Raw genomic sequence first — 115,343 nt, 5'->3', positions numbered from 1 at the left:
GACCTGTCCGCGATCCCGCCGCACCTGGTGCCGGACTACCGCGTGGTGGACGGCCGCGGTGCCGTCATGGGCACCGGCCAGGACCTCGCCGCGCTCCAGGACCGGCTGGCGGGGGCGAACCGCACGGCCATCGCGGAGTCGCTCTCCCGCGCCGGTGCCGGTGGCGGTTTTGCGGACCGTGGCACCGGCGACGGCTCCGCCCCGTCCCCGCAGACCGTCCGGCGCGATGCCCACGCCCGTCCGACTGGCCGCTCCGCCGACGGCACGGACGAGGCTGCCGTTCCCTCCACTGCCTCCGCGGCGGCCTTCGCCGAGCGGCACGGCCTGACCGACTGGGTGGTCGGGGACATCCCCCGGAAGGTGGACACGGAGACCTCGGCGGGCTCGGCCGGCTCGGGCACGCAGCGGATCACCGGCTACCCGGCTCTGATGGCGGAGACCGCCCGGGACGGGTCCCCCGCCGCCGGCCTGTCGGTGTTCCGCACCGAGGCGGACCAGCAGGCCGCGCACCGGGCCGGCGTCGTGAACCTGTTGCTGGCCTTGGCTCCCAGCCCGCAGCGCTACGTCCTGGACCACCTGGACAACCGGGAGAAGCTGACGTTCACCCAGAACCCCCACGGTTCGGTGGAGCAGCTGATCAACGACTGCACCCGCGCCGCCGTGGACCGTCTGGTCCCGGAGTCCCTGCCGTTCACCGAGGCCGAGTTCCGCCGGCTGTTCACCACCGTGCGGGCCGAGCTGATCGACACCGTCTTCGCGGTGACGGCCATCGTGGAACAGGTGCTGTCCCGGGCCACCCAGGTGCGCAAGGAGCTCAAGGGGACGGTGTCCCTGGCCATGGCCCCCGCCCTGAACGACATCAAGGCGCACCTGGAACAGCTCGTGTTCCCGGGGTTCGTCGCGGCGACCGGGTGGGCCCATCTCCAGCATCTGCCCCGGTACCTGCAGGGCATGCTCCGGCGGATCGAGAAGCTCAAGGCCGGGGGCCAGGTGCAGCGCGATGCCCGGGACATGGCCGTGGTGCAGGGCCTCGAGGACGCCTTCGACGCCGAGGTGCAGAAGCTGCCCGCCGGCCGGTCCACCCCGCCCGCGCTGGATGCGGTGCGGTGGCTCATCGAGGAACTGCGCATCAGCTACTTCGCCCAGGACCTGGGGACCGCCGTCTCCGTCTCGGAGAAGCGGGTGCGCCAGGCACTCAAGCAGGCCGCCGGCTGATCCGGATCCCCCACCGGCGCCGGCGCCCGTTCCGGCACTCCTGGATCGGGTCAGTCCTCGGGCACGTATTCCGTGTGACCGGCCACGCGCAGTCCGGCCCGGATCCGGTCCGCGGCGTCGTCGAGGTCCTCGGGCTCGGGGTGGTTGTCCACCTGGTCCAGGTCGAAGTCGTCGAGCGAGTTCGAGGGCCAGACGTGCACGTGCAGGTGCGGGATCTCGTAACCGGCGATCATGAGGCCGGCCCGGTGCGCGTTGAAGGCCTGCACCTGAACCTGGCCGATGACCTGGGCAACGGTCATCAGGTGGGAGACCAGCTCGGGGTCGGCGTCGGTCCAGAGGTCGACCTCAGCACGCGGCACCACGAGGGTGTGCCCCTGGGTCAGGGGTCCGATCGAGAGGAACGCCACGCACGTCTCGTCCTTCCAGACGAACCGGCCGGGCAGTTCCCCGTTGATGATGCGGGTGAAGACGGTGCTCATGGTGTGGCCTCCTGGGACGGGACTGGTGCTCATTGCTGCTTCGATCTTCCCCCGCGGGACCGGCATGGGTCCACGCGGGGCCGGCGTCACGGCCGTTCCCCGGTGGCCACGGGCCGCCCCGGGGTGTTGGACCAGGCCGACCAGGACCCCGGGTACAGGGCGGCCGGGACCCCGGCGACATGCAGTGCCGCGATCTGGTGGGCGGCGCTGACGCCGGAGCCGCAGTAGGCGCCGACGATGCCGGCGTCGTCCACGCCCAGCGCCCGGAACCGTTCGGCGAGCTCACAGGCCGGCCGGAAGTGCCCGGTCTCGTCCACGTTGTCCGCGGTCGGGGCGCTGACGGCCCCCGGTATGTGGCCGGCGCGGGGGTCCAGCGGCTCGGCCTCGCCGCGGTAGCGTTCGGCCGCGCGGGCATCGAGCAGCACCCCGTCCTCGGGGAGCACGGCGGCATCGTCCATGGTCAGCACCGGCATCTGTCCCCATGTGGTCCGCACCCGCCCGGGCCGGGGGATGACGTCCCCGGCCTGCAGTGGCAGGTTCGCCGCCCGCCAGGCCGCCAGTGCTCCATCGAGGAGGTAGGCCTTCTCCACCCCGGCGTGCCGCAACAGCCACCAGGCGCGGGCCGCGGAGGTGCCGTGGGCGTCGTCGTAGACCACCACGGTGTCGCCGTCGTTGAGGCCCAGCATCCGGACGGTGTCCCCGAACCGGGCCGGGTCGGGCAGCGGATGACGGCCCTCCCGCGGCCCGTAGTGGCCGGCCAGCTGGCTTCCCATGCTCACGTAGACCGCGCCGGGGATGTGGCCGCGGAGGTAGTCCTCATGGCCGTTGCCCGAGCCCAGCGGCGTCCACCGCACATCCAGGATCTTGAGGGTCTCCTCCGTCGGCGCAGGCTCACCTCCCACGAACCCGGCGGGCGGCTCGGCCGACGGATCGACCGGAGCCGTGGTGTCACGGCCCTGCCAGGAGGCCAGGACCCCCACGCTGACGAGGACGGGGGGCTGGGACGCTAGATCCACGTGCTCTCCCCCTCCTCCAGGACCGTCAGTTCGGTGCCGTAGCGGCCGGCGAAGGTGGTGGCCTGCTTGCGGTACATCGGCAGCCCTCGGTGGTTGAGCAGGCCGTCATGCACCGGGATCGCCTGGCGGGGACGGACGGCGGTGATGAAGTCCACCATCTCGGACAGCTTGCTCCACGGGGCGCTCAGGGGCACCAACAGGGTGTCCGGTGCCGTGCCGGGCGGGACGATGAAGCTGTCTCCCGGGTGGTAGACGAGGCCGTCGATCAGATAGCCCATGTTGGCCACCACGGGGATCTGCGGGTGGATCACGGCATGCTGGCCGCCCACGGTCTGCACCGCGAACCCGGCCGTCTCGAATTCCTCCCCGGGGCCCGTGGGGATGATCCGGTCCGGGTCCACACCGGCGGACGGTGCCGTGGCCGCCAGGCGGGTCACCGCGGCGGCGGGTGCCCGCACCGTCACGTCCGGGTGTGCCGCCAGGTGCTCCAGCACCGGGCCGTCGTCGAGGTGGTCGGCGTGCTCGTGCGTGACCAGGATGTGTTCGGCGCCCTCGAGGGCCTCGGGGACATCGGTGAAATTTCCCGGATCGAGGACGAGGCGACGCCCGTCCTTCTCGAGCCGGACGCAGGCATGGCCGTACTTGGTGAGGACTATCTGGGTAGGCACTGCTCCACCCTATCGGAGGAAGGTGCGCCACGTCAGGCACGAGTTCCCGCCCGGTCTCCTGTTGCCCGGCTCTCCACCTTGCTCGCTGCCCCGCGGGGGACTGAGCGGCCCTGCACGGCCCTGCGGGACAAGGACGCTGGTAGCCTTGCCTGGATGACTGCCGGACCTGTGAAAAGCCGCTCCACCCGGCAGAAGACCGCCGTGAACCGGGCCCTGGACGAGCTCACCGACTTCGTCAGCGCCCAGGAGCTCTTCGCCGTCCTCAAGGAGCGCGGCGAACAGGTCTCCCTGGCCACGGTGTACCGCGTCCTGACGCAACAACAGCAGGACGGGCTGGTGGACGTGCTGAACCCGGATGACGGCGAATCGCTGTTCCGCCGCTGCGAGGCCCAGAACCACCACCATCACCTGGTGTGCCGCCGCTGTGGTCGCGCGGTGGAGATCGAGGCGCCCGCCGTGGAGCAGTGGGCGGCCCGGATCGCGGCCGAGCACGAGTTCACCGAGGTGGAGCACACGGTGGAGATCTACGGGATCTGCCCCGACTGCTCCCGTTCCTGAACCTCTGCGGCGGTGCAATCCGGGTCCACCAGGACCGGTGCGTCCTCGTCCGTGGAGCCGTGCAGGGAGCCCAGGCCGTAAACGGCCTCCAGGTTCGAGCGCGTCATGACCTCCTCGGGGCGGCCGGAGGCCACCACCCGCCCGTGCACGAGGATCACGTGGTCTGCGGCGCGCGCCTCGTCCAGGTCATGCGTGGTGAGGACCACGGAGTGTCCGTGGGTGGTCTCGGCGTGGATGATGCGGTCGATGGTGCGGGCCGAGGTGATGTCGAGTCCGGTCATCGGCTCGTCCAGCATGAGCACCTCATGCCCCTGGGCCAGCCCCTGGGCCACGTAGACCCGCTGCCGTTGGCCGCCGGAGAGTTCATCCAGGTGGCGTCCCGCCAGGTCCTCGACCTTCATCTGCTCCATGGCCTCCCGCACGGCCGCGCGGTCGACCTTCGTGAACGGCCGTAGCCAGCCCGCGGCTGGATAGCGGCCCATCCGGACCACGTCCCGCACGGTCATCGGCGTGCCCACCGGGAAGACCACGGACTGCATGACGTAGGAGACGCGCTGCCGGCTGTCCCGGACCGAGCCGCCCAGCACCGTCAACGTGCCCGACGCCGGCTCCAGCACCCCCGCGATCGCCTGCAGGAGCGTCGATTTGCCGGACCCGTTGGGTCCGATGACAGCGGTGACCCCGCCCAGCGGGACCCGGAACGAGGACGAGTGCAGGGCGACCTGGTGGCCGTGGGAGAGGACGAGGTCCCGCGCCTCGACGAGGACGCCGCTCATGCGCTCACCGCCTGGTCCAGCCCGCCGTTACTGGCCTCGTTCATGGAAGACACCGGATCGGCCGGGCTCCCCCGCCGCCGCAGCCGCCGGACCGCCTCCCGGACGGCCAGCACGAGGAAGAACAGCACGATCGGCACGAGCGCCATGGTGGCAGACCCGGCCGTGCCCCAGTAGTAGCTCAGGGTCAGCCCGCACCAGACCGAGAACACCGCGATGGCCACGGACCAGGTGATCATGACCGGCACCGTGCGGGAGACGAGTGCCGCGGTGGCCGGTGGCCCGACCAGCAGGCCGAACACCAGCAGCGTGCCCACGGCCTGGAAGCTGCCGATGACGGCCGTGGCGATGAGGACGAGCAGCAGCCCGTGCGTGAGCTTCGGGTGCATTCCCAGCGACTGGGCCTTGGCCGGGGAGAACGAGAGGGACATCAGGGGCCGGTACAGCAGGACGGCGAACACGATGACCACCACGGCCATCACCGTCTGCGTGCGGATGTCCTCCCAGCTGACGCCGAGGGCGTCACCGAAGAGGATGGCCGTCAACGAGCCCGAATAGGAATCGGACTTGGAGATCAGGACCACGCCGAGGGCCATCATGCCCACGAAGAGCAGGCCGATGGAGGTGTCCTCCTTGAGTGTGGTGGTGCGGTAGATCAGCTGCATCCCGCCCACCATGGCGGCGGCGGCGATGGCAGCGCCCAGATACGGGGAGAATCCGAAGAGCACGGCCGCGGCGATGCCCGGCATCACGCCGTGGACGAAGGCGTCACCGAAGAAACTCATGCCGCGCAGTACCAGCCACACGCCGACCACGGAGCACATCACGGCGGCCACGAGGCCGCCGACGAGGGCGCGCTGCTGGAAGCCCAGGGCGAAAGGCTCGACCAGCCAGTCCACGGAAAACACGGAAAACATTGAGAACTCGGAGAACTCGGAGAACACGGGGAGCAGCACGCCACTCACTGTAGGGCCTCGGCGAGGGTGCGGGCGTTGAGCACCATCGCCTCGGCATAGGTCTTGGCACCGGACCCCTCCGGTCCGATCCCTCCCTCGTAGAGTTCCACGACCGGGACCTCTCCCCCGGTCTCGGCGGACAGGGCGCCCATGAGCCTGTTGCCGGCTCCGGCACCCGTGACGAGGGCGTCCGCCCCCTCCTGGTTCATCTGGGTCACCAGTCCGGCCAGCTCGCCGGAGGACGGCTCGGCGTCCGTGGAGCCGCCGGGGACGACCACGCCGGCGATCTCGAACCCGAAGGCCTCGGCGAAGTAGTTGTAGGCGGCGTGGTCGGTCACCAGGGTGCGACGGTCCTCGGGGACCGTCTCGAGGATCTCCCGCACCTCGGCGTCCACCGCGACCAGTTCCTCGGCCGTCTGGGTACCGCAGTCCGCATACTGCCCGTCTCCGGTGACCTCCGCGAGTTCGGCCCCGATCAGCTCGGCCGCCTGACCCATGCGGGCGACGTCCAACCAGAAGTGCGGGTCGTCGCCGTCATGAGAGTGGCCCTCGGCAGAGTCGTCATCAGCGGAACCGCCCTCATGCCCGTCGTGCTCCGCGAACGGCAACGGGTCCACCTCGGGGGCCACCGCGACCAGGTGGGCCCCGTCCGCCTCGGCATTGTCCAGCGCCGTCTGCATCCCCGCCTCGAGACCGAGCCCGTTGGTGACGACCAGACCGGCACCCGCCATCTCGGCGATCTGACGGGAGGAGGGCGAGAAGTCGTGGGGGTCGTCACCGGGGCCCATCACCGTGGAGGAGGTGGTTCCGGCACAGGTGGTGATGCTGTCCAGGATGTTGCCGAGCTGGGTGGTGGTGGCCACGGCCACGGGCTCCGTCCCGCCCGAGGCGCCCTCCGTCCCGGTCCCCTCGCCCGCACATCCGGCGAGGACGGTGCCGGCCAGGGCGAGAGCCACCAGGGGCAGGGCGCGCCGGCGCGTGGTGCCGGACCGTCTCCGACCGGACCGCCCCAGGACTGATCGGGGGGCGGTCGACGGGGTCTCGTGCATGGGGTGCCTTCCGGGCGGTGAGATCTATTGAGAACGAATGTCAACTTAGCATGCTGCGAACCGTTGCCAATAATCAGTTGCGCGCTCACGCCGGAGACCCCTCCCGGTCCGTGCGCGCCATCACCCCGCCACCACCTCGCTACCGCCCCGGGGCCTGCAGCTTCAGGGGGTTGTTGGACTGGGTCGCATCGTGGATCTCACCCACCAGGACCTCCAGCACGTCCTCGAGGAACAGCACCCCGACGGTCTTACCCTCGGCCGAGATGACCCGGGCCACGTGGGAACCGGTGCGCTGCATCAGGCTCAGGGCGTCCTCGATCTCGTCCGTGACGGACACATTGGCCATGGAACGGACCTTGGTCACCGGCACGGGCTCCCGGTACCGCTCGCCGGGAACGGTCATGACGTCCTTGAGGTGCAGGTATCCGGTGTAGGAGCCATCGCCGTCTTCCAGCACGAAGCGGGAGAATCCGGTGCGGCCCACCGCCTTCTCGAAGGCCTTGGGTGCCACGTCGGCCGGCAGGGAGACCACGTCGGAGACCGGCACCATGACGGCCTCGGCCGTGTAGTCGGAGAACTCCAGGGCGCCGGAGATCAGGCCGGAGCCGTCGTCCACCAGGCCGGTCCTGGTGGACTCGGCCACGATGGACTGGACCTCCTCGAGGGTGTAGGTCGAGTTCACCTCGTCCTGCGGCTCCACCTTCAGGGCCCGCAGCACGATGTTGGCGGCCCAGTTCAGGGCCACGATCACCGGGTGCAGGACCTTGTTGAGCCACACCAGCGGCGTGGCCAGGAGCATGACCGCCTTGTCGGCCATGGAGACGGCGGCGTTCTTCGGGACCATCTCGCCGAAGGTGACGTGCAGGAAGGTGACCACCAGCAGGGCGATGACGAAGGCCGTGACGTCCGCGGCCGCCGTCGGGACCCCCATGCCTTCCAGCGGGATGACGAGCAGGTGGTGGATGGCCGGTTCGGACACGTTGAGGATCAGCAGCGAGCAGACCGTGATACCGAGCTGGCACACGGCGAGCATCTGGCTGACATGCTCCATGGCGAACAGGGCGGTCCGGGCCCGGCTCGAGCCGGCGTCGGCCTTGGGCTCGATCTGGCTGCGGCGGGCGCCCATGACCGCGAACTCCCCGGCCACGAAGAAGGCGTTGGCGATCAGCAGCACGACCAGCCACACGATGCCCATCACGTCATTGTTGAGCGCGTTCATCGGTGGGCCGCCTTCCGCTGACCGGCTGATCCGGCTGATCCGACGGCGGTGGCCACCTCGGCCGCGGCAAGGTTCGGGGCGCTCGGCACGAACTTGACCCGGTCCACCCGGCGCCCGTCCATCCGCTCCACCACCAGGGTGCCGCCGTCGGCCGCCACCGTGTCCCCGGCCTCGGCCACCCGGCCGAGCACGGCCATGATGAAACCGCCGACCGTGTCATAGGAACCGTCCTCGGGGACCTTCAGGGCCGGGATCTGGGCACCGACCTCGTCGGGACGCATCAGGGCCGGGAAGTACCACTTGCCGGAGGCCGTCTGGAGCACACCGGGGGTGACCCGGTCGTGCTCGTCGGAGACCTCGCCGACAATCTCCTCCACGAGGTCCTCGAGGGTGACCATGCCGGCGGTGCCGCCGTACTCGTCCACGACCATGGCGACCTGAAGGCTGGAGGAGCGCAGCTCCGTCAACAGCTGGTCCAGGTGCACGGTCTCCGGCACGCGGCCGACGTCGGTCATGATGGTGGCGGCCACGAGTTCCTGACGCTTGGCGCGCGGCACCGCCACGGCCTTCTTGACGTGGAGCACCCCGCGGACGTCGTCCGGGGAGTCACCGATGACCGGGAACCGAGAGTAGCCCGTGCGGCGGGCGGTCTCGATGACGGCATCCAGGGGCTCGTCGACGTCGATCGACTCCATCCTGATGCGCGGGGTCATCACGTCCGCCGCGGTGCGACCGGAGAACCGCAGGGTGCGGTCCACGAATACGGCGGTCTTCTCGTCCAGGGTCCCCATCTCGGCGGACCGGCGGATCAGGGAGGAGAGTTCCTCCGGGGTGCGCGAACCGGAGATCTCCTCCTTGGCCTCCATGCCGAACAAGTGCAGCACCCGGTTGGAGAAGCCGTTCAGGATGAAGATCACCGGCCGGAATACCAGCGAGAACACCAGCATGGGCCGTGCCAGGGCGCGGCCGACCTGCATGGACCGGGCGATCGAGAGGTTCTTGGGGATCAGCTCGCCGATGAGCATCGAGGCGAGGGTGGCGGCCACCATGGCCACCACGATCGAGACGGTCGAGGCGGTGGCCTCGTTCAGCCCCAGGGCCGCCAGCGGCCCCGCCAGGAGGGCGCCGAGGGACGGTTCCATCAGGTAGCCCGTCAGAAGGGTCGTCAGCGTGATGCCCAGCTGGCACGCGGAGAGCTGGGTCGAGAGGGACTTCAGGCACTTCAGCAGCGGCTCGGCGCCGCGGTCGCCATCGTCCACCAGCCGCTGGACCGTGGGAACGTCCAGGGCGATCATCGAGAACTCCACGGCCACGAAGAAGCCGGTCCCGAAGACCAACAGCAGGCCCAGGGCAAGCAGGAGCCATTCCACGTCAGCACCCACCCCCCGCGGGACCGTCAGCGGCCGGGTCGTTCAGTGGGCACGTACTAGAGGGCTCCGTTCCGGCCACGGCGGAATCCAGAAGGGATCCCCGGCGGCGGGCGGTGGCACCAGATCGGTGTCTGTCCATAGTGCTCTCAGTATACGGAACACTTCACTCCGGGTCTCCCCGGCGCCTCAACGGCTACTCACCACCGTCTCACCAGGACTGCCGGACCGGCCGCCCCTCCTCGTAGCCGGCCGCGGACTGCACGCCGACGACGGCCCGCTCGCGGAACTGGGCCAGGTCGTTCGCCCCGGCGTAGCTCATGGAGGAGCGCACCCCGGCCGTGATCATGTCCAGCAGGTCCTCCACGGAGGGCCGCTCCGGGTCCAGGTACATCCGCGAGGTGGAGATGCCCTCCTCGAACATGGCCTTGCGCGCCCGTGAATAGGCGTCCTCCGCCTTGGTACGGTTCTGCACGGCCCGGGCCGAGGCCATGCCGAAGCTCTCCTTGTACTGGCGCCCGTCGGCGTCGGCCACCAGGTCCCCCGGGGACTCGACCGTGCCCGCGAACCAGGAGCCGATCATCACCTGGCTGGCCCCCGCGGCCAAGGCCAGGGCGACGTCACGCGGGTAGCGGACGCCGCCGTCGGCCCAGACGTGCTTGCCCAGGTCCCGGGCGGCCGCGGCGCAGTCCAGCACCGCGGAGAACTGCGGACGGCCGACGGCGGTCATCATCCGGGTGGTGCACATGGCACCGGGCCCCACACCGACCTTGACGATGTCCGCACCCGCGGCCACGAGTTCACGCACGCCGCCGGCCGAGACCACGTTGCCGGCCACCAGGGGCACCGGCAGGTCCAGGGATTTCACGGCCGCCAGGGCGTCCAGCATCTTCTGCTGGTGGCCGTGGGCGGTGTCCAGCACGAGCACGTCCACGCCGTACTCCACCAGGGCGGCGGCCCGTCCGGCCACATCCCCGTTGATCCCGACGGCGGCGCCAAGGCCCAGTGCCCCGTTCCGGTCCACGGCGGGGGCGAACATCCCCGAGCGTAGGGCGCCCGAGGGCGTCATCACGCCCACCAGTGCCGTGCCGTCCAGGACCGGGGCGTACGCCACACCGGCGGTGTCCAGCTGGCCGAAGGCCTCCTGCAGGGAGGGGAAGGCCCCGGCCTCGAAGGTCAGCGCCGGCGAACGGAGCACCGAGGCCACCGAGGAGAAGCGGTCCACACCCTCACAGTCCTCGCGGCGGACGATGCCCGCGAACACCCCGTCCTCGCCCGTCCCGCCCTCGACCACGCAGACCGCGGGGTGGTTGCGTTTGCCGAGCAGGTGCAGCACATCCAGCACGGTGTCGGTGGGACGGACCCGCAGCGGCGTCTCGAAGACGGGGTGACGGCGCTTCACCCAGCCCGCCACCTGCTCGATGACGTCCAGGGGCACATCCTGCGGCAGGACGCCCAGTCCGCCGCGCCGGGCCATCGTCTCGACCATGCGGCGGCCGGTCACGGCGGTCATATTGGCGGACACCAGCGGGATGGTCGCCCCGGTGGCGTCGTCCGCGGAAATGTCCACGTCCATCCGGCTCGTGACCTCGGATTTCGAGGGAACCAGGAACACATCCGCATAGGTGAGATCGGTGGTCGGCGTCGTGAGGAATTCCATGGCCCCATGCTCCCACGAACCGGTTCACGGGTGCTTCCAGGTGGGTGAGCAGGGTGGTGAGCGGCTGGTGAGCGGCTCGCGAGGAGGTGCGAGCGAGTGGTTCGCCGATGGCTCGCAGGAAATCCCGGCGCGCGTTGGAACCTGACGCCGAACTATCACTATGCTTGGGGAGGCGCGCCAACAGAGCGGACCGGAGCGGGGCGCGCAGCAGGGATGCACCCGCCGGTGAACCAGATAGAAACTTACGGAAGAGGCGTTACCACCGTGCCAGAACTCACGTCCGACCGGCTTTCCGCGGAATTTCCCGGAAACGAATGGCTCGTCGCGGAAATCTACGACAAGTACAAGGCGGACAAGTCCTCCGTAGATGCCAAGTGGGTCCAGATCTTCGAACGGCTGGAAGCGGACACTCCTGCGTCCGCGGCCGCACCCGCCCCGTCGGCCGGCAAGGCCTCCCAGTCCGTGAAGGACACCGCCGTCGACGTCGGCAAACGCGCCGATGCGAACGGTTCGGGCCGGTCCGCCGGCTCCGGCGAGAAGGCAGAGAAGGCAGAGAAGGCAGAGAAGGCAGCCAAGACGACCACGACGGCGACGGCTCAGCCCGAGAAGGCCGAAGACCCGAAGAAGGCCGCCGCCCCCTCCGCCGCCTCCGCATCCCCCGCCGTGAAGAAGTCCGGCGCCCCGGCCACCGCCCCGGTCCCGTCCGAACCGGAGAAGACCAAGAAGAAGGCCTCCGAGGAGGTCACCGAGGACAAGGTCTCCCCCTTGCGCGGGATGTCCCGGGCCGTGGCGAAGAACATGGACGCCTCCTTGTCCATGCCGACCGCGACCACGGTGCGCGACGTCCCCGCCAAGCTGCTCATCGACAACCGGGTGGTCATCAACAACCACCTCAAGCGCAGCCGCGGCGGCAAGGTCTCCTTCACGCACCTGATCGGCTACGCCCTGATCCGCGCGCTGGCCCAGTACCCCGCCATGAATGTCCTGTACCGCGAGGTGGACGGCAAGCCCTCCATCGTGGAGCCGGCCCACATCAACTTCGGCCTGGCCATCGACCTGCCGCAGAAGGACGGCTCGCGCACCCTCGTGGTCCCGAACGTCAAGGGCGCCGAGTCCATGAATTTCATCGACTTCTGGCGCGCCTATGAGGACCTGGTCAAGCGCGCCCGGGACAACAAGCTGGGCCTGGACGACTACGCCGGCACCACCGTTTCCCTGACCAACCCCGGCGGCATCGGCACCGTGCACTCCGTGCCGCGGCTCTCCGAGGGCCAGGCCGCCATCATCGGCGTCGGCGCCCTGAACTACCCGGCCGAGTTCCAGGGGGCCTCCGAGAAGACCCTGAACCGCCTGGCCGTCTCCAAGACGATCACGCTGACCTCGACCTACGACCACCGCGTGATCCAGGGTGCCGCCTCCGGTGAGTTCCTGAAGATCATCCACGGGCTGTTGCTCGGTGAGCAGGGCTTCTACGAGGAGATCTTCGAGTCGCTGCGGATCCCCTACGAGCCGGTGCAGTGGAAGCCGGACGTGCAGGTCAACCCGGAAGACCAGATCAACAAGGTCGCCCGGATCCAGCAGATGATCCACTCCTACCGCGTGCGCGGCCACCTGATCGCGGACGTGGACCCGCTCGAATACACGATGCGCAAGCACCCGGACCTGGACATCCTGGAGCACGGGCTGACCCTCTGGGACCTGGACCGCGAGTGGCCCACCGGCGGCTTCGGCGGCCAGCCCATGCTGCCGCTGCGCAGCATCCTCGGTGTCCTGCGGGATGCCTACTGCCGCAACACGGGCGTGGAGTACATGCACATCCAGGACCCGGCCGAGCGCAAGTGGTTCCAGGACGAGCTGGAGCACCCCTACGCCAAGCCCACGCGTGAGGAGCAGCTGCGCATCCTCGGCCGCCTCAACGCCGCCGAGGCCTTCGAGACGTTCCTGCAGACCAAGTTCGTCGGCCAGAAGCGCTTCTCCCTGGAAGGCGGTGAATCGCTGATCGCCCTGCTGGACGGGGTGATGTCCGGCGCCGCCGATGAAGGCCTCGAGGAGGTCGCGATCGGCATGGCCCACCGCGGCCGCCTGAACGTGCTGACCAACATCGCGGGCAAGACCTACGCCCAGGTCTTCCGCGAGTTCGAGGGCACCGCCATCCCGGGTTCCGTGGAGGGCTCCGGTGACGTGAAGTACCACCTCGGCACCGAGGGCACCTTCATCTCGGACCGCGGCAACCGCACCAAGGTCTACCTGGCCGCCAACCCCTCCCACCTTGAGGCCGTGAACCCGGTCCTCGAGGGTGTGGTGCGCGCCAAGCAGGACCGCCTGGACCGCGGAGGCGACTCCGTGAACTCCTACTCCGTGCTGCCGATCCTGGTGCACGGGGATGCCGCCTTCGCGGGCCAGGGCGTGGTGGCGGAGACGCTGAACCTCTCCCAGCTGCGCGGCTACCGCACCGGCGGCACCATCCATGTGGTGGTCAACAACCAGGTCGGCTTCACCACCCCGCCGTCCTCCGCCCGGTCCTCGGTCTACGCCACGGACGTGGCCAAGACCATCCAGGCGCCGGTCTTCCACGTCAACGGTGACGACCCGGAGTCCGTGGTCCGCGTGGCCCAGCTGGCCTACCAGTACCGGCAGCGGTTCAACAAGGATGTCGTCATCGACATGATCTGCTACCGCCGCCGCGGCCACAACGAGGGCGACGATCCCTCGATGACCCAGCCGCGCATGTACAACCTCATCGAGCAAAAGCGCTCGGTGCGCAAGCTGTACGTGGAGAACCTGGTCGGCCGCGGTGACATCACCCAGGACGAGGCGGACTCGGCCCTGAAGGACTACCAGCAGCGCCTGGAACGCGTGTTCGCGGAGACCCATGAGGCCCAGACCTCGCCCATCCCGGTCATCGGCACCGGCCTGGAGAAGACCACGGACGATGAGGATCGCACTCCCGAGGCGCCGGACGGCACCAAGATCACCGAGGAGACCCTGCAGCGGATCGGTCAGGCCCACCTGGAGATCCCCGAGGACTTCACCATCCACCCGAAGCTCAAGTCGCTGCTCGAGAAGCGTGCCAAGATGGCCGTCAATGGGGACATCGACTGGGGCTTCGCCGAGCTCGCGGCCTTCGGCTCGCTGCTCATGGAGGGCGTGCCGGTGCGGCTGGCGGGCCAGGACTCTCGCCGCGGCACCTTCGTGCAGCGTCACGCGGTCTTCCACGACCGCGTGACGGATGACGAGTGGACGCCGATCAGGAACCTGTCCAGCGACCAGGCCAAGTTCTGGGCGTACGACTCCCTCCTGAGCGAGTACGCCGCGATGGGGTTCGACTACGGGTACTCCGTGGAGCGCTCCGACGCCCTCGTGCTGTGGGAGGCCCAGTTCGGCGACTTCGTCAACGGCGCCCAGACCGTGATCGACGAATTTCTCTCCTCGTCGGAGCAGAAGTGGGGCCAGAACTCCTCGCTCGTGCTGCTGCTGCCGCACGGCTATGAGGGCCAGGGGCCGGATCACTCGTCCGCACGGATCGAGCGCTTCCTGCAGATGTGCGCCCAGGAGAACATGCGGGTGGCCAACCCGTCCAATGGTGCGAACCACTTCCATCTGCTGCGCGAGCAGGCCTACGCCCGTCCGCGCCGTCCGTTGATCGTGTTCACGCCCAAGCAGCTGCTGCGCCTGAAGGCCGCCTCCTCGGCGGTGGAGGAATTCACCCAGGGCCGGTTCCAGGCGGTCATCCCGGACCACGAGGTCGGCAACTCGGTGGAGAAGGTGCTGCTGGTCTCCGGCCGCCTGTACTACGACCTGCTGGCCCGCCGCCAGAAGGACGGGGACACCAAGACGGCGATCATCCGCGTGGAGCAGCTCTACCCGCTGCCCTCCGAGGAGATCCAGGCCGAGCTGGCCAAGTACCCGGACGCCACCGTGAACTGGGTCCAGGACGAGCCCGCCAACCAGGGTCCGTGGCCGTTCATGGCCCTGAACCTGTTGCCGGAACTGGGCCGGAAGGTCACCCTGGTGTCCCGCCCGGCCTCGGCCTCGACGTCGGCCGGCTCCAAGGTCCGTCACGATCACGAGGCCTCCATCCTGCTGGACCAGGCCTTCGGCCGCTGAGCGTAGCCGCCAGTCCCTGACGGGGGCATTCGGCCCGGCCACCACCCCAGGTGGCCGGGCCGAGTGCTCCCCAGCGCTTCCCTCCAGGCCACGATTCCGTGCACGGCTCCCAGTGGGCCTTGGTACAGTGACGGGCACCCCATCGAAAGGTAAACAGTGGAGATTCGTCGGATCCGCATCGCCTCCGTCGGCAATGAATTGCTGGCCGGCGTGGGCGACCCCCGCGCCCTGGGCTGGCTCGGCCGTGTGCTGGCCAAGACCTCAGCCCCCGGGGTGCAGCTGGAGAGCTATGTCCTCGCCCGCCCGGATGAGGGAACCGAGGCCCTGTCCCACCGGTGGCAGTCGGAGACGGCCCTGCGCTACGGCGAGACGACCGAGAACCGCCTGGTCATCGGGTTGTCCGACCTCGACCTGGACCGGGAGTCCTCCACGGCTCGTGCGCGTCTGAACCTGGCCAACATCCTGGACCGGGCCGCGCAGCTGGACATCGCCACGCTCGTGGTGGGCCCCGTCCCGTCCCTGGACGGTGAGCGCAATGCGCGGCTGCAGGAGCTGAACACCGCCTACCTGGACGTGGCGGACCGGCGCCATCACTACTACGTGGATGCGTTCACGCCGCTGGTGAACCACGAGCAGTGGCGCAACGACCTGGCGGCGGGTCAGGGCCTGCCGGGCCAGGCCGGCTACGGTCTCATCGCCTGGCTCGTGCTGCACCGCGGCTGGTACCAGTGGCTGAACCTGCCGGAGCCCACCGCCTGACCGGGCGGGCACGGCGGCCTCCTCGGCCGGGTGGTCCCCAGGTTGGGCCGGGCAACCGGCATGTGCGAAACTGGATGGTGCTGTCATGTATCGATGACGGCATCCATCACCGGAAGGAACCGCGATGAGCAAGCGTGGACGCAAGCGCAAGGACCGCCGCAAGGGTAGCGCCAACCACGGCAAGCGGCCCAACTCCTGAGGCCCTGCAACGCACGAGACCCCGCCGATCGGGACGGTTGATCCGTCCGCCCCGGCGGGGTCTGTTGCTTTAAGGCTCAGGTGCTTGAGGGCTCAGGCGGAGCCGCGCCGCGGCTGCGGGCCGCTCCCACCACCGGCACGACGGCCGGGTCAGTGCCCGGCTTCCACCTTGATCTCGCTGATGCGGGCCATGATGCTGACCTTCAGGGTCGAGGGGGCCTTCTCGGAACAGCTGCGCTTGACCACCGAGCGGATGATGCACTCCAGGTCGTACTCGTGGGAGCAGTCCGTGCATTCACCCAGGTGGCTCTTGACCTCCTCGAGGTCCTGGTGGGTCAGCGCACCGTCGAGGTACTCGTAGAGCCGCTGGATGCGGGCATCCTCACAGTCGCCGATCTTCTGGCAGTCCTCGCTCATCTGCCCGCCTCCTTGTCCGTCTCGTGGTCCGTCTGATGGTTGGTACTCTTCTGGTTCTTCGCGCCCTGGGCGCTTTTCCTGCCGGCCTGGTCGACCTTGATGCCGCGGTCCCGGGCGTAGTCCGTCAACAGGCCGCGCAACAGCTTGCGTCCGCGGTGCAACCGGCTCATCACGGTGCCGATGGGGATGTCGAGGATCCCGGCGATCTCCTTGTAGGCGAAACCCTCGACGTCCGCGAAGTACACGGCCAGCCGGAACTCCTCCGGAATGGCCTGCAGGGCGTCCTTGACGTCCGAATCGGGCAGGTGGTCCAACGCCTCGGTCTCCGCGGACCGCAGCCCGGTGGACGTGTGCTCGGCGGCTTGGGCCATCTGCCAGTCCTCGACCGTGTCCGTGGCCGCCTGCTGGGGCTGGCGCTGGCGCTTGCGATAGAGGTTGATGTAGGTGTTCGTCAGGATCCGGTACAGCCATGCCTTGAGGTTGGTCCCCGGCTTGTACTGGTGGAAGGACGAGTAGGCCTTGGTGAAGGCCTCCTGGACCAGGTCCTCGGCGTCCTGCGGGTTGCGCGTCATGCGCATGGCCGCGGAATACAACTGGTCCACGTACTCCAGGGCATCCCGCTCGAAGCGCATGCGCCGGGAGCTGTCCGACTCCGAGGCGAGGTCCACGTCCGGGTTGTCGTGCGCCGCGGGGACCGAGGCGGTGTCTTTGGTATCCATTGCCTGCCAGTCTACGGCCCGGTCCGTCAGGAGGGGCCGTTCGGCAAGCGACACTGCGGCTGGGGCCATGGAGACCATCCTTTCCGGACGACTGGACTGTGCTCGACTGGTGGAGAGCAGCTGGCAGGCAGCTGGATCTTGGCGAGTACAGCAACCCAACCAGCAGGGATATTCCGCGGCCGGTAATCTTGGCTGGGTGAGCACCTTTCCCGCGCCCCTCGATCCCTGGCCCGCACCCCGAGCCTCCGGCCCCGTCTCCGGCACCGTGCGCGTGCCCGGTTCCAAATCGCTCACCAACCGCTATCTGGTGCTGGCGGCCCTGGCCGACGGCCCCAGCCGCCTGCGCGGCGTGCTGGACGGCCGCGACTCCCGGCTCATGGTCCGGGCCCTCGTCTCCCTCGGCGCCACCATCACGGAGGTCGCGCCCGGCACGGTGGAGGTCACGCCTCTCCCCACCCCCGCTCCCGACGCCGGCCCGGCCGGCGCGCTCGGCGACCTCACCATCGACTGTGGCCTGGCCGGCACCGTCATGCGGTTCGTCCCACCGGTGGCCGCGCTCATGTCCGGCTCCGTCCGGTTCACCGGTGACGAGGCCGCCCTGTCCCGGCCCATGGGCCCGGTCCTGGACGGTCTGGCCGGACTCGGCGTCCGGATGGACGGCCCCGGGCTCGACGCCGGCACCCTGCCCTTCACCGTGCACGGCACCGGCGGAGTGGACGGAGGCCGGGTGGAGGTGGATGCCTCCGGTTCGAGCCAGTTCGTCTCCGCCCTGTTGCTGGCCGCCCCCCGCTTCCGCCAGGGTCTGCACCTGGTGCACACGGGGTCCACGGTGCCGAGTCCCGAGCACGTCGGCATGACCGTGGCGGTGCTGCGGCGCTGCGGTGTCCAGGTGGACGACTCCGTGCCCGGGGAGTGGAGGGTCTCCCCCGGCCCGATCGGCGCCCTGGACACGGCGGTGGAACCGGACCTGTCCAATGCCGGGCCCTTCCTGGCCGCGGCCGTCGCCACGGCCGGCACGGTGTCCGTCCCGGACTGGCCCGCCCAGACCACCCAGATCGGTGACCGCTGGCGCAGCATCCTGCCCGCGTTCGGTGCCCGCGTGGACTTCTCCCCCACCGTGCCGGACGGTGCCACCGGCACCCTCACCGTGACCGGCGGGCCTCGCATCACCGCCCCGGGCGAGATCGCCGACACCGGTGAGCTGGCCCCCACCGTGGCGGCCCTGTGCCTCCTGGCGGAGGGCCCGGGGCGATTGACCCGGATCGGCCAGCTGCGCGGCCATGAGACGGACCGCCTGACGGCCCTGGCGACCGAGGCCGGGCGCATCGGTGGTGCGGTGGAGGAGGGCCGGGACCACCTGGTGTTCACCGGCCTGCCCTCGGGGTCAGCACCCTTGCACGGGGCCACCCTGGAGACCTATGAGGATCACCGGATGGCGACCTTCGCCGCCGTTGTGGGCCTGGCGGTACCGGACGTGAGCGTCCGCGACATCGCCACCACGGCGAAGACGATGCCGGACTTCCCGGAGATGTGGACCGGGCTGGTGGGGGGATGAGCCGCCCCGGCCGCGACTTCGACCCGCGCCGGTGGGACGAGTCCGATGTCCGCGCCCGCCCGTCCAAGAAGGGTTCCCGGCCGCGCACCAAGGACCGTCCCACGCACGGGGAGGCCTTGGTGGGGCGGGTCATCACGGTGGACCGCGGGCGGTACACCGTGCAGATCAGCGACGAGGACGGCACCCGCGACATCACGGCCATGCGTGCCAAGGAACTGCGCCGCAATCCCGTGGTCACGGGTGACCTCGTGGGGGTTGTCGGGGACCTCTCCGGCCGCGAGGGGAGCCTCGCCCGGATCGTGAGGATCGAGGACCGGTCCACGGTCCTTCGCCGCTCTGCCGACGATTCGGACGCGTATGAGCGCGTGGTGGTGGCCAACGTGGACATCCTCGTGATCATGGTGGCCGCGGCCAATCCGGAACCGCGGACCGGGTTCATCGACCGGGCCCTGGTGGCCGCCTTTGATGCCGGCATCGAGCCGATCCTGTGCATCACGAAGACCGATCTGCGGGATCCGGCCGAGTTGCTCTCCCACTACCACCATCTCGATCTCGAGGTTCTCACCTCGGGCGCCGCGGAGACAGCGCAGACGCCCCCGCCGGGCGAGGCGGGGCTGGACGGGCAGGACGAGCATGACGGGCAGGACGGGCCAGACGGAACGCACAGCACGGAGAGCGCGGACACCTCGGCAGAACCCAGCGGCGACGCAGACCTGGACCCCGGCCTGCTCGCCGCACTCCGGGCCCGGCTGGAAGGCCACATCTCCGTGCTCGTGGGGCCCTCCGGCGTCGGGAAGTCCACCCTGCTCAACGCCCTGGCCGGCACCCGTCGTGCCACCGGCCACGTCAACGCCGTCACCGGCCGCGGGCGGCACACCTCCTCCTCGGCGCTGGCGATCCCGCTGCCGGACTCAGGCGGCGCGGGCGGCGCGGACGGCGCGGACGCCGCGGACGGCGCGGACGCCGCGGACGGCGCAGACGGATCCTGGTTGGTGGACACCCCCGGCATCCGGTCCTTCGGGCTGGGGCTGGTGGACCGTGACCGGGTGGTGGCGGCCTTCGAGGACCTGGCGCCGGCGCTGGCCGACTGCCCGCGCGGCTGCCTGCACGCCGCCGGTGAGCCCGGGTGCGCCCTGGACGCCTGGGTGGCCGCGGGGCACGCGGGGGTGTCCGGCCCCGAACGGCTGGCGTCCTTGCGGCGCCTCCTGGACGGGCGTTCCGATGCAGCCGCCGGGGAACGGTAGCGTGGCCTCCATGACCGATGCGCCCAAGAACTACACCGATGATCTTCGACTGGCCCACATCATGGCCGACTCGGTGGACTCGCAGACCATGTCCCGCTTCAAGGCGCAGGACCTCACGGTCCACACGAAGCCGGACCTGACCCCGGTGACGGATGCGGACCGCGGCGCCGAGGAACTCATCCGGGGCAACCTGGCCCGCGCCCGTCCCCGTGATGCCGTCCTGGGCGAGGAGTTCGGCGAGCACGGCCATGGGCCGCGACGCTGGGTCGTGGACCCCATCGACGGCACCAAGAACTTTGTGCGCGGCGTCCCCGTCTGGGCCACGCTCATTGCCCTGATCGACGACGGCGTGCCCGTGGTGGGCGTGGTCTCCGCCCCGGCCCTGAACCGCCGCTGGTGGGCCGCGAAGGGCACCGGCGCCTACACCGGCAAGTCCCTGGCCGCGGCCACCCGCATCCACGTCTCCAACGTCTCCAAGATCGAGGACGCCTCCCTCTCCTACTCCTCCCTGGAGGGCTGGCGGGAGCGGGGCAACATCCGCGAGTTCCTCGAGCTGACCTCCACGGTGTGGCGGACCCGCGCCTACGGTGACTTCTGGTCCTACATGATGGTGGCCGAGGGGGCCGTGGACATCGCCTGCGAACCGGAGCTCGAGCTCTACGACATGGCGGCGCTGGTGCCGATCATCACCGAGGCCGGCGGGCGCTTCACCTCCCTCGAGGGCGAGGACGGGCCCTTCGGCGGCAATGCCCTGGCCACCAACGGGCTGCTGCATCCGGACGCCCTCGAGTCCCTCAACCCCGAGCTGATCGGCCAACAGCAGGCCTGATGGAACGTGCACGGCATCCCGGATGGGCCGTCGTCGGCGCCGTGGCGGCCGGCGGGGCCCTCGGGACGCTGCTGCGCTGGTTGCTGGTGTTGCCAGCCCCGGAGAGCGGCTCTCCCGTGGCCGGATGGATCAGCCTGGGGCTGGTGAACCTGTCCGGGGCCTTCCTGCTGGGGCTGTTGGCCGGCATCAGTGCGCGGCGGACCCTCCCGCGGTGGGTGGTGGCCGGCCTCGGCGTCGGCGTGCTGGGGTCCTACACCTCGCTGTCCGCCGTGGTCCTGGCCGCCTCCGTGGCCCCCGCCTTCGGCGTCATGGGGTTCATCCAGACCGGCACCCCCGGCGGGATCACGCTCGTGGCGGGCCTGGTCGGCACCCTCCTGGCCCTCGCGGCCGGAGCGACGCTGGGGACCGTCTGCGCCGCCGCGGGACTGCGGCTGGGAGGCTGGCCCTCCCCCGGGGCGGGCCACGCCGCCGGAGGGCGCCGGCGATGACAGCGGGGATGACAGCGGGGATGACACTGACGATGATGCTCGCCCTGGCCCTGGCGGGCGCCGTCGGCGCGGTGCTGAGGCTGCTCGCGGACCACTACCTCCAGCCGCGCGGCATCCTCGTGGCCAACGCCATCGGCTCCTTCGTGGCCGGGCTGGCCACCACGGGGATCACCGGACCCGCCCAGACGATCTGGGTGGTCGGCCTGGCCGGGGCCCTCACCACCTTCTCCACCGTCTCCGTGTCCACGGCGCGCGATGCCCTGTCCGGGAGATTCGCCGCCGCCGTCGGGTCCTGGTCCTCGCATCTGGCCCTGGCCCTGCTGGCCGTGGGACTGGGGCTCGCCGCTGGTATGGCGTTCCGGTAGCAGGAGGCGCGACGGCCACCGGCGTCCCGGTCACCGGAGATGACGGGACGCTGATGTCCGCCCTACCGGCCGGCCGAGCGGCGGCCCGAGGGGGCGGCGGACTCGCGGATCCGCTCCGGTACCCGGCCCACCCGGTCCCGGTAGACGACGGTCAGCGCCACGGACGCGAGGATCAGGGCGAGGTAGACGGCGGCGATCAGGGGCTGGCCGACGCCGAAGAGCACCACGGCACCCAGAACGAACAGCACGTGCGCGGCGACGGCGTGCCAGGGCCACGGTGGCCGGGCGGGAGCCTTCGGGGAGAGCAGCAGGCCCCATCCGGCCGCCACCACGATCACGGCGACGACGGCCGCCCAGGGGCTGGAGAACACCGTCAGCGCCCAGAACCCCGCCGCACCCAGGAGCCCGAGTTCGAGCAGGAAGAGCAGGACGGCGTGGAGGGCGGGACCGGCGGTGTCTGGCATGATTGCCCAGTCTAGGGGAAAGCCGGAGATGACAAAGGCCCCGGGACACCGATGAACGGTGTCCCAAGGCCTTTGCGGTGGGATGGTGGAGATGGCGGGAATTGAACCCGCGTCCGATGCAGTGTTGCCAGGTCTTCTCCGGGCGCAGTTTGCTGTGGGTGTTACTCGGCCCTGGCTGTCCCGCAAACAGGCAGCCAACCCGGGCCCAGCCGGATTAAGGTCTCCACCACGACCCCCGGCAAGGGTGGTGGACATTGGCTATCTAATCGACGCCAGGTCCTGGGGCGATAGCATCCTCAGGTTGACGGACTCGTTCACTGATCAGGCAGCGAGAGCGAAGTCAGTGCGCTTAGATTCGGCACTTGTTGGTTTGCAGAGAGCGTTGACGAGATGACTCTGCATCCTCGGCCCGCTTCCCCTGTCGCGACTCACATCGTCGAAACCGATCATCCCCATGTTTTGTTATCAATCAACCGGTTCCCTGCGGGGCTGCTCTGATTCCTCGCCTGGTCCGGACTGTCCAGTGTAACGCATCCCGGGCCCTGGGTATTCCGGCCGGCCTCCTGAGATCAGGCCGCCCGGCGGTTGCGGATCCGCATGGCGCGCTGTGCCTCCCGGTTGTCCTGCTTCTCGCGCAGGGCATGGCGCTTGTCATAGTCCTTCTTGCCCTGGGCGATGGCGATCTCGACCTTCACCCGGCCGTCCCGGAAATACAGCTGGAGCGGGACGATCGTGTGCCCGGACTCCTGGATCTGGCGGGAGATCTTCGTCAGCTCCTGCCGGTGCAGGAGCAGTTTCCGCCGCCGGCGAGAGGCATGGTTGGTCCAGGATCCGTTGAGGTACTCCGGGATGTAGACCTGCTCGAGGTACAATTCGTCCCCATAGAAGACGGCGAACCCGTCCACGAGGGAGGCGTTTCCCTCCCGCAGCGACTTCACCTCGGTCCCCATCAGGGAGATCCCGGCCTCGTAGGTGTCCAGGATGAGGTAGTTGTGCCGGGCCTTGCGGTTGGTCGCGATGATCTGCCGGCCGTCCGGGGTGGACGACTTGCCGGACTTGCCGGCGGACTTCTTGGCCATAGCCGGTCCCCTCCTTTCCGACGGGTCGGATGCTCACTACACAGACTTACCAGTGTACCGCCGCCGTCAAGGGTGGTGCCCACCGGCGGTACCGAGCCAGCCTTAGAGCAGACCGGCGGGGTTGACGGCCTGGCCGTCCAGGATGGTCTCGAAGTGCAGGTGACAACCGGTGGAGTTGCCGGTGGTGCCGGTGTAGCCGATGATCTGGCCGCGCTTCACCTTCTGTCCCGGGGACACGATGTACCGGGTCATGTGGTGATACTTGGTGGCCAGCGCGCGCCCGTTCACCACGCCGTGCGAGATGACCACGCGCTTGCCCGAGTTCCACACCGCCCAGTCCGCGTTCCAGACCTCGCCGTCGGCGGCGGCCCGGATCGGCAGGCCGCAGCCACCGCCGAAGTCCATGCCGGTGTGCACGTAACCCCCGGCGCCCCCGTAGTCGAAGGTGCCGGACGGCGTCGGGCGCCAGCCGAACCCCGAAGTGATGTACGTGTTCAGCGGCCACTGCAGACCCCAGCTGTTCGAGGTGCTAGCCGCCTTCTCGGCCTCGCTCGCCCGGTCCTCCGCGGCGCTGGCCTCGCGCTCGGCCTTCTCCGCCGAGGCCTGCGCGGCCGCCCGGTCCGCCGCCGAGGCCTGCCGGGCCTTACGGGCCGCCTCCTCGGCCTCGCGGCGCTTGCGCTCGGCTTCCGCCACGGCCGCACGGTGCTGTTCCTGCAGGTCGCTGGCCTTGCCGGCCTGGGCCGTCAAGGCCCGTTGGCGCTCGGCGATCTGGTCGTTGACCTGGTCCTGAGCCGCGCGGTTGGCGTCGATCTGCGCCTGGATCTGAGGACGCTGGGCCTTGAGCTCGTCCGTCAGCTCCGACGTGGTCGAGACCATCTGGTCGAGTTCACGCTTGGCGGCGGCGGCCTCGTCACGGGCCTGCTCCTCGCGCTGAAGCGCCTCCTCGGCCTGGGCCCGCAGGTCCCGGATCTCCGTCTCGACGGCGGCCAGGCGGACCTCGGCATTGACGTCCGTGGACTTGCTCTGGGAGACGGTGGAGATGCGGCTGTTCTGGATCCGCATGGCCTGGTTCGCCAGTCCCATGGCGTCCGGCAGAGAGGAGTCGCTCATGCCCAGGATGAAGGCGAGGTCGGAGGAGACGCCACCCTGCTTGTAGGCCTGGTTGGCGATCTGGCCGATCTCGGCGGAAGCCGTGTCCAGTTCCTGCTCACTCGCGGCGATCTCGTCGAGGATCTCGGAGCGACTCGACTCGGCCTGCCGCACGCGTTCGTGCAGTGACTGGACCTCCGCCGCGGCGGCCGAGACCTGGCCCTCGGCCGCGGTCAGCGTCTCCTGAGCGCCGGGCAACTGGTCCTGCAGCGAGTTCAGCTGCCGGATCTTGTCCGCGATGTCGGAGTCCAGTCCCTCCAGGGACGCGTCGAGGTCACCCTGACGATCCTCCAGGTCCGACTGCTTCCCGCCCAGGTCGCCGATCTCCTCATCGATCTCGGACTGCTGACGCTCGGCCTGCTCGATCTGGCGCTGCAGGTCGTCGATCGAGTCCTGTGCCGTGGCGGTGCCACCCATGGACAGGGTCAGAAAGGTGACCAGGCCGGCACCGACGATGGCGCGGGAGAGTCGGCGTCGCTTCACGGGTTCCTCCGTCGGGGAATGCGGACTGGGATGGTCGGGGTGCGGGTCAGTCGACCTGCGGGTAGGTCAGGTGGATCAGGTGAATCAAGGCGCGAAGCATCTCAACTCGGACAACATTAGGTCACAAGTGTCACACGTGTCCCATCGTCATCACACCTTGAGGTATCGCCGCAGGGTGAGGATGGACGAGAGCGCGGCGAGCAGGACCGCCACGAGCAGCAGCAGCGGAACGAGGATGAGTGCGTCCCCGCCCCCGATGAATCCGGTTCCCGGGTACTGTCCGGTGAGCCAGTCCCCGATGAAGAACTCCGCCACGGCCCACGTGGTGGCGCTGGCCAGCAGGGCGCCCGCGAGGGCGGCAATCACCCCCTCCAGCAGGAACGGCAGCTGGATCATGGTCTTCGAGGCGCCGACCAGGCGCATGATCCCGGTCTCCCGTCGGCGGGAGAACGCGGAGAGGCGGATGGTGGTCGCGATCAGCAGCACCGCACAGACCAACATCACCACCGCCACGGAGACCGCGATGACGGACGCCATGTTCATCAGGGAGAAGATCTGCTCCAACAGCTCACGCTGGTCGGACACGATCTCCACGCCGGGCATGGAGGAGAACAGCTCGTTCACGACCTCATACTGCTCTGGATCCACCAGCGCCACCCGGAAGGACTCCGGCAGCTGGTCTGCCGTGACGGTGCCCGCCATGGCGGAATTCTTGAACTGCTCCTGGAAGATCTCCAGTGCCTGGTCCTGTGACTCGTAGTCGAAGCTCTTGACGTACGGGGCGGCCGTAGGTGATTCCAGCAGGTCCTGGACGGCCTGGCGCTGGCTGTCCGTGACGGGGCCGGCGGCGCAGGAGGTGGTGGTGGAGGTATCCGTGCAGAGGAAGATGGCCACCTCGACCCGGTCGTACCAATACCCCTTCATCTGGGTGATCTGCTGCTGCAGCAGGCCCGCCGCCCCCACGAAGGTCAGCGAGATGAAGGTCACGAGCACCACCGAGATGACCATGGACAGGTTGCGGCGGATGCCGGAGAACGTCTCCCCGAGGACAAAGGCGAACCTCACGCCTGTACCTCCGTCCGGTAGCCGCCGCCGGTCTCGTCCCGGACGATCCCGCCGGCGTGCAGTTCCACCACGCGGCGGCGCATCTGGTTCACGATGTCGTCATCGTGGGTGGCCATGACCACGGTGGTTCCGTTCTGGTTGATCTTGTCCAGCACGGCCATGATGCCCAGCGAGGTCTCCGGGTCCAGGTTGCCCGTCGGCTCGTCGGCCAGCAGGATCTCCGGCCGGTTGACGATGGCGCGGGCGATGGCCACCCGCTGCTGCTCGCCGCCGGACAGCTCGTGCGGCATGCGCTTCTCCTTGCCCTCCAGGCCCACGGTCTCGAGGACCTCGGGAACGGTCTGGCGGATCTGGGCCCGGCCCTTGCCGAGCACCTGCATGGCAAACGCCACATTCGCGTAGACCGTCTTGTTGGGCAGCAGGCGGAAGTCCTGGAAGACCACGCCGATCCCCCGGCGCAGCTTCGGCACGCGCCACGAGGGCAGCCGCGCCACGTTCCGCCCGACCACGTAGACCGTCCCGCTGCTGGCGCGTTCCTCACGCAGCATCAGGCGGATGAAGGTGGATTTGCCGGAACCGGAGGCACCCACGAGGAAGACGAACTCGCCCCGCTCGAACTCCACCGTCACGTCATGCAAAGCCGGACGGGAACGGCGGTCGTAGACCTTGGAGACCTGCTCGAACCGGATCATGTTCCACACTTGCCCCTGGACGCGATCATCCCGCGGCACCAGGGGCTGGGTTGGGGAAGTCTCGGTGCCGACCTTCCCCACGGTAGTCACGAAGCGATAACAGCGGTGGGACGCTGGGCGGTGAGTCGGCGCGGATCAGGGGCCCGACCACCGCGATAGGTGGTCGGGCCCCGTGGTGCCCATCGGCCGGCGTCGGGCCGTGATGGGGTGCGTCAGTGGGGGTGCGTCAGTGGGGGTGCGTCAGTGGGGGTGCGTCAGTACAGCGTGGCTCCGGTGGCCTGGCGGACCTCGTCCTCCGTGAGCCCGGGAGCGGTCTCGACCAGCACCAGGCGCGGGGCGCTCGGATCCGTCGTCTTGTCCACGTCGATCACGGCCTTGTCCGTGATGATCCGGTCCACCACCCCCTGGCCTGTCAGCGGCAGGTCACACTCCGTGAGGACCTTCGGGGCCCCGTCCCGGGCATTGTGGTCCATCAGCACGATCACCCGGCCGGCACCGTGGACCAGGTCCATGGCCCCGCCCATGCCCTTGACCATCTTGCCCGGCACCATCCAGTTGGCCAGGTCCCCGTTCTGGTCCACCTGCATGCCACCGAGCACGGCGACGTCGATCTTGCCGCCGCGGATCATCCCGAAAGAGGACGCCGAGTCGAAGAACGAGGCCCCGGGGCGGACCGTCACCGTCTCCTTGCCAGCATTGATCAGATCCGGATCCACGTCCTCCTCGGCCGGGTACGGACCGACCCCGAGGATCCCGTTCTCGGACTGCAGCACCACGGTGCGCTCCTCCGGGATGTGGTTCGGGATCAGCGTCGGCATCCCGATCCCTAGATTCACGTAGGCACCGTCCGGCAACTCCTGCGCCGCCCGGGCCGCCATCTCGTCTCGGCTCCAGCTCATCGGTTCTGCTCCTCTTGTTCCGGTCCGGCGGCGCGGACGGTCCGCTTCTCGATCGGCTTCTCGATGTCCGGCCCGACCTCGACGATCCGGTGCACATAGACCCCCGGCAGGTGGACCTGGTCCGGATCGATCTCCCCGGGCTCAACCAGCCTCTCCACCTGGGCGATGCACACGGTCGCGGACATCGCCGCCGGCGGCGCGAACTGGCGAGTGGCCTTGCTGAAGACCAGGTTGCCGTGGCGATCGCCGACCGCCGCGTGGACCAGCGCGAAATCCGTCACGATGGACTCCTCCAGCACATAGTCCTTCTCCCCCGTCTGGCCCAGGGCGAAGGATCGCACGTCTTTCGGTGCCGAGGCCTTCGCCACGGTCCCATCCGTGTTGTACCGCATCGGCAGGCCCCCATCGGCCACCTGGGTCCCGACGCCGGAACGGGTGTAGAACGCGGGAATGCCGGCTCCCCCGGCCCGCAGCTTCTCCGCCAGCGTGCCCTGCGGCACCAGCTCGACCTCCAGCTCGCCCTCGAGATACTGGCGGGCGAATTCCTTGTTCTCGCCGACATAGGACGAGGTCATCTTGGCGATCTGCCCGGACGCCAGCAGCAGCCCGAGCCCCCAGCCGTCCACGCCGCAGTTGTTGGACACGATGGACAGCTCCTGCGCCCCCTGATCCCGCAACGCCTCGATCAACTGAACCGGATTGCCGGACAACCCGAAACCCCCCACCGCCAACGAGGACCCGTCACCGATATCGGCCACCGCCTCCGCCGCGCTACCCACCGTCTTGTCCATACTCATCGTCTGTCCTTCCGCTTCTCCTGGTTTGGTGTTCTGGTGTTCTGGTGTTCGGACGCCTCAACTGGCGGTCCAGCCGCCGTCCATCGCATACGAGGCGCCCGTGGCCATGCCGGAGGCGTCCGAGGCCAGCCAGAGCACCAGCGAGGCCACCTCTTCCGGCTCGACAAGGCGCTTGACGGCGGACTCGGTCAGCATGACCTTCTCCACGACCTCGTCCTCCGAGATGCCGTGGCTCTTCGCCTGGTCGGCGATCTGCTTCTCCACCAGCGGGGTGCGCACATAGGACGGGTTGATGCAGTTCGACGTCACCCCGTGCCCCGCACCCTCCAGGGCGGTCACCTTGGACAGCCCCTCGAGACCGTGCTTGGCGGAGACATAGGCACTCTTGAACGCCGAGGCACGCATCCCGTGGGCGGAGGAGAGGTTGATGATCCGGCCGAAGCCCCGTTCGTACATGCCCGGCAGGACGGCCCGGGTGAGCAGGAATGGCGACTCCAGCATGAGCCGGTGGATGAACCTCCACGCCTGGGGGTCGAACTCATGGATCGGGGCGATCCGCTGGATCCCCGCGTTGTTGACGAGGATGTCCGTGTCCAGCCGGAGCTCATCCAGGGCCTCGGTGTCGGCGAGGTCGGCCACCCAAGCCGTGCCGTCCACCTCGGCTGCGAGCGCCTCTGCGGCCTCCGCGTTCAGATCGGCCACGGTCACCGTGGCCCCGGCCGCAGCCAGCGCACGCACACAGGCCGCCCCGATCCCCGAGGCCCCTCCCGTCACCACCGCGGTACGTCCGGCGAGGATGCCGTCCCGGAAGATCCCGGTGGTCTGCTGATGCTCGGTCACTGATGCGGTCACGGGTTCGGTCACGGACGTGCCTGCCTTCTGGGTCGGGGATGAGGTACGGGTCAGGGAGGAGATACGGGTGGGTGAAGGACGGGGTGAGCTAACGGGGTGGTGGTCAGAGACTCAGCAGCAGCGCTTCGCCCTGGCCGCCGCCACCGCACAGGCTGACGGCGGACCGGCCGCCGCCGCGCCGGGACAGCTCCAGGGCCGCGGTCAGGGCCAACCGGGCCCCCGAGGCGCCGATCGGGTGGCCCAGGGCGATGGCACCGCCGTGGAGGTTGGTCCGCTCCAAGGGATACTCCAGATCCTTCAGGGACTGGACCGCCACGGCGCCGAAGGCCTCGTTGATCTCGATGAAGTCCAGCTCTCCCACGGACCAGCCGGCCCGGTCCAGCGCTGCCTGGATGGCGTTGGACGGCTGGGAGTGCAGGGAGGAGTCCTTCGGTCCGGCCACCTGGCCGGGAGCCCCGATGGTGGCCAGCACCGTCAGGCCGCGGGCCTGGGCGTAGGCCCTCGAGGTGACCACCAGTGCGGCTGCGCCGTCGGAGAGCGGTGAGGAGTTGCCGGCCGTGATGCCGCCGTCCTGCGCGAATGCCGGGCGCAGCGCGGCCAGGGAGTCCACGGTGGTGTCCGGACGCACGCCCTCGTCCTGGGAGAGGACCACCGGCTCGCCCTTGCGCTGCGGGATCTCGATGGGCGCGATCTCCGCGTCGAAGGTGCCGTCGGTCTGAGCGACGGCGGCACGCCGGTGCGAGGCCGCGGCGACCTCGTCCTGGGCGGTGCGGTCGATCTGCCGCTCCGTGTTGCCGGACTCGGTGAGCTCGCCCATCGCCTCCTTGCTGAGCGCATCGGTCAGGCCGTCGTAGGCGACCGAGTCGAGCACCGTCGTCGGACCGTACTTGTAGCCCTTCCGGGCTCCCACCAGCAGGTGGGGGGCGTTGGTCATGGATTCCTGGCCGCCGGCCACCACCACCTCGGCCTCCCCCAGGCGGATGAGCCGCGCGGCATCGATGACGGCGGTGAGGCCGGACAGGCACACCTTGTTGATGGTCGTGGCCGGCACACTCCAGTCGAGTCCGGCGGCGAGGGCCGATTGGCGGGCCGGGTTCTGCCCCTGACCCGCCTGGACGACCTGGCCCATGATGACGGAGTCCACGTCAGCGCCGTCCACGCCGGCACGCTGCAGGGCGTGCTTGATGGCGTGGGCGCCGAGGTCCACGGCGGTCAGGGAGGCCTGCTGGGACAGCAGCCGGGTGAACGGGGTCCTGGCCCCGCCGACGATCACGGCGTCCTGGGCAGTAGGGGCAGCAGAGCGAGCAGAAGGGGTGGCGGTCATGGCTGTTCTCCTGTGGGTGAGGCGGGAGGCGACGTCGTGTCGCGTGGTGTGGGGTGGTGTGGTCTGGCGTGGCTGACTTCCAGCCTAGATCGGCCGGGCCGGGCGCGTCAGAAGGCCCCGACCACCGACACCACGGCGGTGAGCACCGCGACAGTGATGACCGGCATGACGAGGGTGACCATGAAGATGTCCTTGTAGGACTGGCGGTGGGTCATGCCACAGACGATCAACAGCGTGACCACGGCCCCGGAGTGGGGCAGCGTGTCCAGGCCGCCGGCGGCCATGGCGGTCAGGCGGTGCATGGCCTCCAGGCTCACCCCCTGATCCAGGGCCAGCGTCTTGAGGTCGTCGCCGAAGGCGTTCAGGGCGATGGTCATGCCACCCGAGGAGGAGCCCGTGATGGCGGCGGTGACCGAGGTGGAGAACACCGAGGTGACCAGGGCGTTGCCACCCATGGTGAACACGGAGTCCCGGACCACGGCGAACGCCGCCACGGAGGCGACGACGGCACCGTAGCCGACTTCCGAGGCCGTGGAGAAGATCGGCAGCATGGAGCCCTTGGCCCCGTCCACGAAGGCCTTGCGCAGATCCCCGAAGCGGCGGATGTTGAAGGCGACGATGACCAGGATGGCCACGGTCAGGGCGATGATGACGGCCCAGATGCCGGCGCGGGCGCTCAATTCGATGGCGCCGAACTTCTCCTCCTGCAGGTAGTCCCAGTTCAGGGCGGGGAAGATCAGCAGGGTGCAGCCGAAGTTGACGATGATGACGGCCAGCAGCGGGATGAACGCCTCCACCCCGTTGCGCGGAGTCATGACGGCGCCGGAGGTGCCGGCCTCGGCCTCCTTGACCTTAGCTTGGACGCCGGAGCCGGTTCCCGAAGCGGTGGGGGAAGCGTTAGGGGACGCGTTCGAGGAACCAGCCTCAGCTGCGGCCAGCGCCGCACCGGGTCCGTCCCCGCGGCGGGGACTGGCGCCACCGCGGACACCAGGACCGCGGCCTACCCCGGCATCGCTGAAGTGCTCACCATTGGCCATGAGCCGGCGGCGCCGGAACTCGAGCCACGCCAGCCCGAGCCCGAGGATCATCGCGGTTCCCACGAGGCCGATCCCCGGGGCCGCGAAACCGTCGGTGCCGAAGAACTGTCCCGGGATCAGGTTCTGGACCTGAGGGGAGCCCGGCAGTGCCGTCATGGTGAACGTGAAGATGCCCAGGGCGATGGTTCCCGGGATCAGCCGCTTCGGGATGTCCGCCACGCGGAACAGTTCGCGGGCCAGGGGAAACATCACGAACGCCACCACGAAGAGGCTGATGCCGCCGTAGGTCATCAGGGCGGAGGTGACGACGGTGGCCGCCAGCGCGTTGCGGGCGCCGATCCAGCGGGCCACCGTGCGGGCAATGGACTCCGCATAGCCGGTGACCGTCATCAGCACGCCGAATATGGCGCCGAGCAGGAACAGCGGGAAGTACTGGCCCACGAACCCGGCGAGGGCCGGCATGAAGATCTCCGTGTAGGAGGCGAGAATCGGCGCGCCAGAGAACACCAGGGCCACGACGGCCGCGATGGGCGCCGCGATGATGACGGGCATGCCCCGGTACGCCAGCGTGATCAGCAGGGCGAGGGACAGGATGATGCCAATGATCCCGAAGATCATGCCGTTCTCCTTGGTGGGTGAGGTGTCACGGCGCTGAAGGGCCGCACCTACCACCATGCCCCCGCGAAGTGATTCAGGCCACGTCGAGACCCACAAGAGGTGGGCGCTGGATTCGTCGGTGCCTACAACACGCGCATTTCGGCGAGATGGCGAGATACTGCGGTGAGATCAGGCTCAGCCCTGGTCGGCGGCGAGGGCCCACGCGACCTCGATGAGCGTGTTGAGGTCTCCCAGGTCGGCTCCCGTGATCTCGCGGTAGCGCCTGAGGCGGTACCGCAGGGTGTTGACGTGGATCGGGATGGACTCGGCCGCCGCCGGAATGTTCATCCGGTGCTCCAGGTAGGCGCGCAAGGCCTCGACGATCAGCTCGCCGAATGTTCCCTCCTGCCGCAACGGTTCCAGGTAGATCCCGTCGAGCAGGACGGTGGTCTCCGGACTGGCGAAGACGCCCATGCGCCAGGAGAGTCGGTCCACGTCGACGACCCCGCTCGCTCCCACCCGCTGGGCGGACGCCAGCACCCGGGTGGCCACGTCGAAGGATCGGGGCAGCTCCCCCAGGACCACCGGGGCACCGAGGGCGATGGTCGCCCCCGCGGGCGACGGGCCGGCGTCGGGCTCACCGATGAGAATCCCGATGGCACCCGTGCCCTGCGGCACGACGACGGCCGTGGCCCCGGAGTCCTCGGCCCAGCCCTCGAGGGCGGGGGTCGAGGCGCCGTCCGCGCACAGGGCCCGGACCGTCCGGTCACGGGGTACACCGAAGACGGAGGCACCGGCGAACAGCGCGGTCCGGTCCAGGCTCCCCGCCAGGGCGGCGCCGAGCCAGTGGGCACGGCGGGCCGAATCCGCCACGGCCTGGGCGATCGTGCGGTCGCGATAGGAGACCACGGCGCGGGTGGTGAAGGCATCCCCCAGGGACCAGAGCAGGGTGGAGAAGGACAGGGCCGTCTCCACCGGCACCCCGTAGCGCGGGGCCGCAGCCAGCAGATGGCGCAGGATGATGGACATGCAGGCACGGAATCCGGCCAGCACACTGGCGATCTCGACGCCCTGGGCCATCCGTTCCTCGGTCAGCGTCTCCGCCTCGTCGATCCCCTCGGGCTCGGGGGCCAAACCGTCGAGGATGGTGCGGATGCTCAGCGCGCGATTGCGGCGGGCAGAGGCTTCCAGGGACTCGGCGGGGACATCCTCATAACCGGGGATCGTGGCCCGGAGGGTCTCAACCGTCTCGACCAGGATGGCATCGTCGGCCGCGAGCGATTCGACGAGGGCCCGCACGGGATCCACTCGAACTCGTACCTCCGTCATCAGATCCCCTCAAGACGTCCTTCCCTGCCTCCGTGTGACAGGGCTGGGTGGCTTCACTCTACGGCGGCGGCCAATCGGTCCAGGGACGCCATCAGGGCGGCTTCCGTGGTTGCCAGAGCCCGGCGGAAACGAGTCTCATCGGTCAGCCGGGTCCAGTCATAGGTGTGCCGGACCAGGGTGCCGCCGTCCGGTGCCGGTTTCAGCTCCCAGCGCCACCGGTGGCCCCGGGGCTCCTCCCCCACCTCGGCGGGCAGCCACGCGATGAGCCGGCCCTCCTCGAACTCCACCACATGGTTCTCCCGGACAGCGCCGTCCTTCGTCAGGACCATGGTGAACACGTCCCCGACGGCGGTGATGCGCTGACCTTCCTCGGCCTTCGCCAGGTTGTCATTGCCGTCCCAGTCCGGCTGGCGGGCCGGGTCCGCGATCAGCTCGAAGATGGCCCCCGCGTCAGCGGCGATGCGCCGTTCGGCGGTGACGACGCGTTCAGCGACGGGCGGCATCCCGGGTAACTCGGCCATAGGCTCAGAGTCCCTTCCCCGTAGGCGAGACGAGGATCTTCACTGCGGTCTCGTTGTGGTTGATGAGCGTGTCGAATCCCTCATCGATGAGGTTGTCCAGGCCGATCTTGCCGGTGATGAACGGTTTGACGTCCACGGTGCCGTCCTCGATCAGCTTGATGGTGGCCGGATGGTCCCAGGCGTACCCGATGGTGCCGCGGAGGTCGATCTCCTTGAGCACGAGCTGGTGGAGGGGGACCTTCGGCTCGTGGCCCCAGATCGACTCGTTGACGATCACGCCCCCGGGGCGCACGGCCTCCAGGAGCATCGCCAGCACCACGTCCACGCTGGTGGCCTCGAAGCCGACGTCCGCCCCGCGTCCGCCCGTCAACTCCTTGACCTTCGCGGCCACGTCCACCTCTCGGGGGTCGAAGGCGTCATCCACGACGCCGGCGTCCAGCACCCGCTGCCGGCGCAGCTCGGAGAGCTCGGAGACGTAGACGGTGAGGCCCTCGCCCTTGAGGACGGCGGCGGTCAGCGCCCCGATGGGGCCGGCACCGCCGATGATGGCCACGTCACCGGCCTGGGCCCCGGACCGGACGAAGGCGTGGTGAGCCACGGCCAGGGGCTCGATCAGGGCGGCTTCGTCCAGGTTGACGTGGTCGGCCACCGGATGCACCCAGCGCCGCCGCACCGCGATCTGTTCGGCCAGGCCCCCGCCGTGACCGCCCAGGCCGATGAAGTTCATGTCTGGGGAGAGCTGGTAGTCCTGGTCGTTCTCGTGCTCCTCGCGGATCACATAGGGCTCGACCACCACCTTCTGGCCGATCTCCAGATCGTCCACACCCTCGCCCAGCGCGGCCACGGTGCCGGACATCTCGTGGCCAATGGTCAGCGGGGCCGATTCCCCGGAGATGGGATGCGGATGCCCGGCCGGCGGGATGAAGATCGGACCGTCCAGGTATTCGTGCAGGTCGGTGCCGCAGATCCCGCACCAGGCCACGTCGATGAGCACCTGCCCGGGACCGGCGGTCGGGTTGTCGATGTCCTCGATGCGGATGTCTTTGGCGTCGTAGTACCGTGCTGCGCGCATGGTGCTGGCCTCCTGCTGCGAGTCGTGACGGGAGAGCCCGGGACGGGCCCCCGGCCCGGATCGGGCCTCGTGGTCACTGTAGGCAGGGTGTTCCGGCGCGGACAAGGGCCCGTTCGGAGGATGGACCGGGTGGTCAGTCCTCGCTGTGGCGGGCGCCGGCGCGCCAGCGGATTCCGGCGTCGATGAAGCCGTCGATCGCACCGTCGAACACCGAGGAGGGGTTGCCCTCCTCGTGGTTGGTGCGCAGGTCCTTGACCATCTGGTACGGATTCAGCACGTAGGAGCGCATCTGGTCGCCCCAGGACGCTTTGACGTCCCCGGCCATCTCCTTCTTCTTCGCGTCCTGTTCCGCCTTGCGCACCAGCAGCAGCCGGGACTGCATGACGCGCAGGGCGGCGGCACGGTTCTGGATCTGGGACTTCTCGTTCTGCATGGAGACGACGATCCCGGTGGGGATGTGCGTCATGCGCACGGCGGAGTCGGTGGTGTTCACCGACTGGCCGCCGGGGCCGGAGGAACGGTAGACGTCGATCTTCAGCTCACCCTCAGGGATCTCGACCGAGTCGTCCGATTCGATGAGTGGGATGACCTCCACGGCGGCGAAGGACGTCTGCCGGCGGCCCTGGTTGTCGAAGGGGCTGATGCGCACGAGGCGGTGGGTACCGGCCTCCACGGACAGCGTGCCGAAGGCGTAGGGGGCCTTGACCTCGAAGGTCGCGGACTTCAACCCGGCCTCTTCGGCGTAGGCGGTGTCCATGACCTTGGTGGTCCAGCCGCGCTGCTCGGCCCAGCGCAGGTACATGCGCATCAGGATCTCAGCGAAATCGGCGGCGTCCACGCCACCGGCGCCGGCGCGGATGGTGATGACCGCGTCACGCTCGTCGTACTCACCGGACAGCAGGGTGACGATCTCCAGGTCGGACATCGTCTTGCGCAGGGCCTCAAGCTCCTGGGCGACGTCCTCGCGCGCAGAATCGTCGTCCTCTTCGGCCGCGAGCTCCACCATGACCTCCATGTCATCGATGCGCTGTTCCAGCTTGGCGACGCGCTCAAGCTCGGTCTGACGGTGGGACAGCTTGGAGGTGACCTTCTGCGCCGCCTCCGGATCGTCCCAGAGGTCCGGAGCGGAGGCCTCCGCCTCCAGCCGGGTGATGTCCGCCTTGATCTGTTCCATGTCCGACACCTGTTCGATGTTGGACAGCGTGGAGCGCAGTTGCGCGATTTCAGCGGTGTAGTCAGTCTCAGCCATGGTGGGGTCCAGCCTACAGCGCAGCGGGACCGGCGTTGTTCCCCGGCACGAAGCCGGCCCTGCCGCCCGTCATCTGGCGTCCCCCGAGACGTACTCCACCAGCCCCGGATCGGAGGAGGAGAAGACGTCCATCTCCTCTCCCCCATCGCAGGTCATCAGCGAGAGGGTCACGGCCTCACCGGAGGGTGTGGCCCGGCGGGCGGCCACCACCCAGGTGCCGCCGGACTCCTCCCAGCGGCGCAGGCGCTTCAGGTCCGGGTGCTCGGTGTTGCCGGTGTTTTCGGTGTTCTCGGGGATATCGGGGTTGTCGGGGTTGTCGGCGGACAATGGAGTCTCCTCAGCGCGTCAAGGCAGTACGGGACGAACTGGTGGCCACGATCCTGATGCCGTCCGGCACGATCCAGTTCACGATAGGTGGGTGAGCGGTGGCCGTCAGCACCACGTCGACGGTCTGGCCGCCGTCGCCCACGGAGACGGACTCCACCACCAGCCCGTCGAACCGCTCGTGGGAACCGGCGGCGGCCAGATATCCGGCCACCGCCTCAGCGGCCTCGGCGTCAGCGAGCACCGGGGCGTGCCCGGCGTCCCCGCCCTCTTCGATGGCAATGGTGAAGCTGTCCGCCGCGGCCATGGTGGCCCCGTCCGCGGCGGACAGCAGCTTGCGAGCCTCGAGGTTCACGGTGGTCACGGCGAGGATCACGGTGGCCAGCAGCAGGCAGACGACTGTCAGCCCCACGACCAACACCGTGGTCTGGCCTTCGTCTCCGACTCTCCCGACGCCCTGGTCCCGTCCTGCGTGCTCCTGACGCGGCGTCCGAGCCCTCATCCGAACCTCGGCACGGGCTGCTGGGAGTTACTCGTGACCGTGGCGACGGCGGCGTCCCAGCCGAGTCCTTGCGGCAACAACGGCACCGGCACCCGGATCGCCACCTCCACCGACACGGAGGAACCAGGCTCCAGGCAGGGGCTGGTGGAGCAGGACAGGGCGGACTGCGCCACGGAGGGATCCAAGCCGTAGTCCCCCAACGTCAACGCCACGACCTCGTCGGCGCGGCCGGCGGCACTCGAGGCGTCCGGGGCTCCGGCCATCGCCTTGGCCGCCTGGTCTGCTGCGGCCACGGACGCATAGGCAGCGGATTGGATCTGACTGGTCAGCATCAGGAAGTAGATCACCGGTATCAGCAGGAGCGCGGCCAGGAGCACGAACTCCACCGTGGCCGAACCTTCCTCTCCTCGCGCTTCCATTCGCCGAGGGTCAGTCGTGGTGTGAGGAATGGTGTCGGTAGCGGTATCAGGACCAGTGTCAGTATCGGTAGGCATGACCATCGGCCTCCAATCCCACGGGACCGACCAGGAAACCGACCATGGGCATCTGTGTGCGAACGGTGATCCTGACGATGGTGGTTCCGTCCCCGCCTGTCGTCTCCGCAGACACATCGGCATGGCCGCCGCCCGGAATCGACCCGGCGAGCAGTTCTCGGGTCCTGGCCACGCCGTCGTCTGGCGTCCGGTCCCCCAGCGCTCCGTACCGCGCCCCTGCGCTGGCCGCATCGATCAACGTGTTCCGGACGTGGATGATGATGCCGAACTGGAGGATCGCGGCGAAGATGATCGAGAGCAGCGCCATCACCATGACGGATTCAGCCACTGCCGATCCGCGTTCGCCCTCACGCGCGTTCAGCACGGTCAGTTCTGGGTGACCTGGCTGATCGCCTGGTTGAACAGGTCCGTCAGGGCGGGCCCCGCGATGGCCAGCAGCCCGGCGACGAGCACGGCCGACATCAACGTGATCATCACCCAGCCGGGCACGTCTCCCCGCTCGTCATCACGGGCCTTTCCCAGGAAGGCGGTCAGGGCAGTCAGGGCTGCCAAGGCCCGGTACTTCGGTTCTGTCTTGTCTGTCATGGTCCCCTCCAGGATGGGTTGTCGATCGGGTGATGCTGTTGGGCGGGTAGTGGTTCAGAAACCGAGATTCATGATCGAGATCCCGGGGTACACGGCGAAGATGACGGTCAGTGGCAAGATGCCGAAAACCAGGGGCGCCATCATCCCGATCTCCTTACGGCCGGCGGATTCCAGCAGCTCCCGCTTGGACAGCTCACGGACGTCCTTGGCCTGGGCCCGGAGCACATCGGCCAGCGGCGTGCCCCGTTCCAGGGCCACGAGGACCCCCTCGATGAACCGTTCCACCGGCGCCAGCTGGATCCTCCGTGCACATGCTTTCAGGGCGGCATGGATGGATGATCCGGAGCGCATGTCAGACAGGACCGTGGAGAACTCCCCGGCCAGTTCTCCCTTGGCCGAGGTGGCAACCCGTTCCAGGGCCCCAGCCGCACTGTCCCCGGCGCTGACGGACAGGGCGAACAGCTCCGCCACGGAGGGAAACTCGCTGAGGATCCTCGCGCGGCGGCGATTGATCTGGCCGGTCAACAGGTTGTCCCTGAGGAAGAAGGCCACCACGGACAGAGTCCCCACGAGCATGACGCCGATGACCGGATTCAGAGCACCGTTGACCGCGAGCGCCACGCATCCGGTTACCCCCAACGCGGCTCCTCCGGCCGCGGCGATGAGCTGCTGGGCCCGGTAGTCCTGAACGGAGAGGCCAGATCCCGCGGCCTCCAGTTTGCGTTCCAGGGCTTGGTGGCCGAGGTTGAGCCGTCCCAACTGCCGTACGCCGGCCGATAACACCGGTTGCATGATCCGGCCCAGGGCACCCCACGGGGACACGACCTGTTGCTCGTTCAGCAGTGATGACACAGGTGCATGGTGTCTCAGCTGGGGCTCGACGCGACGGGCTAGCGAGGGCCGCCACCCCCAGGGCAACGCCACCAGCACCAGGGCCAGCCCAGACCCGAAGGCAAGCCCCAAGACCAGGGCCATGGAGAACGTCGTCATCTACAGCACCCTCTGCTCTTCCGGCAGTGCACCGATCTTCAACATGAGTTGATAGCAGATGACGGAGACCACGAGGCCGCCGGCCAACACCAGCAGGCCCGTGAAGGTCTGATAGACGCGCACTGCGTCCGGCTGGGTTCCCAACAGCAGCAGCACGATCCACGGGGCCGCCACGGCCAGGCGAGCCGCATTGACGGTCCAGGACTGACGAGACTCCAGTTCGCTGCGGGTCCGGGCATCCTCGCGCAAGAACTCGGCGAGGGTGGACAACAGGTTCCCGATGTCCGCGCCGCCGACCTCCCTGGTCAGCCGCAAGGCGGCGATCAGCCGGTCGGCCACCGGATCGGCCATCCTGAACTTGAGGTTGTCCAAGGCATCCATGAACCGCAGTCCCGAACGGTAGTCCCGGGCGAACTCGCGGAAGGCCGGTTGGAGTTCCTCCGGCCCCTTGTCCCCCAGCTGGATGAGCGCCTCGGGAAGGGTCAGGCCGGCACGGATGGCCGAGCGGAGGTGGTCCACGGCGTCTGGCCACACATCACGCAGCAGGGTGCGACGCTTCTTCGCCTGCCAGTTCAGCGCGACCCACGGCACCAGCGCCCCGAACAGGCCGAAGCACAACGCGATCGGCAGGGCACGAGTCAGGATGAAGACCAGCAGCAGCGCCACCATTCCGCAGCCGATCATCGCTGCCACCACACCGGCGGGGCCGACCTGTTCGACGCCGGCCCGGGCGAGCAGTTGCCGCAGGTTGCTGTCCCGGCGGATCACCACCGGTTGGTCCCCGCGCGGCCAGAACGACCACCACACCAGGAACAACCCGGCCCCCAGCGTCAACCCCAGGAACAGCGCCATCAGCCGACTCCCACCACGGATCGCACGTCATAACCCCGGGATTCGAGTTTGCGGTTCTCCAACATGGCCGAGGGGCTGAGAACCAGTTGGCCGTCAACGCGGTGGAAGACGGTCGAGGACTCGATGATCCCTTCCTCCACCCGGGTGCCGACGGACAGGATCTCCTCCACGTACCGGCGGCCGTGGCGGTCCCGCGCGCAATGCACCACGAGGTCGAAACAGGACGCCACCGTCGGGACCACGAAGTTCCGGGAGATGTTCTCGCCGGCCATCAGGGGCAGCGTGCAAATCTTCGTCAGGGCGTCGGACGCACTGTTGGCATGCAACGTGCACATGCCGGGCAGTCCTGAATTCAAAGCGACCAACATGTCCAGGCTCTCGGCCTCTCGGACCTCCCCCACGATCAGCCGGTCCGGGCGCATGCGTAGCGCCTCCTTCACGAGCCGGCGCAGGGGGATCTCGCCGTGGCCCTCCAGGTTCGGCTGGCGACACTGCATCTGGACCACATCGCGCAGCGGCAGCTTGAGTTCGAAGATCTCCTCGACCGTCACCACGCGCTCCCGGCTGCCGATGGAGGCCGACAGGCAATTGAGCATGGTGGTCTTGCCGGACTGGGTGGCGCCGGAGACCAGGATGTTCAACCCGGCGTCCACACTGGCATCCAGGAATCGCGCGGCATCCGCGCTCAGGGATCCGGACCGCACCAGGTCCTCGACACGATGGGCTCGGACCACGAATTTCCGGATATTGACGGACCAGTGCCTGCGGGTGATATCCGGGATGACCACGTGCAGGCGTGAACCGTCCGGCAGTGCCGCGTCCACGAAGGGGGACGACAGGTCCAGGCGGCGGCCCGAGGACTTCAGCATGCGCTCGACCAGATCCCGGACATTCTCCTCGGTCAACGAGATGTTGGTCAGCTCGGACACGCCACCCCGGGCGCAGAACACGGCCGTGGGCGAGTTGATCCAGATTTCTTCGACCGTATCGTCGTCCAGTAGGGGCTGGAGCACGCCGAAACCGGCCACGGAGTCGAAGACGGTCTTCTCAGCATCGTCGCGGTCCGGGAGTAGCGGCAGCGAACCGATCAATGAGCGCGCGTCATAGTCCGCCGTCGCGGCCTGCACCAGACGGCGCATCTCCTCCGGCTCGCGCTGCGGATCCATGCCCCGTCGGCGGATCAGCTCGCGGACCTCGTCCTCGAGAATGCGGATGGCTTCCATGGTTTCCCCTCCATGACGACCCGGACGGGCCTCGACCTGGGTCTGAGCGTACAGAGTTCTGGACCAGCGGCCCACCGCCTCCTCTGTGACCTGTGGATATCCATGCCTCGCGCGTGTTGTCCACACTCTCGCCGACCCGGCTCCCCAGGCCATCTGCCATCGCGGCATCCTGGCGTGAGGAACATCGGCACTACGGGAGGTCAACCTGGCGTGTGGTTGAGAATACTGGGACTGCCGGCGGCGGAAGGCCAATGGTGGAAGGTGGTCAATGGTCCACCAACCGCCGGTCCTGACTCCGTCGGCATGGTTGACGGTTTATTACGCGAACGATTCCCCGGATACCGCTTCTCGGGCGTCAACGGAGACGCCGGCAGGCCTGGTCGGTCTACTGACGGGCGACAACCCACTCAGAATTATCTGACCGTGGTCGCCCGCCCCGGAGGCAGCGCGAATAACCGCGGTCCCGGGCCGGACGTCACGGTGGTGGCCGAAGACGGTCCCGACGCCGGCCGCTTGGCCCCGCTGCCCCGTTCCGGCCTCACCGTGGGCCGGAATCACGCCGAATGGCTCGTCACCGACCCCTTTCTGTCCGCCCCGCATTTCCGGCTGGAGGTCGACGCGGAAGGTGTTCTCGTCACCAGAGCGGATGCCGATCAGCGTCCTGCACAGCTGCTCTGGACCGGGAACCAGCCCTACACCGCCGGCAGCTCGACCTTCCGCCTGGTCCGCGGCCGGCCGGACCCCCTGTCACCCATCCGGTCGATCCCGGACCCGGTCGTGGACCCAGGGCCCGAACCAGCTCGGCCGAATGCGGTGCTCCAAGCCTTCATGGCTGCCGGGCCACTGGTCATCGGAGTGGTCATGGCCGTGGTCACCGGCCTGTGGTATTTCCTGTTGTTCAGTCTCGTCTCGGTGGCCGTGGTGGCAGTCATGTGGTTCCAGCACCGAGCTGCGTCTCGGCGCCACGGCCGGCGGATCCGGGATGGTGCTGAGCGGGTCAGCGGTCGGCTCGATGAACTGGCGCCCACCCCGGGGCGTCTCGCCCTGGCCGCGCGGGCCGACTCCGTGGATCGCTTCGGCGTGGACGGTGTTCCAACGGACGGTCCGGTCATCCGCTGGGGCACCGGGACCGCCCGCCTCCGGGTGGAGAACTCGAAAGAGGGCGACCAGTGGGCCCGCTGGTCCACAGTGGATCTGCCCGCCAGCTCAGTGTTGTTCCCCGGACGGACCACGGTCGTCACGGGCCAGCCCTCCACTTTGCAGGCCATGGGACACTGGCTGCACGTGCAGTTGTGCCGTGATGCCATCACCTCAGGCCGAGGCGTGGTGATGCGGACGGCTCAGGGTGACACCCCGTGGAGTGGTGCGACCAGGGCCTCAGCCGGCACCATCGTTTGCTGGCCCGGGACCTCTGCCCGGGACCTTCCTGCCGGATGGCACCGTGTGCTGCTCTGTGATGCAGGGCGAGAACAGCATCCTGAGGCCATGGCCGGCACGCCCGGCCATGAGGACCGAGTGGACGCGGACCAAGGGGTCGCATCGCTCGCAGGCCTGGACTACACGGCTCTGCGGTGGCATGGCATGACCACCCGGACTGCAGCCTGGTTGCTGGACGAGATGGGCGCAGTACAACGACCGGCGGTGGACCAGGAACCGGTCCGGTTGGTCCTGCCCCAGCCCCTGATGGAACAACCGGGGGTCGAGTCCCTCCGGGCGGAACTATCGCCCGGCGAAGACCCCATGACCATTGACCTCGTCGCCCACGGGCCGCACCTGCTCGTCGCCGGCACCACCGGCTCGGGCAAATCCGAGCTGCTGCTGACCTTGTTGACGGGCCTCGCCGCCGCCCATCCACCCACCGAGGTGTCCTTCGTCCTGATGGACTTCAAGGGCGGATCATCCTTTGCGGTCCTGGCCGGGCTACCCCACACCATGTCGGTGGAGACCAATCTCACGGAAGCGGAGTCGCTGCGCACCTTCGATGCCCTCTCTGCCGAGCTACGCCGCCGGGAAGAACTGTTCCTGGCCGCCGGCGCAGCGGATTTCCGCGCCTACCGGCATGCCCATCCGAACGCGGACCTGCCACGCCTGGTGGTGGCCATCGATGAGCTCCGTGTTCTCGTCGACGACCATCCTCAGGCCGCCGCGCTGCTGGCCAGGCTGGCCGCCACGGGCCGCTCACTGGGATTCCACCTCGTCCTGGCCACGCAGCGGGCACAGGGCGCCGTCGGTCCCGATGTCCGCTCCAATCTGGGCACCGTGATCTGTCTGCGCACGGCCACCGAGCAAGAATCGTGGGACCTGTTGGGCACTGCCGACGCGGTGACGATCCCCCCCGATTCCCCGGGACGCGCCTATCTGCGGCACGGCGGCGGACCGCCACGGCCCTTCCAGGCAGGTCAGTTCTCGGTGGCGACCGGCCCGCCGGCCCTGGTCCGGTGGACCGACGGTGCGCCCGATGCCGATCCGGCCCCCTGGCGGGACCTGACGGTCCGGATCGGCGCCGAGGCCGCCTCCCGCGCCCTGCCGGTTCCCACACAGGCCGTTATGCCCGCACTCCCTGAAAAGTGGACCCCGACGCCGGAAGACCGGTCCGTGCTGCCGGACGCCGTCATCGTGGGGCTGGCCGATCTTCACCACGAGAGGGAGCAGCGCCCCGTGCGCTGGTTGCCGGGACGGGACGGCCCGGTGGCCTGGATCGGCACGACGGCCGCCGGCGTTGACGCGGCAGCCCGGTCCGTCCTCGACCACCTCGCGCGCCTGGACCCCGCCGTCCCGACCTTCGTGCTGGACGGCAATGGCGTGGCGGATTCGCTCGGGGTGCCGGATTCCTGGAGTGTGCTCGCCGCAGATCGGGCCACGCCGCAGGACCTGGCGCAGCTCCTGGAGCGGGTGAAGGGACGGCTGGCAGAGCGTCACCGCGTCCATCTCATGGTGACCTCATGGGGACGGTGGTCGGCTCAACGCGTCGGGACGGGCTACGAGACCGTGGAGGAGCAACTGGCCACCCTCCTGCGAGACCATGGCCCGGACGTGCTGGCCGCCGCGTTGTTCGGAGCCCGGGAACTGGCCGGCGGCCGCATCCTGGGGCTGGTTCCCACGCGTTTCTACCTTCCGGCAGGCTCCACGCCAGAGCACCGGATGGTATGGCCGACGTTGCAGCGGGTGAAGGAGGTGCCGGGGCGGGCGGTCATGATCTCACCGGACCGTCCGGCTCCCGGCGTCGCCGTTCAGCTGGCGGCGACGGACTGACGCGGAACCCGTCACCGGGCCGTCTTCCGCGGGAACACCACGGCGATGAGCCAGCTGGCGATCACCATGAACCCGAGGCACCACGCCAAGGGGATCCAGGGGTCGACGCCCTGGTCGACCGCCGAGGCTCCGCTGCGGCCACCAGCGGTACCGCGCGCGCCTCGGTCGGCGAATAATCCTCACCATGACCGAGATCCTGCTGTTCCACCATGCCTTGGGGCTGATCGACGGCGTCCGCTGGCTGGACGGGCGCCTCACCGACGCCGGCCACACAGTGCACACCCCGGACCTCTTCGCCGGGAGGACCTTCGGCACCATCGGGGACGGGGTGGCTCACGCCGAGCAGGACGTGGGCGTGGACGGCATCCTGCAGCGGGCGGACGAGGCGGCCGCCGCCCACCCGGGGGCGACGGGCTTCCTCGGCATCTCCCTGGGTGCCATGCCGGCCTACCGGCTCGCCCAGACCCGGCCGTCAGCCCGCGCCTGCATCGCGGTCTCCGCGGCGCTGCCGGTGGACCAATTCGCCCCGCAGTGGCCGGACGGCGTCGGGCTGGACCTGCACCTCAAGAGCAGCGACCCGTGGGGAGAGGACGACCGCCCGGTGGCCTGGAGGTTGGCCGGGGACGTCGCCGAGCTCTACGAGTACCCGGGCGATCAGCATCTGTTCACCGAGCACGGACACCCGGACTTCGACCCCACCGCCACGGACCTGGTCCTGGCACGCACGCTCGCCACGCTGGAGCGCGTCTCGGGCTGAGCCTCAGGGTCGAACCAGAAGCCGGCTCATACCGGGAAGCGGGTCAGCGCCGCGCGGCGCCGCCGCCGCACCAGAGCTCGGGCCAGGACGGCGAGGCCGACCATGGCCAGGGCGATCAGCCCGGCGAACAGGTAGCCCGCCTCCGGCGAGATGCCGTCGATGAAAGCACCGGAGACCGGGGCGCCCAGCGCGGCACCGGCGGTCATGGCCGAACCGTAGTAGCCCAGGGCCTCACCGCGCCGCTCCTCGGTCACCACGGCGGACATCAGGGCGGAGGCGGCCGCCAGGGTCGGGGCCGTAAACAGCCCCGAGATGAGGGACACCAGCGCGAGGGCCCACATGCCGTCCACGAGCGCCAGCGGCAGCGTGCCCAGGGCGAAGAGTGCGAGCAGCAGCAACGGGGAGATCCGCCGGCCCAGGGCCCCGTAGAGAATGCCGCCGACCGCCGAGGCGCCACACCAGAAGGCGATCACGACGCCGGCCTGGGCGGCCTGGCCGGAGCGTTCCAGTTCCGCGACGATCGCCACCTCGGTGCCGGACATCAGCATCCCGGAACCCAGGGACACCGCCAGCACCGCGAGCGCGGTGCCGCTGAGCCAGCCGAAAGTGGTGCGCAGACGGGCCAGCGGACCGGGCCGGGCCGCGGCTGGCGAGTCTGGACGGGAATCCGCACCGGAACCGAAGTGAGCGTGGGCATCCGGGTGCGGGCCGGCGTCGTGCTGGGGTGTGGAGCGGATCACCGGCAGGGCGCCGGTGGCCAGCTCGGTGGCGGTGAGATCCAGGTGCGCTGGCGCCCCCTGCACGGAGCCGTCCACGGCCCGCCGCAGGTCCTCCTCGGCGGAGTACTCACGCTCGGTGCCGGGCCGGGCCAGGAAGGTCCCGAGCTGGGAGGAGCGCGTGGGCGGGTTGAACCACATCAGGTAGAGCCCGGCGGCCACGGCGGACCAGCCGATGATCGCCAGCCCCCAGGCACTGGACCAGCTGGTGGCCACCACGGCACCCAGCGCGGGGCCGACCATGAAGATGGTCTCCGTGATGATCGAGTCCAGGGCGAACGCGGTCTCACGCCGCGGACCGTGGGTGAGCACGCCGATGGACTGGCGCACCACGGAGAAGACAGGCAGGGCGAACAGTCCACCCAGGAAGGCGCCGAACAGCAGCCAGGGGAACGGCAGGAAGGGCACGGCCGTCCACACCGCTCCCAGCGTGACCACGGAGGGCACCAGCGCCCGGCGCAGTCCTAGCCGGTCCACCAGCCGGCCGCGCCACGGCGAGCCCACGGCCATGCCCAGTGTCATGGCGGCCACGGCCAGGCCGGCCGCCCCGTAGCCCAGGTCCATCGTCACCGCCACGTGCAGGGTCAGGATGATGCCCGTGGCGGCATTGGGGAATCGGGCGATGAAGCCCACGCCCAGGACACGGCGGATGCGCACGTCCCGCAGCAGGTGCCCGTAGGCGGCGAAGTTCACGGCATCAGGCTACCCGGGCGTAGCCGGACGGGCACGGCTCAGGAGTTGTTGCTGGCCTTGTCCCGGATCAGGTCCAGGGCGATCACGCTGCCGATGACGGCGTAGCCCACCACCTCCGGCATGCCGGGATCCAGCTCCACCGCATAGCGACTGCGGCCCAGCATGGCCTGGCCGAACCCGGCCCACTTCCGGTCCACGCTGGCCACCGGCGCCTGCCCCGCCATCAGGCGGAAGGAGAACCCGGACAGCGAACCGTCCAACTGCAGGTCCGTGCCGTCCACCACGGAGATCGCCACGGAGGTGCGGAAGAAGGAGATCCGCTGGACGATCTCGGCAATCGGCTCCCCCTGGGGGCCGGTGACCCGGTACCGGTCCCGGCCGAGGGTCATGGGGTCCTCCACGCGGAACAGCGGGGTGCCGTTCAGGTCCTGGATCTCGAACCGGCGGTTGCCGCGGAACATCCGCGAGGCCGCCGAGCCGCGTGTGTGACCGTGGGCGACCACGTGCCCCTCGCCGTTCTCGATCGCGAAGTCGTTGGACAAAAAGCCGGTGACCTGCTGCATCACCAGCAAGTTCTGGCCGCTCAAGCTGCTCGTGGGGCTCATGGGCTTAGTCTCCTCTGCCCCGCTGTACGGTCCAACCGGACGCGCGCTGAGGGCCGGCGAAGACCAGGGCACAGAGCAGGGAATAGTCGGCGGCCCTCCACCGTTGGACCAGATGATTCAAATTTGCAATACTCAGCACGAGGCCCACCGGCGACTACCCCCGGAAGCCAGCAAGGAGAAACCATGCAGTTCGGCATCTTCACCATCGGCGACATCACCACGGACCCCACCAACGGCACCACCCCCACCGAGCACCAGCGGATCAAGGACACCGTGAGGATCGCGAAGCACGCCGAACAGGCCGGCTTTGACGTCTTCGCCACCGGTCAGCACCACAACCCGCCCTTCGTGGCCCCGGGCAACCCGCCCACGCTGCTGGCGTTCCTGGCCGCGCAGACCGAGAAGCTCGTCCTCTCCACGGCCACCACGCTGATCACCACCATGGACCCGGTGCGCCTGGCCGAGGACTACTCCTACCTGCAGCACCTGGCCGAGGGACGGGTGGACCTGACCATGGGGCGCGGCAACACCGGTCCGGTGTACCCCTGGTTCGGCAAGGACATCCGCCAGGGCATCCCGCTGGCCGTGGAGAACTACCACCTGCTCTACCGCCTGTGGCACGAGGAGAACATCGACTGGCAGGGCCGCTTCCGCACGCCGCTGCAGGATTTCACCCTGACCCCGCAGCCGCTGGACGGCGTCGCACCGTTCGTCTGGCACGGCTCGATCCGTTCCGCGGAGATCGCGGAGCAGGCCGCCTACTACGGTGACGGGTTCTTCCACAACAACATCTTCTGGAACAAGGAGCACATCATCCAGATGGTGCAGCTCTACCGCCAGCGCTACGAGTACTACGGCCACGGCCAGGCACACCAGGCCTACGTGGGCCTGGGCGGGCAGGCCTTCATGGCCAAGAACTCGCAGGACGCCGTGAAGCAGTTCCGCCCGTACTTCGACAACGCCCCGGTGTACGGCCACGGCCCGTCCCTGGAGCAGTTCACCAAGATGACCCCGCTGACCGTGGGTTCTCCGCAGCAGGTCATCGAGCGCACGCTCGAGTTCCGTGACTGGGTGGGCGACTACCAGCGCCAGATGTTCCTGATGGACCACGCCGGACTGCCGACCGACGTGGTGCTGGAGCAGCTCGACCTCCTGGGCGAGGAGGTCCTGCCGGTGCTCCGCCAGGAGTTCGCCAAGCTCAAGCCCGCGGACGTTCCCGAGGCACCGACCCACGAGTTCCTCGTGGAGCGCGCCCGCCGCGGCGAGGCCCCCGTTCCCGGCGGCAAGGAGGGCTCACCGGCCCGGAAGGACGCGCAGGAGCGCGCCGCCCAGGCCGCTGCGTCCACCGCTGACGCCACCTCGAGCGCCAGCACCAGCGCGAGCACCAGCACGAAGGAGAACTAAGTCATGGAGGACACCCCGGACCTCGGCTCCCCCGCCGGCGCGGATCCCTTCACGCCGCAGGCCCGTCACCTCGTGGTGGTCTCCGGCGGACTGGGCGATCCGTCCTCCTCGCTGATGCTGGCGAACCGGATGGCCACGGCCGCGGCGGACCATCTCTCGGCCGAGGGCATCGTGCCGGAGGTGCACGTGGTGGAGATCCGGCTGCTGGCCACGGAGATCGCCGAGGCCACCGTCAACCCGTCCCGGTCGGCAGCCCTGCAGGCAGCGTTGGACCAGGTGGAGCAGGCCGACGGCATCGTCACCGTGTCCCCCACCTTCAAGGCCAGCTACTCGGGCCTGTTCAAGGCCTTCTGGGACTTGGTGGACAACGATGCCCTGCGTGGCGTCCCCGTGCTGCTCGGCGCCACCGGCGGCACGCCCCGCCATTCGCTGATGATCGACACCGCGCTGCGGCCGCTGTTCAGCTACCTGCGCTCCAAGGTCCTGTCCTCCTCGGTGTTCGCCGCCTCGGACGACTGGGGCGAGGTCACCGGCGGCCAGGGGTCGGCGCGCACCACGCCGCTGCAGCACCGGATCGACGCCGCCGGCGAGGACCTGGCTTCGGTGGTCGGGCGGCTGCCGGCCCGCCCGCGCCGGGCCACCGGCGAGGCCAAACCACTGGAGGTGATCCCTTTTGAGCAACTCCTCCGCGGCAACTGATGCCTGGTCCCGGACGGCCGTTCCGGGACAGATCGAGACGGGGGTACCGCGTCAGGCCTGGCGGGCCTACTTCGAGGCCACGGCCCTGCTGCAGGACCGCCTCGACCGGACCCTGAAGGAGTCGGCCGAGCTCCACCTGGCCGACTACAACCTGCTGTTGTTGCTCTCCGAGGCCCCGGGGGGACGGCTGCGGATGGGTGAGCTGGCCCGGCTCATGGTCTTCTCCCCCTCCCGGGTGACCTACCAGGTCAAGACCCTGGAACAGCGCGGCCTGGTGGAGCGGTGTGCCGCGGCCACGGACCGGCGCGGGGCGGAGGCCGTGATCAGCGACGCCGGCAGGCACCTCTTCCGCAAGGCCGCGGCCGTGCACTCGCGCCAGGTCCAGGACCTGTTCCTGGACCGCCTCGAGGACGGCGAGGCCGAGACACTGCTCCGGGTGTTCTCCCGCCTGGGCCGGACCTTGGAAGGCGGGGAGCCCGGCACGCTCACCGACCTACGGTGATCTCCATCGAATCGGGCTGCCGCACCAACACCTCGGAAAAAGCACCGTACCGCGAGAAGCCAAGGCTCCGGACTCTGCCGGCGTCTTGGCTTCTCGGATCAACTCGTCTCGACCGCTCAGGATCAAGCCGTAGCTCAGCTTGATCTGTTCGCAGTCTGGCGCGGGGAGCGTTCACACCACCGCAGTCCGATCCACGCAAGGATGCCACCGGCGACGGACAAGAGCGGCGCAATGAGAGCGGCCGATTCCGCCCCTCTGACCAGATTGCGCCAACGGAAGGTAGAACGAGAAACATCCCTAGATACATCGGCCGAGAATCGCCACCTTCCCAGTCGATGGCTCGCTGGTAGTAGAAAGCTGTAGCAACAGCGACTATTGCGAGAGGGATAACCAAACCCCACATCAATGGAGTCTCGAAGACTCCAACAACAGCGATGACTGCCGCGAAGGCAAGAGCAAGTACTGTTCTGAGCCCCTCGGCGGATGATCTGGATCTCTTGACCCCTGCAACAGCAAACGACTCCATAAACGTGAAGGTTCGGACTCGTCGATTCTCCATCTTCACAATATTCCCCTCCTCATCGCGATAAGATGATCGTCGAATATGGGAATTAGCGTTTCGCGTACAAACCGGATCCTGGTGAGTAGAGCCAAGCTCCCTAGCCGTTCCCTCGGGCACACTTCTGATAAGCGCAATCTAAAGTGGGGGCTTGGATCTTGGGAGTCGCCCGACCGTGATTTCCACCGAGTCGGCCTTCTCCGCCAAGGAGGGCACCTCGCCGAGCACCTGCTGCAGGGTCGCGGCCATCAGCCGCAACCCGGCCTCGTCCTGGGCCGCACTCAGCGCAGAGTCCGGGTAGGCCACCAGCCGCAGTTCCGGACCGGATCCGCCACCGGGCAGCACGGCTCCGGAGGCGGTCCGGGAGGCCACCCCGGAGCCCGGCGCCAGGGCGATCCGTTCCAGCCCGGGCACCAGGTCCACGACGGACGCCAGCTCACCGGCCAGTGCTTCATCCGCGTACGACGGCGTCCAGTCACGTTGCTGGGCCAGCGCCCACACGGCGGGACGGCGCACCACGAAGGTGCGCTCGGCCGCCGGATCCACCACGACCAGTTCGGCCCCCTCGTCCACGGCGGATAGGCACGCGCGCGGCATCCACGTGGCCACGGGACGGGCTAGCGGGTGCCACGCCGTCAGGGCGGGGACGTTTGTGAAGACGGGCAGCGCCGTCCGGCCGTCGGGGGCCTTCAGTGTCACCAGGGCGATGTCCGACTCTTTGTCCCCGTGCTGGTGGACGTCGGCGTGATCATGCCCGTGGTGGTCCTCGGCCATCTCCTCAGCCATCTCAACAACGGTAGGCAGCACGGCAGCGAACACGCGCATCCGGGACAGCGTGACCACCACGGTGTCCTCCCCGGCCTCCCCGGCCGCCAACCGGTCCAGTGCCGGCGCCCAGGCAGGGTCCGCGGTGCCGTCATCCGTGTCGAAGGCATGCAGCGGGTTGGCCGAGCCGTCGATCCCGTCTCCGGAGAGGTCCCGGCCCTCCCAGGCGAGGCCGGCCGAGTCGGCGGGGCGGCCGGCGTCGTCCCGGTGCTGGCGCTCCAGATTCCGCTGGACGGCGGCCTGGATGTGCCCGGGGAGGTGAGGGCCGGAGTCGGGACCGGTCACAGGGTGGGGTGCTCCGCCACCGCCGCCTCGAGGGTGGCACCGGAGGCGACGGCGAGCGCCTGCTCGAGCGTGAAGCGGCCGGCGTAGAGGGCCTTGCCCATGATGGCGCCCTCGACGCCTGCTCCCGGGCCGGCGGTCCCCACACCCACCATCGCGTAGAGCGCGGCGATGTCCTCGAGCGAGGAGATGCCACCGGAGGCCACCACGGGCTGGGCGGTCCTCGTGGCGACCTCGGCCAGCAGTTCGGTGTTCGGGCCCTTCAGGGTGCCGTCCTTGGTGACGTCGGTGACCACATAGCGGGCGCAGCCGGCCTCCTCGAGGCGCGCCAGCACCTCCCAAAGGTCCCCGCCCTCCTTCGTCCAGCCGCGGGCGGCCAGGGTGGTCCCGCGCACGTCCAGCCCGACGGCGATCTGGTCACCGAAGCGCTCGATGACCCGCGCCGTCCACGCGGGATCCTCCAGCGCGGCGGTGCCGAGGTTGACGCGGGTGGCGCCCATCTCCAGGGCATTCTCCAGCGAGGCATCGTCCCGGATGCCGCCGGAGAGCTCGATCTTCACGCCCAGTTCCGTGACCACGCGGGACATGACCTCGCGGTTGTCCCCGCGACCGAAAGCGGCGTCCAGGTCCACCAGGTGGATCCACTCGGCACCGGCCTGCTGGAAGGCCAGAGCGGCCTCCAGAGGTTCGCCGTACCCGGTGGCGGTACCGGCCTCGCCCTGGACGAGCCTGACGGCCTGACCGTCCTGGACGTCCACGGCGGGCAGCAGTTCAAGCTTCTTCTCGGTCAACGTGGATCCTCTCGGGAATGCGGAAATAGAGACAACGGGAGTAGAGACATCAGGCAGTGCAACAGCAGAATCAGGGAGCGCATCGGTCGCATCCGTGAGGCCGCGGGGCCGGCCACCTACGGGAGCAGCAGGAATCCGGCCACGATCGCCATCACGGCGCAGACCACAAAGCCGATCTGCAGCCACACCGGGAACTCCTGCTTGCGCAGCGAGTAGGCCCCGCCCAGCAGCAGGCCGCCCAGGGCGATGAGCAGGGTGGTCCAGTACGGCATCAGAGGGTTCCCAGCCAGTTGGTGAGCAACTGCATGCCGGCGTCCCCGGACTTCTCCGGGTGGAACTGGGTGGCGGCCAGCGGCCCGTTCTCCACCGCGGCGATGAAGTCGGCCCCGTGGTTCGACCAGGTCACCCGCGGCGGGTTCATCGCCTGATGGGTCTGGTCGAAGGTCCAGTCCAGCACCCCGTAGGAGTGCACGAAGTAGAAGCGCTCGTCCTCGATGCCCCGGAACAGGTCCGAGCCGGCGGGCGGCCGCACGGTGTTCCAGCCCATGTGCGGCACGATCGGGGCGGGCAACGCCTCCACCACGCCGGGCCACTCGGCCATGCCTTCGGTGCGCACGCCGTGCTCCACGCCGGCGTCGAACAGGATCTGGTGGCCCACGCAGATGCCGAGCACGGGCCGGCCGCCGGCCACGCGGCGGCCGATCCACCGGGTGGCTCCGGTGGCCCGGAGGGCCTCCATGACGGACTGGAAGGCGCCCACGCCGGGGACCACGAGCCCGTCCGCGTTCATCACGGTGTCCGCGTCCGCCGTCAATTCGGCGTCCGCCCCGGCCCGCTGGAGGGCGCGCACGGCGGAGTGGGTGTTGCCGGAGCCGTAGTCGAGGACGGCTACCGTCGGTCGAGTTCCGGAGCGGGTTCCGGTCATAGCGCACCCTTCGTGGACGGCACCCCGGTCACCCGCGGGTCGTCCTCCACCGCGGCGCGCAGGGCCCGGGCGAACGCCTTGAACTGCGCTTCCACGATGTGGTGGGGGTCCCGTCCGCGGACGACGTCCATGTGCAGGCAGATCGACGCGTGGTACGTGATGGCCTCGAAGACGTGGCGGGTCATGGACCCGGTGAAGTGTCCGCCGATCAGGTGGTACTGCTGGCCTTCCGGCTCGCCCTCGTGCACCAGGTAGGGGCGCCCGGAGACGTCGACGACGGCGCGTGCCAGCGCCTCGTCCAGCGGCACCGAGGCCTCACCGAAGCGGCGGATGCCTGATTTGTCCCCCAGTGCGGTCTTCAGGACCTCGCCGAGGGAGATCGCCACGTCCTCCACGGTGTGGTGCACGTCGATGTGGGTGTCCCCCGTGGCCCGCACCGTCAGATCGACCTGGGAATGCTTGGCCAGTGCCGTCAGCATGTGGTCGTAGAACGGCACGGACGTGGAGATCTCCGAGGTCCCGGTTCCGTCCAGGTCCATCTCGACGTAGACGTCGGACTCGGAAGTGGTCCGCTGGATCCGGGACTTGCGTCCGGATATCAGCTCTGCGCCCATGGCGGCTCAGCTCCTTGCTGGTCAGGGTATGGCGGTAATGCGATGTCCTCGGCTCACCAGTCTAGGACGCCGTGGAGCGCTGATCCGTTCATGGCGTTTCGGGAACAACTGCGCCTACGGGGTCCGCCTTCCTACCAGGGACCACGGATGTGGTTGGACTCGAGTCCGGCGATTTCGATCCACGTCTCGCGGTACAGGTCGTGGGGCCAGCAGCCCACATTGCCGTCGATCAACTTCCCCTGGCCGTCCACGGTGAAATCGACGTTCCCCTGTTCCCACGTGCCGACCTGTCCATTGTCCGACCGGATCCCGTAGCAGGTACCGCCCGAGACGTACTGGTTCGGCTCGAAACCGCTGGCATTCACCTTGGTGTAGTGGCAGTTCTTGTAGGCCGAACCCGCTCCGCAGGCCTCCGGGTCCCCGAAGGGTGCGCCGAGGGAGAACTGAATGCTCGGCGGAGGGACTGTGATGGAGGAGACGGTGCTCTCCGAGGAGGCGCAGTCCCCGTCCGCGCAGACGGTCACCTTGAGGGTGTATCGGGTGGATTCGCGGACCCACTCGGAGGCGTACCGGCCGCTGTTCTGCACCCGGCTGCCGTTGACCGTGGCGCTCATGGTGGCGTTACGGCCGTTGCCGGCCGTGTTCGTGTCGGTTCCCCAGTGGAACTGGACGAGACCTTCAGCAACCACAGGCATGATCTCCGGCGGCTTGAGCGGCCCGTAAGCCGTGGCGGTGGAGACCTTCTGGGAGGTACCCACCCCGGCGGCGTTCTTCGCCCGGACCGTCAGGGAATAGCTGGACCCGTTGGCCGGGACGGTGACGGTGCTCGAGGTCGCGGTACCAAGGCTGGACCAGCCGCTGCCGAGGGAGTACTCATAGCTCACCGGCGAACCGTTGCTCGCCGCCCCAGAGAAGGAGATATCCAGTTTCCGGTCGGCCCCGGTGGCCGAGGTCGTCAGTCCGGAGATCGGTCCAGGCCGCCCGAACGGCGTCACGGATGCCGATTGGCCCGACGCCGGCGAGTCGCCTTCCCCGTTTGTAGCCACCACGGAGAAGGAGTACGCCGTGGACTTGTCTAGCCCGGACCAGTCCAGGGACGTGGTTCCGGGTCCGACCGGCTTGGTCCCGACCACCGAACCGCCGGCATGGGCCCGCACGGTGTATCCCTCAAGGGCCGCACCGTTGTCATCAGCCGCCGACCAGGCCACCCGCACCACGCCGCCGTGCACCACGGACTCGTCCTTGACTGCCGAGGGGGTGCCCGGGGCGAACGGCTTGCCAGCCGGGACGGCATCGGTGGACCACGCGGACCACTCGGAGGGCTCCTCGGCCTGATTGACCGCCTGGAGCCGGAACCGGTAGGGCACCCCGTTGCCCAGGCCGTCCCAGCGCAGGGACGTCCCGGCTCCGGTGCTGCGGGTCGCGGACCCACTGAGCGCCGGTGAGACCTGCACCCGGTAGGAGGTGATCGCCGAGCCGCGGTTCTCCGGCACCGTCCAGGTCAGGTCCACCGCGCCGTCGCCGGCTACGGGGGCGGGCGCAGCGGGCATCTCCGGGCGCACATCGGGGACGGCGGGGGCCGAAGGTCCGGAGGCTTCCGACTCCCCCACCTCGTTGGTGGCGGTCACCGAGAACCGATGCTCCACTGCGTTGGTCAGTCCCGTGATGGTGCACGCCGTGGCCGCGCACGCTTGGGTGACACCCGTCGTCGTATCGGTCACGGTGTAGCCGGTGATGGGTGCCCCGTTGTCCGGGGGCGCGGCCCAGGACAACGAGACCTCGCTGTCCTCCACACCCTCTATGCGCGGGACACCGGGAGCGCCCGGGGCTCCCTTGACCACCACGGTGACCGTGCCCTGTGCCTGGCGGGCGGAGTCCCCGGTGATGTCCTCGATGCCATAGGTGACCTGCATCCGCCCGGAGTAGTCCGCGTCCGGGGTGATGGTGACGGTGGTGCCGTCCGTCGCGGCGGTGCCCGAGCCCGTGGTCACCGTCGCGGAGATCACGGTCAGCGGCCCCTCGTCGGCGAAGGGGTTCACGTCATTGGCCAGCACGTCGACGGTGACGGGCTCGCCCGCCCGCCCGTCCGGCACCTCGTCGTCCAGCGCCAGCGGCGCCGGCCGGGAGGTCCCCACGACCTGCACGGAGATCTCCGCCGGGACCGGATCCGTTTCACCATCGGACACCGTGAACCCGACGGAACCGGACGTTCCTCGCTCGGCGTTCGAGGAGGGAGTCACGGTCAAGACCGTGCCGGTCAACTCGGCGGCGATCTCGCCGGAGACTGTGCCGAGCGCGAGGGTGAGGTCGTCGCCGTCGGGATCACGGGCCAGCGGGGCCAGGTCCAGGGTGGCCGGGTCTCCGCCCTGTTCCACCTCCAGGGAGCTGGACTGGACCGTGGGCGGGTTGTTCTGGTCCGGGCGGGGCACCACGGAGATCGGGAGGGAGAGCGTGGAGACCAGACCGTTGGGGTCGCCGCCGCCTTCGCCGTCCGTGACGGACACGTTGATTGAGGCGCTGCCCGCATATCCGGGATCCGACGTGAAGGTGACCTCGGTGGCCGAGTCGATGTCAAGGCGGGCGGACGCCGGTGCGGCGGCCGCGGCGTCATCACCGGTCAACTGCGGAGTGCGACCGTCCCGAACCCCGATGTGGTCCGTCAGGTCCACCCGGAGCGGGTCCCCGGCCATCACCTTCAGGGGCTTCTCGAAGGTCAGCCAGGGAGCCCGGGCATCCTGGCCGGGAATCAGGATGAAGGCGTGGCCGGTGCCGCCGTCCACGTCGGTGACCGTGTACATCAGGGTCTGGGCGTCCTGGGCGACGGGCACCACCACCTCGTTCGCCTGGACCCTGGCCCCCGCGGCCTCTGCGGCGGGATCGAGGGAGATCTCCAGGTCCCCGACGTCGCCGTCCGGGTCCTCGTCGTTGGTCAGCACGGGGACGGCCACCTGCTGCTGATCGGCGATCTGCTCCACACCGACCGCATCATCGCGGGCGATCGGCGGCATGAGCGGCGCATCGGGGTCGATCCCGATGGACAGGTTGCCGGTGTCCGTGGCGCCGGCCGGATCCGCGATCGTGTACTGCAGGTTCAGGTGTCCGGCCTGGTCCGGGGCGGTGACCCGCACCAGGCCGTCGACGATCTCCACGGCCGTGTCCGGCACCGAGGACTGGAACCCGCCCTCGACCAGGGCGACCGGGTCCCCATCCGGGTCGGCGTCGTTGACCAGCACATTGGTGGTGAAGGTGCGGCCCGGCCGGACCTGCACGGAATCGCCCAGGGCCACGGGAGGGTGGTTCACGGTCGGGGGCTGGGCGATGCCCACCGACACGGTGCCGGTGGCGATGGCCCCCAGCCGGTCGACGACCTGATAGGTGAACGTGTCCGTGCCCGCAGCGGACTCGGTCGCCGTGTAGATGAGTCTCCCCTCCTCCATCCGCACCGACCCCTGGGTCGGCGGGGACTGCACGCCCACCAGGGTCACCGAATCTCCGTCCGGGTCGGTGCCGTTGAGGTTGACCGGCACGGTCACGGCGTTGCCGGTCAGGACCCGGGCTTGGACCGACGGTGGCACGGGCGGATTGTTCGCGGCGCGGTCCATGGGCGTCACGGTGAACTCCACCGGGGCAGAGGCTTTCTGGCCATCGGGACCGCCGACCTCATAGGAGACGTTGACTCGGCCGGCCTCGTTGCCGGCCCGGTACCGCAGCATGCCACCGGAGACGAAGGCCTGTCCCCTCCCCTCGCCCGGTTCCTCCACCAGGTCCGGTTCCAGCGTGAGGTCGCCATGGTTGGGATGCGAATCGTTCGCCAGCACGTCTACGGTGACGATGTCCCCCGCCCGCACCGTCGCCGAGTCCGCCGTGGCCACGGGAGGCTGGAGGACCTCCGGGGACGGCAGGGGAACCACGGTCACCTCCCCCGTGGACGTGCCCCGGGCGTTGGCCACCCGGTACGTGAACGTGATGGGCCCGCTCAGTCCGCCACTGTCCACCACCCGGACGTGGTTGAAGTCCTCGACCACCACCGTGATGGGTGAGGCATCGCCTTCGGCACCGCTGAGGCCCTCGACCCCCTGGACGACCAGCAGGCCTCCGGCCGGATCGGTGTCATTGCCGAGCACGTTGACCAGCACGTCCCCGCCGGCGGGCAGCAGCGCAGTGTCCCGGACGGCCACCGGCAAGCCGCCGTCCTCCCCCTCGGGTAACACGTCTACGCGGATCAGCCCCGGTGCGGAATCGAACTCGTTGGCGGCCACGTATTCGAGGTAGTAGGTGCCCGGGGCGGCCCCGGCGATCTGCACGGTCCCCGCCGTGGTGCTGTAGGAGACCTCCAGTTCCGGCAGCGTGCTCACGTAAGCCAGGCGCAGCTGGCCGCCGAGCGGGTCCTCGTCATTCTCCAGCGGTTGCAGGGTGCCGTCCTGTCCGGCCTGGACCGTGACATGGTCGGCCTGGGTGACCGGGGGTTGGATGCCGCCCCGTTCCAGCACCTCGATCTGGGCGGTCCCGGTGGTGGTCTCACGCCCATCGGAGACGGTCACCTGGATCTCGCGGGTGCCGGGGTCCCCCGTGTTGTCCTGGAAGGTCAGCTGACCGTCCGGACGGGTCCGGACCGAGTCCGGGTCATCGGCTGCGGCACCGGTGAGCTGCAGGTCATCGCCATCCGGATCCAGCCAGTCGGTCAACACCTGGGCGGTCACGGACTCACCGGCCGGCACGCGCAACACCGGCACCCGTTCCTGCGTCGGGGCACTGTTCTCCGAATCCGGCACCACGCGCAGGTTGACCTGGGCGGTATCCGTCCCCTGCCGGCCGTCGTCGGCGATGTAGGTGATCGCCTCCGAGCCGCTGGCGGACTCCAGGACCACGATCTGCATCCCCACGCCATCCAGGATGCGCTGCACCGTTCCGACGCCGGGCTGGTCACCGTCCAGCCTGGCCGTCAGGACGTCGCCGTCAGGGTCCGAGTCGTTGAACAACACCGGCAGCTGCGTGGTCCGGCCGGCCCGGACGCCGAAGGAGTCGTCCGTGGCCACGGGCGGCCGGTTCTCGTCCTGCCGGTCCGGAAGGACGGTCTGCTGTGTGACCTCGTCCGATTCCTCGTCCTCTTCGGAGCCCTCACCCTTCGGTGGTTCCAGGTCGTCCCAGTTGGAGACCACCTTCATCTGCTCCAGGACCATCCAGGCGGTTCCGGCACCCGTGTCATTGAGCACCACCCGGTCCCGGTTCACCCGGAACACCAGCTCGGATCCCGCCTGGAACTCGGGGATGGGGACGATCTCGTCCTGCGCCTCACCGTCACAATCACGTAAGTACTGGCCGGTCTGCGCCGAGGCAGCGTGAGTGCAGCCGTTGACCTGTACCGGCGCCGTGACGCCTCCGGTGCCGGTGCTTCCGCCGGGCTGCGCCGAGCCGGCCCCCGTATCCGCCGGATCGGTCAGCGGCAGCGAGGTCACCTCGCCACTGCCCAGATCTACGGAGAGCAGGCTGCGGCCGGTGGACAGGGCCAGGTGGTCCGAAGCGGGACCGGCCGGCTGCGGCAGTGCCCCGATGAGGCGGTCGTCCTGGATCGAGTGCCCGGGCCAGGACAGCCGGCCGGCGGTGGAGTCCACCACCACGGGCACGTCCCCGACGGCGGTCATGGCCGGCGCGGACATCTCGCCCAGGCCGTCGACGCCGTTCTGGTCGGTCTCCTCGAACGCGGCACCGGCGGTGTCCGGCTTCTCATAGCGGTGCACCGTCCCCTCGTGCAGGTCCGCGATCAACACCTGACCCTCCAGGGTGGTGGTGGAGGCCACGGCGCCCTCACCCTCGAACAGGGGCTCCTCACCGGAGATCTGGGGAGACGGGTCCGCCGTGCCGGCGAACACCGTGCCCTCGTCCGGATTGCTCGCGGAGATGACTCCGCCACCGAGGGCGAACCCGTCGGTCGCGGGCATCATGACCTGGTCTCCGACGGCCATCGCGGAAGGGTCGATGCCGGTGAGGGCACCCGACGCGGGGTCCAGCATCAGGACCGTCCCGTCCTGCTGATACAGGTCGAAGTGGTCGACCGGCGGTTTCAGGCCGCCGTCCAGAGTGGTGGACTCGTAATTCAGGTGGCCGACGTAGCCTCCCTCGTCATAGGTGACCCAGATACCACCGTCATGCAGATCGAGTTCCGCGGTCTCGAAGCCGGGATAGAGGAAGGCGCCGGTGGCCACCACGGCGCCCACTGCGGAGAACGTCACCGGTGCCTTGATCGACGTCCAGCCCCTGCGCGCCACCGTACTCCCCGTCAGATTCGAGTCACGTGTGCCCGAAGCCGGTCACCCGCATCAGTATAGGTGCCGTGTCCTCTACGCACCGTCCCTGGTCAGGCGCCGGCCAGCACCTCGCCCAGCGCCTCCAGGAAGGCCGTGGTCTCGGCCTCGGTACCGGCGGTGACGCGCAGATGGTGGGCGATGCCGACGTCGCGCACCAGCACGCCGCGGTCCAGCAGCCCCTGCCAGACGGCATGGGCGTCCCCGAGTCCGCCGAAGAACACGAAGTTGGAGTCCGAGACGGCCGGATCGAGGCCCAGGTCGCGCAGGCCCTCGACGATCCGGTCCCGCTGACGCTTGATGTCCTCGACGGTCTCCAGCAGCACCCCGTAGTGCTGCAGTGCGGCGTTGGCCGTCGCCTGGGCCACCGCGGAGAGGTGGTAGGGCAGTCGCACCAGGCGCAGCGCGTCAGTGACCTCGGGTGCGGCGGCCAGGTAGCCGAGCCGGGCGCCGGCCAGGGCGAAGGCCTTGGACATGGTGCGCGTCACCACGAGCCGTGGCCGGCCCGGCAACAAGGACAGCGCCGATTCGGTGCCGGCGAGGGCGAACTCGGCGTACGCCTCATCCACGACGACCATGCCCTGGTGTGCCGCGGCGGCCTCGTAGACAGCCTCGACCACCTCCAGGCCGAGGGCCGTGCCGGTGGGATTGTTCGGCGAGCACAGCAACACGACGTTCGGCTGGCGCTCCGCCACCTGCTGTGCGGCTGAGGCGGCTGACAGCGAGAAGTTCTCCCCGCGCACACCGGCCAGGTAACCGGTGTCCGTCCCCGCGGCCAGCAACGGGTACATGGAGTAGGTGGGCGGGAAGCCCATCACCGTGCGTCCGGGGCCGCCGAAGGCCTGGAGCACCTGCTGCAGAATCTCGTTGGAGCCGTTGGCGGCCCACAGCTGCGTCTCGGACAGCCCGTGGCCCAGGTACTCGGCCAGCCGCTTGCGCAGCTCGGTGAACTCGCGGTCCGGGTAACGGTTCAAGGTCACGGCGGCCTCGGCCACCGACGCGGCGATGGCCCGCACCACCTCGTCCGGCACCGGATGCGTGTTCTCGTTGGTGTTCAACGTGACGGGCACCTCCAGCTGCGGGGCGCCATAGGGGCTCAAGCCCCGCAGGTTCTCGCGCAGCGGCAGGGCGGCCAGGGCCTCCGGGGTGGACTGGGTATCCGAATTGCTCACCTGAGACAGCCTAAGCCTCGGCAGGGTCAGCGGCCGGCGCATGTCGCGCAGAGACCCGCGCGGAGACCCGCGCAGAGTCCTCAGTCACCGGGTGCTTGAAGGCGGTTCGACTCGATGCCGTGGCTCGTCAGGTCCAGCCAGATCTGCCGGTGGCCGTCATGGGCGATGCAGTTCGTGTTGTTCTGCGTGGCGTTGCCGTTCGCGTCCACGGTGACGGAGTAATCGCCGAATGTGAAGACTCTCCCGGGTTTGTCCGTGGAGGACGAGCCGATCGCGGTGCACGTGTACTCGATGGTGGTGCCCGGATCGAAGTTGGAGAAGGTCTTGTCGGTCCGCCAGCAGTCCGTGTATTCACCGGATTGACACTGGCCGAAACTCGCCGCGCTGCCACCGCGGGAGATGCTGACGGAGGGATCCGGGATGGCCTGGGACGTCCCCGACTCGGTCACGGTTTTGCAGGTGGTGGTCCCGGTGACGCAGACCTGGATGGTCATCGTGGAGGACGTGGCCGCCCGCGTCCGCGCCGTGGTGAAGGAGCCGTTGTTCTCCACGGTGGTGGAATCGATCTTCGGCGTGACGGTCACGGACCGGCCATTGCCGATGGTGGTGGTGTTCGTCGGGCTCCAGGTGAACTTCACGGAGCCGACCTGGGATGTGGCGCGGAGGGTGGGCATGGTGAAGGGGCCGTAGGCCACCTGCGTGGAGACGGTCCGCGAATCACCGACGCCGGCGGCGTTCGTGGCGCGGACACTCAGTTGGTAGGTGGACCCGTTGGCCGGCACGTCGATGGTCGAGGACGTCGACGTCCCGAGGGACGACCAGCCGCTGCCGAGGGAGTATTCGTAGGAGACCGGTGAGCCGTTGCTCGCCGCCCCGGAGAAGGAGAGGTCCAGTTGGCGGTTGGCTCCGGTCGGTGAGGTGGTCAGCCCGCTCACGGCACCGGGCAGCCCGTAGGGGGTGACCGCCGCGGAGCGTCCGGAAGGCGGGGAGGATCCTTCGGCGTTCCGTGCCACGACGGAGAAGGTATAGGAGGTGGACCGGTCCAGTCCGGACCAGTCCATCGATGTGGTTCCCGAGGCCACGTCACGGGACACACTCGAACTGCCGGAATGTGCCGTCACGGTGTACCCCTGGAGGGCAGCGCCGTTGTCGTCCGCGGCGGACCAGGACAACCGGACCACGCCGCCGTCGACGGCCGAGGTGTCCCGGACCGCCGACGGGGCCCCGGGGGCGAAGGGCTTGCCGGCCGGCGTCGCGGCCACCGACCAGCCCGACCACTCGGACGGCTCGTCGGCCTGGTTCACAGCCTGGATGCGGAATTGATAGTCCACGCCGTTGGTGAGGCCGTCCCAGTTCAAGGACGTCCCGGCACCGGCCGAGCGCAGGCCGCCACCGGGCGGTGCCGGGCTCAATTGCACGCGATAGTCCGTGATGGCCGAACCACGGTTGACCGGCGGCGTCCACTGGACGGTGACGAGACCGTCACCGGCGTCCACGGTGGGTGGGGCCGGCTGCTCGGGACGAACGTCCGGAATCGCGGGCGCCGAGAGACCCGAGGCGTCCGATTCGCCCACGCCGTTGGTGGCCGTCACCGTGAAGCGGTGTTCCACGGCATTCTCCAGGCCGGAGATGGAACACGCGGTGGAGGAGCACTGCTGGGTGGAACCCGTGGTCGTGTCCGTCACCGTGTATCCGGTGATCGGATCGCCGTGGTCCGGCGGGGCGGCCCAGGACAGCTCCACCGTCTGGTCGTCCACGGACTCGATCCGGGGAACACCGGGGGCGTCCGGCCTGCCCTTGACGATCACGGTGATGTTGCCCTGGACCTCCCGGGTCGGGTCGGCCGTCAGATCCTGGATCGTGTAGGTCACCTGCATCCGGCCCGAGTAGTCCTGCCCAGGGGTGACGGTCACCGTGGAGCCGTCCGTCGCGGCGGTACCCTCGCCCGTCACTACCTGGGCCGCGGTCACGGTCAGCGGCGCCTCACCCTCGAACGGGTTGATGTCGTTCTCCAGCACGTTGACCACGACGGTTTCGCCGGACCGGGCCTCCGGGATCTCGTCATCGAGGGCGCGCGGGAGCTCCCGCGAGGTGCCCACCACGTCGACGGTGATCTCTGCCGTGACGGGCTCGGCCTCGCCGTCGGACACCGAGAACGCCACGGTGCCCGTCGTGCCCCGGTCGGCGTTGGAGGAAGGCGTCACCCTCAGCTCGGTCCCCTCGAGTTCGGCAGCGAACTCACCGCTGACCTGACCGCGGGAGAAGTCCAGCTCGTCACCGTCGGGATCCGAGGCCAGCGGGCTGAGGTCCAGGGTCACCGGGTCGCCACCCTGCTCGACTTGCAGCGAGCTGGACTGCACCGTCGGAGGATTGTTCTCGTCCGGACGCGGTTCGACAGTGATGGGGATGGACAGCGTGGACACCAGCCCATTCGGGTCCGAGCCGTCCTCGCCATCCGTCACCGTCACGTTGACCGACGCGCCACCGGCGTAGTCGGCCGGGGCGGTGAATCGGACCTCGGTGGCCGATCCCACGGTGAAGGCGGCGGACGCGGGGGTGGCGGACGCCGAGCTGTCATCGGTCAGCCGTGGCGTGCGGCCGTCGCGGACGCCGATGTGGTCGGTCAGGTCCACCCGGACTTCCTCACCGGCCACCACACGCACTGGTCCGGTGGTGGTCAGCCACGGCGCACGATGGTCATTGCCCGGCACCAGGACGAAGGCTCGGCCCACCCCGCCGTCCACGTCCGTCACCGTGTACATGATGACCTGTGCCTCCGGTTGCACGGGGACGACCACAGAGGTTCCCTCCACCCGGGCACCGGCCGTCTGGGCGGCCTCGTCCACGCCGAGTTCGAGTTCCTCCACGGCTCCGTCCGGATCCTCGTCGTTGTCCAGGACCGAGACGGAGATCTGCTCCCGGCCGTCGATCTCCTCGACCCCGACGAGGTCGTCGCGGGCGACGGGCGGCATCAGGGGGGCCTCCTCATCCACGCTGATGGAGAGGTTGGCGGAATCAGTGGCACCGGCCGGGTCGGCGATGGTGTAGCCGATATTGAGGAAACCCTCGGTCTCCGGGGTGACGACGCGGACCCGTCCATCCACGATCTCCACCGGCACCTCGGGCTGACTGGGGGCGAATCGATCTTGCACCAGCGTGACCTGATCGCCGTCGGGATCGGCGTCGTTGGCCAGGACGTTCGTGGTGAAGGTGCGCCCGGGCCGGACCTCGACCGAGTCGTCCAAGGCCACCGGCGGGTTGTTCGTACTGAGCGGCTGGGCGATGCCGACGGTCACGGTGCCGGTGGCGCGGGCACCCAGCCGGTCCACGGCGGAGTAGGTGAAGACATCGGAACCCGTGGCGGCACTGGACGCGGTGTAGACCAACCGGCCCTTCTCCATGCGCACGGATCCCTGGGTGGGTGGTGACTGCACGCCCTCCAAGGTCACGGAGTCGCCGTCCGGATCGATCCCGTCCAACGGGATCGGCACCGCCACAGATTCTCCCGAGAGCACCCGGGCGGACACCGAGAGGGGCACCGGCGGATTATTGGACTCGCGATCCATCGGCACCATGGAGACTTCCACGGTCGCCGAGGCCTGCTGCCCGTCCGGGGCTCGCACCGTGTAGGCCAGAGTGGCCCGCCCTGGCTCACTGCCCGCGCGGAACCGGACCTTTCCGTCGGACACGAAACCGATCCCGAGGTCCTCGGCGACCTGGCGGTCGAGTTCGGGCACCAGGGTCAGCTCTTCCTGGTTGGGGTGGGTGTCATTGGCCAGGACGTCGATCGTGACCACGTCTCCGACGCGGACGTTCGCCGCATCCGCGACGGCGATGGGCGGTTGCATGACCTCCGGTTCTGGCAGCGGCACCACGGTGACCTCGCCCTGGGAGGTGCCCTGGGCATTCGACACCGAATAGGAGAACGTGGCCGGGCCGGTCAGGCCTCCGGTGTCCACGACCCGGACGTGGTTGAAGTCCTCGACGGCCAGTTTCAACGGGGCGGGTGCCCCGGACTCGGTCGTGGCATCCTGGACCCCCTGTACCACCAGCACGCCACCGGTCGGATCGGTGTCATTGCCGAGGACATTGACGAGGGCCTGGCCGCCCGCCGGCAACAGTGCGATGTCACGCACAGCCACCGGCAGACCGGAACTCTCCTCGCCCTCCACGACATCCACCCGGATCAGTCCCGGCGCGGAATCGTACTCGTTCGCCGCCAGGTACTCGACGTAGTAGGTGTCAGCGACCTCCGAGGACCACTGCACCGAACCTCCCGCAGCCGAGTAGCAGATCTCCGCATTCTCGGTAGCAGCCACGTGGGCGAGGCGCAGTGGGCCCCCGAGGGGGTCGGTGTCGTTCTCGAGCGGGTAGAACGTGATCTCCTGACCCGCCTGGACGGTGACGTGGTCGGCCTGGGTGATCGGCGGATGGATCGAACCGCGTTCGAGGACCTCGATCTGCACGGTGCCCGTGGAGGTCTCGCGCCCATCGGACACGGAGACCTGGAGGTCACGGCGTCCGGCCTCGCCGGTGTTGTCCTGGAACGTGAGCTGGCCGTCCGGACGGGTCCGGACGGTATCCGGCTCCTCGGCGAGGGCGCCCACGAGCTGGAGGTCGTCGCCGTCCGGGTCGATCCAGTCGGTCAGGACCTGGCTCGTCACCGATTCCCCAGCTGGCACGCGCAGCACCGCCTTGCGTTCCTGCGTGGGCCCCCGGTTCTCACTGTCCGGCACCACCCGCAGGGACACCTGTGCCGTGTCCGTGCCGCCACGCCCGTCATCGGCCACATAGGTCACCTCGGCCCGGCCGCTCGCGGATTCGGGGACGACGATCTGCATGCCGATACCGTCGATGATCTCCTGCACCGTCCCCACCGGAGGCTGATCGCCCTCGAGGGAGGCCGTCAGGACGTCACCATCGGGATCGGAGTCATTGAACAGGACGGGCAACGATGTGGTGCGCCCGGCACGCACGCCGAAACTGTCATCCTCTGCCACCGGCGGCCTGTTCTCCTCCTGCCGTTCCGGCAGGGCGGTCTCCTGGGTGACCTCGTCGGATTCCTCTTCCGTCTCCTCGCCCTCACCCTGGGGCGGCTCGAGGTCGTCCCAATTGGCGACGACCTTCATCTGATCCAGGACCATCCAGTTGGTCCCGGACGTCGTGTCATTGAGGACGACGGCATCACGGTTCACCCGGAAGACCAGCTCCGCGCCGGCCTGCAGGTCCGGGACGGGCACCACCTGATCCTGCTCTTCACCCTCACAGTCCTGCAGGTAGTGTCCGGTGACGGCCGAGGCGGCATGCAGGCACCCGGCGACCCGGACGGGCGCCGTCGCCGCCACACTGCCCGCGGCACCGGCGGCCGTGGTCGATCCGGCGGAGGGGTCCGTGGGCGGGACGATGCTCAGGGACCGGATCTCACCGCTGGACAGTCCCACGGTGAGCAGTTCCCGCTCCGTGGACAAGGCCAGTTGGTCTGCCTCTGGACCGGACGGCTGCGGCACCGCACCCACCAGTCGCTCATCCTCCACGACGTGACCGGGCCAGGACAGGGTGCCGGAGGAGGAATCCACCACCACGGGAACGTCACCCACGGCCACCAACTGCGGTTCCTGCATGCCGGACAGGCCGTCGACGCGGTCCCGGCCGGTCTCCACCAGGGCCCCGGACGACTCATCCTCACGCCCGAAGCGGATCACGGTGGCCTGACCGAGGTCGGCCACGAACACCTCACCGCCCACCGTCGTCGTCGACGTCACGGTCCCCTCAGCCTCGTAGAGTGGCTCGTCCCCGGAGATCTGGGGCGTCGGGTCCACCGTCCCGGCGTATACGGCCCCTTCCGCGGGGTTGCTGGCGGAGATGATGCCCGCCCCGAGCGCGAAGTCCTGGGTGGCCGGCAGCATGACCTGATCACCGGCGGCCATCGCAGTCGTGTCAATGGACGTCAGGGCACCGGATGCCGGATCCAGCATGAGGGCGGTGACATCCTCCTGATGGAGCTCGACGCCCTCCATCGGGGGCCGGAAACCACCGTCCAGGATGGCGGACTCGTGGTTCAGGTGGCCGACGTATCCCCCGCTGTTGTGGGTGACCCAGATGCCTGCATCATGCAGTTCGAGGTCAGCGGTGTCGAAGCCGGGATAGAGCAAGGCGCCGGTGGCCACCAGCGCACCGATGGCGGAAAAGGCCACCGGGGTCGCCACAGACTTCATCTGCTTGCGCTTGTTCCCCATGCGTGCCCCGTCATCAGCAATGGATCCGCCCCACCACGGACCGAGGCCATCCTACCGGCCGGTCGGAGGGTATCGAATCCTCGGCGCCGCAGCCAGGTCCAGCCGGGGCTCAGGCCCCGGCGGGCACGAACAACACCTGGCCGGGCTGTAGCTCACCACCGTCGAGGTCATTCAGTTCGCCGATGCGCAGGATGGCTTCATGACGGGGCGATTCCGGGGCGGTGCGCCCGGCGATGGCCCACAGGGTGTCGCCGTAGTTCACCGTGAGGGTCTCCACGGCTGCCGCCGACTCGTCGGCCGACGCGGACGCCGGGGCCACCCCGTGGGCGCCGAAGAAGACAGCGGCCGCGGCGGCCAGGACTGACAGGAGGATGACGGGGAACCCCACGAAGAGGAAACGACCACGGCGGTTCAGGTGGAATCCGGCGGAGCCGGTCGTGCGGGTCTGGACCGATGCTGCAGTGCTCATGCTCTTCTGCCTCTCCTCCCGGATCCCCGGGCCGTCTAGAACGTGTGTTCGACTGCTTCGACGTCATGTCTAGCACGCCTGTTCGAAACATGCCAAGAAAACTTCGAACATATCTTTGAATCGAGGCTGTGACTCCGGTATCGTCAAAGCCAGCGACCCAGCACGAGACACCTCACCAAGACCGACGGACACGATAAGAACGGATGGTCGAATGGCCCCCCGGATTTCCACTCCCGCCCCGGACCCGCACCGCGTTCCCAGCGTCCGGCCCCTCACCGATCGTCAGCGGATCATCCTCGGATCCATCCGTTCGGCTATTGCCGCGCACGGCTACCCGCCGTCCATGCGGGAGATCGGGGATGCCGCCGGCCTGGCATCCCTCTCCTCGGTCACCCATCAGCTGGGTCAACTCGAGAAACTGGGCTACCTCCGCAAGGATCCGGGCCGCCCGCGTGCCATGGAGGTCCTGCTGGACGAGAACGGCCGAGCTCTTTCGACGGAGTCGGCTGCCGCGGCCCCCGATTCGACCGCCACGCCGGTGGGGACGGTGAGGACCCTGCACACCGGGGCCGCCGAGGGTGATGCCGTACCGGTTCCGCTGGTGGGCAGGATTGCCGCCGGTGGGCCGATCCTCGCCGATCAGCAGGTCGAGGACGTCATGACCCTGCCGCGCCAGCTGACTGGCGAAGGCGAGCTGTTCATGCTGAAGGTCTCCGGGGATTCCATGGTCGATGCCGCCATCTGCGACGGCGACTGGGTGGTCGTGCGCCAGCAGAACAACGCACTGAACGGGGACATCGTCGCCGCCCTGCTCGACGACGAGGCCACGGTGAAGACCTTCCGGCAGCGAGACGGCCACACCTGGCTGCTGCCACAGAACTCTGCGTATGAGCCCATCCTCGGCGACGAGGCGACGGTCATGGGCAAGGTCGTCACGGTACTCCGGGCGCTCTGAGCCCCATGAACCATCGGCCCCTGCCGCCCGGCGTCCGCGTGGCGGATGCCGAGGAGTTCGTTTATACACACGGGCGGCTGCTCGAACGCCGTCGGGTGGACCTGCTGCTCCATGGGGGCGGACCCGAGGGCGTCCTGGCCGCCCTGGGGGCATACCGCAATCCGGACGGTGGTTTCGGCCACGGCCTCGAACCCGATGTGCGATCACCGAGGAGTGAGGCGCTCTCCACCCTGACGGCCCTGGATCTCCTGGCCGGCTGGGATCTGGCCGAGCACCCCTGGGTGCGCTCTGGACTGGAATACGTGGCCTCGACCTCCGGGGTGGATGGTTCCGTGCCGTTCGTCACCGAGGCCTCTCTCGAGTGGCCCCATGCACCGTGGGTCCAGCCGGTTCCGGGCGGTTCGCATCTGACCTTCGGCTTCGCCGCCGCGGCACTGCTGACCGGGTTCTCGGGCGGGTGGGCCGAGGCCGCTTCCGATTGGTGCCGCCTGCGATTGTCCCAGGGGTCGACGGACGGCGGACTGGCCGCCTACGAGACCAAGTACGCACTGAGGTTCCTTGCCGCGGACGGCCTCCCCGCGGGCTCGGCGGACAGCCCGGTCCTGACGGTGCTCCGTGAGCGGCTCTCGGCCGACGGCTCCCTTCCCGTGGAGGGCGGCGCCGAGGACGAGAGCCTCCACGCGGTCGACCTGGTCCATGATCCGTGGACCGTTCCCTTCCCGTCCGATCTTCTCGGCGGGCTGGTCCCGGCGGCCGTGCTGTCACGGGACCGGCGGTGGCTGGCTTCCGCCCAGGACCCCGACGGCGGATGGTCGGTGGATTGGCCCGCCTGGAGCCCGGCCCCCGGCCTCGAATGGCGGGCTATTCGCACGGTCGGCGCCCTGGAGATGCTGATCCGCTAGTCACCGGGACGGAGCCGTTCCAGGACGCCCCGCACCACCGAGGGATCGGCCGTGGGCCAGAAGTCCGGCAGGGTCGAGCGCAGGAACGACCCATACCGTTCCGTCGCCAGCCTCGAGTCGAGGACAGCCACGACACCGCGGTCCGTCGCGGTTCTGATGAGTCGGCCGGCACCCTGCGCCAGGCGGACCGCCGCGTGGGAGGCGGAGACCGCCATGAAACCGTTGCCGCCATGGCGGCTGATGTCCCTGGACCGCGCCGTGGAGAGAGGATCGTCCGGTCGCGGGAACGGGATTCGGTCGATGACCACCAGCCGACAGGACTCGCCGGGCACGTCCACGCCCTGCCACAGGCTCATGGTCCCGAACAGGCACGTGTCCTCCTCCGTGGCGAACTGCCGCACCAAGGCGGTCAGCGTGGTGTCGCCCTGGCACAGGATCGTGGGCTTCGGCCCGAGCCGGGTGCGCATCTCGGTGGCGGCGTCCTCGGCGGCCCGCTTGGAGGAGAACAGGCACAGGGCACCGCCGCCGGACGCCCGGAGCAGTGCCTCCAATTCGTCATAGCTCTCGGGGGCGGCGAACCGGCCCGGCTTCGGCAGGTGCCGCGCCACGTAGAGCACACCCTGCCTCGGATAGTCAAAGGGACTTCCCACGTCCAGACCGGTCCAGACCGGCGCCCCCTCGCCCATCAGGCCGAGAGAGCCAGCCACCGGGTTGAACGATTCCCCGATGGCCAACGTGGCCGAGGTCAACACGGCCGTGGCCTGACCGAAGAGACCTTCGCGGAGTTTGCCGGCTACGGACAGCGGGGCCACGTAGAGCATCGGTGCCGCGGACTCGTCCCCGGGGATCCACCCGGTGCCGGGCTCGAAGTGGCCCGGACGGGAGGCCCAGAGCACCTCGGGATGACTGGTCTCCGGGGTGGTCTCCAGCATCCTCTCGGCCACGTCCAGGACATCCTGCATCCGGGACCGAGCCATCTGACGCCCGCCGTCGGCCGAGGAGTCGGCACCTCCCCCGCTCGGCTTGGAATCACTCAGGCCCTGGCGGGCCGCATCGCGGACGGCCCTCAGGGCATTTTGCTGGACCTCGTCCGGCCCACGCGATATCAGACCCGTTGGGGTCGCTGTGAAGGCAGCGTCGAGGCCGGCGCCAGCCTGCACCAAGTCCTCCACGGCGATGGCCGTATGCTTGCGGGCCGAGGAGGCCGCGGCCTGCACGATGGCGCCGGAGAGCTGTCCGGTCACCGCCCCGGTCACCCGGTCCTGGAGTTCGTGGGCCTCGTCCACCACCACCGCCTCGAACTCGGGCAGCACCGCGAGTCCCTCGAAGGCGGCGATCGCGAGCATGGCGTGATTGGTGACCACCACGTCCGCCTCTCCGGCGTCCGCGCGCGCCCGCTCCGAGAAGCACTCGGCCGCCATCGGGCACTTCTGGGCGCCCAGGCAGTCCACCGCGGACACCGAGACCTGGCGCCACGCGCGATCGGTGACACCCGGATCGAGGTCATCCCGGTCCCCCGTGTCCGTCTCCTCGGACCATTCCCGCAGGCGCAGGACCTCGCGGCCCAGGGGGCTGGTCGGGCCGCCGTCAGATCCGGACAGCAACTCGCCGTCGTCGGCCATGCCGAACAGTGCCTGGCCGTCCTCCTCCGGAAAGCCGCCCTCCAGCTTGTGCCTGCACAGGTAGTTGGACCGGCCTTTGACCAGGGCGATGTTCATGGGACGGGGAAGCTCGTCCCGCAGGGCTTCCAGCAGCTTGGGCGCATCCCGCCGCATGATCTGGGACTGCAAAGCCAGGGTGGCGGTGGCCACCACCACCGGGTTCTCGGCCTCCAGGGCGTGCTGGAGCGCCGGCACCAGGTACGCCAACGACTTCCCGGTGCCGGTGCCCGCCTGCACCAGCAGGTGCTGCCCAGTCTCCAGGGACCGGGCCACCTCCACGACCATGCGCCGCTGCCCTTCGCGGCGCTGTCCCCCGGTGGCTGTGACGGCGGCGTCCAGCAACCGCAGGGCCTCACGCTCGGCGTCAGTACGGGGCTCGGCGGCGGGCTCCGCTACAGCAGCCGGCGCAGCCTCCTCGACCGTCTCTGTCATGCTCCGGCGCGCTCCTGACCGTCCGCGGACCTCTCGGCGGCATAACAGCGCAGGTCCTCGGCAATGTCCTCGCGGACCAGCACCCGGAGCCGCGTGCCCTCGGCCTCGTAGGTCTCCGAGATGATGTCCGCGTCCGGCGAGTGCAGGCGCGAGACCACGTCCCCGTCGGTGAACGGGATCAACAGGTCCAGGGCCACATTCGGGCGCGGGATCGCGTCCGAGACGGCGCGCTCAAGTTCCTCGATCCCCTCCCCGGTCCTGGCGGAGACGACCACCGACCGCAGTTCCTTCTGACGCAGCCGGGCCACCACCACCGGGTCGGCGGCATCGGCCTTGTTCAGCACGATGATCTCCGGGATCTGCCGGGCGTCCACCTCGGCCAGCACGGCTCGCACGGCGGCGATCTGCCCCTCGGGGTCCGGGTGCGAGGCGTCGACGACGTGCAGGATCACGTCCGCGTCGGCCACCTCCTCCAGGGTGGAGCGGAAAGCCTCGACCAGCTGTGTCGGCAACGAGCGGACGAAGCCGACCGTGTCCGAGAGCGTGTAGCCGATGCCGTCCGGTGTGACGGACTTGCGCACCGTCGGATCCAGGGTGGCGAACAGGGCGTTCTCTACGAGGACGCCGGCATGCGTGAGGCGGTTGAGTAGGGAGGACTTGCCGGCATTCGTATACCCGGCGATCGCCACGGACGGCACCCGGTTGCGACGCCGGTTGGCCCGCTTGGTCTCGCGCGCCGGTTTCATCGCAGTGATCTCCCGGCGCAGCTTGGCCATGCGGGTGCGGATACGGCGGCGATCCAGCTCGATCTTGGTCTCACCGGGGCCACGGGAGCCGATGCCCTCACCGCCGGCGGCACGGCCACCGGCCTGGCGGGACATGGACTCGCCCCAACCGCGCAGGCGCGGCAACAGGTACTCGAGCTGCGCCAGTTCCACTTGGGCGCGGCCCTCACGGGACTGGGCGTGCTGAGCGAAGATGTCCAGGATCAGCGCCGTACGGTCGATGACCTTGACGCGGACGATGTCCTCCAGGGCACGACGCTGGGAGGGAGCCAGCTCCGAGTCCACGACGACGGTGTCCGCACCGGTCATCGCCACGATGCCGCGCAGCTCCTCGGCCTTGCCCTTGCCCAGGAAGGTGGCCGGATCCGGCAGGTGCCGGCGCTGGATCAGACCGTCCAGGACCTCGGACCCCGCGGTCTCGGCCAGGGCCGCAAGCTCGCGCAGGGAGTTCTCGGCGTCCTCCGCGGTCCCCTCGGACCAGAGGCCGGCGAGAACGACCCGCTCCAGGCGCAGTTGGCGGTACTCGACCTCACTCATGTCCTCGAGCTCGGTGGACAGTCCGCTGACTCGCCGCAGGGCCTGGCGTTCGGCCAGGTCGAACTGCTCACCGTCGGCCTCGGTGTGCCCGTCACCGCCCTTGGACAGCGCGAGGGCTCGGCCAGATTCGGGGGCGTTCTTGGCGGCACTGGCGGCATCAGCCGCAAGGATCCGGTCGATCACGTCACGGATCTCGGACTCGTTCCCGTGCTGCTCGTTCGCGGGCTGTTCGTTCCCCTGTGGGGTGGTCTCGGTCATGGTCTCCTTGGAAGAGTTGTGGTCTCTAGGGTAGTCGCTGTCGGGGACGCCGAGAGTGTTCGGGTCGCCGCTGTGGATGGGGGTTTTCGGGGCCACCAGGGCCTCCTTCACGGGTCGGGCCGGCGTGGGATCGGCGCGAGGAATCGCAGCAGACCAGGACCCGGGCAGTCGGGTCACGCAGGCTCAAGGGAAAGTGGGTGCCATCACGGACGGTGTCTCAACCCGCTGCACAGCGGGGAGATCGGGGTCCGGAGCGTCGGTGCCGCAGAGGCACGTCCGGCTCAACGCAGGTAAATCCACATGCCATCCAGTATAGGGACGCTGTCAAGCAGAGGTAGCATCGGCCGTGATGGATTCCGCACACTACTTCTCCGCCGAGCCGGCCGGCCCGGAACAACGACGACGGCTCAGCCTCACCTTGGCCGGCCGGGACGTCACCGTCGAGACGGCGGGCGGCATCTTCTCCCCCGACGGACTGGACAAGGGCACCGCGGCGATGCTGCGTACGGTACCGGGCCCTCCGTCGTCGGGCTCGTTCCTGGACATCGGTACCGGCTGGGGGCCGCTCACCCTCACGCTGGCGCTGTCCAGCCCCGACGCCCAGGTGACGGGGGTGGAGGTCAATGACCGTGCCGCGCAGTTGTGCCGGGACAATGTCGCCGCCCTCGGCCTGGACAACGTCTCCGTCTACCGGCCAGACGGGGTCCCCGCCGAGCGGACCTTCGACCTGATCTGGTCCAATCCGCCGATCCGGGTGGGCAAGGAGGCACTGCATTCGATCCTGATGCAGTGGCTGCCCCGACTGGCCCCCGGGGGCCGTGCCCTGTTGGTGGTGCAGAAGAACCTCGGGGCCGATTCGCTGCTGCCGTGGATGGCCGCGGCCCTGGACGAACGGTTTCCGGGGCAATTCACGGCGTCACGCTTCGGCAGCGAGAAGGGCTTCCGGATCCTGCAGGTGGACCGGGCCTGACAGCCGCCGGTCAGGCCCCGTGAGGCCCGTTCACGCCACCGTTCCGTCGAAGATGAGTGTGGCGGGCCCGGACAGGATGACGCGTTCGGTGCCGTCAGACTGGGGGATGAACTCGACGCCCACAATGCCGCCCGGGACGCCGACCTCCCAGGCCAGGGCGTCACGGTCTCCGGCCCAGATGCGGACGGCCGTGGCGGCGGCACAGGCTCCCGTGCCGCAGGAGAGGGTCTCCCCCACTCCCCGCTCGTGAACGCGCAGCTCCAGTCGGCCGACGCCGTTCAGGAAGAGCGGGTCGGCGGCCACCACGAACTCCACATTGGTTCCGTTCGGCGGGACCGGTTCCACGTTGGGCTGCTTCGCCAGGTCCAGATCCGCCAGATCCGCGTCCTCGGCCAGCGCGACGACAGTGTGCGGGTTGCCCATCGAGATGCTCAGGGCCGGGCGGGGGTCGGCCAGCCCGGCGGCGAGCACCAGGGAGTCCGAGGCCCGCTCCTCGGCCAGTTCGGGGTCGATGTAGCTCCACGGACCCATGTCGGTCGAGTACTGTTCCTCGCCGATCCGGGTGACGGTGCGGAGGCCGGCGCGGGTGCCGATCTGCAGCTGTTGCCCGATCTCCAGGTCCACCAGGCCACGGGTGGCGAGATAGTGCACGAAGACGCGCACCCCGTTGCCGCACATCTCGGAGACGGAGCCGTCGGCATTGCGGTAGTCCATGAACCAGGTGGCCTCGGGGTGGTCCTCCAGCAAGTCCCGCCCCTCGATGAGGTGCGTGGACTCGACGACGCGGATCAGCCCGTCGGCGCCGACCCCGAAGTGGCGGTCACAGAGGGCCTCCACGTGGTCCGGGGCGAGTTCGCTCTCCCCGCTCAGGTCGGGGACGAGGATGAAGTCGTTGCCGGTGCCGTGCCCCTTCGTGAAGGCCAGACCGGCCAATTGGTCGAGGGCGGTCCGCAGGCGGTCGGGGTCCTGGGCGATCGGCAGGGTCATGGTCTCAGTCTAGGTGGCGGCCTGCGGGCCCGTTGACGGGCCCGTCGACCGGGCCAGGTGTCCCAGCACGTCCTCGAGCAAGCCGGCACGGGTGGGATCGAACCACGTGACGCGCGGGTCTGCCCGGAACCAGGTGATCTGGCGGCGGGCGAAGCGGCGGGTCGCCGTGGCGGTGTCCTCGATGGCCCAGGCGGTGTCCGCCTGTCCGTCCAGGACGGCGAGGAACTGCGCGTAGCCGATCGCCCGCGACGCCGTCCTGCTCCGCCGCAGCCCGAGGGCGTCCAGGGCCCGGACCTCGTCCAGCAGGCCTGCCTCGGCCATGGCGGCCACGCGGGCGTGCAGCCGCTCATGCAACCGCGGCCGGTCCAGGTCCAGCCCAACCTGCACCGTCGGCCGCAGGTAGGTCCGCTGCGGCATGAACGAGGTGAAGGTGCGCCCGGTGAGCTCGAAGACCTCCAGGGCACGGACCATCCGCCGGGTGTCCCCCAGGCGTGCAGCACTGTCCGGATCCACTGCTTGCAGGCGTTTTCGCAGGCCCTCCAGACCGATCTCCCGGCCCTCCGCCTCGATCCGCGCGCGGACGTCCGGATCGGTCGGCGGGAACTCGAGCTCGTCCAGCGCGGCCCGCACGTACAGCCCCGACCCACCGACGAGCACCGGCACCCTGCCCCGGGCCCGGATCCCGTCGACCACCTCCCGCGCCTCGGACTGGAAACGGGCCACCGAGGCCTCATCGGTCACGTCCAGCACGTCGAGCAGGTGGTGGGGTATCCCCCGCCGTTCGGAGACCGGGAGCTTGGCCGTGCCGATGTCCATGCCGCGGTAGAACTGCAGGGCGTCACTGTTGACGATCTCCCCACCCAGCCGTTCGGCCAGGTCCAGAGCCAGCTCTGACTTCCCGGTGCCCGTCGGCCCGACGACGGCCACGATCGGCGCGCGGCCGTCGTCGGTCATGCGGGGCGCAGGGTGGGCATGCCCAGGCTCACGCCGGCAGAGCCGGCAGCACCCTCGGCGCCTGCTGCTCCCGCGCCGGGTGAGGGCACACCGCAGGAGGCAGCCTGGGCAAGGTCCCAGGCGTCGCCGGCACGGGACCGGCGCAGGGCGTAGCCGTCCGGATCGTCCGCTGTGGGGTCCGCGATCAGGAAGTAGGGGTGGGATGCCGTCACCGTCACCGTGACGACATCACCGGGCCGCGGGACCTCGGCGCCCTCCGGGACGCTGAAGTGCACGAGCCGGTTGTCCGGGGCACGGCCGGCCAAGCGACCGGTCGCTGCGTCCTTGGAGCCGGAGTGGTTCGTCACCAGCAGCTCCTGGCGGGTGCCCACGAGCTTCGCCGTCTCCTCGGCGCTGATGCGGTCCTGCAGGGCAGTCAGCCGCTCGAAGCGTTCCTGGACGACCGCCTTGGGGACCTGGTTCTCCATCTCCCCGGCGGGGGTTCCCGGGCGGATGGAGTACTGGAAGGTGAAGGCCGAAGAGAAACGGGAGGCCTCCACCACGTCCAGGGTGTCCTGGAAGTCCTGCTCGGTCTCCCCGGGGAATCCGACGATGATGTCCGTGGTCACGGCGGCGTGCGGGATCCGTTCCCGGACCTTGTCCAGGATGCCGAGGAACTTCTTGGACCGGTAGGAGCGGCGCATCTCCTTGAGGATTCGGTCCGAGCCGGACTGCAGCGGCATGTGCAACTGCGGCATGACGTTGGGGGTCTCGGCCATGGCATCGATGACGTCGTCGGTGAAGGAGGCCGGATGGGGGCTGGTGAAGCGGACCCGCTCCAGTCCCTCGATCGAGCCGCACGCGCGCAGCAGCTTCGCGAAGGCACCGCGGTCGCCGAACTCGACTCCGTAGGTGTTCACGTTCTGGCCGAGCAGGGTCACCTCCACGGCGCCGGCATCCACGAGGGCCTGGACCTCGGCGAGGATCTCACCGGGACGGCGGTCCTTCTCCTTGCCGCGCAGGGCCGGGACGATGCAGAAGGTGCAGGTGTTGTTGCAGCCCACCGAGATGGAGACCCACCCGGAATAGGTCGAGTCGCGCTTGGTCGGCAGGGTGGAGGGGAAGGTCTCCAGCGATTCCAGGATCTCGAGCTCGGCCTGCTGGTTGTGACGGGACCGCTCCAACAGGGTGGGCAGCGAACCGATGTTGTGGGTGCCGAACACGACGTCGACCCATGGGGCCTTGTCGATGATGGTCTTCTGGTCCTTCTGGGCCAGGCAGCCGCCGACGGCGATCTGCATGCCGGGGTGGTTGTCCTTGACGGCGCGCAGGTTGCCGAGGTTCCCATAGAGCTTGTTGTCCGCATTCTCCCGGACGGCACAGGTGTTGAACACGACGAGGTCGGGTTCCGTCGTCCCCTCGACCGGGGCATAACCGGCGTCCTCCAGCAGGCCGGAGATGCGCTCGGAATCGTGCACGTTCATCTGGCAGCCGAAGGTGCGGACCTGGTATGTGCGCTCATCGAGACGGGGGGTGGAAGTCACCGCAGTATTCTAGTCGTCGTCCAGGGCGAAAGCATCCGCCTCATCCTCGAGGCCACCGAGGACGTCCTTGACGATGCCCAGTGCCATGCCCGGCGGGTATCCCTTGCGGGCGAGCATGGCGGCCAGGCGCCGGACGGTCTTGTCCCGCTCCGCCCGGTCCTCAGCCGAGTCTCCGTGCGGGAGCTGGCGCCCGCGGATCTTTCGCTGGACGAGTTCGACGGCGGCCTCACGTTCGGCGTCCTCACTGATCGTCTCGAGGGCCTGTTCGGCGGCTTCCCCGGAGACGCCCTTCTGCTGGAGCTCCCGGCGCAGAGCACCGCGGGCGAGGCCTTTGGAGCGTTGGCGGGTGCGGACGAAGTTCTCCGCATAGGCGGTGTCATCCACGAGCCGGACATCCTCGAGGCGGTCCAGCACGGCGGCGGCCACGTCCTCGGGGACATCCCGCTCGGCGAGCTTCTCCTCCAACTGTTTCCGCGACTTCGGCGAGGCGGCGAGCTGGCGCAGCACGATGGTCCGCGCCACCTCCGTGGCGGCCGGCTCCGGATCGTCCGTGAGGTGCTCGGGGACGTCCGGTACCGCACGGAGGTGGCGACGTGTCATCAGGCCGGGGACTGACCCGAGACGGCGCGCAGCTGCGGCTCGCCCGCGGTCTCGTCCTCGGCCGTCACGCCGATGCCGAGCTTCTCCAGGATGCGGGTCTCGATCTCGTCGGCGAGGTCGGGGTTGTCCTTGAGGAAGCGGCGGGAGTTCTCCTTGCCCTGGCCCAGCTGATCGCCGTCGTAGGTGTACCAGGCGCCGGACTTCTTCACGATGCCCTCGTCCACGCCCATGTCGATCAGGGAGCCCTGGCGGGAGATGCCCTCGCCGTAGATGATGTCGAACTCGGCCTGCTTGAAGGGCGGGGCCATCTTGTTCTTGACGATCTTGGCACGGGTGCGGTTGCCGACAGGGTTCCCGCCCTCTTTCAAGGTCTCGATCCGGCGCACGTCGATCCGGACGGAGGCGTAGAACTTCAGGGCCTTGCCGCCGGTGGTGGTCTCGGGGCTGCCGAAGAACACGCCGATCTTCTCACGCAGCTGGTTGATGAAGATGGCGGTGGTCTTGCTCTGGGCCAGGCGGCCGGTGATCTTGCGCAGGGCCTGGGACATCAACCGGGCCTGCAGGCCCACGTGGCTGTCACCCATCTCGCCCTCGATCTCGGCGCGGGGCACCAGCGCGGCCACCGAGTCGATGACGACGATGTCCAACGAGCCCGAGCCGATCAGCATGTCCATGATCTCGAGGGCCTGCTCACCGGTGTCCGGCTGCGAGACCAACAGGGCGTCCGTGTCCACGCCAAGCTTCTTGGCGTATTCCGGGTCCAGGGCGTGCTCGGCGTCAATGAAGGCGGCGATGCCGCCGTTGCGCTGGGCGTTGGCCACGGCGTGCAGGGCGACCGTGGTCTTGCCGGAGGATTCCGGACCGTAGATCTCCACCACGCGGCCGCGCGGCAGGCCGCCGATGCCCAGGGCCACATCCAGGCCCACGGAACCGGTGGGGATGACCTCCATCGGGGCCCGGACCTCGTCACCCAGGCGCATCACCGAGCCCTTGCCGTACTGCTTGTCGATCTGGGCCAGTGCGGCTTCCAGAGCCTTGTCGCGGTCAGTGGCTGACGCCATGATTCACCCCTACGTGTGCTGGTGGCGGGCGGCCTTCGAGCCGTTCCCCTGTACTGCTGACGAACCTACTGGATCGCCCGGACGGGTTAGCGGAACGCCGCTGGTGCTGTGGATGACATGCCCGGGGCAGAGCCCGGTTCATGTCCTGTGGAAGAGCTTACCGCCGTTCGAAGATGTTTTCGAAGAGTCCGGTCCCGGCGTGTCCTCGACGCCGTCCGGGCTCAGCCCACGGCTCAGCCCCCGTCGCGGTCCCGCACCGGGAGATCGCGCCCGAAGCGGCGCCCCTCGGGGACGCCCTGGAGGTCGCAGACGTCGAGCCACACGCGCCGCGGGTCCACGCCGGCGTCGAGGGCCCGGTCCGCGGTCTCCAGGAGGGACGGCAGGACCAGGGTCGCGGCGATCACGCCGGCGTTGCCGGGACCGAATTCGTCGTCCATCAGCCGGCGGAACTCACTGTGCTTCATCTCTGGACCCTTCCGTCCCCTCACGGCAACAGGACCGCAACCCCGAGGGGCTGCGGTCCTGCGCTGCGGTCGTGGTCAGTGGCTGCCGGCGAGCTGGCCGAAGTCGTCCGGGACCTCGTCCGGGATGCGGGCACCGAACTCCTCGGGGGCGAAGCCGCTCTCGAGGTCCACGGGCACGGTGTCCGGGATGTGCACTCCCTCTTGGAGGGCGATGCGGTCCGAGACCTCGCGCAGCATCAGGGACATGGGCACGTTCAGGGCGCTGCAGATGGAGGACAGCAACTCCGAGGAGGCTTCCTTCTGTCCGCGCTCGACCTCGGACAGGTAACCGAGGGAGACCCGCGCATGGTGGGAGACCTCGCGGAGCGTGCGGCGCTGGCGCTGGCGGACGTCACGCAGGACGTCTCCGATTTCCTGGCGAAGGACTGGCACGGCGTGCTCCTTGGTCTCGAGGGAGTCGGTGGGGACGTTTTCACCGGTCTCCAGCCAACGGGTGATGCCGTTGATGGTTACCGGATGCTTCATCATGTCTACTGTCTTCTCCTGAGTGGGTACTGGGAATGGCCGATCAGGCCAACTGGTGGGTACAACGGTGACCGGGCCGGTATTTGTTCCCGCTCCGGCCGCCCATCCTCTGGATTCCCAGCCGATTCCCAGCTGACTGCGCGGCGTGCTCCCAGCCTACCGACAACCCCGGACCCGGAGGCAAGCCTGCCGACGCATCCGGGCCTTTCCGTGACGCAAATGTCATGCTGATCGGCTCAGACGCGCCTGCACCATCTGCAGCGCCCGGCGGACCGTGCCCCGCCGGATCGCCTCCCGATCGCCGTCGAGGTGCAGCAGCACGGCCTCCGGCTCCGCGTGGTCCGGTATCCCGGCCAGCCCCAGGTAGACCGTGCCCACCGGCTTGCCCTGGTGCGCCTCCGGTCCGGCCACGCCGGTCGTGGCGATCCCGATGTCGGCCCCCGCCACGCGGCGGGCACCCTCGGCCATCTGCCGGGCCACCTCGGCGTCCACGGCGCCGGCCCGGGCGAGCAGGCCCGGGTCCACGCCGAGCAGCCGCTCCTTGACGTGGTTCTGGTAGGCCACCACTCCACCCTGCAGCGTCCCGGAGGCTCCGGGCACCTCGGCCAGGGTGGCGGCCAGCAGTCCGGCGGTCAGGGATTCCGCGGTGGCGACCGTCAGGCCGCGGCGGATCAACAACTGCACGACGGCGGTCGGCAGGCGCTCCGCATCGGCCAGTGTGACCGGACCCATCGGCTCGTCCCGTTCCACGCGGTCAATCAAGGCTGGACTTGCTGGACTGGCCGGCGAGGGAGTCCCGGCGCAGCCGCAGGCCCTTGACGACGTAGTCGACTCCGGTGATGAGGGTGACCGCGAGGGCAGCGGCCATCAGCGTCCAGCCGGCCCACAACCACCAGTCCCCCAGCACCGGGCCCAGCGGGGCCAACAGCCACAGCAGGGCGGCGGCCTGGAGCACGGTCTTGAGCTTGCCGCCCCTGGAGGCCGGCATCACGCCGTACTTCAGCACCATCAGGCGCATCACCGTGATCCCCCATTCGCGCACGAGGATCAGCACGGTCACCCACCACCAGAGCTCGCCCAGCAGGGAGAGCACGACGAAGGCGGACCCGGTCAGGAGCTTGTCCGCGATGGGATCGGCGATCTTGCCGAAGCTGGTGACCAGGCCGCGGGCCCGGGCGATGTCCCCGTCCAGCTTGTCGGTGTAGATGGCCACGGCGAACAGGGCGAAGGCCACCCAGCGCAGGGCCATCGAGTCCTCACCCGAGGGGCCCCCGGCCACGAGCGTCCAGATGAAGAACGGGACCATGACGATCCTGACGGCCGTCAGGAGGTTGGGTAGGTTCCAGTTCTCACTCATGCGTGCAGTCTACGGATCTCACCGGCCGGTGAGGTGCCACGCGTCCTCGGAGCCCTCGCCGTCCTCGCCACCGTCCTCGTCGTACCAGTCGTCCGCCGCGGGACGGGAGGCGAGATCGTCCGCCACCAGGTCACGCCCGTAGTCGGGAGCGTGGTGATCCACGGTCTCCGCCGGCAGGGAGCCGCGCACCAGTTCCTGGTCCGAGGGGGCCTGGCCGGAGCGCTGGGGCATCTCCGGGTACGCCGCGCCCGCCGGACCGGAACCGCCGGAGCCGCCGACGTGGTCCTCACGGGCGAAGCCCCCCGAGGCATCCATGCCGTCGGCGGGATCCGCGTGCACCACGTCCTCGGCATAGGCCTCGGGGGCATCCTCGCTCGGCGCCGCGGCCGGCGGGCCGTCGCCACGGATGGTGGCCAGCAGGTCGGCCAGGTCATCGGGCTTCACCAGCACGTCCCGGGCCTTGGAACCCTCCGAGGCGCCGACGACGCCGCGGGACTCCATCAGGTCCATGAGGCGCCCGGCCTTGGCGAAGCCGACGCGCAACTTGCGCTGCAGCATGGAGGTGGAACCGAACTGCGTGGTGACCACGAGCTCGGTGGCCTGCAGCAGCAGGTCCATGTCGTCGCCGATGTCCTCGTCGATGACCTTCTCGACCTTCTCCGGAACCACATCCTGGCGGTACTGCGCGGTCATCTGCGTCTTGACGTGCTCCACGACGGCGTGGATCTCGGATTCGTTGACCCAGGCCCCCTGGACGCGCATCGGCTTGGACTTGCCCATCGGCAGGAACAGGGCGTCACCTTGGCCGAGCAGCTTCTCCGCACCGGGCTGGTCCAGGACCACGCGTGAGTCCGTGACGGAGGAGGTGGCGAAGGCCATGCGGGAGGGCACGTTGGCCTTGATGAGGCCGGTGACCACGTCCACCGAGGGCCGCTGGGTGGCCAGCACCAGGTGGATGCCGGCCGCACGGGCGAGCTGGGTGATGCGGACGATCGCATCCTCGACGTCCCGCGGAGCGACCATCATCAGGTCGGCGAGCTCGTCCACGATCACCAGCAGGTACGGGTAGGGCTTGAGCACGCGCTTGGAGTCCGGCGGGAGGTTGACCTTGCCGGCCCGGATCGCCTTGTTGAAGTCGTCCACGTGCTTGTAGCCGAAGGCCGCCAGATCGTCATAGCGGGTGTCCATCTCACGCACGACCCACTGCAGGGCCTCCGCCGCCTTCTTCGGGCTCGTGATGATCGGGGTGACCAGGTGCGGGACGCCTTCGTACGCGGTGAGCTCCACGCGCTTCGGATCCACCATGACCATGCGGACCTCGTCCGGGGTGGACCGCATCAGGATCGAGGTGATCATCGAGTTCACGAACGAGGACTTGCCGGCACCGGTGGCGCCGGCCACGAGCATGTGCGGCATCTTGGCGAGATTGGCCATGACGAAGCCACCCTCGACGTCCTTGCCGACGCCCATCACCATCGGGTGGTCCGTCTTGCGCGCGGCGTTGGAACGCAGCACGTCGCCCAGGGCGACGACCTCCTTGTCCGCATTCGGGATCTCGATGCCGATGGCGGACTTGCCCGGGATCGGCGAGAGGATGCGCACGTCGGAGGACGCCACGGCGTAGGAGATGTTCTTGGACAGTGCCGTGACCTTCTCCACCTTGGTGCCCGGTGCGAGTTCGATCTCATAGCGCGTGACCGTGGGGCCGCGGGAGAACCCGGTGACCTCGGCGTCGACCTTGAACTGTTCCAGGGTCGAGGTCAGGGCGGCCACCACGGCGTCGTTGGCCTCGGTGCGGTCCTTGTGCGGCGGGCCGGCCGGCAGCAGGGCCGAGTCCGGCAGGGTGTAGGTGATGTCCCCGCCCAGGTGCAACTGCTCGGAACGTGCCGGCATGGGCGGCAGCTCGGCCGGCCGGGCCACCGGGGTCGCCTTCACGACCGCAGCCGGTGCTGCTGTCGGCGCTGCCGGCGGCACGGTGCCGATCGGTTCGGTCGCCGGCCCGGCGGGGGCATCGGGCCCGACGCCGGCCGCTTCCTTGACGCGGGCGATGGCCAGTTCCCCGGCGGTCGGCCGCCGGACGCCCGGTGGCACGGCCGGCCCGGAGGACTCAGCCTCGGCGGGGGTCGCCGCCGAGTCTGCCTCGTGGTGCCTGTCAGGGTCGGCGTCGGCGTCGCCGATCACGGCGGTCTCGTAGGCCTCCGTGGTGGTGACCGGATCACCGTTCTGGTCCAGGACCGCGGTCGGCTGTTCCTCGTCACGCCCGAAGAGCCGGGTGCCCTTGCGCTTCTTCTTGCTGAGTTTGTCTCGCTGTCCCGGCTTGCCGGCGTGGTCCCGGTCGTGCTGCGTCAGGTAGGACTGGTCATGGGAGTCCTCACCGTCCCGGTCGGCCCGGCTCTCGCGGGCACCGCGGGCGGTGCGGTCCGGGCGCTCGGTGGCCGCGCCGCCGTCGGGCTGGCCGGTGAGCCAGGCATAGGCGTCCCGGGTGCGCTGCGGGATCTGGCCCACCGGGGTGGCGGTGACGATCAGCAGTCCGAAGAGGACGAGGACCACCATCAGGGCCCACACGGGCCACGGCGTCAGCAGGGAGGCCAGCGGGGTGGTGGCGAGGTAGCCGACCAGCCCTCCCCCGGCCAGGAGGTTCTCGAAGGAATCGGCCACGGCGGGCAGGCCCGCCACGAGGTGGGCGATCCCGGCGGCGCCGACCAGCATGACCAGCAGACCGATCGAGATGCGGCCGTTGTCCCGGTGCTCCTGGGGCGTGCGGAAGTACCGGACCGCGATGATGAGCAGCACGGCCGGGAAGAGCAGGGTGGCCCAGCCGAGGGTGCCGGCGGCCACGTTGTGGACCACGGTGCCGTAGCCCGGGGTGCCGCGCAGGCCCCACCATTCCACCGAGCCGATGACGAGGGCGAGGACCACGAGGAAGAAACCGGTGCCGTCGCGGCGGTCTTCGGGGTCGATCCTGGCGTCGCGGCCGACCTTGCGCACGCCGGCGCCGATCGGCGTGGCCAGGGCCATCCAGAACCCGCGCGCCGCGCGGACGAACAGGTTACCCGCCGGCTGCGGGACGGGTTCGGGCGCGCTGCGGTTGCGCTGGGTGGTGCCGGACGGGCGCGCAGACGACTTCGCCGACTTCGGCTCCACACCCTTGCGGGCGGTGGAGGTCGAGGACCGGCTGGACTGCGAACGCGTCGGGGAAGTACGGGTCGCCATGCTACGTAGGGTACCGGCGTCCCCGTGGGCTGTCCGTGACCAACACAGGGTTCCGGCGACGGGTCCGGCCGGACAGGCGGACGCGCCAGGTCCTCGTGCAGGGCCAGCGGGCCCGCGCCTCAGGCCTCCAGGACCACCGGGACGATCATCGGCCGGCGGCGCAGCTTGCGGTTGACCCAGGTGCCGATGACGCGGCGGACCACCTGCTGGAGCTGGTGCGTGGTGTGGTCCGCGTTGGACTGCACGGCCTCCTCGAGGGCGCGGGCGATCTTGAGCTTGACCTCGTCGAACACCGAATCGTCCTCCGCCACGCCGCGGGCGTGGATGTCCGGGCCGGACACGATGGTGCCGGTCTGGCGGTTGACCACCGAGATGATCGAGATGAACCCCTCCTCGCCGAGCACCTGGCGGTCCTTGAGGTCGGAATCGGTGATCTCGCCGATCGAGGAACCGTCCACGTAGACGAATCCGCACTCCACCTGTCCGGTCACGCGTGCCACGCCGTCCGTGAGGTCCACCACGGAACCGTCCTCGGTGAGCAGGACATTCTCGCTCGGCACCCCGGTCGACTCGGCGATCTTGCCGTTGGCGATCAGGTGTCGGGTCTCCCCGTGGACCGGCATCACGTGGGTCGGCTTGACGATGTTGTAGCAGTAGAGCAACTCGCCCTGGGACGCGTGCCCGGAGACGTGGACCTTCGCCATGCCCTTGTGGACCACCTCCGCACCGAGCTTCATCAGGCCGTTGACCACCCGGAACACCGAGGTCTCGTTGCCCGGGATCAGGGACGAGGCCAGGATGACGAGGTCGCCGGCGTTGAGCTGGATACGGTGGTCCCCGTTGGCCATCCGGGACAACGCGGCCATGGGCTCGCCCTGGGAGCCGGTGCACATCAGCACCACCCGGTCATCCGGCAACTGGTCGACCTGCTTGAGGTCCACCAGGATGCCCTCCGGCACCGTGAGGTAGCCCAGCTTGGCCGCGATGCCCATGTTGCGGACCATGGAGCGTCCCACGAAGCAGACCTTGCGGCCATGCTGGTGGGCGGCGTTCAGGACCTGCTGGATGCGGTGCACGTGGGACGCGAACGAGGCGACGATCACGCGCTGGTCGGCCCGGGCCATCAGACCCTCGAGGACGGTTCCGATCTCCTTCTCCGTGGTGGTGAACCCGGGGACCTCCGCATTGGTCGAGTCGGTGAGGAACAGGTCCACGCCGTCCTCCCCCAGGCGGGCGAAGGCCCGCAGGTCGGTGATGCGGCCGTCCAGCGGCAACTGGTCCATCTTGAAGTCGCCGGTGTGCAGGATGGTGCCGGCCTGCGTCTTGATGGCCACCGCGAGGGCGTCCGGGATCGAGTGGTTGACCGCCACGAACTCGCACTCGAAGGGGCCGAGATGCTCGGTGTCCCCCTCCGTGACGGTGAGGGTGAGCGGGCGGATCCGGTGCTCCTCGAGCTTGGCCTCGATCAGGGCCAGGGTCAGGGTGGAGCCGATCAGGGGGATGTCCGCCTTCAGGCGCAACAGGTACGGCACGGCGCCGATGTGGTCTTCGTGGCCGTGGGTCAGCACCACGCCGACCACGTCGTCGAGGCGGTCCTCGATATAGCTGAAGTCTGGCAGGATCAGGTCCACGCCGGGCTGGTGCTCTTCGGGGAAGAGCACGCCGCAGTCGACGATCAGGATCTTGCCGTCCAGTTCGAAGACGGTCATGTTGCGGCCCACCTCGCCGAGGCCGCCGAGGGGGACGATGCGGCAGGTGCCGGGCTTCAGCGCGGGTGGGGTGGACAGGCGGGAGCCTGGTGCCATGGGGTTCGGTCCCTTCTAGAAGGTGAGTCCGGCCTCCGCGAGGTCGGCACGGATGATGGTCTTCTCGTCCTCGGTGGCCTCCACGAGGGGGAGGCGGACCACCGAGTTCGGCAGGATGCCCTGCCAGTTCAGGATCGTCTTGGCGGAGACCGCTCCCTGGATGTGGGTCATCACCGCCCGCTGGTACGGGTCCAGCTCGAAGTGCAGCGCCTGGGCCGCCGCCAGGTCACCGACGAGCATGGCGTCCACCATCCGGCGGTACAGCCGCGTGGCCACATGGGCCGTCACGGAGACCACGCCCACGGCGCCCAGGGTCATGAGCGGCATGGTCAGGGAGTCCTCGCCCGAGTAGATGTCCAGGTCCGTGTTCGCCGCCACCAGGGTGGTGGACTGGAAGTCGCCTTTGGCGTCCTTGAGGGCCACGATGTTCGGGTGCTGGGCCAGCGCGATGATGGTGTCCGGGTTGATCGGCATGACCGAGCGCCCGGGGATGTCGTAGAGCATGACCGGAAGGTCGGTGGCGGAGGCGATGGTCTCGAAGTGCGCCCGGATGCCGGCCTGGTTGGGCTTGTTGTAGTACGGCGTGACCAGCAGCAGGCCGTCGACGCCGGTCTTGGCGGCCAGCTGGGACAGGTGCACCGAGTGCCCTGTGTCATTCATGCCGGTGCCGGCGATGACCTTGGCACGGCCGCCCACCGCCTCCACCACGGCCTCGAACATGGCCACGTTCTCCTCGTCCAGCAGGGTCGAGGTCTCCCCGGTGGTGCCGGTGATGACCAGCCCGTCGGCGCCCTCGTCCACGAGGTGGTTCGCCAGTTTCTGGGCCGAGTCCAGGTCCAGGCCGCCGTCCTCCGTGAAGGGAGTGACCATGGCGGGGACAACGGTGCCGAAGGTGTTCGCGGAGCGCGCGGCAGGGGTCTCGATCATGGCTGCCAGCCTACCTGCGAGAATGGCCTGCGGCAGGTAGCCGGAGGGCGAGAGTCTGGGCTGACACCACAAGCGGACCTCGGACGAGCCAGGAACGACGAACCACGAACAAGGAGTGGCCCATGGCGGCAACCACGGCAGTGCAGCGGCGCATCCCCGGTGTGGACGCGGCCCGGGGCCTGGCCCTGCTGGGCATGATCGCCACCCACCTGCTCCTGTTGGTGTCCACGGACGGGACGGAGCCGACCGTCGTCGGGCTGGTGTTCGCCGGGAAGTCCTCGGCGCTGTTCGCCACGCTGGCCGGCGTCGGCCTGGCCCTGCTCACCGGCGGCGCGGGCCGGACCGGCGCACCCCACCGTGGCCCGCTGCTCGGCTGGGACCGCCGCCGGGTGGCGGTGCGCGCGCTGCTGCTGTTCGTCCTCGGACTCGCCTGCGGTTCCCTGGACATCAACGTCGCCATCATCCTGGCCCAGTACGCCTTGCTGTTCCTGGTCGCGTTGCCGTTCCTGCACCTGGGTGCCCGCACCCTGGCCGTCTGGGCGATCGGCTGGGTGCTGCTCTCCCCCGTGGTCGCGAGCCTGCTGTCCGCGGCGATGCAGTCGGCGGTGGGGTCGGCGGCCTATGTGGACGGCTGGCGGCTGTGGTCCAACCCGACCCTCATCGATCTCGTGTCCCAGCCCGGGCTGCTGGCCTGGGACCTGCTGGTCTCGGGCTACTACCCCGTGCTGCAGTGGTTCGGCTATGTGCTCTTCGGCCTCTTCCTCGGCCGGCTGCGGCTGGACCGGATGCGGGTGGCGGCGGTCGTGGCCGTCGGTGGTGCCGCGCTGGCCACGGCCGCCTTCCTGGTGTCCCGTGGACTCCAGCAGTGGCCCGGGGTGGCCTCGGCGCTGGCCACCGGGACGGGAGCCGGCTCGCGTACCCTCGAGGCCGAGCTGCTGACCGGTGCCAGCCTGTCCACCGAGTCGGTCCAGCACCTGGCGGTGTGGTTCACGCTCGCGACGCCTCACTCCGGGGCACCGCTGGACCTGCTGCTGACCTGCGGCACCTCCGCCCTCGTGCTCGGCGTCTGTCTGCTTTTGACCCAGGTCGCCCGTGGGGTCCTCGTCTGGCCACTGATGCCGCTGATCGGTGCCGGCACCCTGCCGCTCACGCTGTACGTGGGGCACCTGGTGGCGCTGGACGTGTTCGAGACGGCCACGGCGGACTGGCCCCGTCTGGGCCTGCTCCTGACCTACTGGGTGGGTTGCCTCGTCGCCGGAACCCTCTGGCGCGGATTCGGCTGGAGGGGCCCGTTGGAGTGGCTGGTCGCGACCGTCTCGGGCACGCTGGCCGGACCGCGGCCCTGAGGCGCCGCGGCCCCGACGGGCCGACGGGCCGGTGCCCGGGATTCACCGCTGGCGATGCAGCGGACCACGCACGTGGGCCAGGGGCAGGTTCGTTCCGGACCGCCGGTCCGAGATGATCTCGGCCATCATGGACACCGCGGTTTCCTGCGGGGTTCCGGCCCCGAGGTCCAGGCCCAAGGGCGTGTGCAGCCGCGCCAGTTCGTCCTCGCCCAGTCCCAGGTCCCGCAGGCGCTCCTGCCGTTCCCGGCTGGTGCGCCGCGATCCCATGGCCCCGACGAAGGCGGCCGGCGAGCGCAGGGCCTTCGCCAGCAGCGGGTCGTCGAACTTCGGGTCATGCGTGAGCGCGCAGAGGACCGTGCGGTGATCGATGTGAAGCTCATCCAGGTACTCGTGGGGCCACCGCACGACGACCTGCACCGCCTCGGGGAACCGCTCGCGGGTGGCGAATGCCGCCCGGGCGTCGCAGACGGTCACCCGGTACCCCACCTCGGCGGCCAGCCGGGCCAGGGACACCGCGAAGGCGTTCGAGCCGAAGACCACGAGGTGCGCCGGGGCCGTGAAGCTGCGGACGGCATAGTCAGCGGGTGGGCCGCCGGCGGGACCCGGGACGGTCACGACGCCGGAGCGAGACTCCCGCAGGAGGGCGGCGGCCTCGTCGAGGCGTCGGTCGGGTGCTGCCTCGGACGCCGATGCGGGCTCGGTGGTGGACTCGGTTGCTCTCACGAGACCGCGCCACCCCGCGTCCGGCCCCGGCAGCGCCGTGACGGTGGCGATCGGCTCACCGGAGCGCACCGCCTCGGCGAGGACACGGAAGAAGTCCAGGTCCGCCGAGTCGACGCGTTCGAGGAACACCCGGAGCGAGCCACCACAGGTCAGCCCGACGTCGAGGGCCGCTCCGTCGCTGTACCCGTAGTCCCGGACCAGCGCCCGGCCCGTGGTCGCCACCTCCTGGGCGTGGGCGTGGACGTCCGCCTCGATGCATCCCCCGGACAGGCTGCCGATGACCGTGCCGTCGTCCAAGACGGCCATCTGTGTCCCCGCCGGTCTCGGCGCACTGGAGGACGTGGAGACCACCGTGGCCAGCACGAAGCCGGTGTCACCGTCGAGGACCGGGGCCATCCCCTGCCAGAGGTCGTCACGCTCGGACATCGGCCTCCGTTCCTCGCCTGAGCCTGTCGAGGTCCTGCGGGGTGTCCACGTCCCGGCCCGTGGCCAGGTGCCCCACATCCACGACGTCCACCGCCTCCGGGTGCTTGCGCAGCCAGACCCGGCCGGCCGCGTCTCCCGCCGCCAGGGTGGCCGCCTCCCGGGCCCAGGTCCGGGGGAAGACCAGGGGATGGCCGCGGACCAGCCGCCCCCGGGCCTCCGGGTACCCGGCGGCGATCACCCGCGGGCCGACGGGCGTGGACGTGGCGGAGTCCAGCAGGCACCGCACCACGGCCTCGTCGACGTCGGGCTGGTCCACCAGTGCCACCACGATCGAGCCGGCCGAGGGACCGGAGGGGGCGAGCAGTCGATCGGCGGCGTCGATCCCCGTCCGGAAGGACGAGCCCATACCCGACTCCCAGTCCGGGTTCACCACGATCCGCACCCGCCGGCCCTCGGCGGTCCCCGCCAGCGACCTCTCCAGCAGCAGGCGCACCTCCTCACCCGCGGCGCCGACGACCACCACCACCGCGTCACAGCCGCCGCGCAGCAGGGCACGCGTCATCCGGACCACCTGGGACGTCCCGTCCAGGGACAGCAGGGCCTTGGGCCCTCGGCCCAGGCGGCGGCCCGCGCCGGCGGCCAGCAGCACGCCCACCACCGGAGGGCGGGTGGGGCTCACAGGAAGGCGTCGGCGGTCGCGGGCAGGTTCCGCACCCGGACACCGGTGGCGTGGTAGGCGGCGTTGACCACGGCGGCCGAGGTCCCGACGATGCCGATCTCCCCGATCCCCCGGGAGCCCATGGGGGTGGCCCGCTCGTCCACGTCGTCGAGCCATTCGACGCGCAGGTCACCGATGTCCGCGTGCGAGGCCACGTGATACGACGCCAGGTCCTGGGTCACGAAGTGCCCGAAGCGGGGGTCCCGCACCGACTCTTCGAAGAGGGCCGCCGAGAGTCCCATCACGAGCCCGCCCAGGAACTGCGAGCGGGCGGTGGTCGGGTTGATCACCCGGCCGACCGAGTAGACGCCCAGCATCCGCGGGACCCGTACCTCGCCGGTCCAGCGGTGCACCCTCGCCTCGGTGAACACCGCGCCGAAGGAGTGCATCGCCAGATGCTCCGTGTCGGGGTAGGACTCGGCGGTCGAGGTGGTCTGGACCCCGGGGTCCGGGTCCTCGCCGTGGTCGGCCCGGAACTGCTGTGCGGCCTGGGTGATGGCGGTGCCCCAGGACCCGGTGCCGGAGGAGCCGCCGGCCACGGTGGCGAACGGCAGATCCGTGTCACCGATCGCCAGGTCGATCTCGGCCACGCCCACCCCCAGGGCGTCGGCCGCGATCTGCAGCAGCGCGGTCCGGGCACCCGTGCCGATGTCCACGGCACCGATGGCGACGGCATAGCGCCCCCGCTCCAGGGCCGTGACACGTGCGACGTTGCCGGGGAAGAAATTGGCGGGATAGGTGGCGGAGGCGACACCGGTCCCCACCCACCAGTCGCCGTCGAGGGTGGCACGGGGTGCAGCGGGCCGGTCCGCCCAGCCGAACAGCTCCGCGCCGCGGTACAGGCAGTCGACCAGGCGCCGGTTGCTGAACGGATTGCCGCTGCCCGGGTCCACCGCGGGCTCGTTCCGCACGCGGAGCTCGACCGGGTCGACGCCGGCGGCCACGGCCAGCTCGTCCATCGCCACCTCCAGGGCGTGCATCCCGGGCATCTCCCCGGGGGCCCGCATCCAGGACGGCACGGGGACGTCGAGCGAGGCCACCCGGTGGCTGGTCCGCCGGTGCTCACCCGCGTACATCATCCGGGCCGGGACGGCGGCGTGCTCCACGAACTCCTTGATGGCGGAGGTCTGGACGGTGACGGCATGCTCCAGCGCGATGATCCGGCCGTCCGGCTCCGCCCCGAGGCGCAGGTCGGAGACGGTCTGGGTCCGATACCCGGTCAGCGGGAACATCTGCTGCCGGGTCACGGCCAGCTTCACCGGCCGTCCCTCGGCCCACATCGCGGCCAGGGCCACGGCCACCTCCGGGCCGTGGGGCGGGCCCTTGCTGCCGAAGCCGCCGCCGACGTACGGCGCCCGCACCCGGAGCCGTTCGGGCTCGATGCCCAGCATCGGCGCCAGGGTCGCGGCCACCCGGTGGACCCCCTGGGTGGAGTCCCACATCGTCAGCGTCCCGCCCTGCCACAGTGCGGTGGCGGCGTGCGGTTCCAGGGGATTGTTGTGCTCGTGCGGGGTGGTGTAGGTGTGCTCGATCCGGACCGGTGCCGCCGCCAGCGCCGCGTCCACATCGCCCTGCTCGGTGTCGGTCTCGGAGCCCACACTGGATCGATCGGGCCGGTAGGTCTCGGCGCCCTCCAGGGTGGCCGAGAACGGCTCGGCGTGTTCGTGCACCCGGACCAGCCGGGCCCCCTCCCGCGCGGACTCGGGCGTCTCGGCGAGCACCAGGGCCACGATCTGGCCACGGAACCCGATCCGGTCGTCCTGCAACACGGCCAGTTCGCGGTCCTCGGTGGAGGCGAGCCGCGGTGCCGTGGTGTGGTCCAGGACGGTCACCACCCCCGGGTGCTCCAGGGCATCGCTCGCATCCACGCGCAGCACCCGCCCCCGGGCCGTCCTCGAGGTCACCATCCAGCCATGCAGGGGTGACTGGCCCAGCTCGGCGTCGTTCTCCATGGCGTAGGTCGCGCGGCCCGTGACCTTCTCCCGGCCATCGACCCGCTCCATCGCCGTGCCCATGGCCACGGCCCGGACGGGGTGCGCGGTCATCGTGACTCCTCCCCTGCCGAGGTCCCGCCTGGCGTGCCACCCGGTCTCCCGTCCGGGGTCCCGTATGGGGTCCCGTCCAGACCGCCGAGGAGCCGGGACAGGGCCGCCGTGGTGGCGCCCCGCAGCAGCGGGCGCTTGTACTCGGTGTCCGGGGCGAAGGCCGCCCCCTGCAGCTCGTCTTCCACGGCCGCGGCGATCGCCGGCTCGTCCGGCCTGCGTCCCCGCAGCCCTGCCTCGGCCCGGGTGGCCCGCCACGGTTTGTGGGCGACCCCGCCCCAGGCGAGCGCGATGTCCGCGACCGTGCCGTCGTCGTCGAGGGTCAGGGCGGCGGCGACCGAGACGAGGGCGAAGGCGTAGGAGGCCCGGTCCCGGGTCTTGACGTAGGTCGACTGCCGGGCCAGCGGCGTGGCCGGGAGCTCGACCGCGGTGATCAGCTCACCGTGGGAGAGCGTGGTCTCGATCTCGGGGTGATGCCCGGGCAGGGTGTGCAAGTCCGCCATCGGGACCCGCCGCTCGCCCTCGGGTCCCAGGACCACGACGACGGCGTCCAGGGCGGTCAGGGCGACGGCGAGGTCCGAGGGGTGGGTGGCCACGCAGGCCTCGCTGGCCCCGAGGACCGCGTTGTACCGCCCGTACCCCTCGAGCGCCGAGCAGCCACTGCCCGGTTCCCGCTTGTTGCACGGGGTGGTGACGTCCTGGAAATACACGCACCGGGTACGCTGCAGCAGGTTGCCGCCGGTGGTGGCCTGGTTGCGGATCTGGCCGCTGGCCCCGGCCAGCAGGGCCCGGCTGACGCCGGGCCAGCCGCTGCGCAGGAGCGGATGTGCGGCGAGGTCGCTGTTGCGCACGTTGGTGCCGATCCGCACCCCCGCCTCGGTCTGCTCGACGGTGTCCAGCGGCAGCCGGCTGATGTCCACCAGCCGTCCGGGCGTGCTGACCCCGAGCTTGAGGTGGTCCACCAGGTTCGTTCCGCCGCCCAGGAACCGGGACTGGGGATCCCCGCTGACGGCGCTGACGGCTTCCGCCGCGGTGGCGGGGGCTGCGTAGGTCAGAGGTCTCATCGGCCCGCCGACTCCCGGATCGCGCCGAGGATGCCGGCGTAGGCGCCGCAGCGGCACAGGTTGCCGCTCATGCGCTCGCGGATCTCCTCGTCGGTGAGCTCCACGTCCGCCTCGAGGTCAGCGGTCACGTGGCTGGGAGCTCCCCGGCCGGCCTCCTCGAGCATCCCGACGGCGGAGCACACCTGACCCGGTGTGCAGTAACCGCACTGGAATCCGTCGTGCGTGATGAACGCCTGCTGGACCGGGTGGAGGTCCCCCTCCTCTCCCGGCCCGGCCAGTCCCGCCGCCGTCACGATCTCGGCGCCGTCATAGGCGACGGCCAGGGCCAGGCAGGTCAGGTGGCGGCGCCCGTCCAGCAGGACCGTGCAGGAGCCGCACTGACCGTGATCGCAGCCCTTCTTGGGCGAGGTGTTGCCGGCCCGTTCACGCAGGGCGTCCAGCAGGGTGGTGCGGGTGTCCACGGTCAGCGCGTGGTCGGTACCGTCGATCCGGAGGGTGATGCCCTGCTCCGGGACGTGCTCTGCGGTGTGCGGTGACTCATGGTCCGGATGGTGTGCTGCGACGTGTTCCAAAGGCCCTCCCTGGCCGGCAGTGTGCGGTGCTGCTGCGCACACAGTACCGAGGGGACGGACCGCCTGGCCACACCCGCGGCCCGGTGAGAACGGCCCGATCAGGGCCGGGTCCTCAGCCCCCGGACCGGGCGGAGTACAGCCCGATCGCGTCCCGCATGGCCTTGCGCGCCCGCGAGCGGTCCCCAGAGGCGTCATAGCCGAGGGAGAGCCGGTACCAGGAGCGCCAGTCCTGCGGGGCGGCCTCGGCCTCGGCACGGAAGGTCTCGAACTGGACGTCCGCGGCGGCGCGGTCGATGCGCCCGGCGTCCGAGCGGGGCAGGTTGTCCTCGGGCAGCCCGCCCTCGGCCTCCAGGGTGCGGCCCATCTTCTCCATTGTCAGGCCGAAGCGCAGTTCGCGCCACAGCGTCCACACGCCCACGGCGACCACGCAGAGCACCGCCACCCCGAGGATCTTGGCGATGGGCTGCGGTGCCTGCAGGAAGCCCACGGCGGACACGATGGCCACCACCGCGAACAACAGCATGAGGGCGGCGATCGCCACCACTCCGATCTTGGTTCTCATCGTCGTCCGCTCCAGCTCAGTCGAGGTCCAGGTAGGCGTCCAGGCCGTAGGCCAGGCCGGGCCGGGAGGCCACGGTCCGCAGCCCCAGCAGGACGCCGGGCATGTACGCCCCGCGGTCGAAGGCGTCGTGGCGGAGCACGAGCTGCTCCCCCGGCCCGCCCATCAGGACCTCCTGGTGGGCCTCCAGCCCGCGCAGTCGCACGGCGTGCACGCGGATCCCGTCCACCAGGGCCCCGCGGGCGCCGTCCGGATCATGGGTGGTCGCGTCCGGGGACGGGCCGACGCCGGCCGCCTGGCGGGCGTCCGCGATCAGTCCCGCGGTGCGCACCGCGGTACCCGACGGGGCATCGACCTTGTCCGGGTGGTGCATCTCGACGATCTCCACCGAGGGGAAGTGGCGGGCGGCCTTCGCGGCGAAGGCGCTGGCCAGGACGGAGCCGACCGAGAAGTTCGGGGCGATCAGCACGCCCACCTCCGGGTGCGCCGCCAGCTGCCGGGCGAGCGCCTCGCGGCGCTCGGCGGACCAGCCGGAGGTCCCGACAACGGCGTGCAGCCCGTGCTCCACGGCGAAGGCGACGTGGTCCGGGGAGATCTGCGGCACGGTGAGGTCCAGCAGGTGGCTCGCGCCGGCGTCGAGGGCGGCTGAGAGGGGGTCCCGGGAGCCGAGCTCGGCTACCAGCTCGAGGTCCGGGGCTCCGCCCACGGCCGCCACCGCGTAGCGGCCCATCTTGCCGGTGGCCCCGAGGATGGCGACCCGGATCGGTGCGCCGCCGAGGTCGGTGGAGGGTGCGGTGCGGGGTGCGGTGCGGGGTTCGGTCTCGGGCGCAGTCATGTACTCCAGTTTAGGCGCCGGTGGAGGTCCCCGGCGCCGCCGCCCGTGGGGTCACCGCAGGGATGGTGCTAATTCCGTTCCCCGGCAGGTTTCACCGGCGCCCGCCCGGTGTGCGTGCGAGAGGAACCGACCACGTTCCCGGACTTCCAGTCCGCCCAGCCGGGCCGGTCCACCATGAAGGCCTCGATCTCGGCCGTGCTGGCCACCAGCTTCGGATCGTGCTTGAGGTAGTGCTTCGTCTCCCGGGCGATCAGGCCGGAGAGGATGAGCAGACCGATGAGGTTCGGCAGCGCCATCAGGCCGTTCATGATGTCGGAGAAGCTCCAGACGATGGCCAGCGGCACGGTGCAGCCGACGAACACCACGAGGGAGAACACCACGCGGTAGGGCATCACGAGCCGCTGACCGAAGAGGCGTTCCACGTTGCGCTCACCGTAGTAGGACCAGCCGAGGATGGTGGAGAACGCGAACATGATCAGGCCGATGGTGACGATCCAGTGACCCCATTCGCCGGGCAGTCCACTCGAGAAGGCCTCGCCGGTCATCAGGGCCGCGGAGATCTGCTCACCATTCTCGTCGGTGTGGTTCCAGGTCCCGGTGGTGACGATGACGAGTCCGGTGAAGGACACCACGATGATCGTGTCGATGAAGGTCTGCGTCATGGACACCAGGCCCTGGCGGACCGGGTGGGAGGTCTGGGCCGCCGCCGCCGCGATCGCCGCGGAGCCCAACCCGGATTCATTGGAGAACATGCCGCGGGCCACGCCGTACTGGATGGCGATGATGAGGATGGAGCCGGTGAAGCCGCCGACCGCGGCGGTGCCGGTGAAGGCGTCGGTGAAGATCAGGGCGAAGGCCGCTGGCACCTCGGCGATGTTGACGGCCAGGATGAAGATCGCGGCGGCCACGTAGAAGACGATCATGATCGGCACGAAGGCGGACGTGACCTTGCCGATGGACTTGATGCCGCCCACCAGGACGAGGATGGTCAGGACGGTGAGGATGATGCCGGTCACCCACGGCATCACGCCGAACGACTCCTCCACATTGGCGGCGATCGAGTTGCCCTGAGTCATGTTGCCGATGCCGAAGGACGCCAGGAAGGCGAAGACGGCGAAGGACAGGGCGAGGATCTTGCCGAACGGTCCCTTGATGGCCTTCTGCAGGTAGTACTGCGGCCCCCCCGATTTCTCTCCCGCCTCATCCGTGGTGCGGAAGCGGACCCCGAGATAGGCCTCCGAGTACTTCGACGCCATCCCGAGCAGGCCGGTGACCCACATCCAGAACAGGGCGCCCGGTCCGCCGATGCCGATCGCCGTGGCCACGCCCACGATGTTCCCGGTGCCGACCGTGGCCGCCAGCGCGGTGGTCAGCGCTTGGAACTGGGAGATGTCCCCCTCGGTGTCCGGATCCCTGCGGCGGATGATGCCCAGGTTCAGGGCGGGGAGAAGCTTGTGGAACTGCAGGAAGCCCAGCCGGATGGTCAGGTAGAGGCCGGTGCCCAGCAGCAGGGGGATGAGGAAGAACGGACCCCAGACGAACGAGCCGATGTTGTCCAGCACAGTTTGCAGTTGTTCCATGACGGTGAACCGGTCCTTCTGTCCGAGGTGCGATGCCCGACCCCTCGGGCGACGGATCGGCCGGTGGGAGGCCGATCCGTCCAGAATGTTGCACACACCACAGCAGAGTCAAGCGACTCTCCGGAGGACACGCGCAGGGAAATGTCCTGGACACACCCAGCTGCCGGAGAGTCAGTCCACCGACACGTCCGGTCCGACCATGACCGTGGCCCGCGGGGAGGCGGCCAGCCGCTGGGCCACCGACTGCACCTGGCCGGCCGTCACGGCCCCGAGCCGGTCCAGGGCACCGTCCAGGTCCACGAACTCGCCCGTGACCAATTCGGCCCGGCCCAGGCGGGACATCCGGGAGCCGGTGTCCTCCAGCCCGAGCACGGTGCCGCCGGAGAGCTGGCCGCGGGCGCGTTCCAGTTCCTCGTCCGTGATGCCGTGCTCGGCCAGGCGCTCCAGCTCCGAGACCATCAGTTCGGCCACGGAGGCGGCCTTCTGAGGGGAACAACCGGCGTAGAGGCCGAAGTAGCCGACGTCCGAATACGCGGCGGAGAAGGAGTAGGTGTTGTAGGCCAGGCCACGTTTCTCCCGGATCTCCTGGAACAGGCGCGAGCTCATGCCTCCGCCCAGGGTGGAGTTCATCAGGGCCAGCGCGAACCGGTCGGGATCCAGGGAGTGGACCGAGCGCCCGCCCACCAGAATCGAGGACTGCTCCACCGGCCGGACGATCCGGTGCAGGCCCTCAGCGATCCCCGCCCCGGTGTCCACGTGGCTGCGCCGCGGGGCCGGGGCGGCACCGATCGGCAGGTCCCAGCCCGAACGGTCCAGTGCCTCGACCACGAGCCGGCACACCTCGTCATGGTCCAGGCCACCGGCGGCGGTCACCACCAGCTCATCCGGGCGGTACCACTGGCGGTAGTGCTCCAGCACGCGCTCGCGGGTCACGGCGTTGATGGTCTCGGCGGTGCCGCCGATGGGACGGCCCAGGTCATGTCCGTCCAGCAGGGCCGCGGCCAGGGCCTCGTGCGCGGTGTCGATGGGATCGTCGGCGTCCATGGCCAGTTCCTCGAGGATCACCCCGCGTTCCGTCTCGAGTTCGTCCGGCTCGATCAGGGCGGAGGTGACCATGTCCGTGATCACGTCGATGGCCATCGGCAGGTCGCTGTCCAGCACCCTGGCGTGGTAGCACGTGGACTCCTTGGCCGTGGAGGCGTTGGACTCCCCGCCGACGCGATCGAAGGCCGTGGCGATGTCCATGGCCGAGCGGGTGGGGGTGCCCTTGAAGAGCAGGTGCTCCAGGAAGTGGGTGGAGCCGAACCCGCCCTCCGCCTCGTCGCGGGAGCCCACGGCGATCCAGAAGCCGATGGTGACCGAGCGCTGGTCCGGCATCGCCTCGGTCAGGACCCGGACGCCGCCGGGCAGCACGGAACGCCGAACCACGGAGCCGTGGCCGGCGTCCTGGATGGTTCCGGTGAAATCAGCGGGGATCGGCAGCGTAGGACTCATGTCTCCGAAACTACCAGCGCGGCCATGACCGGCCCCACCGGGGCCTGAAACACCCGTGGCCCGCACCGAAGTGCGGGCCACGGGCCGGAGGAGCTGAGGGATCAGCTCCTTCAGTGGATCAGCGGGAGATCAGTTCTCCTCGGACTCCTCGGCGCCACCTTCGGCATCCGACTCGTTGTCCTCGGACTCGCCGCCCGCGACCACGGGGGCCAGGGACAGCTTGCCGCGGTCGTCGATCTTGGTGATCTCGACCTGGATCTTCTGGCCGACCTCGACGACGTCCTCGACGTCCTCGACGCGCTTGCCCTCGTTGATCTTGCGCAGCTCGGAGATGTGCAGCAGGCCGTCCTTGCCCGGGGTGAGGGACACGAACGCGCCGAAGGTGGTCAGCTTCACCACGGTGCCGAGGTAGCGCTCACCGACCTCGGGGACCTGCGGGTTGGCGATGGCGTTGACCGCGGAACGGGCGGCCTCGGCTGCCGATCCCTCGGTGGCGCCAATCAGCACGGTGCCGTCGTCCTCGATGGAGATGTCCGCACCCGTGTCGTCCTGGATCTGGTTGATCATGGCGCCCTTGGGGCCGATGACCGCACCGATCTTGTCCACCGGGATCTTGACCGCGATGATGCGCGGCGCGTACTGGCTCATCTCGTCCGGGGCGTCGATCGCGGCGTTCAGGACACCCAGGATGTGCAGGCGGGCCTCACGGGCCTGGGTCAGCGCGGCGGCCAGCACGGAGGCCGGGATGCCGTCGAGCTTGGTGTCCAGCTGGATCGCGGTGACGAACTCGGAGGTGCCGGCCACCTTGAAGTCCATGTCGCCGAAGGCATCCTCGGCGCCGAGGATGTCCGTCAGGGCGGCGTAGCGGGTCTGACCGTCCACGGTGTCCGAGACCAGGCCCATGGCGATGCCGGCCACGGCGGCCTTCAGGGGCACACCGGCGTTCAGCATCGACAGGGTGGAGGCGCAGACGGAGCCCATGGAGGTGGAACCGTTGGAGCCCAGCGCCTCGGAGACCTGGCGGATCGCGTAGGGGAACTCTTCACGGGACGGCAGCACCGGGACCATGGCGCGCTCGGCGAGGGCACCGTGGCCGATCTCGCGGCGCTTGGGCGAACCCACGCGGCCGGTCTCGCCGACGGAGTACGGCGGGAAGTTGTAGTGGTGCAGGTAGCGCTTGCGCGTCTCCGGGGCCAGCGAGTCGATCTGCTGTTCCATCTTCAGCATGTTCAGCGTGGTGACACCCATGATCTGGGTCTCGCCGCGCTCGAAGATGGCCGAACCGTGCACGCGCGGCAGAACCTCGACCTCGGCGGTCAGCTTGCGGATGTCCGTGAGGCCACGGCCGTCGATGCGGACCTGGTTGGTCAGGATCTGCTGGCGCACGGCCTTCTTGGTCACCGCACCGTAGGCCTTGGCGATCTCACCGCGGCGCTGCTCGAACTGGGTGCCCTCACCGGTCAGGGCCTCGACGACCTCGGCACGGTAGGCGTCATCGGTGTTCTGGCGTTCCAGCTTGTCGGCGATCGAGTAGATCTCCTGCAGGCGGGCGCCGGCGAACTGCTCCACGGCCTCGTACGCGTCGTCCTCGTAGTCCTTGAAGACCGGGATCTCGACGGGGGCCTTGGCGGCGCGCTGGGCCAGGTCGGCCTGGGCGTCGCAGAGGGCCTTGATGAAGGGCTTGGCGGCCTCGAGGCCCTCGGCCACGACCTCCTCGGTCGGAGCGGTGGCGCCCTGTTCCTTGATGAGGTTCCAGGAGTCCGGGGTGGCCTCGGCCTCGACCATCATCACGGCGATGTCGTCACCGGCCACACGGCCGGCCACGGCCATGTTGAACACGGCGTCCTTGAGCTGGGAGTGCTTCGGGAAGGCGACCCACTGGCGGTTGCCGGTCCCGTCGTCGATCAGGGCCACGCGCACGCCGCCGATCGGACCGGAGAACGGCAGACCGGAGAGCTGGGTGGACATCGAGGCGGCGTTGATGGCCACCGTGTCGTAGACCTCGTCGGGGGCGATCGAGGTGACGGTCACGACGACCTGGACCTCGTTGCGGATGCCCTTGGTGAAGGCGGGGCGCAGCGGGCGGTCGATCAGGCGGCAGGTGAGGACGGCGTCCGTGGACGGGCGGCCCTCACGGCGGAAGAACGAGCCCGGGATACGGCCGGCAGCGTACATGCGCTCCTCGACGTCCACGGTCAGCGGGAAGAAGTCGAAGCCCTCACGCGGGGACTTGCCGACGGTCGTGGCCGACAGCATCGAGGTCTCCTCGTCGATGTAGACCATGGCCGCGCCGGCGGCCTGCTGGGCCAGACGGCCGGTTTCGAAGCGCACAACGCGCTGGCCGTAGGTGCCATTGTCGATGACGGCTTCGGCGAACTTGATTTCGGGACCCTCCATGGGTGGGTGTCCTTTCTTCGCGGCCCGCCGCGTCACCACCCGGTCTTCGATCGAAGCCTCCGGACGCTCGGACACGGTGGTCGAGAGGTTCCGGAAGCCACTGTCGAGGACCGCGAATGGATGGACGCTGACGGGCGTGATGGGTGTGCAGACTGGTGTACAGCAGGGACGGTCACATCGGGTGGCCGTCCCAGACCAGACTAGAGGCGGCGGCCCGAATGGGGAAAACCCCCACGCCCGGGACGCCGCCTGCAGTCATGAGGTCACTTACGCAGGCCGAGGCGTCCGATCAGCGAGCGGTAGCGCTCGATGTCAGTGCGCTCAAGGTACCCGAGCATACGACGACGGCGACCGACCAGGGCCATCAGGCCGCGGCGGGTGTGGTGGTCGTGCTTGTGGGACTTCAGGTGTTCCGTCAGGTCCAAGATGCGACGCGAGAGCACAGCAACCTGCACTTCCGGGGAACCGGTGTCGCCCTCGTGGGTGGCGTATTCCTTGATGATGTCCTGCTTGACGGCGGGGTCGAGTGCCACGCGAACTCCTTATGAGTTGTGCCGCGATCATGATTGGTGGATCCCGCCACCGCGGACTACAGCGGGCACCAGCATTCCAGTCTAGCAGTCCCGTTGCCGTCAGCCGCGTCGCGTGCGCAGCGCGAACGTGAGGTAGGGCAGCACGATGTCCTCCTCCGGACCGAACCCCAGGTGTTCGTGCAGGTACCACTCGAGATTGGCGGTCATCCTCGCGTGGATGTGCTCGCCCGAGCGGAGCCAATACGAACGGGATGCCATCAGCGCGTGGAGGCCGGCCGGCGTCGTGCGGTCCGTCCAGCGCACCTCGTGGTGCTCCTCCGCGCCGAAGGGCGCGCGCGTGCGCCGCTGGGGCCGGCCGGAGCCGGACACATGGACGTCCCCCGCATGCATGATCCGGGTGAGCCGGTGCACCCAGGGCACGGAGGTGTCGAGCTGGTTCCACACCAGGGCCAGCGTCCCGCCGGGGCGCAGCAGCCGCGCAGCCTCCGCCGAGCCGGCGTCCGGGTCGATCCAGTGCCACGCCTGCGCGCTCGTGACCAGGTCGAAGCCACCGGACTCCAGTCCGGTGTGCTCAGCGGCGGCCTGCACGACGGCGGCGGAGGGCACCGCGCGCCGCAGCGGTTCCAGCATGGAGGCGGAGGGATCCACAGCGGTGACCGCGAGCCCCCGGTCCGCCAGCAGCCGGGTGAAGAGTCCGGTGCCGGCGCCCAGGTCCACCGCGGTGCGGGCGCCGGCCGGCACCATGAAGTCGACGCTCGGCGCCGGGTACGAGGGCCGCACCGCGTGATAGTGCTCTCCCCCGGTGGCGAAGGCGGCCCCGAGGCTCTGGCGGGAGGAGCTGTCGAGGCGGGGGTCCCCAGCCGGGCGGTTCGGGACGGGACGTGTCACCGGAATGTCACCAGACGGTCACGGACGGGGGTCCGCCGGAACCGCGGCGAGGACCTCGCGCGTGCGGTCGACGTCCTGGGTCATCTGCTCGACCAGCTTGGGGATGCCCTCGAACGCGACCATGCCGCGCAGCCGGTCGACGAACTCGACCGTGACGAATTGGCCGTACAGGTCGAAGTCCTCGACCTGTTCTTGCGGCCGGTCGATGACATGGGCCTCCACCACCCGGGACACTCCCTCGAAGGTCGGGTTCGAGCCGATGGAGATGGCCACGGGCCACCGCCGGCGGGCCTCGTCGACGAGCCAGCCGGCGTAGACGCCGTCGGCGGGGATCATGCCCTGGACCTCGTCGGAGAGGTTGGCGGTGGGGAAGCCGAGCTCGCGGCCCCGGGCGAAGCCGTGGACGACCTCGCCGCGCACGCGGTGGTGGCGGCCCAGCACTCCGGCCGCCTCACGGACATTGCCCTCCCGCAGTGATTCGCGGATCCAGGTGGAGGAGCAACGGCGGTCCTCGCCGAAGTCGGCCACGTCGATGACGTCGAAGCCGTAGCTGCGGCCGAGTTCCACCATGGTGGCGAAGTCACCGGAGTTCCGGTAGCCGAAGCGGACATCCCGGCCCACCACCACCGCCGTGGCGTTCACGGCGTCCACGATCACGTTGCGGACGAACTCCTCCGGACTCTGCTGGGCGAACTCGAGGGTGTAGTGGATGACCAGCATCGCGTCGATCCCGGCCTGCTCGATCAGCCGGGCCTTCTCCTCGTAGCCGGTGATGGCCTCCTGGAGGTCATTGGGCCGGTGCACCACACGGGGATGCGGGTCGAAGGTGATGGCCACGGAGGTCGCCCCGGAACCACGCGCGGCGGCGACGACCTGGTCGAGGACCTGGAGGTGGCCGCGGTGCACGCCGTCGAAGTTCCCGATCGTGACCACGGAGGGTGCGGGATTCTCCGGTACGGCGGCTAGGCCGTCCCAATAGTGCATGCAGTCCCTCCGCTCCGGCTCATCACTCGATTATCCACCCCCTCAGGGGCGGCTTTCCACTCCGACGCGGGGGCGGTGAGCCAGCAGCCAGGCCAGGCCCAGGATCGGCAGGATCAGGGGGATGTACCCGTACCCGGCGCCGAAGCGGCTCCACACCGTGTCATCGGCGAACAGCTGCGGGTCCAGGAGCGTCCAGAGCCCGACCCCGACCACGCCCACCAGCTCGATGCCCACCGCCACGACCGAGACGTACCAGGCCGTCCGGCCGGAACGAGCCAGGGACAGGGTGGCCACGATGTAGACGGCGGCGGCGAATGCGGAGAGCAGGTAGGCCAGCGGCGCCTGCTCGAAGTGCGTGGCGATCTGGAAGATCGAACGCGCGAAGGAGGACAGGGCGAACACGGCGTAGACCATCACCAGGATGCGGCCAAGCCCCTGGTTCCGCCGGGGCTTGTTTCTCTCGTGGGTCTCCGCCTCAGCCAAACCAAATCACCTGCAGTCTGTACAACATCACGAAAATCGTCGGCCCCACGGCGGCCATCACCAGATTGGACCAGCGCGTCTTATCCGTGACGGCCCACACCACGGCGACCAGGGAGACCACGAGGGCCGTCAGGACATAGCCCCAGAACTCCCAGAGCTCCCCCTGGAGGGGCTCGCCTCCGGCCTGGCGGACGATCGCGCCCACGCCGTAGACGATCAGGAAGAGCTCCACCGCGGCCACCGAGAGGATGGAGAGGTCATCCGGGAAGGTCCGGAGGAAGGTCATCACCACGCAGATCAGCAGCGAGGCGGCACACAGCGCGGTGCCGACCCAGAACCAGCCGTCGGTCGCCACCTCGGTCACGTCCGCTCACCGTCCTGGGCGGGTGCCGAGGCTGGTGAGGGGGCCGGCGATGGAGCTGGCGCGAAGACGATCTCCGGCTTGGCCGAGAGTGATTCCGGGCGGCCCTGGCGCTCCTGATCGGAGATCAGGGCGACGACGGTGCCGTCCGGTGCCTGTGCGGCCACCATCCCCTCGGTGCCGGTGGCCTCGATGCGCCGCCCGAAGGACAGCTCGGAGGCCTCCTCACCGGTCAGCCGGCGCACAGGGAACAGCCCGGCTGCGGCGTCGGAGAGCTCGGTGGAGGTGAAGCTGACTGCCAGCTCCTCGAGGGTCACCGCCTCGGCCACGGAGAACGGCCCGACGGCGGTGCGCCGCAAGGCGGTCAGGTGGCCTCCGGTCTCGAGGGCCTCCCCCACGTCCCGGGCCAGAGCACGGATGTAGGTCCCCGAGGTGCAGTCCACCGCGACGTCCAGGTCCACGGTGGTGCCGTCCTCGGCGCGCCGGTACCCGGTGACCTCGAAGCGGCGGACCGTGACGGGGCGGGCCTCGAGGCGCACGTCCTCCCCGGCCCGCACGCGATGGTAGGCGCGCTGCCCGTCCACCTTGATGGCGGACACGGCCGAGGGGACCTGCTGGATCTCACCCGTGAGGCCGGCCACGGCGGCGTCCACCCGTTCCGGGGTGACCGCGTTCGCGAGCCGGGTCTGGAGCACCTCGCCCTCGGCGTCGTCCGTGACGGTGGAGACCCCGAGACGGATGGTCGCCAGGTACGTCTTGTCCGTCCCCGTGATCGCCGTCAGCAGGCGGGTGGCCTTGTTGAAGCCCACCACCAGCAGGCCGGTGGCCATCGGATCCAGCGTTCCGGCATGACCGACCTTGCGGGTGCCGGCCAGCCGGCGGACCTTCCCGACCACGTCATGGGAGGTCCAGCCGGCTGGCTTGTCCACGAGCACCAGGCCGGAGGACTGGGTACCGGGAGCGCCCTCGGGCAGCTCCCGGTCCCGGGACTGCCTGGAAGACCTGGTCAACGTGCCGTGTCCTCGCTCCCGCCGTCCTCGCCGTCCTTCTTGTACGGGTCGGACTCACCGGCGAAGGAGGCGTTCTCCCGCAACCGGGCCAGCTCGGCGTCGCGCTCCTTGGCCTCGGCGAGCACCTCCTCGAGGTGCGCCGCGACCTCCGGGACCTCGTCGGCCACGAACTCGAGGGTGGGCACCAGCCGAATGGTGAGCTGGCGCCCGACCTCGTGCCGGATGGCGCCGTGGTGGGCCGCGAGGACCTCCCGGGCGCCCTCGGCCGCCGTGGCATCACCGAGCACCGTGTAGTACACGGTGGCGTGCTGCAGGTCGTTGGTCACCCGCACCTCGGTGAGGGTGATGGCCTCGGCCCGGTCGTCCTTGACCCGCTTGCGCAAGGCCTCGGCGACCAGGACCTTGATCCGTTGGGCCAACCGGGCCGCACGTGCCTGATCCACCATGGGACCGTCCTTTCTCCTTGGGGGGGATGGGCCGGCGCGTCAACTCAGACGCGCGGCTTCTCCTGCATCTCGAAGGTCTCGATGATGTCCCCGTCCTTGATGTCGTTGAAGCCGCCCAGGCCGATACCGCACTCGTAGCCCTCGCGGACCTCGGTGGCGTCGTCCTTGAACCGGCGCAGCGACTCGATCTTGAGCTTGTCCGCCACCACGTTGCCGTCCCGCACGAGGCGGGCGGAGGCGTTGCGGCGGATGAGCCCGGACCGGACCAACGTGCCGGCGATGTTGCCCCACTTGGAGGACCGGAAGACCTCGCGGACCTCCGCGGTACCCAGCTGGACCTCTTCGTACTCCGGCTTGAGCATGCCCTTGAGCGCGCTCTCGATGTCGTCGAGCGCGTCGTAGATCACCGAGTAGAAGCGCATGTCCACGCCCTCCTTGTCGGCCAGATCGGTGACGCGTTCGGCCGGGCGGACGTTGAAGCCGATGATGATGGCGTTGTCCACGGTGGCCAGGTTGACGTCGTTCTGCGTGATGGCACCCACCCCACGGTGGATGACGCGCAGCTGCACCTCGGCACCGACCTCGATCTCGAGCAGGGAGTCCTCGAGGGCCTCCACGGCGCCCGAGGCGTCGCCCTTGATGATGAGGTTGAGGGTGTCGATCTTGCCTTCCGCCACGGCCTGGTCGAAGTTCTCCAGGGAGATCCGCTTGCGGCGCTTGGCCAGCATGGCGTTGCGATCGGCAGCCTCGCGCTTCTCAGCGATCTGGCGGGCGGTGCGGTCATCCTCGGTCACCAGGAAGGTGTCACCGGCGCGCGGCACGGAGGACAGGCCCAGCACCTGGACCGGACGCGACGGCGGCGCCTCGGTCACGGTGGTGCCGTCGTCGTCGAACATGGCACGGACGCGGCCGTGGCCGTGGCCCACCACCATCGTGTCACCGACGCGGAGCGTGCCGGACTGCACGAGCACCGTGACGACAGCGCCGCGGCCCTTGTCCAGGTTCGCCTCGATGGCCACACCGCGGGCCCCCTTGTTCGGGTTGGCGGTGAGCTCCAGCGCGGCGTCCGCGGTGAGCAGGATGGCCGAGAGCAGTTCCTCGATGTTCAGGTTGTTCCGGGCGGAGACGTCCACGAACATCGTGTCGCCGCCGTACTCCTCGGGGACCAGGCCGTACTCGGCGAGCTGACCGCGGATCTTCTCCGGGGAGGCCTCGGGCTTGTCGATCTTGTTGACCGCGACCACGATCGGCACGCCGGCCGCCTTGGCGTGGTTCAACGCCTCGACGGTCTGCGGCATGACGCCGTCATCAGCGGCCACCACGAGCACCGCGATGTCCGTGACCTTGGCACCACGGGCACGCATGGCGGTGAACGCCTCGTGGCCCGGGGTGTCGATGAAGGTCAGGCTGCGTTCCGTCTCGCCGTGCTGGAAGTCCACCTGGTAGGCACCGATGTGCTGGGTGATGCCGCCGGCCTCGCCCTCGATGACCTTGGTGGAGCGGATGGCATCCAGCAGGCGGGTCTTGCCGTGGTCGACGTGGCCCATGACGGTCACGACGGCCGGACGCTTCTCGAGGTCGTCCTCGGTCTCCGCTTCTTCCTCGGCATCGAGGTCGATGTCGAAGGCCTCCAGGAGCTCCTTGTCCTCGTCCTCCGGGGAGACGATCTCGATCTGGTAGCCGAGTTCCTCCCCGAGCACGCGGAACGTCTCCTCGTCCAGGGACTGGTTGGCGTTCGCCATCTCGCCCAGGTGGAAGAGCACGGTCACCAGCGACGCCGGATCCGCGTTGATCTTCTCGGCGAAGTCACTCAGGGACGAGCCGCGGCGCAGGCGGAGCTGGGTGCTGCCGTCACCACGCGGGACGGAGACGCCGCCGACCGACGGTGCTGACTTCTGCTCCAGCTCCTGACGCTTCGCGCGCTTCGACTTGCGCTGCTTGCGACCACCGGGACCACCGCGGCCGAACGCACCCTGGGTGCCACCGCGTCCGCCACGGCCGCCGCGCGGGCCACCGCCACCACCGGCGGGACCGGTGCCACCGGGGCCGCCACCGGGACGGCCACGGCCGCCACCACCCGGACGGGCGGAGGCCGGCTGCGGCTTGTTGATGTGGCCGGGCATCATGTTCGGGCTGGGACGTGCGCCACCCGGCTTCGGGCCACCGGCGGCTGCGCCGGCACCGGCCGGACGGGGGCCACCGGGGCGAGGACCACCGGCGCGCTCACCGGCGTCCGGACGGCCCGATCGCATGCCCTGCTTGGGTGCGAAGGGGTTGTTGCCCGGACGCGGACCGCCGGGGCGGGGGCCACCGGGGCGCGGGCCACCGGAGCGTTCGCCGCCACGCTCGTCAGCGCGGGGCGCGGACTGCTTGGAGGTGAACGGGTTGTTGCCGGGCCGCGGGGCGGCCGGCTTGGTGCCGCCCGGCTTCGGGGCGCCCGGACGGGCCGGGGTGGCCGGCTTCGGCGCGGAGGGCGAGGCCGGAGCCGCCGGAGCGTCCGGAGTGGACGACGCGGCGGGGGCGGGAGCCTCCGCCGGTGCAGCCGGTGCAGCCGGTGCAGCCGGGGCTGCCGGCGCCGCGGGAGTCGCAGCCGGTGCCGGAGCCGGTGTGGCCGGCTTCTCGGCCGCGGGGGCGGCCGGTGCCGGAGCCGGTGCGCCGGGCTTCGCGGCGGACGGGGCGGCGGGCTTCTCCGCTGCCGGAGCCGGAGCCGGGGTGGCCGGCTTCTCCGCCGCGGGGGCGGCCGGGGCCGGGGTGGCTGCCGCTGGCTGGGCGGCGGCCGGCTTGGAGGGAGTCTTCGGTGCGGCGTCCGCATAGGCGGATCGCAGCTTCTTGACCACCGGGGGTTCGATGGTCGAGGAGGCGGAACGAACGAATTCGCCCATGTCCTGAAGCTTGTTCAGGGCCTCCTTGGATGAAATGCCGAGCTCTTTGGCGAGCTCGTGGACGCGGACCTTAGCCACGGTTCTCCTGTTCTGGTCCGCGTCGTGGCCTGGAGGGGAGCCTCAGCTCCCCCGGGCCGTGTCAAGCGGACCGTAATGACGGGTGGTGTTCATCGTTGGGCACTCATCGTGTGGTGCTCATCGGGTTTCCATCAGATCTCTGACCCGCTTTCGTTCTCGGTCTTCAACACCGGGGCATCTGGATGCCCGGCGAACAGTCCGGCCAGGGAGGTCGCATCCACACGGCCTCGGAAGGCCCGGTTGAATGCGCCCCTCTTCAGGGCGGCCTGCAGGCAAGCGTGATCCGGGTGGATCCAGGCCCCTCGGCCCGGCTTGCGCCGGCGCCAGTCGGGAACCACGAGTCCGGGACTCGTGATCTCCTCCAGCGCCAGACGCACCAGCTTGGTGTGGTCCTCTTTCCCCCGGCACCCGACGCAGGTGCGCACCGGGGTGTGTGCCTGCATGGAGGAGCCTGTTCCGTCAAGGAAATGGAAATGGACCTGGCCAGTCTACCTCAGTCGGTCCGGTGGGCCAGCAGGTGACGGCACCGGGCGGGGTTCAGGCCTCTTCGCCGGAGATGTCGATCCGCCAGCCGGTCAGCTTGGCGGCCAGACGGGCGTTCTGCCCCTCCTTGCCGATGGCCAGCGAGAGCACGTCCCGCGGAACGACCACGCGGGCCGACCGGGTGGCCTCGTCCACGATCTCCACGGAGCTGACCCGCGCCGGGGACAGGGCGGAGGAGATGAAGGCTGCCGGGCTCTCGCTGAAGTCGACGATGTCGATCTTCTCGTCGTTCAGTTCGCTCATCACGGCGCGGACGCGGGAGCCCATCTCGCCGATGCAGGCACCCTTGGCGTTGATGCCGGCCTTGGTGGCCTTGACCGCCATCTTGGTCCGGTGCCCGGCCTCGCGGGCGAGGGCGAGGATCTCCACGGAGCCGTCGGCGATCTCGGGGACCTCCAGTTCGAACAGCTTCCGGACCAGCCCGGGGTGCGAGCGCGAGAGGGTGATCGAGGGGCCCTTGAGTCCGCGGCTCACGGCCACCACGTAGGCGCGCAGGCGCTGACCGTGGGAGTAGTCTTCGCCGGGGACCTGCTCCGGCGGCGGCAGGACGGCCTCGACCGAGCCCAGGTTCACCTGGATCATGTGCGGGTTGGTGCCCTGCTGGATCAGTCCGGAGATGATCTCACCCTCGCGGCCCTTGAACTGGCCCAGGATGTTGTCGTCCTCGGCGTCCCGCAGGCGCTGGAGGATGATCTGCCGGGCCGTGGACGCCGCGATCCGCCCGAAGCCCTGCGGGGTGTCGTCGAACTCGCCGACGGCCTGGCCGTCCTCGTCGATCTCGGTGGCCCAGATGGTCACGTGGCCGGATTTGCGGTCGATCTCCGCGCGGGCCCGGGACAGGGCGCCGGGTGACTTGTGGTACGCAACCACCAAAGCCTGTTCGATGGTGGGCACGAGGCGGTCCAGTGGGATCTCACGCTCGGTCTCCAGCATCCGCAGGGCGCTCATGTCGATGTCCACTCAGGCCTCCGAATTCAGTTCTTCGTCGGCAGCACTTGCGCCGCCGCGGGTCAACTCTACCTGCACCGTGGCCGGTCCCAGGCGGCCGTAGTCGTGCCGGACCGGATCACCGATCTTCGCGGGCATCCCCTTCTTTGCCCCCGGCTTGACCGGCACCAGGACGACGCCGGCCTCATCGGCGGCCTGGATGCGACCGGTCAGCCGACCGGTCGGCGTCGGGGCGGACGACTCGGACGAGGCAGCAGGCGACGCGTCCGGCGACCGAGAGGAGCCGTCGTCGGGCCGGACCTCGACCGAGACCAGCCGACCGACGTTGCGGCGCCAGTGCCGCGGCTCCGTCAGGGGACGCTCGACGCCCGGGGAGGACACCTCGAGCTGGTACGGCTCGGTACCGAGCTCGGGCAGGTCGGTCCCCGCCGCATCGAGCGCGGTGGAGATGGCCCGGGCCGCCTCGGCGACCTCGTCCAGATCCAGCCCGGCGGTGCCGTCGGCGTGGTCCACGACGACCGTCAGGATCAGCTGACCCGGCTCGCCGTCGACCGTGGCCGCCTCGAAGTACAGGCCGGTGGACTCCACGGCGGGCGCGACCAGGGCGGCCAGGGGGGTGCGTTCAGGGCGTTCGGTGGCAGGTTCGGTGGCGTCGTGCATGGGTCCATTCAAGCCCAGTCGGCAACAAAGTCGTAACCGAGTTTGACGATCAGGAGGAACACCACCACGAGGAACACAATCCGGATGAAGCCCGAGCCGCGCTGGATGGCCATGCGGGCCCCGAGGTAGCCCCCGATCATGTTCGCCACCCCCAGGACGAGGCCCAGGCCGAGGAGGATGTGGCCGGAGGGCAGGAAGAAGGCGATGGCGCCGAGATTGGTGAACAGGTTCACGATCTTGGCCTGGGCCGAGCCCTGCAGGAAGGTGTAGCCGAGGATCGCCACCAGCGAGATCACCAGGAAGGTCCCGGTGCCCGGCCCCAGGACCCCGTCGTAGAAGCCGATGACGGCCCCGATGAGCAACGCCACGGCCAGGTGACGCCGGCCCTGGTACCGCAGTCCCGTGTCACGGCCCAGCTGGGGCCTGGCCGCCGTGAAGACGGCCACGCCGACCAGGGCCAGCAGGATCACGGGCTTGATGACCTCGGCCGGCAGCAGGGTGGCGACGATCGCCCCGCCGAAACTGCCTCCCAGGGCGACCACCGCCATGGGCAGGGCGGTGCTCAGGTCCGGGTGGATGCGCCGGTAGTAGGTGATGGCGCTGGTGGTCGTCCCGAAGACGGACCCCAGCTTGTTCGTGGCCAGCGCCTGGACCGGGGTGATGCCCGGGACCATGAGCAACACGGGCAATTGGAGCAGCCCTCCCCCGCCCACCACCGCGTCGATCCAGCCGGCGGCGAGACCGGCCACGAGGACCATCACGAGGGTGGCCGCGGTGATGTCCTCGAGGCCGGTCAGCACGGTCGTGTCTCCATGCTGCCGAGCGCCTAGGCGGGGCGGACGAGGCCGGTGATCACGGCGGCGGCGCCGGAGACCTCCACGTCCTGTGCCTCGCCCGTAGCCCGGTCCTTGACCTCGACCACGCCGTCGGCGAGACCGCGGCCGACGACCACGGAGGTCGGGATGCCGATGAGCTCGACGTCCGAGAACTTCACGCCGGCCGAGACCTTCTTGCGGTCGTCGTAGAGCACGGTCAGTCCCTGGGCCTCGAGGTCACCGACGAGCTGCTCGGCGGCGGCGAAGATCTCCTCACCCTTGCCGGTGGCCACCACGTGCACGTCCGCGGGGGCAATGGCGCGCGGCCACGCCAGACCCTTCTCATCGTGATGGGACTCGGCCAGGGCGGCGACGGCGCGGGTGACGCCGATGCCGTAGGAGCCCATGGTCACCACGACCTGTTTGCCGTTCTGGTCCAGGACCTTGAGGTCGAGGGCCTCGGCATACTTGCGGCCGAGCTGGAAGATGTGCCCCATCTCGATGCCGCGGCGCGTGTGCAGGGGGCCGGAGCCGTCCGGGGCCGGATCGCCGTCCCGTACCTCGGTGGCCTCGATGACGCCGTCCCACTGGAAGTCACGCCCGGCCACCAGCCCGAAGACATGCTGTTGCAGGGCGTTGGCGCCAGTGATCCAGGCGGTGCCGGTGACGATGCGCGGGTCCACGAAGAACGGCAGGCCGGATTCGTTGTTGGGACCGATGTAGCCCTTGACCAGGGACGGATGCCGGGCCAGGTCCGCCTCGGTGGCCTGCTCGACACCGGGCTCCCCGGCCACCTCGAGCAGCTCGCCGATGCCGGCCTCCAGGCGCTTGAGGTCCACGTCCCGGTCTCCGGGGACGGCCACGATGAACTGGCGGCGGTCGTTGCCGTCCAGCACCGCCGTGAGCACGACGCACTTGAGGGTGTCCGCGGCCTCCCAGGGCCGTCCCTCGCGGGGCATCAGCTGGTTGGAGACCTCCACCAGGGTGGCGATCGTCGTCGAGTCCGGGGTGTCCCTCGCCTGGGCCGGCGGCAGGTCGGCGAGTGCCGCCTCGTCCAACGGCGCGGGGACCACGGTGGTGACGGCCTCGACGTTGGCGCGGAAGCCGCCGTCGGACTCCACGAAGGTGTCCTCACCGATCGGTGAGGGGTGCAGGAACTCCTCGGAGCGTGAGCCGCCCATGGCCCCCGCCTGGGCCTGGACGGGGACGACGGCCAGGCCCAGGCGGTCGAAGATCCTCAGGTAGGCCCCGCGGTGGTCGGCGTAGGCCTGGTCCAGCCCGGCGTCGTCCACGGTGAAGGAGTAGGAGTCCTTCATGATGAACTCGCGCACGCGCAGCAGGCCGGCGCGCGGCCGGGCCTCATCCCGGAACTTGGTCTGGATCTGGTACAGGTACGCCGGCAGATCCTTGTAGGAGGAGTAGTGGTCCTTGACCAGGAGGGTGAACATCTCCTCATGCGTGGGGGCCAGCAGGAAGTCCGCTCCCTTGCGGTCCTTGACGCGGAACAGGGCGTCACCGTACTCCTCCCAACGGCCGGTGGCCTCATAGGGCTCCTTGGGCAGCAGTGCCGGGAACTGGACCTCCTGACCGCCGATCGCGTCCATCTCCTCGCGCACGATCTGCTCGACCCGGTTCTTCACGCGCAGCCCCAGCGGCAGCCAGGTGTAGGCCCCCGGGCCGGAACGCCGGATGTACCCGGCGCGGACCAGCAGCTTGTGGCTGGCCACCTCGGCGTCGGCCGGGTCGTCTCGCAGGGTGCGGAGGAACAGGGTGGACATGCGCAGGGGCACTTCGGGCTCCGATCGGTGGTGCTGGATGGCTGGGGTGCTGCCAGGATGAGGCCGGGGCTGGTTCAGCCGCCGAGCTCGGCGCGCAGGGCGTCGATGAGCTCCACGCCCTCGGCGGCCGTCTTCGGCTCACCGCCGGCCGCCGTCCCGGCGTAGCTGATCAGCCGCTCGCCGTCCTGGACGTACACGGTGGTGGAGGTGCTGTTGCCGGCTCCGGCGGGCAGCGAGGCTCCTTCGATGTCAACGGTGGTGCCGATGGTGATGGCCAGGGCGGCATCCCCCTCAGCCTCGATGTCCTCCACCGTCATGGTGGCCTCGGCGTTGAGGCCCTCGCCCATCTCCAGGGAGTAGCTCGGGCAGGCGGCGGCGAACTTCTCGAAGGCGGCCATGCCCTCGGTGGCCGCGGCGGCATCCGGGTACACGGATACGCTGAGCATGTCCGAGTTGGCCCCGCCGGTCTCGGTGGTCTCCACCACCACGCCGCCGGTCAGTTCCGTGCCCTCCGGCAGCTCACCGGTGGCGGCGTCCTGTCCCTCGGGCCCGCATTCGGCCGGCGTGACGGTGATGCCCTCGGTCAGGCCCTGGCTGGACTGCTGCAGTTCCTCGAGCTGGGCGCCGGTCACGATCTGGGTGCCCTCCCCGAGCACGGCCTTCAGGGCTGCCTCGACGTCGCCGGCGGCCGCTGCGTCCTCCGTGGACGACGCGTCCGGGGACGTGGTGGCGGAGGCGCCGCCCGTGGCGTCTTCGGTGGCTGACGGCGTGGCGGACACGCTGGCCTCGTTCGTGGCCTCGCTGCTGGCCGGAGCGCTGGACTCTGCCTCGTCCCCGGAGCCGCCGCAGGCGGCCAGGGAGAGGGTGAGCAGTCCGATGCCCACGGTCGCCGGCAGAGTGGTGGCACGGAATCGGGTGTGCTGGCGGTTCATGTCCTGTCCCCTCATAGCTGGTGGTGGCTCTGTCAACGCCGGGCCGCACGGGCTGGTCGGACGGACAGGAGCTAGGAAAAGCATAGGTCAAGCGCCCAGGCCCGGGGCACAGGATCGCGGGACCTACGCAGAGGAGCCCACAAGACCTACGGCTAGGTGCGTGGGTCAGTAATCGTGGGGTCGATCTTTAAAACGCCGGCGGATTGACCGGGCTGTCTCCTGGCGGGCTGGGAGAATCGGGTGATGG

General features: G+C 69.6%; 100 protein-coding genes and 1 other RNA gene (1 of these 101 running past the window's edge). 18 read left to right on the top strand and 83 right to left on the bottom strand.

Annotation, left to right across the window (positions count from 1 at the left end; all coding sequences use genetic code 11):
* Nucleotides 1-1,215 carry the final stretch of an ATP-dependent RNA helicase HrpA gene (hrpA, locus tag AB0333_RS12885; RefSeq protein ID WP_366219056.1) on the top strand. Its footprint begins 2,877 nt before the window's first position, so only the last 1,215 of its 4,092 coding nucleotides appear in the window; its start codon lies off the left edge, out of view; it ends in the stop codon at nt 1,213-1,215.
* 50 nt (nt 1,216-1,265) lie between these two features.
* Here the strand turns inward: hrpA and AB0333_RS12880 are convergent, their stop codons facing one another.
* The 3 genes from AB0333_RS12880 to AB0333_RS12870 form a co-directional block, all read right to left on the bottom strand.
* Nucleotides 1,266-1,694 (bottom strand): HIT family protein, encoded by a 429-nt coding sequence (locus tag AB0333_RS12880; protein WP_366219055.1) that lies wholly within the window; start codon nt 1,692-1,694, stop codon nt 1,266-1,268.
* An 86-nt stretch (nt 1,695-1,780) separates the two neighbouring features.
* A complete protein-coding gene (locus AB0333_RS12875; RefSeq protein ID WP_366219054.1) occupies nt 1,781-2,710 on the bottom strand; it encodes a sulfurtransferase in 930 nt (309 codons plus the stop codon).
* On the bottom strand, nt 2,701-3,378 hold the full coding sequence (locus AB0333_RS12870) for an MBL fold metallo-hydrolase (RefSeq protein WP_366219053.1): 678 nt from the start codon (nt 3,376-3,378) through the stop codon (nt 2,701-2,703). The genes AB0333_RS12875 and AB0333_RS12870 overlap by 10 nt, the downstream gene beginning before the upstream one ends.
* A 153-nt stretch (nt 3,379-3,531) precedes the next feature.
* Here AB0333_RS12870 and AB0333_RS12865 point away from each other — a divergent pair, with 153 nt between their 5' ends.
* Complete coding sequence (locus tag AB0333_RS12865) at nt 3,532-3,936, top strand: Fur family transcriptional regulator (protein WP_366219052.1); 405 nt, start codon at nt 3,532-3,534, stop codon at nt 3,934-3,936.
* On the opposite strand, the gene AB0333_RS12860 is transcribed toward AB0333_RS12865, so the two are convergent.
* From AB0333_RS12860 to AB0333_RS12835, 6 genes are all read right to left on the bottom strand, one after another.
* Nucleotides 3,903-4,712 carry a metal ABC transporter ATP-binding protein gene (locus AB0333_RS12860; protein ID WP_366219051.1) on the bottom strand — a complete coding sequence of 270 codons (810 nt, stop codon included), beginning with the start codon at nt 4,710-4,712 and terminating at the stop codon, nt 3,903-3,905. The two genes, AB0333_RS12865 and AB0333_RS12860, sit on opposite strands and share 34 nt — an antisense overlap.
* Nucleotides 4,709-5,665 (bottom strand): metal ABC transporter permease, encoded by a 957-nt coding sequence (locus tag AB0333_RS12855; protein ID WP_366219050.1) that lies wholly within the window; start codon nt 5,663-5,665, stop codon nt 4,709-4,711. The genes AB0333_RS12860 and AB0333_RS12855 overlap by 4 nt, the downstream gene beginning before the upstream one ends.
* A 5-nt stretch (nt 5,666-5,670) precedes the next feature.
* Nucleotides 5,671-6,714 (bottom strand): metal ABC transporter substrate-binding protein, encoded by a 1,044-nt coding sequence (locus AB0333_RS12850; protein WP_366219049.1) that lies wholly within the window; start codon nt 6,712-6,714, stop codon nt 5,671-5,673.
* Nucleotides 6,715-6,853: 139 nt separating this feature from the next.
* On the bottom strand, nt 6,854-7,933 hold the full coding sequence (locus AB0333_RS12845) for a hemolysin family protein (protein WP_366219048.1): 1,080 nt from the start codon (nt 7,931-7,933) through the stop codon (nt 6,854-6,856).
* Nucleotides 7,930-9,303, bottom strand: a complete 1,374-nt coding sequence (locus AB0333_RS12840) for a hemolysin family protein (protein WP_366219047.1) — start codon at nt 9,301-9,303, stop codon at nt 7,930-7,932. Before AB0333_RS12840 ends, AB0333_RS12845 begins: the two co-directional genes overlap by 4 nt.
* 208 nt (nt 9,304-9,511) lie before the next feature.
* Complete coding sequence (locus tag AB0333_RS12835) at nt 9,512-10,960, bottom strand: GuaB1 family IMP dehydrogenase-related protein (RefSeq protein WP_366219046.1); 1,449 nt, start codon at nt 10,958-10,960, stop codon at nt 9,512-9,514.
* 264 nt (nt 10,961-11,224) lie between these two features.
* On the opposite strand from AB0333_RS12835, the gene AB0333_RS12830 reads away from it, so the two are divergent.
* The gene (locus tag AB0333_RS12830; RefSeq protein ID WP_366219045.1) at nt 11,225-15,067 is read left to right on the top strand and encodes a multifunctional oxoglutarate decarboxylase/oxoglutarate dehydrogenase thiamine pyrophosphate-binding subunit/dihydrolipoyllysine-residue succinyltransferase subunit; all 3,843 of its coding nucleotides are present in this window, start codon (nt 11,225-11,227) and stop codon (nt 15,065-15,067) included.
* A gap of 156 nt (nt 15,068-15,223) precedes the next feature.
* Complete coding sequence (locus AB0333_RS12825; RefSeq protein ID WP_366219044.1) at nt 15,224-15,826, top strand: GDSL-type esterase/lipase family protein; 603 nt, start codon at nt 15,224-15,226, stop codon at nt 15,824-15,826.
* Between the two features lie 348 nt (nt 15,827-16,174).
* On the opposite strand, the gene rsrA is transcribed toward AB0333_RS12825, so the two are convergent.
* Both rsrA and AB0333_RS12815 read right to left on the bottom strand, forming a co-directional pair.
* Nucleotides 16,175-16,441, bottom strand: a complete 267-nt coding sequence (rsrA, locus tag AB0333_RS12820; protein WP_366219043.1) for a mycothiol system anti-sigma-R factor — start codon at nt 16,439-16,441, stop codon at nt 16,175-16,177.
* Nucleotides 16,438-17,160, bottom strand: coding sequence for a sigma-70 family RNA polymerase sigma factor (locus AB0333_RS12815; RefSeq protein WP_366219042.1), 723 nt, complete (start codon nt 17,158-17,160; stop codon nt 16,438-16,440). The genes rsrA and AB0333_RS12815 overlap by 4 nt, the downstream gene beginning before the upstream one ends.
* A 196-nt stretch (nt 17,161-17,356) precedes the next feature.
* On the opposite strand from AB0333_RS12815, the gene aroA reads away from it, so the two are divergent.
* The 5 genes from aroA to AB0333_RS12790 are packed head-to-tail and all read left to right on the top strand — an operon-like array spanning nt 17,357 to nt 21,641.
* A complete protein-coding gene (gene aroA, locus AB0333_RS12810; protein WP_366219041.1) occupies nt 17,357-18,715 on the top strand; it encodes a 3-phosphoshikimate 1-carboxyvinyltransferase in 1,359 nt (452 codons plus the stop codon).
* A complete protein-coding gene (locus AB0333_RS12805) occupies nt 18,712-19,959 on the top strand; it encodes a ribosome small subunit-dependent GTPase A (protein WP_366219040.1) in 1,248 nt (415 codons plus the stop codon). The genes aroA and AB0333_RS12805 overlap by 4 nt, the downstream gene beginning before the upstream one ends.
* 10 nt (nt 19,960-19,969) lie before the next feature.
* Nucleotides 19,970-20,788: a histidinol-phosphatase gene (gene hisN / locus AB0333_RS12800; RefSeq protein WP_366219039.1), complete on the top strand. Its 819-nt coding sequence runs from the start codon at nt 19,970-19,972 to the stop codon at nt 20,786-20,788.
* Nucleotides 20,788-21,276: a CrcB family protein gene (locus tag AB0333_RS12795; RefSeq protein WP_366219038.1), complete on the top strand. Its 489-nt coding sequence runs from the start codon at nt 20,788-20,790 to the stop codon at nt 21,274-21,276. The genes hisN and AB0333_RS12795 overlap by 1 nt, the downstream gene beginning before the upstream one ends.
* Nucleotides 21,277-21,296: 20 nt before the next feature.
* Nucleotides 21,297-21,641 carry a CrcB family protein gene (locus tag AB0333_RS12790; protein WP_366219037.1) on the top strand — a complete coding sequence of 115 codons (345 nt, stop codon included), beginning with the start codon at nt 21,297-21,299 and terminating at the stop codon, nt 21,639-21,641.
* A 62-nt stretch (nt 21,642-21,703) separates the two neighbouring features.
* On the opposite strand, the gene AB0333_RS12785 is transcribed toward AB0333_RS12790, so the two are convergent.
* From AB0333_RS12785 to AB0333_RS12675, 23 genes are all read right to left on the bottom strand, one after another.
* Nucleotides 21,704-22,105, bottom strand: a complete 402-nt coding sequence (locus AB0333_RS12785; protein ID WP_366219036.1) for a DUF2568 domain-containing protein — start codon at nt 22,103-22,105, stop codon at nt 21,704-21,706.
* 83 nt (nt 22,106-22,188) lie between these two features.
* Nucleotides 22,189-22,559, bottom strand: a transfer-messenger RNA (tmRNA) gene (gene ssrA / locus AB0333_RS12780).
* A gap of 115 nt (nt 22,560-22,674) precedes the next feature.
* Nucleotides 22,675-23,184, bottom strand: a complete 510-nt coding sequence (gene smpB, locus AB0333_RS12775) for an SsrA-binding protein SmpB (protein WP_366219035.1) — start codon at nt 23,182-23,184, stop codon at nt 22,675-22,677.
* 102 nt (nt 23,185-23,286) lie between these two features.
* The gene (locus tag AB0333_RS12770; protein WP_366219034.1) at nt 23,287-24,816 is read right to left on the bottom strand and encodes a peptidoglycan DD-metalloendopeptidase family protein; all 1,530 of its coding nucleotides are present in this window, start codon (nt 24,814-24,816) and stop codon (nt 23,287-23,289) included.
* 150 nt (nt 24,817-24,966) lie between these two features.
* Nucleotides 24,967-25,881: a permease-like cell division protein FtsX gene (gene ftsX, locus AB0333_RS12765; protein ID WP_366219033.1), complete on the bottom strand. Its 915-nt coding sequence runs from the start codon at nt 25,879-25,881 to the stop codon at nt 24,967-24,969.
* Nucleotides 25,878-26,573 carry a cell division ATP-binding protein FtsE gene (ftsE, locus tag AB0333_RS12760; protein ID WP_313817902.1) on the bottom strand — a complete coding sequence of 232 codons (696 nt, stop codon included), beginning with the start codon at nt 26,571-26,573 and terminating at the stop codon, nt 25,878-25,880. Before ftsE ends, ftsX begins: the two co-directional genes overlap by 4 nt.
* A gap of 254 nt (nt 26,574-26,827) precedes the next feature.
* Nucleotides 26,828-27,472 carry a CoA transferase subunit B gene (locus AB0333_RS12755; RefSeq protein ID WP_366219032.1) on the bottom strand — a complete coding sequence of 215 codons (645 nt, stop codon included), beginning with the start codon at nt 27,470-27,472 and terminating at the stop codon, nt 26,828-26,830.
* Complete coding sequence (locus AB0333_RS12750; RefSeq protein ID WP_366219031.1) at nt 27,469-28,269, bottom strand: CoA transferase subunit A; 801 nt, start codon at nt 28,267-28,269, stop codon at nt 27,469-27,471. The genes AB0333_RS12755 and AB0333_RS12750 overlap by 4 nt, the downstream gene beginning before the upstream one ends.
* Nucleotides 28,270-28,326: 57 nt before the next feature.
* Nucleotides 28,327-29,082, bottom strand: coding sequence for a 3-hydroxybutyrate dehydrogenase (locus tag AB0333_RS12745; protein WP_366219089.1), 756 nt, complete (start codon nt 29,080-29,082; stop codon nt 28,327-28,329).
* 142 nt (nt 29,083-29,224) lie between these two features.
* Nucleotides 29,225-30,445, bottom strand: a complete 1,221-nt coding sequence (locus AB0333_RS12740; protein ID WP_366219030.1) for an acetyl-CoA C-acetyltransferase — start codon at nt 30,443-30,445, stop codon at nt 29,225-29,227.
* A 107-nt stretch (nt 30,446-30,552) separates the two neighbouring features.
* Entirely contained in the window at nt 30,553-32,100 is a 1,548-nt protein-coding gene (locus AB0333_RS12735) for a GntP family permease (protein ID WP_366219029.1), read from the bottom strand.
* A gap of 174 nt (nt 32,101-32,274) precedes the next feature.
* Entirely contained in the window at nt 32,275-33,408 is a 1,134-nt protein-coding gene (locus AB0333_RS12730; RefSeq protein ID WP_366219028.1) for a helix-turn-helix domain-containing protein, read from the bottom strand.
* Nucleotides 33,409-33,461: 53 nt separating this feature from the next.
* Nucleotides 33,462-33,929, bottom strand: a complete 468-nt coding sequence (locus AB0333_RS12725) for an SRPBCC family protein (RefSeq protein WP_366219027.1) — start codon at nt 33,927-33,929, stop codon at nt 33,462-33,464.
* 4 nt (nt 33,930-33,933) lie between these two features.
* Nucleotides 33,934-35,001 (bottom strand): 2,3-butanediol dehydrogenase, encoded by a 1,068-nt coding sequence (locus tag AB0333_RS12720; RefSeq protein WP_366219026.1) that lies wholly within the window; start codon nt 34,999-35,001, stop codon nt 33,934-33,936.
* Nucleotides 35,002-35,134: 133 nt separating this feature from the next.
* Nucleotides 35,135-36,250 carry a peptide chain release factor 2 gene (prfB, locus tag AB0333_RS12715; RefSeq protein WP_115930887.1) on the bottom strand — a complete coding sequence of 372 codons (1,116 nt, stop codon included), beginning with the start codon at nt 36,248-36,250 and terminating at the stop codon, nt 35,135-35,137.
* 69 nt (nt 36,251-36,319) lie between these two features.
* Nucleotides 36,320-36,577 (bottom strand): hypothetical protein, encoded by a 258-nt coding sequence (locus tag AB0333_RS12710; protein WP_366219025.1) that lies wholly within the window; start codon nt 36,575-36,577, stop codon nt 36,320-36,322.
* Between the two features lie 10 nt (nt 36,578-36,587).
* Nucleotides 36,588-37,076, bottom strand: a complete 489-nt coding sequence (locus tag AB0333_RS12705; RefSeq protein ID WP_366219024.1) for a pilus assembly protein TadG-related protein — start codon at nt 37,074-37,076, stop codon at nt 36,588-36,590.
* On the bottom strand, nt 37,073-37,495 hold the full coding sequence (locus AB0333_RS12700; RefSeq protein ID WP_115930885.1) for a hypothetical protein: 423 nt from the start codon (nt 37,493-37,495) through the stop codon (nt 37,073-37,075). Before AB0333_RS12700 ends, AB0333_RS12705 begins: the two co-directional genes overlap by 4 nt.
* A gap of 58 nt (nt 37,496-37,553) precedes the next feature.
* Nucleotides 37,554-37,934, bottom strand: a complete 381-nt coding sequence (locus AB0333_RS12695; RefSeq protein WP_245952024.1) for a TadE family protein — start codon at nt 37,932-37,934, stop codon at nt 37,554-37,556.
* Between the two features lie 2 nt (nt 37,935-37,936).
* Entirely contained in the window at nt 37,937-38,155 is a 219-nt protein-coding gene (locus tag AB0333_RS12690) for a hypothetical protein (RefSeq protein ID WP_115930884.1), read from the bottom strand.
* Between the two features lie 54 nt (nt 38,156-38,209).
* On the bottom strand, nt 38,210-39,145 hold the full coding sequence (locus AB0333_RS12685; protein ID WP_366219023.1) for a type II secretion system F family protein: 936 nt from the start codon (nt 39,143-39,145) through the stop codon (nt 38,210-38,212).
* Nucleotides 39,146-39,997 carry a type II secretion system F family protein gene (locus AB0333_RS12680; protein WP_366219022.1) on the bottom strand — a complete coding sequence of 284 codons (852 nt, stop codon included), beginning with the start codon at nt 39,995-39,997 and terminating at the stop codon, nt 39,146-39,148.
* A complete protein-coding gene (locus tag AB0333_RS12675; RefSeq protein ID WP_115930881.1) occupies nt 39,997-41,220 on the bottom strand; it encodes an ATPase, T2SS/T4P/T4SS family in 1,224 nt (407 codons plus the stop codon). Before AB0333_RS12675 ends, AB0333_RS12680 begins: the two co-directional genes overlap by 1 nt.
* Before the next feature lie 423 nt (nt 41,221-41,643).
* Here AB0333_RS12675 and AB0333_RS12670 point away from each other — a divergent pair, with 423 nt between their 5' ends.
* Nucleotides 41,644-44,472, top strand: a complete 2,829-nt coding sequence (locus AB0333_RS12670) for an FtsK/SpoIIIE domain-containing protein (protein WP_366219021.1) — start codon at nt 41,644-41,646, stop codon at nt 44,470-44,472.
* Nucleotides 44,473-44,656: 184 nt separating this feature from the next.
* A complete protein-coding gene (locus tag AB0333_RS12665) occupies nt 44,657-45,229 on the top strand; it encodes a dienelactone hydrolase (RefSeq protein WP_366219020.1) in 573 nt (190 codons plus the stop codon).
* Between the two features lie 26 nt (nt 45,230-45,255).
* Here AB0333_RS12665 and AB0333_RS12660 read toward each other — a convergent pair whose 3' ends face one another.
* Entirely contained in the window at nt 45,256-46,698 is a 1,443-nt protein-coding gene (locus AB0333_RS12660; protein WP_366219019.1) for an MFS transporter, read from the bottom strand.
* A gap of 38 nt (nt 46,699-46,736) precedes the next feature.
* Nucleotides 46,737-47,303, bottom strand: a complete 567-nt coding sequence (locus AB0333_RS12655) for an LURP-one-related family protein (protein WP_366219018.1) — start codon at nt 47,301-47,303, stop codon at nt 46,737-46,739.
* 183 nt (nt 47,304-47,486) lie between these two features.
* Here AB0333_RS12655 and AB0333_RS12650 point away from each other — a divergent pair, with 183 nt between their 5' ends.
* Genes AB0333_RS12650 through AB0333_RS12640 form a run of 3 tightly spaced genes read left to right on the top strand, consistent with a single transcriptional unit; the run spans nt 47,487 to nt 49,908 of the window.
* Nucleotides 47,487-48,707: an LLM class flavin-dependent oxidoreductase gene (locus tag AB0333_RS12650; RefSeq protein ID WP_366219017.1), complete on the top strand. Its 1,221-nt coding sequence runs from the start codon at nt 47,487-47,489 to the stop codon at nt 48,705-48,707.
* A gap of 3 nt (nt 48,708-48,710) precedes the next feature.
* Nucleotides 48,711-49,406 (top strand): CE1759 family FMN reductase, encoded by a 696-nt coding sequence (locus AB0333_RS12645; protein ID WP_366219016.1) that lies wholly within the window; start codon nt 48,711-48,713, stop codon nt 49,404-49,406.
* Nucleotides 49,381-49,908 carry a MarR family transcriptional regulator gene (locus AB0333_RS12640; RefSeq protein ID WP_366219015.1) on the top strand — a complete coding sequence of 176 codons (528 nt, stop codon included), beginning with the start codon at nt 49,381-49,383 and terminating at the stop codon, nt 49,906-49,908. Before AB0333_RS12645 ends, AB0333_RS12640 begins: the two co-directional genes overlap by 26 nt.
* A gap of 697 nt (nt 49,909-50,605) precedes the next feature.
* Here AB0333_RS12640 and AB0333_RS12635 read toward each other — a convergent pair.
* From AB0333_RS12635 to AB0333_RS12595, 9 genes are all read right to left on the bottom strand, one after another.
* Nucleotides 50,606-51,577 carry an SseB family protein gene (locus tag AB0333_RS12635; RefSeq protein WP_366219014.1) on the bottom strand — a complete coding sequence of 324 codons (972 nt, stop codon included), beginning with the start codon at nt 51,575-51,577 and terminating at the stop codon, nt 50,606-50,608.
* Nucleotides 51,574-52,365 (bottom strand): bifunctional 1-(5-phosphoribosyl)-5-((5-phosphoribosylamino)methylideneamino)imidazole-4-carboxamide isomerase/phosphoribosylanthranilate isomerase PriA, encoded by a 792-nt coding sequence (priA, locus tag AB0333_RS12630; RefSeq protein ID WP_366219013.1) that lies wholly within the window; start codon nt 52,363-52,365, stop codon nt 51,574-51,576. Before priA ends, AB0333_RS12635 begins: the two co-directional genes overlap by 4 nt.
* 116 nt (nt 52,366-52,481) lie before the next feature.
* Entirely contained in the window at nt 52,482-52,637 is a 156-nt protein-coding gene (locus AB0333_RS12625; RefSeq protein WP_170144506.1) for a hypothetical protein, read from the bottom strand.
* A complete protein-coding gene (gene hisH, locus AB0333_RS12620) occupies nt 52,637-53,290 on the bottom strand; it encodes an imidazole glycerol phosphate synthase subunit HisH (protein ID WP_366219012.1) in 654 nt (217 codons plus the stop codon). Before hisH ends, AB0333_RS12625 begins: the two co-directional genes overlap by 1 nt.
* On the bottom strand, nt 53,287-53,904 hold the full coding sequence (gene hisB / locus AB0333_RS12615) for an imidazoleglycerol-phosphate dehydratase HisB (protein ID WP_115930869.1): 618 nt from the start codon (nt 53,902-53,904) through the stop codon (nt 53,287-53,289). The genes hisH and hisB overlap by 4 nt, the downstream gene beginning before the upstream one ends.
* Before the next feature lie 131 nt (nt 53,905-54,035).
* The gene (locus tag AB0333_RS12610) at nt 54,036-60,134 is read right to left on the bottom strand and encodes an Ig-like domain-containing protein (protein WP_366219011.1); all 6,099 of its coding nucleotides are present in this window, start codon (nt 60,132-60,134) and stop codon (nt 54,036-54,038) included.
* 125 nt (nt 60,135-60,259) lie between these two features.
* On the bottom strand, nt 60,260-61,378 hold the full coding sequence (locus AB0333_RS12605; protein WP_366219010.1) for a histidinol-phosphate transaminase: 1,119 nt from the start codon (nt 61,376-61,378) through the stop codon (nt 60,260-60,262).
* A gap of 80 nt (nt 61,379-61,458) precedes the next feature.
* Nucleotides 61,459-67,614 carry an Ig-like domain-containing protein gene (locus AB0333_RS12600; protein ID WP_366219009.1) on the bottom strand — a complete coding sequence of 2,052 codons (6,156 nt, stop codon included), beginning with the start codon at nt 67,612-67,614 and terminating at the stop codon, nt 61,459-61,461.
* A 109-nt stretch (nt 67,615-67,723) separates the two neighbouring features.
* A complete protein-coding gene (locus AB0333_RS12595) occupies nt 67,724-68,083 on the bottom strand; it encodes a LysM peptidoglycan-binding domain-containing protein (protein WP_366219008.1) in 360 nt (119 codons plus the stop codon).
* A 211-nt stretch (nt 68,084-68,294) separates the two neighbouring features.
* Between AB0333_RS12595 and lexA the strand changes: the two genes are divergently transcribed.
* Nucleotides 68,295-69,038 carry a transcriptional repressor LexA gene (lexA, locus tag AB0333_RS12590; protein ID WP_366219007.1) on the top strand — a complete coding sequence of 248 codons (744 nt, stop codon included), beginning with the start codon at nt 68,295-68,297 and terminating at the stop codon, nt 69,036-69,038.
* Nucleotides 69,039-69,043: 5 nt separating this feature from the next.
* Nucleotides 69,044-69,940, top strand: a complete 897-nt coding sequence (locus AB0333_RS12585; protein ID WP_366219006.1) for a hypothetical protein — start codon at nt 69,044-69,046, stop codon at nt 69,938-69,940.
* Here AB0333_RS12585 and AB0333_RS12580 read toward each other — a convergent pair.
* Complete coding sequence (locus AB0333_RS12580; RefSeq protein ID WP_366219005.1) at nt 69,937-72,033, bottom strand: ATP-dependent DNA helicase; 2,097 nt, start codon at nt 72,031-72,033, stop codon at nt 69,937-69,939. The genes AB0333_RS12585 and AB0333_RS12580 overlap by 4 nt on opposite strands.
* Nucleotides 72,030-73,613, bottom strand: a complete 1,584-nt coding sequence (hflX, locus tag AB0333_RS12575) for a GTPase HflX (RefSeq protein ID WP_366219004.1) — start codon at nt 73,611-73,613, stop codon at nt 72,030-72,032. The genes AB0333_RS12580 and hflX overlap by 4 nt, the downstream gene beginning before the upstream one ends.
* 349 nt (nt 73,614-73,962) lie before the next feature.
* Here hflX and AB0333_RS12570 point away from each other — a divergent pair, with 349 nt between their 5' ends.
* A complete protein-coding gene (locus tag AB0333_RS12570; RefSeq protein ID WP_366219003.1) occupies nt 73,963-74,583 on the top strand; it encodes a methyltransferase in 621 nt (206 codons plus the stop codon).
* A 30-nt stretch (nt 74,584-74,613) separates the two neighbouring features.
* Here the strand turns inward: AB0333_RS12570 and dapF are convergent, their stop codons facing one another.
* The 12 genes from dapF to dapA all read right to left on the bottom strand — a co-directional run bounded on the left by dapF (nt 74,614) and on the right by dapA (nt 87,999).
* Nucleotides 74,614-75,570 carry a diaminopimelate epimerase gene (gene dapF, locus AB0333_RS12565; RefSeq protein WP_366219002.1) on the bottom strand — a complete coding sequence of 319 codons (957 nt, stop codon included), beginning with the start codon at nt 75,568-75,570 and terminating at the stop codon, nt 74,614-74,616.
* 9 nt (nt 75,571-75,579) lie between these two features.
* A complete protein-coding gene (gene miaA, locus AB0333_RS12560) occupies nt 75,580-76,524 on the bottom strand; it encodes a tRNA (adenosine(37)-N6)-dimethylallyltransferase MiaA (RefSeq protein WP_366219001.1) in 945 nt (314 codons plus the stop codon).
* Nucleotides 76,521-78,047, bottom strand: coding sequence for a tRNA (N6-isopentenyl adenosine(37)-C2)-methylthiotransferase MiaB (miaB, locus tag AB0333_RS12555; protein ID WP_366219000.1), 1,527 nt, complete (start codon nt 78,045-78,047; stop codon nt 76,521-76,523). Before miaB ends, miaA begins: the two co-directional genes overlap by 4 nt.
* 9 nt (nt 78,048-78,056) lie before the next feature.
* Nucleotides 78,057-78,647: a regulatory protein RecX gene (locus tag AB0333_RS12550; RefSeq protein ID WP_115930847.1), complete on the bottom strand. Its 591-nt coding sequence runs from the start codon at nt 78,645-78,647 to the stop codon at nt 78,057-78,059.
* Nucleotides 78,647-79,708 carry a recombinase RecA gene (gene recA, locus AB0333_RS12545; RefSeq protein WP_366218999.1) on the bottom strand — a complete coding sequence of 354 codons (1,062 nt, stop codon included), beginning with the start codon at nt 79,706-79,708 and terminating at the stop codon, nt 78,647-78,649. Before recA ends, AB0333_RS12550 begins: the two co-directional genes overlap by 1 nt.
* Nucleotides 79,709-79,941: 233 nt before the next feature.
* A complete protein-coding gene (locus AB0333_RS12540; protein ID WP_366218998.1) occupies nt 79,942-80,172 on the bottom strand; it encodes a DUF3046 domain-containing protein in 231 nt (76 codons plus the stop codon).
* A 75-nt stretch (nt 80,173-80,247) separates the two neighbouring features.
* Nucleotides 80,248-80,700, bottom strand: coding sequence for a helix-turn-helix transcriptional regulator (locus tag AB0333_RS12535; RefSeq protein WP_366218997.1), 453 nt, complete (start codon nt 80,698-80,700; stop codon nt 80,248-80,250).
* Nucleotides 80,701-80,919: 219 nt separating this feature from the next.
* Complete coding sequence (locus AB0333_RS12530; RefSeq protein WP_366219088.1) at nt 80,920-81,429, bottom strand: nicotinamide-nucleotide amidohydrolase family protein; 510 nt, start codon at nt 81,427-81,429, stop codon at nt 80,920-80,922.
* Between the two features lie 22 nt (nt 81,430-81,451).
* Nucleotides 81,452-82,054: a CDP-diacylglycerol--glycerol-3-phosphate 3-phosphatidyltransferase gene (gene pgsA, locus AB0333_RS12525; RefSeq protein WP_366218996.1), complete on the bottom strand. Its 603-nt coding sequence runs from the start codon at nt 82,052-82,054 to the stop codon at nt 81,452-81,454.
* A gap of 18 nt (nt 82,055-82,072) precedes the next feature.
* Nucleotides 82,073-85,267, bottom strand: a complete 3,195-nt coding sequence (locus AB0333_RS12520; protein ID WP_366218995.1) for a DNA translocase FtsK — start codon at nt 85,265-85,267, stop codon at nt 82,073-82,075.
* A gap of 119 nt (nt 85,268-85,386) precedes the next feature.
* Nucleotides 85,387-87,072, bottom strand: coding sequence for a ribonuclease J (locus AB0333_RS12515; RefSeq protein WP_366218994.1), 1,686 nt, complete (start codon nt 87,070-87,072; stop codon nt 85,387-85,389).
* Nucleotides 87,073-87,087: 15 nt separating this feature from the next.
* Nucleotides 87,088-87,999, bottom strand: coding sequence for a 4-hydroxy-tetrahydrodipicolinate synthase (gene dapA, locus AB0333_RS12510; protein ID WP_366218993.1), 912 nt, complete (start codon nt 87,997-87,999; stop codon nt 87,088-87,090).
* Between the two features lie 122 nt (nt 88,000-88,121).
* On the opposite strand from dapA, the gene AB0333_RS12505 reads away from it, so the two are divergent.
* Nucleotides 88,122-89,345, top strand: coding sequence for a heparan-alpha-glucosaminide N-acetyltransferase domain-containing protein (locus tag AB0333_RS12505; protein WP_366218992.1), 1,224 nt, complete (start codon nt 88,122-88,124; stop codon nt 89,343-89,345).
* A gap of 42 nt (nt 89,346-89,387) precedes the next feature.
* Here AB0333_RS12505 and AB0333_RS12500 read toward each other — a convergent pair whose 3' ends face one another.
* From AB0333_RS12500 to AB0333_RS12385, 24 genes are all read right to left on the bottom strand, one after another.
* A complete protein-coding gene (locus AB0333_RS12500) occupies nt 89,388-90,494 on the bottom strand; it encodes an XdhC/CoxI family protein (protein ID WP_366218991.1) in 1,107 nt (368 codons plus the stop codon).
* The gene (locus AB0333_RS12495) at nt 90,481-91,173 is read right to left on the bottom strand and encodes an NTP transferase domain-containing protein (RefSeq protein ID WP_366218990.1); all 693 of its coding nucleotides are present in this window, start codon (nt 91,171-91,173) and stop codon (nt 90,481-90,483) included. The genes AB0333_RS12500 and AB0333_RS12495 overlap by 14 nt, the downstream gene beginning before the upstream one ends.
* Nucleotides 91,170-93,257: a xanthine dehydrogenase family protein molybdopterin-binding subunit gene (locus AB0333_RS12490; RefSeq protein ID WP_366218989.1), complete on the bottom strand. Its 2,088-nt coding sequence runs from the start codon at nt 93,255-93,257 to the stop codon at nt 91,170-91,172. The genes AB0333_RS12495 and AB0333_RS12490 overlap by 4 nt, the downstream gene beginning before the upstream one ends.
* The gene (locus tag AB0333_RS12485) at nt 93,254-94,318 is read right to left on the bottom strand and encodes a xanthine dehydrogenase family protein subunit M (RefSeq protein WP_366218988.1); all 1,065 of its coding nucleotides are present in this window, start codon (nt 94,316-94,318) and stop codon (nt 93,254-93,256) included. Before AB0333_RS12485 ends, AB0333_RS12490 begins: the two co-directional genes overlap by 4 nt.
* Entirely contained in the window at nt 94,315-94,818 is a 504-nt protein-coding gene (locus tag AB0333_RS12480) for a 2Fe-2S iron-sulfur cluster-binding protein (protein WP_366219087.1), read from the bottom strand. The genes AB0333_RS12485 and AB0333_RS12480 overlap by 4 nt, the downstream gene beginning before the upstream one ends.
* 184 nt (nt 94,819-95,002) lie before the next feature.
* Complete coding sequence (locus tag AB0333_RS12475; protein WP_366218987.1) at nt 95,003-95,452, bottom strand: hypothetical protein; 450 nt, start codon at nt 95,450-95,452, stop codon at nt 95,003-95,005.
* A gap of 16 nt (nt 95,453-95,468) precedes the next feature.
* Nucleotides 95,469-96,284, bottom strand: a complete 816-nt coding sequence (gene dapB / locus AB0333_RS12470; RefSeq protein ID WP_366218986.1) for a 4-hydroxy-tetrahydrodipicolinate reductase — start codon at nt 96,282-96,284, stop codon at nt 95,469-95,471.
* 68 nt (nt 96,285-96,352) lie between these two features.
* A complete protein-coding gene (locus AB0333_RS12465; RefSeq protein ID WP_366218985.1) occupies nt 96,353-97,864 on the bottom strand; it encodes a sodium:alanine symporter family protein in 1,512 nt (503 codons plus the stop codon).
* Nucleotides 97,865-98,035: 171 nt separating this feature from the next.
* Nucleotides 98,036-99,358, bottom strand: coding sequence for a pitrilysin family protein (locus AB0333_RS12460; protein ID WP_366218984.1), 1,323 nt, complete (start codon nt 99,356-99,358; stop codon nt 98,036-98,038).
* Between the two features lie 129 nt (nt 99,359-99,487).
* Nucleotides 99,488-101,755: a polyribonucleotide nucleotidyltransferase gene (locus AB0333_RS12455; protein ID WP_366218983.1), complete on the bottom strand. Its 2,268-nt coding sequence runs from the start codon at nt 101,753-101,755 to the stop codon at nt 99,488-99,490.
* A 263-nt stretch (nt 101,756-102,018) separates the two neighbouring features.
* The gene (rpsO, locus tag AB0333_RS12450; RefSeq protein WP_366218982.1) at nt 102,019-102,288 is read right to left on the bottom strand and encodes a 30S ribosomal protein S15; all 270 of its coding nucleotides are present in this window, start codon (nt 102,286-102,288) and stop codon (nt 102,019-102,021) included.
* Nucleotides 102,289-102,387: 99 nt separating this feature from the next.
* Nucleotides 102,388-103,176: a class I SAM-dependent methyltransferase gene (locus AB0333_RS12445; RefSeq protein ID WP_366218981.1), complete on the bottom strand. Its 789-nt coding sequence runs from the start codon at nt 103,174-103,176 to the stop codon at nt 102,388-102,390.
* An 18-nt stretch (nt 103,177-103,194) separates the two neighbouring features.
* Entirely contained in the window at nt 103,195-104,160 is a 966-nt protein-coding gene (locus tag AB0333_RS12440; protein ID WP_366218980.1) for a bifunctional riboflavin kinase/FAD synthetase, read from the bottom strand.
* Nucleotides 104,161-104,202: 42 nt separating this feature from the next.
* Nucleotides 104,203-104,574, bottom strand: coding sequence for a hypothetical protein (locus tag AB0333_RS12435; RefSeq protein ID WP_366219086.1), 372 nt, complete (start codon nt 104,572-104,574; stop codon nt 104,203-104,205).
* A gap of 61 nt (nt 104,575-104,635) precedes the next feature.
* Nucleotides 104,636-104,998: a hypothetical protein gene (locus AB0333_RS12430; RefSeq protein ID WP_366219084.1), complete on the bottom strand. Its 363-nt coding sequence runs from the start codon at nt 104,996-104,998 to the stop codon at nt 104,636-104,638.
* A gap of 5 nt (nt 104,999-105,003) precedes the next feature.
* Nucleotides 105,004-105,978 carry a tRNA pseudouridine(55) synthase TruB gene (truB, locus tag AB0333_RS12425; RefSeq protein WP_366219083.1) on the bottom strand — a complete coding sequence of 325 codons (975 nt, stop codon included), beginning with the start codon at nt 105,976-105,978 and terminating at the stop codon, nt 105,004-105,006.
* A gap of 32 nt (nt 105,979-106,010) precedes the next feature.
* A complete protein-coding gene (gene rbfA, locus AB0333_RS12420; RefSeq protein WP_366218979.1) occupies nt 106,011-106,460 on the bottom strand; it encodes a 30S ribosome-binding factor RbfA in 450 nt (149 codons plus the stop codon).
* Between the two features lie 44 nt (nt 106,461-106,504).
* The gene (infB, locus tag AB0333_RS12415; RefSeq protein ID WP_366218978.1) at nt 106,505-109,420 is read right to left on the bottom strand and encodes a translation initiation factor IF-2; all 2,916 of its coding nucleotides are present in this window, start codon (nt 109,418-109,420) and stop codon (nt 106,505-106,507) included.
* Nucleotides 109,421-109,551: 131 nt separating this feature from the next.
* The gene (locus AB0333_RS12410) at nt 109,552-109,863 is read right to left on the bottom strand and encodes a YlxR family protein (protein ID WP_366218977.1); all 312 of its coding nucleotides are present in this window, start codon (nt 109,861-109,863) and stop codon (nt 109,552-109,554) included.
* A gap of 94 nt (nt 109,864-109,957) precedes the next feature.
* A complete protein-coding gene (gene nusA, locus AB0333_RS12405; RefSeq protein WP_366218976.1) occupies nt 109,958-110,923 on the bottom strand; it encodes a transcription termination factor NusA in 966 nt (321 codons plus the stop codon).
* Nucleotides 110,924-111,571: a ribosome assembly cofactor RimP gene (locus tag AB0333_RS12400; RefSeq protein WP_366218975.1), complete on the bottom strand. Its 648-nt coding sequence runs from the start codon at nt 111,569-111,571 to the stop codon at nt 110,924-110,926. It abuts the gene before it with no gap.
* Between the two features lie 8 nt (nt 111,572-111,579).
* Entirely contained in the window at nt 111,580-112,371 is a 792-nt protein-coding gene (locus AB0333_RS12395; protein WP_366218974.1) for a TSUP family transporter, read from the bottom strand.
* Nucleotides 112,372-112,397: 26 nt separating this feature from the next.
* The gene (locus tag AB0333_RS12390; protein WP_366218973.1) at nt 112,398-114,176 is read right to left on the bottom strand and encodes a proline--tRNA ligase; all 1,779 of its coding nucleotides are present in this window, start codon (nt 114,174-114,176) and stop codon (nt 112,398-112,400) included.
* 62 nt (nt 114,177-114,238) lie between these two features.
* Nucleotides 114,239-115,096: a hypothetical protein gene (locus AB0333_RS12385; RefSeq protein ID WP_366218972.1), complete on the bottom strand. Its 858-nt coding sequence runs from the start codon at nt 115,094-115,096 to the stop codon at nt 114,239-114,241.
* Nucleotides 115,097-115,343: the final 247 nt, after the last annotated feature.

The organism is Citricoccus sp. NPDC079358 (assembly GCF_040702545.1).
GTDB lineage: Bacteria > Actinomycetota > Actinomycetes > Actinomycetales > Micrococcaceae > Citricoccus.
The sequence above is the reverse complement of the archived record's forward strand: the minus strand, read 5'-3'. Positions and strand labels throughout refer to the sequence as shown.

What these genes read in the sequence shown, in the direction of transcription:
- AB0333_RS12400 (WP_366218975.1), bottom strand. Translation starts at nt 111,571, where the DNA reads ATGCACGACGCCACCGAACCTGCCACCGAACGCCCTGAACGCACCCCC.
- rsrA (WP_366219043.1), bottom strand. Translation starts at nt 16,441, where the DNA reads ATGAGCGAGGACTGCCAGAAGATCGGCGACTGTGAGGATGCCCGCATC.
- hisH (WP_366219012.1), bottom strand. Translation starts at nt 53,290, where the DNA reads ATGACCGGAACCCGCTCCGGAACTCGACCGACGGTAGCCGTCCTCGAC.
- AB0333_RS12570 (WP_366219003.1), top strand. Translation starts at nt 73,963, where the DNA reads ATGGATTCCGCACACTACTTCTCCGCCGAGCCGGCCGGCCCGGAACAA.
- dapB (WP_366218986.1), bottom strand. Translation starts at nt 96,284, where the DNA reads ATGACTGCGCCCGAGACCGAACCCCGCACCGCACCCCGCACCGCACCC.
- AB0333_RS12530 (WP_366219088.1), bottom strand. Translation starts at nt 81,429, where the DNA reads ATGGGTCCGGTCACACTGGCCGATGCGGAGCGCCTGCCGACCGCCGTC.
- AB0333_RS12680 (WP_366219022.1), bottom strand. Translation starts at nt 39,997, where the DNA reads ATGGCGCTGTTCCTGGGGTTGACGCTGGGGGCCGGGTTGTTCCTGGTG.
- pgsA (WP_366218996.1), bottom strand. Translation starts at nt 82,054, where the DNA reads ATGAGTGAGAACTGGAACCTACCCAACCTCCTGACGGCCGTCAGGATC.
- AB0333_RS12795 (WP_366219038.1), top strand. Translation starts at nt 20,788, where the DNA reads ATGGAACGTGCACGGCATCCCGGATGGGCCGTCGTCGGCGCCGTGGCG.
- AB0333_RS12460 (WP_366218984.1), bottom strand. Translation starts at nt 99,358, where the DNA reads ATGAGTCCTACGCTGCCGATCCCCGCTGATTTCACCGGAACCATCCAG.
- AB0333_RS12585 (WP_366219006.1), top strand. Translation starts at nt 69,044, where the DNA reads ATGAACCATCGGCCCCTGCCGCCCGGCGTCCGCGTGGCGGATGCCGAG.
- AB0333_RS12465 (WP_366218985.1), bottom strand. Translation starts at nt 97,864, where the DNA reads ATGGAACAACTGCAAACTGTGCTGGACAACATCGGCTCGTTCGTCTGG.
- AB0333_RS12685 (WP_366219023.1), bottom strand. Translation starts at nt 39,145, where the DNA reads ATGACGACGTTCTCCATGGCCCTGGTCTTGGGGCTTGCCTTCGGGTCT.
- AB0333_RS12625 (WP_170144506.1), bottom strand. Translation starts at nt 52,637, where the DNA reads ATGCCGTACTGGACCACCCTGCTCATCGCCCTGGGCGGCCTGCTGCTG.
- AB0333_RS12580 (WP_366219005.1), bottom strand. Translation starts at nt 72,033, where the DNA reads ATGACAGAGACGGTCGAGGAGGCTGCGCCGGCTGCTGTAGCGGAGCCC.
- hflX (WP_366219004.1), bottom strand. Translation starts at nt 73,613, where the DNA reads ATGACCGAGACCACCCCACAGGGGAACGAACAGCCCGCGAACGAGCAG.
- AB0333_RS12485 (WP_366218988.1), bottom strand. Translation starts at nt 94,318, where the DNA reads ATGAGACCTCTGACCTACGCAGCCCCCGCCACCGCGGCGGAAGCCGTC.
- AB0333_RS12865 (WP_366219052.1), top strand. Translation starts at nt 3,532, where the DNA reads ATGACTGCCGGACCTGTGAAAAGCCGCTCCACCCGGCAGAAGACCGCC.
- AB0333_RS12835 (WP_366219046.1), bottom strand. Translation starts at nt 10,960, where the DNA reads ATGGAATTCCTCACGACGCCGACCACCGATCTCACCTATGCGGATGTG.
- AB0333_RS12725 (WP_366219027.1), bottom strand. Translation starts at nt 33,929, where the DNA reads ATGGCCGAGTTACCCGGGATGCCGCCCGTCGCTGAACGCGTCGTCACC.
- AB0333_RS12550 (WP_115930847.1), bottom strand. Translation starts at nt 78,647, where the DNA reads ATGACACGTCGCCACCTCCGTGCGGTACCGGACGTCCCCGAGCACCTC.
- dapF (WP_366219002.1), bottom strand. Translation starts at nt 75,570, where the DNA reads ATGACCCTGCCGATCGCCCAGGACCCCGACCGCCTGCGGACCGCCCTC.
- recA (WP_366218999.1), bottom strand. Translation starts at nt 79,708, where the DNA reads ATGGCGTCAGCCACTGACCGCGACAAGGCTCTGGAAGCCGCACTGGCC.
- AB0333_RS12845 (WP_366219048.1), bottom strand. Translation starts at nt 7,933, where the DNA reads ATGAACGCGCTCAACAATGACGTGATGGGCATCGTGTGGCTGGTCGTG.
- AB0333_RS12880 (WP_366219055.1), bottom strand. Translation starts at nt 1,694, where the DNA reads ATGAGCACCGTCTTCACCCGCATCATCAACGGGGAACTGCCCGGCCGG.
- AB0333_RS12475 (WP_366218987.1), bottom strand. Translation starts at nt 95,452, where the DNA reads ATGAGAACCAAGATCGGAGTGGTGGCGATCGCCGCCCTCATGCTGTTG.
- AB0333_RS12785 (WP_366219036.1), bottom strand. Translation starts at nt 22,105, where the DNA reads ATGCCAGACACCGCCGGTCCCGCCCTCCACGCCGTCCTGCTCTTCCTG.
- AB0333_RS12860 (WP_366219051.1), bottom strand. Translation starts at nt 4,712, where the DNA reads ATGAGCGGCGTCCTCGTCGAGGCGCGGGACCTCGTCCTCTCCCACGGC.
- hisN (WP_366219039.1), top strand. Translation starts at nt 19,970, where the DNA reads ATGACCGATGCGCCCAAGAACTACACCGATGATCTTCGACTGGCCCAC.
- AB0333_RS12490 (WP_366218989.1), bottom strand. Translation starts at nt 93,257, where the DNA reads ATGACCGCGCACCCCGTCCGGGCCGTGGCCATGGGCACGGCGATGGAG.
- AB0333_RS12595 (WP_366219008.1), bottom strand. Translation starts at nt 68,083, where the DNA reads ATGAGCACTGCAGCATCGGTCCAGACCCGCACGACCGGCTCCGCCGGA.
- AB0333_RS12505 (WP_366218992.1), top strand. Translation starts at nt 88,122, where the DNA reads ATGGCGGCAACCACGGCAGTGCAGCGGCGCATCCCCGGTGTGGACGCG.
- AB0333_RS12440 (WP_366218980.1), bottom strand. Translation starts at nt 104,160, where the DNA reads ATGCACTATTGGGACGGCCTAGCCGCCGTACCGGAGAATCCCGCACCC.
- lexA (WP_366219007.1), top strand. Translation starts at nt 68,295, where the DNA reads ATGGCCCCCCGGATTTCCACTCCCGCCCCGGACCCGCACCGCGTTCCC.
- AB0333_RS12645 (WP_366219016.1), top strand. Translation starts at nt 48,711, where the DNA reads ATGGAGGACACCCCGGACCTCGGCTCCCCCGCCGGCGCGGATCCCTTC.
- AB0333_RS12520 (WP_366218995.1), bottom strand. Translation starts at nt 85,267, where the DNA reads ATGGCGACCCGTACTTCCCCGACGCGTTCGCAGTCCAGCCGGTCCTCG.
- AB0333_RS12535 (WP_366218997.1), bottom strand. Translation starts at nt 80,700, where the DNA reads ATGATGAAGCATCCGGTAACCATCAACGGCATCACCCGTTGGCTGGAG.
- prfB (WP_115930887.1), bottom strand. Translation starts at nt 36,250, where the DNA reads ATGGCTGAGACTGACTACACCGCTGAAATCGCGCAACTGCGCTCCACG.
- AB0333_RS12675 (WP_115930881.1), bottom strand. Translation starts at nt 41,220, where the DNA reads ATGGAAGCCATCCGCATTCTCGAGGACGAGGTCCGCGAGCTGATCCGC.
- AB0333_RS12500 (WP_366218991.1), bottom strand. Translation starts at nt 90,494, where the DNA reads ATGTCCGAGCGTGACGACCTCTGGCAGGGGATGGCCCCGGTCCTCGAC.
- AB0333_RS12730 (WP_366219028.1), bottom strand. Translation starts at nt 33,408, where the DNA reads ATGACGGAGGTACGAGTTCGAGTGGATCCCGTGCGGGCCCTCGTCGAA.
- AB0333_RS12655 (WP_366219018.1), bottom strand. Translation starts at nt 47,303, where the DNA reads ATGAGCCCCACGAGCAGCTTGAGCGGCCAGAACTTGCTGGTGATGCAG.
- AB0333_RS12540 (WP_366218998.1), bottom strand. Translation starts at nt 80,172, where the DNA reads ATGAAGCACAGTGAGTTCCGCCGGCTGATGGACGACGAATTCGGTCCC.
- miaA (WP_366219001.1), bottom strand. Translation starts at nt 76,524, where the DNA reads ATGACCGACGACGGCCGCGCGCCGATCGTGGCCGTCGTCGGGCCGACG.
- AB0333_RS12740 (WP_366219030.1), bottom strand. Translation starts at nt 30,445, where the DNA reads ATGACCGCCACCCCTTCTGCTCGCTCTGCTGCCCCTACTGCCCAGGAC.
- AB0333_RS12790 (WP_366219037.1), top strand. Translation starts at nt 21,297, where the DNA reads ATGACACTGACGATGATGCTCGCCCTGGCCCTGGCGGGCGCCGTCGGC.
- dapA (WP_366218993.1), bottom strand. Translation starts at nt 87,999, where the DNA reads ATGATCGAGACCCCTGCCGCGCGCTCCGCGAACACCTTCGGCACCGTT.
- AB0333_RS12385 (WP_366218972.1), bottom strand. Translation starts at nt 115,096, where the DNA reads ATGAACCGCCAGCACACCCGATTCCGTGCCACCACTCTGCCGGCGACC.
- AB0333_RS12665 (WP_366219020.1), top strand. Translation starts at nt 44,657, where the DNA reads ATGACCGAGATCCTGCTGTTCCACCATGCCTTGGGGCTGATCGACGGC.
- AB0333_RS12435 (WP_366219086.1), bottom strand. Translation starts at nt 104,574, where the DNA reads ATGGTCTACGCCGTGTTCGCCCTGTCCTCCTTCGCGCGTTCGATCTTC.
- smpB (WP_366219035.1), bottom strand. Translation starts at nt 23,184, where the DNA reads ATGGCCAAGAAGTCCGCCGGCAAGTCCGGCAAGTCGTCCACCCCGGAC.
- AB0333_RS12515 (WP_366218994.1), bottom strand. Translation starts at nt 87,072, where the DNA reads ATGGCACCAGGCTCCCGCCTGTCCACCCCACCCGCGCTGAAGCCCGGC.
- AB0333_RS12410 (WP_366218977.1), bottom strand. Translation starts at nt 109,863, where the DNA reads ATGCAGGCACACACCCCGGTGCGCACCTGCGTCGGGTGCCGGGGGAAA.
- AB0333_RS12850 (WP_366219049.1), bottom strand. Translation starts at nt 6,714, where the DNA reads ATGCACGAGACCCCGTCGACCGCCCCCCGATCAGTCCTGGGGCGGTCC.
- AB0333_RS12805 (WP_366219040.1), top strand. Translation starts at nt 18,712, where the DNA reads ATGAGCCGCCCCGGCCGCGACTTCGACCCGCGCCGGTGGGACGAGTCC.
- AB0333_RS12600 (WP_366219009.1), bottom strand. Translation starts at nt 67,614, where the DNA reads ATGGGGAACAAGCGCAAGCAGATGAAGTCTGTGGCGACCCCGGTGGCC.
- AB0333_RS12750 (WP_366219031.1), bottom strand. Translation starts at nt 28,269, where the DNA reads ATGAGTATGGACAAGACGGTGGGTAGCGCGGCGGAGGCGGTGGCCGAT.
- AB0333_RS12720 (WP_366219026.1), bottom strand. Translation starts at nt 35,001, where the DNA reads ATGCGCGCAGCACGGTACTACGACGCCAAAGACATCCGCATCGAGGAC.
- AB0333_RS12455 (WP_366218983.1), bottom strand. Translation starts at nt 101,755, where the DNA reads ATGGAGGGTCCCGAAATCAAGTTCGCCGAAGCCGTCATCGACAATGGC.
- AB0333_RS12815 (WP_366219042.1), bottom strand. Translation starts at nt 17,160, where the DNA reads ATGGATACCAAAGACACCGCCTCGGTCCCCGCGGCGCACGACAACCCG.
- hisB (WP_115930869.1), bottom strand. Translation starts at nt 53,904, where the DNA reads ATGGGCGCAGAGCTGATATCCGGACGCAAGTCCCGGATCCAGCGGACC.
- AB0333_RS12690 (WP_115930884.1), bottom strand. Translation starts at nt 38,155, where the DNA reads ATGACAGACAAGACAGAACCGAAGTACCGGGCCTTGGCAGCCCTGACT.
- AB0333_RS12705 (WP_366219024.1), bottom strand. Translation starts at nt 37,076, where the DNA reads ATGAGGGCTCGGACGCCGCGTCAGGAGCACGCAGGACGGGACCAGGGC.
- AB0333_RS12735 (WP_366219029.1), bottom strand. Translation starts at nt 32,100, where the DNA reads ATGATCTTCGGGATCATTGGCATCATCCTGTCCCTCGCCCTGCTGATC.
- AB0333_RS12755 (WP_366219032.1), bottom strand. Translation starts at nt 27,472, where the DNA reads ATGAGCTGGAGCCGAGACGAGATGGCGGCCCGGGCGGCGCAGGAGTTG.
- AB0333_RS12700 (WP_115930885.1), bottom strand. Translation starts at nt 37,495, where the DNA reads ATGGAAGCGCGAGGAGAGGAAGGTTCGGCCACGGTGGAGTTCGTGCTC.
- AB0333_RS12650 (WP_366219017.1), top strand. Translation starts at nt 47,487, where the DNA reads ATGCAGTTCGGCATCTTCACCATCGGCGACATCACCACGGACCCCACC.
- ftsE (WP_313817902.1), bottom strand. Translation starts at nt 26,573, where the DNA reads ATGATCCGGTTCGAGCAGGTCTCCAAGGTCTACGACCGCCGTTCCCGT.
- rbfA (WP_366218979.1), bottom strand. Translation starts at nt 106,460, where the DNA reads ATGGTGGATCAGGCACGTGCGGCCCGGTTGGCCCAACGGATCAAGGTC.